This is a genomic window from Rothia amarae, assembly GCF_042677725.1.
Classification (GTDB): Bacteria; Actinomycetota; Actinomycetes; order Actinomycetales; family Micrococcaceae; genus Rothia; species Rothia amarae.
Genome location: NZ_JBHUCN010000008.1, coordinates 2212 through 101306 on the forward strand (window position 1 = coordinate 2212; position 99095 = coordinate 101306).

The 99095-nt window shown below is 52.9% G+C and carries 87 protein-coding genes and 3 tRNA genes; 40 read left to right on the forward strand and 50 right to left on the reverse strand.

Going from position 1 to position 99095, the window contains the following annotated elements; translation table 11 throughout:
- Positions 1-407: transposase family protein (locus ACFR81_RS03550; protein WP_377148637.1), on the reverse strand; the 407-nt coding region annotated here is incomplete at its 3' end.
- Positions 408-690: 283 nt separating this feature from the next.
- On the opposite strand from ACFR81_RS03550, the gene ACFR81_RS03555 reads away from it, so the two are divergent.
- The 3 genes from ACFR81_RS03555 to ACFR81_RS03565 all read left to right on the forward strand — a co-directional run bounded on the left by ACFR81_RS03555 (position 691) and on the right by ACFR81_RS03565 (position 5829).
- Positions 691-4398 carry a TM0106 family RecB-like putative nuclease gene (locus tag ACFR81_RS03555; RefSeq protein ID WP_343874333.1) on the forward strand — a complete coding sequence of 1236 codons (3708 nt, stop codon included), beginning with the start codon at positions 691-693 and terminating at the stop codon, positions 4396-4398.
- Between the two features lie 44 nt (positions 4399-4442).
- Positions 4443-5162 (forward strand): hypothetical protein, encoded by a 720-nt coding sequence (locus ACFR81_RS03560; protein ID WP_068172315.1) that lies wholly within the window; start codon positions 4443-4445, stop codon positions 5160-5162.
- 61 nt (positions 5163-5223) lie between these two features.
- Complete coding sequence (locus ACFR81_RS03565; RefSeq protein WP_343874338.1) at positions 5224-5829, forward strand: recombinase RecJ; 606 nt, start codon at positions 5224-5226, stop codon at positions 5827-5829.
- A gap of 1 nt (position 5830) precedes the next feature.
- Here ACFR81_RS03565 and ACFR81_RS03570 read toward each other — a convergent pair whose 3' ends face one another.
- The 7 genes from ACFR81_RS03570 to ACFR81_RS03600 form a co-directional block, all read right to left on the reverse strand.
- The gene (locus ACFR81_RS03570; protein ID WP_343874340.1) at positions 5831-6067 is read right to left on the reverse strand and encodes a hypothetical protein; all 237 of its coding nucleotides are present in this window, start codon (positions 6065-6067) and stop codon (positions 5831-5833) included.
- A 42-nt stretch (positions 6068-6109) separates the two neighbouring features.
- Entirely contained in the window at positions 6110-6463 is a 354-nt protein-coding gene (locus ACFR81_RS03575) for a DCC1-like thiol-disulfide oxidoreductase family protein (RefSeq protein WP_145174057.1), read from the reverse strand.
- An 82-nt stretch (positions 6464-6545) separates the two neighbouring features.
- On the reverse strand, positions 6546-7535 hold the full coding sequence (locus tag ACFR81_RS03580; RefSeq protein WP_343874344.1) for a glycine betaine ABC transporter substrate-binding protein: 990 nt from the start codon (positions 7533-7535) through the stop codon (positions 6546-6548).
- 2 nt (positions 7536-7537) lie between these two features.
- On the reverse strand, positions 7538-8320 hold the full coding sequence (locus ACFR81_RS03585) for an ABC transporter permease (protein WP_343874346.1): 783 nt from the start codon (positions 8318-8320) through the stop codon (positions 7538-7540).
- Positions 8317-9630, reverse strand: a complete 1314-nt coding sequence (locus tag ACFR81_RS03590) for a betaine/proline/choline family ABC transporter ATP-binding protein (protein WP_343874804.1) — start codon at positions 9628-9630, stop codon at positions 8317-8319. The genes ACFR81_RS03585 and ACFR81_RS03590 overlap by 4 nt, the downstream gene beginning before the upstream one ends.
- Positions 9631-9685: 55 nt before the next feature.
- Complete coding sequence (locus tag ACFR81_RS03595) at positions 9686-10327, reverse strand: ABC transporter permease (RefSeq protein ID WP_343874349.1); 642 nt, start codon at positions 10325-10327, stop codon at positions 9686-9688.
- 193 nt (positions 10328-10520) lie between these two features.
- Positions 10521-11369 (reverse strand): Cof-type HAD-IIB family hydrolase, encoded by an 849-nt coding sequence (locus ACFR81_RS03600; protein WP_343874352.1) that lies wholly within the window; start codon positions 11367-11369, stop codon positions 10521-10523.
- 212 nt (positions 11370-11581) lie between these two features.
- On the opposite strand from ACFR81_RS03600, the gene ACFR81_RS03605 reads away from it, so the two are divergent.
- The 3 genes from ACFR81_RS03605 (at position 11582) to ACFR81_RS03615 (ending at position 15869) form a co-directional block, all read left to right on the forward strand.
- Complete coding sequence (locus ACFR81_RS03605) at positions 11582-13138, forward strand: FMN-binding glutamate synthase family protein (protein WP_343874354.1); 1557 nt, start codon at positions 11582-11584, stop codon at positions 13136-13138.
- 200 nt (positions 13139-13338) lie between these two features.
- On the forward strand, positions 13339-14538 hold the full coding sequence (locus ACFR81_RS03610) for a globin domain-containing protein (protein WP_343874356.1): 1200 nt from the start codon (positions 13339-13341) through the stop codon (positions 14536-14538).
- A gap of 122 nt (positions 14539-14660) precedes the next feature.
- Positions 14661-15869 (forward strand): FAD-binding oxidoreductase, encoded by a 1209-nt coding sequence (locus ACFR81_RS03615; RefSeq protein WP_343874359.1) that lies wholly within the window; start codon positions 14661-14663, stop codon positions 15867-15869.
- Positions 15870-15946: 77 nt separating this feature from the next.
- Here the strand turns inward: ACFR81_RS03615 and serS are convergent, their stop codons facing one another.
- Positions 15947-17257: a serine--tRNA ligase gene (gene serS / locus ACFR81_RS03620; RefSeq protein WP_343874362.1), complete on the reverse strand. Its 1311-nt coding sequence runs from the start codon at positions 17255-17257 to the stop codon at positions 15947-15949.
- A gap of 149 nt (positions 17258-17406) precedes the next feature.
- Between serS and ACFR81_RS03625 the strand changes: the two genes are divergently transcribed.
- Positions 17407-18651 (forward strand): diacylglycerol/lipid kinase family protein, encoded by a 1245-nt coding sequence (locus ACFR81_RS03625; protein WP_343874365.1) that lies wholly within the window; start codon positions 17407-17409, stop codon positions 18649-18651.
- Positions 18652-18715: 64 nt separating this feature from the next.
- On the opposite strand, the gene pheA is transcribed toward ACFR81_RS03625, so the two are convergent.
- Positions 18716-19660: a prephenate dehydratase gene (pheA, locus tag ACFR81_RS03630; protein WP_145174076.1), complete on the reverse strand. Its 945-nt coding sequence runs from the start codon at positions 19658-19660 to the stop codon at positions 18716-18718.
- Positions 19661-19864: 204 nt separating this feature from the next.
- On the opposite strand from pheA, the gene ACFR81_RS03635 reads away from it, so the two are divergent.
- From ACFR81_RS03635 to ald, 5 genes are all read left to right on the forward strand, one after another.
- Positions 19865-20779: a hypothetical protein gene (locus ACFR81_RS03635; RefSeq protein WP_343874371.1), complete on the forward strand. Its 915-nt coding sequence runs from the start codon at positions 19865-19867 to the stop codon at positions 20777-20779.
- Positions 20780-20954: 175 nt separating this feature from the next.
- Positions 20955-21353, forward strand: coding sequence for a hypothetical protein (locus ACFR81_RS03640; RefSeq protein WP_343874374.1), 399 nt, complete (start codon positions 20955-20957; stop codon positions 21351-21353).
- Between the two features lie 21 nt (positions 21354-21374).
- Positions 21375-21845, forward strand: a complete 471-nt coding sequence (locus ACFR81_RS03645; RefSeq protein ID WP_343874377.1) for a hypothetical protein — start codon at positions 21375-21377, stop codon at positions 21843-21845.
- The gene (locus ACFR81_RS03650; protein ID WP_343874379.1) at positions 21838-22284 is read left to right on the forward strand and encodes a hypothetical protein; all 447 of its coding nucleotides are present in this window, start codon (positions 21838-21840) and stop codon (positions 22282-22284) included. The genes ACFR81_RS03645 and ACFR81_RS03650 overlap by 8 nt, the downstream gene beginning before the upstream one ends.
- A 163-nt stretch (positions 22285-22447) precedes the next feature.
- Positions 22448-23536: an alanine dehydrogenase gene (gene ald, locus ACFR81_RS03655; protein ID WP_343874382.1), complete on the forward strand. Its 1089-nt coding sequence runs from the start codon at positions 22448-22450 to the stop codon at positions 23534-23536.
- A gap of 89 nt (positions 23537-23625) precedes the next feature.
- Here ald and ACFR81_RS03660 read toward each other — a convergent pair whose 3' ends face one another.
- From ACFR81_RS03660 to ACFR81_RS03670, 3 genes are all read right to left on the reverse strand, one after another.
- The gene (locus ACFR81_RS03660) at positions 23626-24054 is read right to left on the reverse strand and encodes a DUF3151 domain-containing protein (protein ID WP_190617720.1); all 429 of its coding nucleotides are present in this window, start codon (positions 24052-24054) and stop codon (positions 23626-23628) included.
- Between the two features lie 139 nt (positions 24055-24193).
- A complete protein-coding gene (fbaA, locus tag ACFR81_RS03665) occupies positions 24194-25216 on the reverse strand; it encodes a class II fructose-bisphosphate aldolase (protein ID WP_068172366.1) in 1023 nt (340 codons plus the stop codon).
- Positions 25217-25494: 278 nt separating this feature from the next.
- Positions 25495-26934: an MFS transporter gene (locus ACFR81_RS03670; protein ID WP_151146356.1), complete on the reverse strand. Its 1440-nt coding sequence runs from the start codon at positions 26932-26934 to the stop codon at positions 25495-25497.
- A 140-nt stretch (positions 26935-27074) separates the two neighbouring features.
- Here ACFR81_RS03670 and ACFR81_RS03675 point away from each other — a divergent pair, with 140 nt between their 5' ends.
- Positions 27075-28229, forward strand: coding sequence for an NAD(P)/FAD-dependent oxidoreductase (locus tag ACFR81_RS03675; RefSeq protein ID WP_343874388.1), 1155 nt, complete (start codon positions 27075-27077; stop codon positions 28227-28229).
- Here ACFR81_RS03675 and ACFR81_RS03680 read toward each other — a convergent pair.
- Both ACFR81_RS03680 and pyrE read right to left on the reverse strand, forming a co-directional pair.
- A complete protein-coding gene (locus tag ACFR81_RS03680; protein WP_343874390.1) occupies positions 28222-28956 on the reverse strand; it encodes a TrmH family RNA methyltransferase in 735 nt (244 codons plus the stop codon). The two genes, ACFR81_RS03675 and ACFR81_RS03680, sit on opposite strands and share 8 nt — an antisense overlap.
- A 70-nt stretch (positions 28957-29026) precedes the next feature.
- Positions 29027-29611 (reverse strand): orotate phosphoribosyltransferase, encoded by a 585-nt coding sequence (pyrE, locus tag ACFR81_RS03685; RefSeq protein ID WP_068172377.1) that lies wholly within the window; start codon positions 29609-29611, stop codon positions 29027-29029.
- A gap of 224 nt (positions 29612-29835) precedes the next feature.
- Between pyrE and ACFR81_RS03690 the strand changes: the two genes are divergently transcribed.
- From ACFR81_RS03690 to ACFR81_RS03705, 4 genes are all read left to right on the forward strand, one after another.
- On the forward strand, positions 29836-30204 hold the full coding sequence (locus tag ACFR81_RS03690) for a GntR family transcriptional regulator (RefSeq protein ID WP_343874394.1): 369 nt from the start codon (positions 29836-29838) through the stop codon (positions 30202-30204).
- Positions 30205-30207: 3 nt separating this feature from the next.
- A complete protein-coding gene (locus ACFR81_RS03695; protein WP_343874396.1) occupies positions 30208-31116 on the forward strand; it encodes an AAA family ATPase in 909 nt (302 codons plus the stop codon).
- Entirely contained in the window at positions 31113-32039 is a 927-nt protein-coding gene (locus tag ACFR81_RS03700) for a hypothetical protein (RefSeq protein WP_343874398.1), read from the forward strand. The genes ACFR81_RS03695 and ACFR81_RS03700 overlap by 4 nt, the downstream gene beginning before the upstream one ends.
- 99 nt (positions 32040-32138) lie before the next feature.
- Entirely contained in the window at positions 32139-32549 is a 411-nt protein-coding gene (locus tag ACFR81_RS03705; protein WP_343874400.1) for a DoxX family protein, read from the forward strand.
- On the opposite strand, the gene pabB is transcribed toward ACFR81_RS03705, so the two are convergent.
- The 3 genes from pabB to ACFR81_RS03720 all read right to left on the reverse strand — a co-directional run bounded on the left by pabB (position 32539) and on the right by ACFR81_RS03720 (position 34966).
- Positions 32539-33936 carry an aminodeoxychorismate synthase component I gene (gene pabB / locus ACFR81_RS03710; RefSeq protein WP_343874402.1) on the reverse strand — a complete coding sequence of 466 codons (1398 nt, stop codon included), beginning with the start codon at positions 33934-33936 and terminating at the stop codon, positions 32539-32541. The genes ACFR81_RS03705 and pabB overlap by 11 nt on opposite strands.
- A 27-nt stretch (positions 33937-33963) precedes the next feature.
- Positions 33964-34293 (reverse strand): rhodanese-like domain-containing protein, encoded by a 330-nt coding sequence (locus ACFR81_RS03715; protein WP_068172386.1) that lies wholly within the window; start codon positions 34291-34293, stop codon positions 33964-33966.
- 124 nt (positions 34294-34417) lie between these two features.
- A complete protein-coding gene (locus ACFR81_RS03720) occupies positions 34418-34966 on the reverse strand; it encodes a DUF4190 domain-containing protein (RefSeq protein WP_068172389.1) in 549 nt (182 codons plus the stop codon).
- Positions 34967-35268: 302 nt separating this feature from the next.
- Here ACFR81_RS03720 and ACFR81_RS03725 point away from each other — a divergent pair, with 302 nt between their 5' ends.
- From ACFR81_RS03725 to ACFR81_RS03760, 8 genes are all read left to right on the forward strand, one after another.
- Positions 35269-36765, forward strand: coding sequence for a peptide MFS transporter (locus tag ACFR81_RS03725; RefSeq protein WP_083147326.1), 1497 nt, complete (start codon positions 35269-35271; stop codon positions 36763-36765).
- A gap of 185 nt (positions 36766-36950) precedes the next feature.
- A complete protein-coding gene (locus ACFR81_RS03730; RefSeq protein WP_343874407.1) occupies positions 36951-38336 on the forward strand; it encodes an aldehyde dehydrogenase family protein in 1386 nt (461 codons plus the stop codon).
- A 349-nt stretch (positions 38337-38685) separates the two neighbouring features.
- On the forward strand, positions 38686-39219 hold the full coding sequence (locus ACFR81_RS03735; RefSeq protein ID WP_145174124.1) for a nickel-binding protein: 534 nt from the start codon (positions 38686-38688) through the stop codon (positions 39217-39219).
- Between the two features lie 120 nt (positions 39220-39339).
- Positions 39340-40395, forward strand: coding sequence for an acyl-CoA dehydrogenase (locus ACFR81_RS03740; RefSeq protein WP_343874410.1), 1056 nt, complete (start codon positions 39340-39342; stop codon positions 40393-40395).
- A gap of 18 nt (positions 40396-40413) precedes the next feature.
- Complete coding sequence (locus ACFR81_RS03745) at positions 40414-41199, forward strand: ABC transporter ATP-binding protein (protein ID WP_343874412.1); 786 nt, start codon at positions 40414-40416, stop codon at positions 41197-41199.
- A gap of 8 nt (positions 41200-41207) precedes the next feature.
- Entirely contained in the window at positions 41208-42419 is a 1212-nt protein-coding gene (locus tag ACFR81_RS03750) for an ABC transporter substrate-binding protein (RefSeq protein WP_343874414.1), read from the forward strand.
- Positions 42416-43222: an ABC transporter permease gene (locus ACFR81_RS03755; protein WP_343874416.1), complete on the forward strand. Its 807-nt coding sequence runs from the start codon at positions 42416-42418 to the stop codon at positions 43220-43222. Before ACFR81_RS03750 ends, ACFR81_RS03755 begins: the two co-directional genes overlap by 4 nt.
- 42 nt (positions 43223-43264) lie before the next feature.
- Positions 43265-44038, forward strand: coding sequence for an SDR family oxidoreductase (locus ACFR81_RS03760; RefSeq protein WP_343874418.1), 774 nt, complete (start codon positions 43265-43267; stop codon positions 44036-44038).
- A gap of 47 nt (positions 44039-44085) precedes the next feature.
- On the opposite strand, the gene mnhG is transcribed toward ACFR81_RS03760, so the two are convergent.
- From mnhG to ACFR81_RS03790, 6 genes are read right to left on the reverse strand one after another with little or no spacing between them, the layout of a single operon-like run.
- Complete coding sequence (gene mnhG, locus ACFR81_RS03765) at positions 44086-44508, reverse strand: monovalent cation/H(+) antiporter subunit G (protein WP_343874419.1); 423 nt, start codon at positions 44506-44508, stop codon at positions 44086-44088.
- Positions 44505-44897 (reverse strand): MrpF/PhaF family protein, encoded by a 393-nt coding sequence (locus ACFR81_RS03770; RefSeq protein WP_068172406.1) that lies wholly within the window; start codon positions 44895-44897, stop codon positions 44505-44507. The genes mnhG and ACFR81_RS03770 overlap by 4 nt, the downstream gene beginning before the upstream one ends.
- Positions 44894-45481 carry a Na+/H+ antiporter subunit E gene (locus ACFR81_RS03775; RefSeq protein WP_068172409.1) on the reverse strand — a complete coding sequence of 196 codons (588 nt, stop codon included), beginning with the start codon at positions 45479-45481 and terminating at the stop codon, positions 44894-44896. Before ACFR81_RS03775 ends, ACFR81_RS03770 begins: the two co-directional genes overlap by 4 nt.
- Positions 45481-47148: a Na+/H+ antiporter subunit D gene (locus ACFR81_RS03780; RefSeq protein WP_343874423.1), complete on the reverse strand. Its 1668-nt coding sequence runs from the start codon at positions 47146-47148 to the stop codon at positions 45481-45483. The genes ACFR81_RS03775 and ACFR81_RS03780 overlap by 1 nt, the downstream gene beginning before the upstream one ends.
- Entirely contained in the window at positions 47145-47693 is a 549-nt protein-coding gene (locus ACFR81_RS03785) for a Na(+)/H(+) antiporter subunit C (protein ID WP_343874425.1), read from the reverse strand. The genes ACFR81_RS03780 and ACFR81_RS03785 overlap by 4 nt, the downstream gene beginning before the upstream one ends.
- Positions 47693-50854 (reverse strand): Na+/H+ antiporter subunit A, encoded by a 3162-nt coding sequence (locus tag ACFR81_RS03790; protein WP_343874427.1) that lies wholly within the window; start codon positions 50852-50854, stop codon positions 47693-47695. Before ACFR81_RS03790 ends, ACFR81_RS03785 begins: the two co-directional genes overlap by 1 nt.
- A 285-nt stretch (positions 50855-51139) precedes the next feature.
- On the opposite strand from ACFR81_RS03790, the gene ACFR81_RS03795 reads away from it, so the two are divergent.
- The gene (locus ACFR81_RS03795) at positions 51140-52474 is read left to right on the forward strand and encodes a uracil-xanthine permease family protein (protein ID WP_151146313.1); all 1335 of its coding nucleotides are present in this window, start codon (positions 51140-51142) and stop codon (positions 52472-52474) included.
- 205 nt (positions 52475-52679) lie between these two features.
- Here the strand turns inward: ACFR81_RS03795 and ACFR81_RS03800 are convergent, their stop codons facing one another.
- From ACFR81_RS03800 to ACFR81_RS03815, 4 genes are all read right to left on the reverse strand, one after another.
- Positions 52680-53489, reverse strand: coding sequence for a glycerophosphodiester phosphodiesterase family protein (locus ACFR81_RS03800; protein WP_151146309.1), 810 nt, complete (start codon positions 53487-53489; stop codon positions 52680-52682).
- A gap of 131 nt (positions 53490-53620) precedes the next feature.
- The gene (locus ACFR81_RS03805) at positions 53621-54436 is read right to left on the reverse strand and encodes a Cof-type HAD-IIB family hydrolase (RefSeq protein WP_343874431.1); all 816 of its coding nucleotides are present in this window, start codon (positions 54434-54436) and stop codon (positions 53621-53623) included.
- Between the two features lie 3 nt (positions 54437-54439).
- Positions 54440-54964: a YbhB/YbcL family Raf kinase inhibitor-like protein gene (locus tag ACFR81_RS03810; RefSeq protein WP_151146304.1), complete on the reverse strand. Its 525-nt coding sequence runs from the start codon at positions 54962-54964 to the stop codon at positions 54440-54442.
- Between the two features lie 45 nt (positions 54965-55009).
- Positions 55010-55951: a PfkB family carbohydrate kinase gene (locus ACFR81_RS03815; RefSeq protein ID WP_145174157.1), complete on the reverse strand. Its 942-nt coding sequence runs from the start codon at positions 55949-55951 to the stop codon at positions 55010-55012.
- A gap of 297 nt (positions 55952-56248) precedes the next feature.
- Here ACFR81_RS03815 and ACFR81_RS03820 point away from each other — a divergent pair, with 297 nt between their 5' ends.
- Positions 56249-57694: a glyceraldehyde-3-phosphate dehydrogenase gene (locus ACFR81_RS03820; RefSeq protein ID WP_083147328.1), complete on the forward strand. Its 1446-nt coding sequence runs from the start codon at positions 56249-56251 to the stop codon at positions 57692-57694.
- Between the two features lie 254 nt (positions 57695-57948).
- Complete coding sequence (locus tag ACFR81_RS03825) at positions 57949-58440, forward strand: NUDIX hydrolase (RefSeq protein WP_343874436.1); 492 nt, start codon at positions 57949-57951, stop codon at positions 58438-58440.
- A gap of 201 nt (positions 58441-58641) precedes the next feature.
- On the opposite strand, the gene ACFR81_RS03830 is transcribed toward ACFR81_RS03825, so the two are convergent.
- A complete protein-coding gene (locus ACFR81_RS03830; protein WP_151146423.1) occupies positions 58642-60948 on the reverse strand; it encodes an FdhF/YdeP family oxidoreductase in 2307 nt (768 codons plus the stop codon).
- A 292-nt stretch (positions 60949-61240) separates the two neighbouring features.
- Here ACFR81_RS03830 and ACFR81_RS03835 point away from each other — a divergent pair, with 292 nt between their 5' ends.
- Positions 61241-61456: a helix-turn-helix transcriptional regulator gene (locus ACFR81_RS03835; RefSeq protein ID WP_151146301.1), complete on the forward strand. Its 216-nt coding sequence runs from the start codon at positions 61241-61243 to the stop codon at positions 61454-61456.
- On the forward strand, positions 61453-61962 hold the full coding sequence (locus ACFR81_RS03840) for a hypothetical protein (protein WP_343874440.1): 510 nt from the start codon (positions 61453-61455) through the stop codon (positions 61960-61962). The genes ACFR81_RS03835 and ACFR81_RS03840 overlap by 4 nt, the downstream gene beginning before the upstream one ends.
- Positions 61963-62043: 81 nt before the next feature.
- Here the strand turns inward: ACFR81_RS03840 and fdhD are convergent, their stop codons facing one another.
- The 12 genes from fdhD to ACFR81_RS03900 all read right to left on the reverse strand — a co-directional run bounded on the left by fdhD (position 62044) and on the right by ACFR81_RS03900 (position 73060).
- Positions 62044-62874, reverse strand: a complete 831-nt coding sequence (gene fdhD / locus ACFR81_RS03845; protein WP_068172442.1) for a formate dehydrogenase accessory sulfurtransferase FdhD — start codon at positions 62872-62874, stop codon at positions 62044-62046.
- Positions 62861-63145, reverse strand: coding sequence for a DUF6457 domain-containing protein (locus ACFR81_RS03850; protein ID WP_068172445.1), 285 nt, complete (start codon positions 63143-63145; stop codon positions 62861-62863). The genes fdhD and ACFR81_RS03850 overlap by 14 nt, the downstream gene beginning before the upstream one ends.
- 109 nt (positions 63146-63254) lie before the next feature.
- Entirely contained in the window at positions 63255-64337 is a 1083-nt protein-coding gene (locus tag ACFR81_RS03855) for an enoyl-CoA hydratase/isomerase family protein (RefSeq protein ID WP_343874443.1), read from the reverse strand.
- A gap of 71 nt (positions 64338-64408) precedes the next feature.
- On the reverse strand, positions 64409-65560 hold the full coding sequence (locus ACFR81_RS03860; RefSeq protein WP_343874446.1) for a putative glycoside hydrolase: 1152 nt from the start codon (positions 65558-65560) through the stop codon (positions 64409-64411).
- Between the two features lie 8 nt (positions 65561-65568).
- Positions 65569-67374, reverse strand: a complete 1806-nt coding sequence (gene pelF / locus ACFR81_RS03865; RefSeq protein WP_343874448.1) for a GT4 family glycosyltransferase PelF — start codon at positions 67372-67374, stop codon at positions 65569-65571.
- Between the two features lie 67 nt (positions 67375-67441).
- Positions 67442-68707, reverse strand: coding sequence for a hypothetical protein (locus ACFR81_RS03870; RefSeq protein ID WP_343874450.1), 1266 nt, complete (start codon positions 68705-68707; stop codon positions 67442-67444).
- Between the two features lie 341 nt (positions 68708-69048).
- Positions 69049-69987, reverse strand: a complete 939-nt coding sequence (locus ACFR81_RS03875; protein ID WP_343874452.1) for a hypothetical protein — start codon at positions 69985-69987, stop codon at positions 69049-69051.
- 320 nt (positions 69988-70307) lie between these two features.
- Positions 70308-70380 (reverse strand) — tRNA-Phe (locus ACFR81_RS03880).
- 57 nt (positions 70381-70437) lie between these two features.
- Positions 70438-70511: transfer RNA gene (locus ACFR81_RS03885), tRNA-Asp, on the reverse strand.
- 57 nt (positions 70512-70568) lie between these two features.
- Positions 70569-70641 (reverse strand) — tRNA-Glu (locus ACFR81_RS03890).
- A gap of 480 nt (positions 70642-71121) precedes the next feature.
- Positions 71122-72141 carry a universal stress protein gene (locus ACFR81_RS03895; protein WP_068172455.1) on the reverse strand — a complete coding sequence of 340 codons (1020 nt, stop codon included), beginning with the start codon at positions 72139-72141 and terminating at the stop codon, positions 71122-71124.
- Between the two features lie 253 nt (positions 72142-72394).
- Positions 72395-73060 carry an LGFP repeat-containing protein gene (locus ACFR81_RS03900; protein WP_151146288.1) on the reverse strand — a complete coding sequence of 222 codons (666 nt, stop codon included), beginning with the start codon at positions 73058-73060 and terminating at the stop codon, positions 72395-72397.
- A 270-nt stretch (positions 73061-73330) separates the two neighbouring features.
- Between ACFR81_RS03900 and ACFR81_RS03905 the strand changes: the two genes are divergently transcribed.
- The gene (locus ACFR81_RS03905) at positions 73331-74689 is read left to right on the forward strand and encodes a D-arabinono-1,4-lactone oxidase (RefSeq protein ID WP_343874457.1); all 1359 of its coding nucleotides are present in this window, start codon (positions 73331-73333) and stop codon (positions 74687-74689) included.
- A 226-nt stretch (positions 74690-74915) separates the two neighbouring features.
- On the opposite strand, the gene ACFR81_RS03910 is transcribed toward ACFR81_RS03905, so the two are convergent.
- Positions 74916-76316: an FAD-dependent oxidoreductase gene (locus ACFR81_RS03910; protein WP_343874459.1), complete on the reverse strand. Its 1401-nt coding sequence runs from the start codon at positions 76314-76316 to the stop codon at positions 74916-74918.
- 238 nt (positions 76317-76554) lie between these two features.
- Between ACFR81_RS03910 and ACFR81_RS03915 the strand changes: the two genes are divergently transcribed.
- A complete protein-coding gene (locus tag ACFR81_RS03915) occupies positions 76555-77538 on the forward strand; it encodes a pyridoxal-phosphate dependent enzyme (RefSeq protein WP_343874462.1) in 984 nt (327 codons plus the stop codon).
- Positions 77539-77584: 46 nt separating this feature from the next.
- A complete protein-coding gene (locus ACFR81_RS03920; protein ID WP_343874464.1) occupies positions 77585-80293 on the forward strand; it encodes an FAD/NAD(P)-binding protein in 2709 nt (902 codons plus the stop codon).
- Between the two features lie 24 nt (positions 80294-80317).
- On the opposite strand, the gene ACFR81_RS03925 is transcribed toward ACFR81_RS03920, so the two are convergent.
- The 3 genes from ACFR81_RS03925 to ACFR81_RS03935 all read right to left on the reverse strand — a co-directional run bounded on the left by ACFR81_RS03925 (position 80318) and on the right by ACFR81_RS03935 (position 83482).
- Positions 80318-81508, reverse strand: coding sequence for an APC family permease (locus tag ACFR81_RS03925; protein ID WP_343874466.1), 1191 nt, complete (start codon positions 81506-81508; stop codon positions 80318-80320).
- Between the two features lie 37 nt (positions 81509-81545).
- Positions 81546-82826, reverse strand: coding sequence for a glutathionylspermidine synthase family protein (locus ACFR81_RS03930; protein WP_068172789.1), 1281 nt, complete (start codon positions 82824-82826; stop codon positions 81546-81548).
- A 212-nt stretch (positions 82827-83038) separates the two neighbouring features.
- Positions 83039-83482 carry a tRNA-dihydrouridine synthase gene (locus ACFR81_RS03935; protein WP_151146271.1) on the reverse strand — a complete coding sequence of 148 codons (444 nt, stop codon included), beginning with the start codon at positions 83480-83482 and terminating at the stop codon, positions 83039-83041.
- 169 nt (positions 83483-83651) lie between these two features.
- Here ACFR81_RS03935 and ACFR81_RS03940 point away from each other — a divergent pair, with 169 nt between their 5' ends.
- Entirely contained in the window at positions 83652-84668 is a 1017-nt protein-coding gene (locus ACFR81_RS03940; RefSeq protein WP_151146268.1) for a zinc-binding dehydrogenase, read from the forward strand.
- A gap of 177 nt (positions 84669-84845) precedes the next feature.
- On the opposite strand, the gene ACFR81_RS03945 is transcribed toward ACFR81_RS03940, so the two are convergent.
- Complete coding sequence (locus tag ACFR81_RS03945) at positions 84846-85811, reverse strand: hypothetical protein (protein WP_377148644.1); 966 nt, start codon at positions 85809-85811, stop codon at positions 84846-84848.
- A gap of 107 nt (positions 85812-85918) precedes the next feature.
- Between ACFR81_RS03945 and ACFR81_RS03950 the strand changes: the two genes are divergently transcribed.
- Positions 85919-86851 carry a restriction endonuclease gene (locus ACFR81_RS03950; RefSeq protein WP_343874475.1) on the forward strand — a complete coding sequence of 311 codons (933 nt, stop codon included), beginning with the start codon at positions 85919-85921 and terminating at the stop codon, positions 86849-86851.
- Between the two features lie 11 nt (positions 86852-86862).
- On the opposite strand, the gene ACFR81_RS03955 is transcribed toward ACFR81_RS03950, so the two are convergent.
- Complete coding sequence (locus tag ACFR81_RS03955; protein ID WP_343874477.1) at positions 86863-87603, reverse strand: type IV toxin-antitoxin system AbiEi family antitoxin domain-containing protein; 741 nt, start codon at positions 87601-87603, stop codon at positions 86863-86865.
- A gap of 177 nt (positions 87604-87780) precedes the next feature.
- Between ACFR81_RS03955 and ACFR81_RS03960 the strand changes: the two genes are divergently transcribed.
- The 3 genes from ACFR81_RS03960 to ACFR81_RS03970 are packed head-to-tail and all read left to right on the forward strand — an operon-like array spanning position 87781 to position 91550.
- Positions 87781-89259, forward strand: coding sequence for a type I restriction-modification system subunit M (locus ACFR81_RS03960; protein WP_343874480.1), 1479 nt, complete (start codon positions 87781-87783; stop codon positions 89257-89259).
- Positions 89252-90325, forward strand: a complete 1074-nt coding sequence (locus tag ACFR81_RS03965) for a restriction endonuclease subunit S (RefSeq protein ID WP_343874482.1) — start codon at positions 89252-89254, stop codon at positions 90323-90325. Before ACFR81_RS03960 ends, ACFR81_RS03965 begins: the two co-directional genes overlap by 8 nt.
- Positions 90315-91550: a pentapeptide repeat-containing protein gene (locus tag ACFR81_RS03970; RefSeq protein ID WP_343874484.1), complete on the forward strand. Its 1236-nt coding sequence runs from the start codon at positions 90315-90317 to the stop codon at positions 91548-91550. The genes ACFR81_RS03965 and ACFR81_RS03970 overlap by 11 nt, the downstream gene beginning before the upstream one ends.
- A 10-nt stretch (positions 91551-91560) precedes the next feature.
- On the opposite strand, the gene ACFR81_RS03975 is transcribed toward ACFR81_RS03970, so the two are convergent.
- Both ACFR81_RS03975 and ACFR81_RS03980 read right to left on the reverse strand, forming a co-directional pair.
- Positions 91561-92649, reverse strand: coding sequence for a HigA family addiction module antitoxin (locus tag ACFR81_RS03975; RefSeq protein WP_343874487.1), 1089 nt, complete (start codon positions 92647-92649; stop codon positions 91561-91563).
- Positions 92650-92667: 18 nt separating this feature from the next.
- Complete coding sequence (locus ACFR81_RS03980; RefSeq protein ID WP_343874489.1) at positions 92668-92967, reverse strand: type II toxin-antitoxin system RelE/ParE family toxin; 300 nt, start codon at positions 92965-92967, stop codon at positions 92668-92670.
- Between the two features lie 537 nt (positions 92968-93504).
- Here ACFR81_RS03980 and ACFR81_RS03985 point away from each other — a divergent pair.
- A complete protein-coding gene (locus ACFR81_RS03985) occupies positions 93505-96936 on the forward strand; it encodes a DEAD/DEAH box helicase family protein (protein WP_343874492.1) in 3432 nt (1143 codons plus the stop codon).
- Between the two features lie 82 nt (positions 96937-97018).
- Here the strand turns inward: ACFR81_RS03985 and ACFR81_RS03990 are convergent, their stop codons facing one another.
- Positions 97019-97357, reverse strand: coding sequence for a DUF2218 domain-containing protein (locus ACFR81_RS03990; protein ID WP_343874494.1), 339 nt, complete (start codon positions 97355-97357; stop codon positions 97019-97021).
- A 218-nt stretch (positions 97358-97575) separates the two neighbouring features.
- Between ACFR81_RS03990 and ACFR81_RS03995 the strand changes: the two genes are divergently transcribed.
- Positions 97576-99054 (forward strand): solute carrier family 23 protein, encoded by a 1479-nt coding sequence (locus ACFR81_RS03995; protein WP_145177399.1) that lies wholly within the window; start codon positions 97576-97578, stop codon positions 99052-99054.
- Positions 99055-99095: the final 41 nt, after the last annotated feature.

Genomic DNA, 99095 nt, shown 5'->3' on the forward strand with positions numbered 1-99095 from the left:
ATGACTTGGTGATTGAAACCGGTTCTTCTGTGCTTACCTGAAAACAGTATTTGCCCTTGTGAAGACCAGTTCCAGATGGGAATTAACGTGCCGTCTATTACGAGTGAGCCAGGGACATTCTTGAGCGATTCAAGCTCGGGAACCTTCAACTCAGTCAGCTTCAATAAGGCACTTTCGATGCGGTTGATGATTCTAGAAACGGTGGCTTGAGAGAGACCAAAGAGATCAGCTAAGAGGTCTTCGGTGATGTTGTGGCGTAGATAGATGAGGGTAATTTTCAGGGCTTGTGTCAGGCTGGTTTTGCGAGGTCTGGTGCCTGGTTGATTCCAGATAAGGTTCTTGTTCAGGGCTGTGGCGAGTGTGGCGAATTGTGCGCTAGTGAGCCCAGTTGTACGCTTGTTGTGCAACGGTTCTTCCGGTTTGGTTTGAGGTTATTTGTGATGATTTAACGCTCATTTTTGCCTTCGGTGGGACTGTTGTCTAGTTGGTGGGTTTTACCCCTTATGAATAAGCCTCTCACTAAACTTTAAGTTATTTTCGAATAAATTATTTTCTGGACACACGGCATCGTGTCTTGAAATACGACACGCTCCCCGCAAATTTTTCTCCCCTCCCGGCGGCAGAAGTGCTTATCTTGTCAGTGGACGTTGCTAGGTTGGAAACACCAGTACCCCTCGTCGAGAGAAAACTATGTTCTTCTTGCCTACTTCTGACGGAACGTCTCAGCGTCACGCTGTCTTTTCTGCCAGCGATCTTGTGCTCGCTGCCACTTGTGAGTATGCCTCGCTTCAGGTGCTCGATGAAAAACTCGGCAGAATCCCCCGCAGCGATTTTGCAGAAGATGCATTACTGGTACGCACCAGTGTCTTGGGAGATCAGCATGAAAACGCGGTTTTAAAACAGTTCAAAGAACGGTTTGGGCAGTGGAACCCTGAGACCCATACCGGAGTATATGAGGTAGAGCCTGCCTCAGACTATTCGCGAGAAGCACTGGAAGCTAAACACCGCGAAACTATGCAGGCGCTTGAAGCTGGCGCCGACGTCGTCTTTCAAGCATCGTTCTTTGACGGCGAATTTCACGGGCGAGCAGACTTCCTCGTCAAAACTGGCCCCGGAGAATTCGCGGTGTACGACACTAAACTGGCCCGCCACGCTAAAGTAACTGCGCTCCTTCAGTTAGCAGCCTATGCAGATCAGCTCCTCAAAGCAGAGTTCGCTGTTCATCCAGATGCCGTGCTGATTCTCGGAACCGGAGAAGAATCAACCCACAACATCTATGAGATTCTGCCGGTCTTTCGCGAACGCCGACGCCGCTTCCTCGACACCTTAGCGCGCCATTCGCAAGAGGGCGTAGAGGCGGTGAGCTGGTTTGGGTCGGAAGATGTTGCCCGCTGTGGCAGGTGCGAGCGGTGCGCCGTTGAAATTCAGAAGCACCGGGACATGCTGTTGGTGGCTGGCATGAGCGTGCGCACCCGCAATAATTTGTGGGCAAAGTATGGGATTCGCACTATTGATGAGTTGGCTACTTTAGAGCCGCAGCGGGGGTACTTGCCGACGTCATATCAGAAGCTTAAAGATCAGGCAGCCCTACAGACTGGGCTAGCTGGGTTCGATGGTTCGCGCACTTTCACTAAAAACGGGCAGTCACATACTGTGTCCTACGCTCTTTTGCCCGGTAGCACATTGGGTTCGTTACCTCGTGCTAACCCCGGTGATATTTTCTTCGATTTCGAAGGTGATCCGCTGTGGCAGGATGGCGAAGGTTCGTGGGGGTTGGAATACCTCTTTGGGGTAGTTGAAGCCAATAGCTCCGCAGAGACGGCTCGGTTTATTCCTTTTTGGGCGCATGACCGGGTGGAGGAACGTCGCGCCCTCATGGAGTTCTTAGAGTACGTGCGCCAGCGCAGGCAGCAGTACCCTGGGATGAAGATTTACCACTATGCAAACTATGAGAAACGCGCGCTACGGAGCTTAGCGGCACGCCATGGCGTGGGCGAAGAAACCGTGGATGAACTCTTGCGAGAAAACGTGCTGGTTGATCTTTTTGAGACCGTGCGCCACTCGCTGAGAATTAGCGAAAATTCCTACAGCATTAAGAAACTTGAACCGCTGTATATGGGTGAGAATTTACGCGGCGGAGAAGTAACTGACGCCGGTGCTTCCGTGGTTGCCTACGCAGATTTTTGCACCGCTAGAGACACCGGCAATGCAGAGCTAGCAGAACATATCAAGAATTCGATTGCTGACTATAACGAGTACGACTGTGTTTCCACCCTGTGTTTGCGTAACTGGTTATTGGAGTTGGCGGGGCGAAATGCTGCTGAAGAATCCGCAAACGTTCTGACTCATTCGAGCGGGGACGACGCCGCACACGGGTCGCTGGAGGAGCTGGTAGCGGCATCGGGTAAAGACCGCGAAGAAGCGTCTGCAGCAGAAAAAGCCCTCATTGAATTTGTAGAGAATCTTGACCCTGAGCAGGGGCTGGGTGCAGATGAGCAAGCCATTGCCATGGTTGCTTCTGCCACCGGTTACCACCGCCGCGAGCGCAAACAGTTCTGGTGGGATCACTTTGACCGGTTGGCATCTGCCGTGGAGGAGTGGGAGGAAACCCGCAGTGTGGCGCTATTTGAACGCGCCGACGTCGTCGAAGATTGGGCGAAGGATCCGGATCGTCCGCGTGCTCAGCCTACGCGGTTGTTGGGGGTGCGGGCTCGGGTGGCTGAAGGTTCCTCGCTTAAAGAAGGCGATAGTGGTCTGTATCTGATGTACCAGGATTCGTTTCCACCTTATATTGAGGCAAAGTTAGCGGAGCAGGCAGAGAAGTTCGCCGCTTCGAATGACGGGATAGTTCCCGATGTTCTTCGGGCCGGTGATTTCAGGGGAACGATTGAGAGTATCGAAGCTCAGCTCGATGGAACGGTGAATATGCGTATTCGGGAATCACTCCCCCGCGGTGCAGAAGAATTCACGCAGATTCCTATGGCGCTCACTCCCCCGCAGCCACTGCAAACCAAGGCACAGGAGCAGTCTCTCCAAGGTCTAGCGGAAGAGGTAGGCGCGTATCTACCTGAGATTCCCGATGCGCCGGAACTAGATATTCTGCGGCGTCGAGCACCCCGGCTCAAACCTGGACATACCCTAGAGCGCCCTAACGTCGAAAAACACGGCTCTTTTGCCACTATCGAGGCTATCTATGCGGCAGTATCCGCATTGGATCGGTCCTATGTGGCAGTACAAGGGCCTCCCGGTTCTGGCAAGACTTTCTTAGGCTCGCATGTGATAGGTCGTTTGATTCAGGACGGCTGGAAGATTGGGGTGGTCGCTCAATCTCACGCCGTCGTCGAAAACGTGTTGCTGGGCTGTATTGAAAAAGGCAAAGTGCGCCCCGAACAGGTCGCAAAATTTGCCGGCAAGACTCAGATGTCCCAGGCACCCTGGGTGGAAGTGGACCAGAATGCGTTGGCTCAGGCACTCAAAGAACCTGCTGGTTTTCTCATCGGCGGCACAGCCTGGGATTTTTCCAGCGATAAGAAATTTGATGCACGAGTACTCGATCTTTTGGTTATTGACGAGGCCGGTCAGTATTCGCTAGCCAATACGCTTGCGGTTGCACGCGCGGCACAAAACATGCTGCTATTGGGGGATCCCCAGCAGCTTCCTCAAGTCACCCAAGGCACCCACCCCTACCCGGTGGATGAATCGGCTCTCGGCTGGCTCTCTGCTGGGCATGACACACTGCCCGAGAAGTTAGGCTATTTCTTGGATGTCTCCTGGCGTATGCACCCAGCATTGTGTGCCCCGGTTTCGCTACTCTCCTATAGCGGTAAGCTCCAATCGGCGCCTGCCGGTGCGCAGCGAGAGCTTGCTGGGTGGGCACCTGGGATTTTTGTGCGAGAGGTTGACCATCGAGGAAACACTACCTCTTCAATAGAAGAGGCACTGGAGGTAGCCCATATTGCGCGGAGCTTCATCGGCGCTCAGTGGACAGAAAACTTAGCTCACCCCGAAAAGTACCGCTCCTTAGAACCCGAAGATATTTTGGTAGTTGCTGCTTATAACGCCCAAGTGGATCTCATCACTGAAAAACTAGAGTCGGCAGGGTTGAAGGACGAAGACGGCGGAGTGCGCGTAGGCACGGTCGATAAGTTCCAAGGGCAAGAAGCTCCGGTAGTGATTGTCTCCATGGCGGCGTCCTCCGCCGGCGAATCGGCCCGCGGGGCAGAGTTCTTGCTCTCCCCCAACCGACTCAACGTGGCGATATCCCGCGGTCAATGGTGTGCTGTGCTCGTGAAATCTTCCTCTCTCACCAATTTTCTACCGACGACCCCCGCCGGGTTGTCTCAGTTAGGCGGGTTTGTGCGTCTTGCAGAAGATTCTTCTCCCTTCCCCGCAGAGTAAAATAACAGCAGGCCTTGCCTGTAAGAGCTCGAAAGGAGCCACCTGTGCCATTGCACCGCACTGAACGCGCACGCACCCCTTACCTCTTTCATTTCAAGGGGCAAACGGTAGCTTTGGGCAACCCAGAATTTCTCTTTGGAATCAACGATTTACTGCTAAAAGCGGGAATATCTACTCGTCCTACTTTCTGGGATCAGGCATATTTTGAGGGACCTTCTGGCGAGTATATAGAGCTCAAAGGCACCGGGGTAGAAGATTTTGGGGCAGCGAACGATAAAAGTATGCTCAACTCGGTGGGCGCTAATTTAGAGCGGGAAGAATTTTGGGATGCCATAGAAAAAGGTGTTTTCTTAGGGACTTCCTGGCCTGTTGGCAACGCACCGTTGGTGCTCAATGAGATGCCGGTGTGGCTCAAAAACGCGCGTTCTTGGGAGTTTGATTCAGTATTGCCACCCGATGGTCCAGGAGAGATGGGCGGCTGGGCACGATTGGACGAACGTGCCGGCGCTGGTTACCCGGTAGGACTTTTTCAGCTCACTTCAGAAGATTCTTTTTGGGTCCTTGGTTCTGCCGATGACCTTGACGGCATCATGGAGCTCTGCCGCGAACTCGCCCCTATTCGAACAGGTTTTAGCCAAGCCACCGGTTTTATCGGTACCGACGCGCGGTACAACTGTTTGGCACTGCCCATGGGGTGTCGGCAAGTATTGCAGGAAGAATTATTCGCTGCGGGAGTATATGCAGAAACGCTTTTCTGGGAGTAACACGAGAGTTACTTCATCAACCCTGCCCGGTTGATTTGGCATACTGAGGGGTGTGTATGTAGTGACCCTTATTTCTCGTTCCCCCGAGAGCCCAGAAAATTTCTCTGAATTGCTAGAGCAGCTCAACGCCCTTGAGCCAGCCATCCCTTTCATTCAGACATACCCCGATGAAGTTCAAGGTGGTTTTGAATCCGCAGAGCCTGCGCTTCGAGCCATGTTGTTAGCTGCCCCAGAGGCTCGTTTCTGGGCAGGTATCGGCGTCGGCGCGGTGAAAGCACCCCGATTCGCCGCAGCACTCGGTGCGATTTCCACCCCAGAGTGCTCAGGCGACGCGCTGGATTTCTCCCGTCTTGCCGTCGAACAAGCTCAAACAGGGTCCCCTGCGCGCGGTGTCGTCGTACTAGGGCTTCATCGAGCTTTTTCAGAGCAAGCAACCGGTTTAGCGCGGCTCATTTTCCGCGTAGCTAGCGAGCGCACCGACGCGGAAAATCGGGTGCTCTCGCTCATCGTTCCAGGGGTGCGTGGGCAGCAGAAAGCTGTAGCTCAGGCGCTGGGAATATCTGCACAGGCGGTTAGTAAAACGCTGGTGCGTTCTTACTATCACGAGCAAGAAGCAGCTTTGCCAGCTCTGGCAGAGATACTCATCAATCTCGATCAAGACAGCTAATTTAGCGCAAAGTCACTGCATCAAGAACGAAGTCAGCAACATGGCGGGAACTGCGGCGCAGGTAGAAAGCAGTACGATATCGCGGGTCAGCACGACTGAAATTTGGTAGCGCAACGAAAAAGGCAAAACGGTTGAGCACCACCCCGGCGTTCGAGGGAAGTATTTCAACACGGGCAAGAACATAGCCCACAGCTACGACTACACCAATAATGGTGAAGCCTTCTAAAACTCCGAGCATCCGTTCTCCCTCCTGAGTTCCCCGATTGCGCAGGCACCAGACCTAGCGCATCGAACACGTCGAACCGGGTAACTGGCCGCGGTGGTCTGCCACCCAACCGTAGATTTTCTCGGCGACCTTACGGACGGGTCTAAAAAGTAGCAGGACGCCGGTTCCTCGCACCCAACGCTTGTGACTTGTTTTCAGTGCCAACGCAATACCGACCACCCCGTAAGCAACCTGGCCGGTCGGTAGCACAAAGGGAATAGCCCGCTCAAACCTCCGTAAGTCAACGCCATGAACAATAAGCTCCTCGCGCCATCCCGGCTCAATATCTGCACGCAGGTCGAGCCGCCGCAAAAGAGCGGCGGCTCGTGTACACAATCCACAGTCCGGGTCGAAAAGAAGGGTACTCATAGGAGAAACTTTACTCTGCAAAGGGGAGCATTGACCGCTCGGCACAGCATCGGATGGAGGTACTTATAGACGGCGAACTCATCTACTTCGCTGCGGAGATAAACCCTTCTTGTACCATCCAGTCGTAGGCAACCTGCGCCGGATCCTGCCCCTCGACGTCGACCTTGTAGTTCAGGTCCATCATGACGTCATTATTGAGTTTTGCCGCTACTTGGTCGTAGGCGCCTTCCAATTCAGGGTAACGTTGCAACGTTTCGGTGTTGAACACGGCGGCGGCGTTGTAGGCGGGGAAGTACTGGCGGTCGTCCTCTAGCACGGTGAGATCAAGTGCCTTGATACGTCCGTCGGTAGTGAAGACTTCGCCAAAGTTACATGAGCCATCCGCCGTGGCGGTGTAGACCGTGCCGGTATCCATGATGGATATGTTTCCATCGGGCAAACCGTTGGCTTCTCCGCGGGGCATGTCGTAGGTTTTGAGCATCCCGTTGAGACCATCAGAGCGGGAGTTAAACTCGGCTTCTATGCAGAGAGTGCGATCTTCTGCTGGGAGCTTGGCGATATCCGAAAGCTTGGTCAGATCGTGTTCCTTGGCGTAATCCGAGCGGACGGCAAACGAATAAGTATTGTTGAGCTCGCTCGGCTTACCCCAGGTAAGCCCATTTTTCTTATCTGCTTCGGATACGGCATTCCACATGGCGGTTTGATCAGCGATGCTTTCGTTGTTGCCCATATACGTCATCCAGGCGGTACCGGTGTACTCCCATTCCATGTCGACCTCGCCGTTCAGCATGACCTTGCGGGCAGGTTGGGAACCGGGGATGTTCGTCATGTCTGTGACTTCGAACCCGGCGGCGTCAGCCACCAGCACACCAATTTTGCCGAGAATCACCTGTTCAGTGAAGTTCTTAGCACCGACGGTGAGTTTCTGCCCTTCGGCGCCGTCAATCGGTTGGATAGAACCGGCAGAGGCAGCGGGAACCTCTGAGGTTGAGGGCTTCAGACCGCAACCTGTCAATCCCAGCAGAGAGATGGTTGCTACTGCGCCGATTTGGTGGAGCTTAGAAAATTTCATGCTTAGAGTCCCTTCGGCGTAACGGCGGTTTCTATCACGCGTGCAATCCAGTCAACAGCAAGTGCAAAGACAGCTACCAGCAGGGAGCCGAAAATGAGTACACGATCCAGTGCCAGATTGACGCCGGTGGTGATGAGCAAGCCCAAACCGCCACCGTTGATAAAGGTTGCCAGAGTTGCGGTACCAACCAGTAGGACGAGCGCGGTACGAATACCTGCGAGCATCACGGGAACCGCCAGAGGTAGTTCAACTTTCCACAGCACCATGCCAGGGCTCATGCCCATGCCGCGGGCAGCTTCAATAGTTCGCTTATCGACAGCTTCTAGTCCGACCATGGTGTTCTTGAGAACCGGTAAGAAGGCGTAGACCACCAGGGTTACAATCGCAGCGGTAGTACCAAAGCTGAGCCAGAAAGCGAAAAGCACAATCAGACCCACCGGAGGCGCTGCCTGACCGATATTCGCCAGCGCCATCACCGGCGTCGTCAACTTACGGAAGGGACCGCGCGTGAGCAATATTCCCACGGGGATTGCCGTCACGAGCACAATAACCGCTGAAATAATGGTTAGTTTGAGGTGCTCCCATGCCAGCGTGCTGAGGTAAGAAGCATTCAGGGTGACGCGCTCAGTCTCGGTGAGGTCTGCAGTGCTCATCCACCAGAACATCACGCCCAGAATAACCAGCAAGACGATGGGCTGAATCAGCAAACCCTTCCACGAGCTAGCTTGGGTCAGCGATGCTGTGGCTTCTTTCGTTTCGGTTTGCTCTTGAGTAGCTGAACTCATGCACGCTCACTCCCCCGGTGGGTCTCAGCAGGGTCGGATTGTTCTGCCCAGGGAACAGAATCGTTCTCTACTTCAGTGGCAGTTTCTTCTTCATCCATAGCGTAAGAGATCACGCCGTTTTCGCCCGTTGCAAGCTTGGGAATCCCACCGGTGTTGTGACCAATGGGTGTGGAGACTTCTTCGGGGTCAGCAGAGATATGGTCGATAGCCTTAATCACGGTTTGAACAGTGATAATGCCCTGGTAAGCACCGCGCGAACCGGTCACAGCGGCATCCGAGGAACCTGCCACAAGCATGGTGTCCAGTGCGTCGTCGAGAGTTGCAGAATCGGATACCACGGGGAACTGACGGGCATGAGCTACCCCGACGGTAGTCATGCGTTCTAGCTGACGGCGAGTCACCCAGCCGATAGGACGGTCACGGGAATCAAGCACAATAGCCCGTAATACCCCGGCTTCGTTCATGTGGGCGACGGCAGTTGCGGCGTCCTCTCCCACGGTGAAAGCCGGCGCTTGGCGGATATCGACGTCGCGTACGCGGGTGAGGCCCAGCTGCTTCAAGCCGGCACCCGAACCAATGAAATCCTCTACGAATTCGTTGGCGGGATGAGCCAGAATCTGTTCAGGTGTGCCGTATTGTTCGATTTTGCCGCCTTCGTTGAAGATGACAATCCAGTCGCCGAGTTTCACGGCTTCGTCGAAGTCGTGGGTCACGAACACAATTGTTTTGTGTAATTCAGCCTGTACGTGAATGAGTTCTTCTTGCAGGCGCTGGCGGGTGATGGGATCGACCGCGCCGAAGGGCTCATCCATGAGCAAAACGGGCGGATCGGCAGCTAGTGCACGAGCCACACCCACGCGCTGCTGCTGACCACCGGAGAGTTCTTTGGGGTAGCGGTCGCGGTAAATTTCAGGGTCGAGGGAAACGAGTTCGAGAAGTTCGTCGGTTCGATCGGCGATTCGCTGTTTATCCCATTTCAGCATTTTGGGAACTAGCCCCACGTTTGCCCCCACGGTCAGGTGAGGTAGTAATCCGCCTGCCTGAATGACGTACCCGATACGACGTCGCAGTTCGTCACCGTTCATGGTCGTGACGTCTTCACCGTTGATAACGATTCTGCCGCTGGTAGGTTCAATCAGGCGGTTAATCATTTTTAACGTGGTGGTTTTACCACAACCAGAAGGACCAACGAACATGACGGTTTTACCGGCGGGAATCTCTAGGGTGAGCTGGTTGACCGCAGCTTTTTTGGCGCCGTAAGACTTGGTGACGTTCTCCAACAGGATAGTTGCACCGGTAATTTCGGTCATCGAGGGGTTGAAGGCAACTTTGTTGCCGGTACTTGAGTTGTGATCTGCAGTGGAGTTAGGCACGGATACCTCGCGAGATGGTGAGACGGCCCAGCAGGAGCAGGAGCCCGTCAAGAATAAGAGCAATAATGACGACGGCGACCACGGCGGTCACCACGGATTCAAAGGAGTTCGCCCCGCCCAGGCGGGAGAGCCCGGAGAAGATGAAGCTGCCGAGTCCGGGGCCCAAAACATAGGCGCTAATGGCGGCAACGCCCATGGTCATTTGGGCAGAAACGCGCATGCCAGCGAGAATAACTGGCCATGCCATAGGTAGCTCCACCTTGAAGAAGGTTTCCATAGATGACATGCCGATGCCGCGGGCAGCTTCAATGAGCGAACGATCGACGCCCGCTAACCCCACTAACGCGTTACGCAGAATGGGGAGAAGGCAATAGAAAGTTAAGACCACAACTGCAGGAGCCACGCCAAAGCCGAGCGGCGCAATCATCAAACCAAGGAGAGCGAACGATGGGATGGTCAGCCCCACGGCCGACACTGAGTTCGCAACACCGGAGAGGGTTTTACTGCGGTAGCATAACGCTGCAATGAAAATGGCTATGACGGTAGCTAGCAATAGGCACTGGGCAACCAATGAGAAATGTTGCCAGCTCGCCGAGAGTATCTGTGGCCAGCGGTCGGAGAGATAGGAACCCACTGGTTTTCCTCACGTTGAAGATTGAATGATTGGGGATATATAACTCATCAAGAATAACAGTATGCTTATCTTTACCCAAGTGATGGGGGCTCATAGGCAAGTAGTTTGTATCAAAAAAGCCGGTAAGTACCACCATAGTTCTGGTACAAACCGACTTTTCTGATACATACTCAGATTACTGCGATAGGGGCCTCTAGAGGAGCTCTTGGAGAATCGGCACGACGCCGTCCTTGTACACGCTGAGGGTCACGTCGTTGGCCGCCTCAATGATTTCATCAGGCGCCTCGCCCATCGCCACTCCGCGCGCTGCCCAGTGGATCATTTCTTTGTCGTTGTGCCCGTCCCCCATGGCAACGGTGTGCGCGGGGTCGATATGAAGGTGACGTCGAATCTGCTCTAACGCCGACGCCTTAGAGACGCCGTGAGCGGCCAAGTCCAGCCACGCAGCCCATCCCACGGCATAGTTCACCCCATGCAGACCTGCCTCATAGATGGACTTCTTGAAGGTTTCCGGGTCTACATCATCAGCAAAGACCACCACACGAGTAGCACTCTCATGCTGAAGCATTTCTTCTTTAGTGACCGGTGTGGTTTTGGCACCGAACGAGCCGTCTTCAAAATCGTCGGTAGCGAAAATTTCGCCCGACGGCGATTCCAGCGCCATCTGCGCGTAAGGCACCTTTTCTTGCAAGAGAGTAATAGCGCGGGTGGGATTGAATTTCACGGTGTCTAGTACTCGGTATCCGTTGTCGAATTTGGGGGAAAGTTCCAAAGTGACCGCTCCGTTAGAAGTCACCATGTACCCGTGTTCAATCCCTAGCATCTCGGCAATCGGGAGAGCCGCCTGTCGAGAGCGCCCAGTAGCAATTACTACCGCGTGCCCAGCACTGACAACATCCTGCACTGCCAATTTCACGGCGTCGGTCATAGTGCCATCGTGGTAAACCAGCGTGCCATCAATGTCTAGAGCTACTAAATATCGTGCTCCGTCTTCTTTGACCCAGTTACTCCGAACCGGCGGATGCACTCGTACTTGTTCCATTACACTTATCACCCTCGCTACTTTTCCAGTGTGAATTATCTATTTCTCAGCGTACAGATTGACTCCCTGCAAACGGAATGTGAATCTTTTGAAGCGTAAAGAAGCATGCATTCCGTACCCTAAAAATCCTTTGCCAAGTGTGCTCTAAAGAACTAGTTTTCCCCAGAATTGATATACCTTTAACAGCAGCATGCACCCCAGGAGAGACAAAGATGTCAGATAAAACTTCCAAAATTTTAAAGGCGGCTTCAGCTACCGCTGGTATTGGCCTCACAGGACTCGCAACCTATGACGCCTTTCAGAAAAAGCACTCTATCCGCCGCAACTTCCCAGTAATTGGCTGGGCACGCTTTGGATTTGAATTCATTCGCCCCGAATTACGCCAGTATTTCTTTGAGAGCAACCGTGATGGACGCCCCTTTAACCGAGATACCCGCACCATGATTTATGAGTACGCCAAGGGTCTTAGCGGCGAGAAAGCGTTCGGTACCGAGCAAGATATTTCTGAAGTGGGCTACGACATCGTACGCCACACTATGGCGCCTGTTCCCATGATGGCAGAAGAACCTTTCCAGCGCCTGGGCGGCCCCGATTGCACTCAGCCCTACGACATTTCACTTTTCAACATTTCTTCGATGAGCTTCGGTGCTCTCTCAGCTAACGCCGTAATGGCAATGAATAAGGGCGCTGCCATGGGCGGTTTCGTTCAAGAAACCGGTGAAGGCGGAGTCACCAAATACCATTTGAAGCACGGCGCGGATCTCATCTGGGAATTCGGTTCGGGCTACTTTGGTTGCCGCGACGACGACGGCAAGTTCGACCCCGAGCTCTTTGCCAAGAAAGCTGCGACCCCTGAGGTCAAAGGCATTATGGTGAAGATTTCCCAGGGCGCAAAGCCCGGCTTGGGCGGTCACCTCCCCGGTGAAAAAGTTACCGAAGAAATCGCTGAGGCACGCCATGTTCCTGTAGGTCAGGACTGCATTTCACCGGCGGCTCACAGCGCTTTCACCACCCCGGTAGAGCTCATGCAGTTTGTGGGTCAGCTCCGCGAACTATCCAACGGCAAACCTATAGGTATTAAATTCTGTGTAGGTTCGGAGATTGAGGTTCTATCCCTCTGCAAGGCAATGATCGAAACCGGCATCTGCCCCGACTGGATTACCGTTGACGGTGCAGAAGGCGGAACCGGTGCAGCTCCTCTCGAATTCGAAGATTCAGTAGGCGTACCGCTGACCAACGGTCTGATTATTGTTCAGAACGCACTGGTTGGCGCAGGTTTGCGCGACCGCGTTTCTATCGGAGCCGGCGGAAAGATTACCGGCGGCGCCGACGTCGTTCGTCGTATTGCCTTGGGCGCCGACTTCACTAACTCAGCCCGCGGTATGATGATGGCGACGGGCTGCGTACAGGCGCAGAAGTGCCACACCAACGAATGCCCCTCCGGTGTAGCTACTCAAAACGCATGGCTACAACGCGGTATCGATATTGATGACAAGGGTGCCCGCGTGCGTAATTACCACGTAGGCGTGATGAACTCAGCAATGCGTATTCTTGCCTCCATGGGCTTGGATTCTTTCAAAGACCTGGGTCCCGAGCACGTATTCCACCGTGTAGACTCCACGCACTCGTTGTCCTACGCAAAACTCTACGATTGGTTCGAACCTGGCGCTTTCCTTACCGGCGACGTACCCGAGGAATGGCAAGAGCGTTGGGAGCGCGCCGACGCCCACTCCTTCACTCCAGAGCACGCAAAACACCAGCGCGCCTAAGGAAAAAGTCTCGACAGTTTTTCTGCCGAGGCTTTTCTTCTTTAAGGCTCATTTACTAACTCACCCATAAGAAGGACATATTTCTAGGCAATCCACCTTTCCCTTAGGGTAGGTTTTAGATATAGAAAACTTATAGTCGCGGCCAATCAACACGGCATCTTCAGACGCGCCGTTTGAGTCCACGGGAAACATGAGGGACCATGCTATCTGAATCTTCACGCCAAATTATTGAAGAAACGTTACCTGATATGCAAGAACGTATCAGGCGAATTACCCCTGCGTTTTACGATGAAATGCTCACCGAACGCGAGGACTTACTCGATGGTATGTTCTCCCGTGTCGATCAGGCAGTAGGAACTCAGCCGCAAGCGCTGGCAGGTTCTATCACTTTCTTTGCCTCTTATGTACTGAACCATCCCGGCTCCAGCCCCGATGAGATTCTTACTCGTGTAGCACACAAACACGCCTCCCTGGGTGTTCCCGCTGAAGAATATGTGACGGTCTACCAGTTCCTCTTCAAAGCCATCGAAAAAGAATTTGGCGAGGAATACACCCCTGAATTCCGCGATGCGTGGACGGAAATCTACTGGATGATGGCAGATGCTCTCATTCGCATTGAACGTAGCCTCTACGATAGCCAGGCGAACGACCAGGTTAACGCACCTTTTACCCTGGTGAAAAAAGAACAAAAAGCAGACAAAATTTTCGACTTGGTATTCGAGCCTGCCGACGACACTCCCCTCAGCGATGTTAAAGCCGGACAGTACCTCTCGGTCATCGTCAAAACGAAAGACGGTTTGCGTCAGCCCCGCCAGTACGTTGCGCTACCCTGCGGTCTCAACCAGCGTCGCATCGCTGTGGAACTAGATAGAACGGGAGAAATTTCCCCCATTCTTACCGGACTGCAGGTAGGCGATACCGTAGAGATTTCTAACCCCTATGGAGATCTCACACTTGAGAAGACCGTCACCGACGGCTTCAGTCCCCTCTATGTCTTTACTCAGGGAATCGGCGTCGCCCCTGCTCTTGCTTTCGCCCACCAGTTGGCACGCGAGCACGCGGCGCGCGACGTCATTTTCGTACATGCCGACGAATCGCTGCGCACCTGGGCATACCGCGAAGAGCTAGAAGAAGCCACTGGCAAACTCCCCCACGGCAAGCTCATCAGTTTCTTGCAGGCCAGCGGTGAAGGAGACTTCACCGGAAATATCAACATGAAAAAGCTAGAGATCACTCCGCGTAGCTTTGCCTACGTGTGCGGTCCTGTTGATTTTAAGCAGACGGTGCGCTCAGGTTTGATTGCCAACGGCGTTCCCGGTAAAAACATCCATTTTGAGACCTTTGGGTCTGACCCTTACATGCACACGGCAACCCGCCGCACAATGCACAGAAGATACTAACCTCTTCCCCCTGAACCCAATAAATATGCGCCCATCTCGTCCACGGGTAGTTAGGTTTCCCCGTCTCACTTTTGGTTACTGCACCGTGGGGATGGAACGCATTAGAAAGGTAAATCCCCACCTTGCTCTCTGAGAAATCACGCCCGGTTATTGAAGCTACCCTCCCCGTTATTCAAGGCCGAATCAACACTATTACCCCAATTTTTTACGAACGACTTTTCAAGAACCACCCTGAACTCATGGACGGCATGTTCTCCCGTGCCGATCAAAAAGAAGGCATTCAGCCGCGAGCGCTAGCCGGCTCTATCCCCGTTTTCGCCAGCTATATCTTAAACAACCCAGACTCTTACCCCGATGAAATTCTTTCGCGAGTTGCCCACAAACATGCTTCCCTCGGAGTGGGGGAAGAAGGCTACGAGATTGTTTACAAGTATCTTTTTGAGGCAATTGCTATTGATTTGGCGGATGCTCTTACCCCAGAGATTGCCGAGGCATGGACCGAGGTTTACTGGTTGATGGCGCAGGCTCTGATCAAAATTGAAAAGGGTTTGTACGATAGTCAGGCGAACGACGTTGTCAATGCCCCTTTTACCCTGGTGAAGAAAGAGGAAGTCGCCCCGAACGTCTACGATTTCACATTTGAACCAGCCGATAACACTCCGCTGACTCCCGCTGAGGCAGGGCAGTACGTGGGAGTGGTTGTGAAGACCGCAGACGGACTACGCCAACCCCGCCAATATTCTTTGTTGCCTTCCCAGCCAAATCAGCGCCGTTTTGCCGTAAAAATCAATCCTGCCGGTGAAGTCACTCCGATGCTGAAAGATCTACGAGAGGGCGATACGATAGAGCTCTCCAACCCCTACGGGGATGTGGTGCTCAGCAGTATTTCCCCTCTTGAGTTTGGGCCGCTCTACCTCTTCACCAGCGGAATCGGAATCGCTCCAGCGTTAGCTTTCGTTCACAAGTTGGCATCTCAGGGCAACGGTCGCGAAATTATTGCGGTACACCGCGATCAGTCTCTGGAGAGCTGGCCGCTTCGCCAGGAATACGCTGCCGCAATTAATTCTCTGCCCGATGGCAAGCTCATCTCTTTCTTACAGGCAGAGGGCGAAGGCGATTACGACGGCGATATCGACATGAGTCGTTTCCAGCTCTCCCGCCAGAGTTCCGCATTCATGTGCGGTCCACTGAACTTTATGCAGACCGTACGCTCGTCCTTAGTTCAAGCTGGCCTGCCGGGTAAGAATATCCACTACGAAGTATTTGGGCCTGACCAGTGGATGCACCGAGCACGACGTCAAACGATTCAGGGTCGCCGCTACGCCAGCTAGATACGCGAAGCTTTTAAATAAAAATGTGCCTCACAGGATTTTCCTGTGAGGCACATTTTTATCCGTGCAGTGAGAAATTACTTCTTCTTCGCCACGGGGATGACCTTGAGACCGCCCATGTAAGGCTGTAGAGCCTCAGGAACGTTCACTGAGCCGTCTTCATTCTGATGGGTTTCCAGAATTGCAACCAACCAGCGGGTAGTTGCCAGCGTGCCGTTGAGGGTTGCTACCGAGCGGGTAGCGCCCTTCTTGGTCTTGCCGTTGGCATCCACGGTATCTGCGGTACGCTCGCGCACGTTCAGACGACGTGCCTGGAAAGTGGTGCAGTTTGAGGTTGAGGTCAGCTCACGGTAAGTCTCCTGGGTAGGAACCCATGCTTCACAGTCGAACTTACGCGCAGCAGATGAGCCCAAATCGCCAGCGGCGGTATCAATCACGCGGTAGGAAAGCTCGCACTTCTGCAGCATTTCTTCTTCCCAGCCCAACAGCTGATTATGAAGATCCTCAGCCTGTTCCTGGGGCGCGTAGATAAACATCTCTGCCTTATTGAACTGGTGCACACGAATGATGCCGCGGGTATCTTTACCAGCAGAACCAGCTTCACGCCGGTAGCAGGAGGACCAGCCGAGGTACTTGATGGGGCCGTCAGAGAAGTCCAAAATCTCATCGGCATGGTAGCCCGCGAGGGCAACTTCCGAGGTACCTACCAAGTAGAGGTCATCGCGTTCAAGGCGGTAAATCTCGTCGTCATGCTTGACATTAAATCCAGTACCGTTCATGGTCTCTGGGCGTACCAGAGTAGGGGTGGTCATCATAATGAAGCCGTTGGCAACTGCCTGATCCAACGCCATGGTCAAGAGTGCCTGCTCCATGCGAGCAACGTAGCCCTTGAGGAAGTAGAAACGGGAGCCGGACACCTTGGCACCGCGTGCCATATCGATGCCGTCTACCAGCTCACCAATTTCTAGGTGATCTCGAGGCTCAAAACCCTCAGCGGAGAAATCGCGGGGCTCACCTACGGTCTTCAGAACCTTGAAGTCGTCTTCGCCACCGGAAGGGATTCCTTCGATGATGAGGTTCTCGATGGTCATGAGCAGGTCGTCCAACTTCGCCTGAGCGTCGTCGGTAGCGGTCTTTGCCGCAGAGACTCGCTGGGAGAGCTCTTTGACCTCTACCAGGAGAGCCTGCTTCTCTTCGCCTTGCGCCGCAGCGACCTTCTTGCCAAAAGCCTTCTGCTCAGCGCGCAGATTTTCAAACTCAGAGATGGACGAGCGGCGGTTGGAGTCCGCTTCAAGAATCTGGTCTACCAGTGATACGTCAGCGCCGCGTGCACGCTGCGATTCACGGAATATTTCGGGGTTTTCGCGCAGAAGATTAATGTCAATCACAGTTCTAAATTTACCGCATTTGCCGCGCATTCGCAGGGTTCGCAGAAGCCTTAGCGGTGGGAACTTAAGTTGAATGTGTTTTAAGGATGTTCTCAGCCCCCACAGCCGCACAACGTTCTCAAGCTTCTTTGCACTGTAAAGTAGTAAGCATGCAGAGAAATAAGAAAAATATCGCCGCCATCAGCGCACTGGCGCTAGGCGTTACTTACACCGCGGTTTCGTGGGCTGTGGTCAAAGCGGGCCAAAATAAACGTCCGGATATTTTTCCGACTTACCGCCCCTGGCACGTGATGCTTGAACCCACCGAGCCCAAGCGCGTGGCAGTAATTTTCAACCCCATCAAGTTGAACGCCCAATACGGGTGCAAGGTAGTGAAAGAGCAGCTTGCAGAAGCGGGCTGGGACGAGCCCATCTTCTACGAAACCGAGGCTGATGACCCCGGTTATTCGATGGCGAAAGACGCCGTGAAGAACGGCGCAGAGATTGTTATCGCCATCGGTGGCGACGGCACCGTGCGCGAGGTCGCAGCAGGTATTGCTGGTTCCGATGCCGCGCTCGGAATCGTTCCCCTGGGCACCGGCAACTTACTGGCGCGTAACCTCAAACTGGAGTACTGGGATATTGAGGCATGCGTAAATTCAGCCCTGCACGGTTACACTCAGCCGATCGACATGGTGCGCATCAGTATGCGCAATGAAGCTCGCACTGAAACTGTGCGTAACTTCCTGGTCATGGGTGGCGCAGGTTTCGACGCGCAGATTATGACCGACGCCAACGAGGAACTCAAAGCACGATTCGGCTGGGTTGCCTACGTACAGTCGGGCCTGAAGAACGTGGTGGCACCGCGCCGACCAGCCAAGATTGTTCTCGACGACGAAACTATTCTGGATCGCAAAATTCGCACGGTACTCATCGCTAACTGTGGCGAAGTCCAGGGCGGAATCAAACTCACCTCATCTATTACCGCGCGCGATGGTCAACTCGAAGTTATTGTTTTGACCCCTCGTAGCCTCATGGGCTGGCTTCGCGTATCTGCACGATTCATGCTCGGCCCCAGCGTCTTCGACCGCCGCACCCCCGTGGTGGAACACTTCATTGGCAAGAAAGTTTCTGTTGATTTTGAAGGCGTGCCCCTGCCTGTTGAGGTCGACGGCGACGTACTGGAACCCGCCACCCATCTGGATGCCGAAATTGTGCCCGCAGCGGTGAACGTGCGCCTTTACCCCGAGGACAGAGTACGCACGCGTCCGTGGAACGAAATACCCCAGGAAATTCTCGAATCCCGCGAAAAACTGCAGCAAAAACTCGCGGATTCTAGCGACACCATCCTGCAGGAATTCGTGGACACTCTCGAAGATCGCTCCCGCAAAGTGCAGAAGTGGTTCGATAAGTAAGGTTGATTCGTGGAGGTGAGAGCCACAGCGTAGCTTCGGCAAACTCTCACTCTCGGATCAGACCTTAGTGTTGCAGATTTTCCGGGCGCCCCTGTGGGAAGAGGGTTTCCACCCAGGCGCGGGCGGCGTCGAACGAGTCTTCGTTGTGGATAGGGTCGATGTTCGTCGGGCGCGAATCAGCCCGAGGGTAAGAACCCAGGAACTGGATACCCGGCGAAACCCGGTGCAGCCCCCGCAGGGCGTCGCGGACCCGCGCGTCATAGATATGCCCGTCAATATCCACCGAGAAAAAATAGGAGCCTAAGAAGGCACCGGTCGGTCTTGATTCAATGCGCGAGAGGTTGATACCGCGTGTAGAGAACTGCTCTAGCAGCTCAAGCAGGGCGCCGGGGCGATCTTCGGGAAGAGGAATGGCGAGAGTGGTTTTGTCTGCCCCGGTTGCGGCAGGGATTTCGGGGTTTTTAGCCACCAGAACAAAGCGAGTGACAGCGTGTTTGTTATCGCCTATGTTCTCTTCCAGCACTTTGAGTTCTGAGTGGGTTTTGGCGACTGCAGGGGCGCAAATTGCTGCGTCGTAGGGTGGATGCTCGGTAAGCAAACCCAGCGCGGCACCAGCGGTGGACGGACCGGGGATGTATTCGGCGTCAGGCACGCGTTGCTCTGCCCACGCACGAACCTGCGCCCAGGCATGGGTGTGGGTAGAAATTTTCGTGATGTTTTCAGGAGAAATGTGTTCGCGCGCCACCAGCACGAATTGGATGGGCACAAGAATTTCCCGCACAATGCGCAGGCTGTTATCGAGAGCAATGGCATCAAGGGTCGCTGTCACACCGCCCTCCACCGAATTCTCAATAGGCACCATCGCGGCGTCGGCGTCCCCAGCACGGACGGCGTTCAACGCGCCGGGTACAGAGTTAGAAGGAAAACGCTCGGAAGTTGCCACCTCAGGTACAGCAAGAAGAGCGGTTTCGGTGAACGTGCCGGCGGGGCCGAGGAAGGTATAGCGCATGGTTTCCAGTGTAGATTCTCTTTTACTTTAGATTGCGTTCGCGCCTGAAAGTATGGTCAATTTTGTGGCGTTTTGAGCGCCAAAACACCAAAAAATTGACCAAACTTTTTCCACAATTAAAAATAATCTTCAAAACAGCTCATGTTTATCCACAGATTTAGATCTTCCCGTCCCAGAGGCACGATTCTGGGTCATTATGTACTCATGGTGAACACTCCAAAAGTAGACGACTTACCGCCTATCTTCACGACGAATAATTTAGTCGACGGCGTTTCGCCCTATGCTTCCCATCGAGTGGAAGTGCGACGGCTGGGATATAAAATCTATGCTCTAAATCGAGCTGAAATCTCAGCAGAACAAAAAATCCACGCATTTGCGCAAAGCGTGGAAAGTAGCGTTATCGCAGGACCATCAGCCTCTGTAATTTATGGATTCCGGACGCCTCCAGAACAGCAAGAAACAACTGATGTTTATTTATATACCCTTAACAACAAACGGGTGAGACGCCGCGGTATCAAGCAGTTGCGAGGCAAGCTGAGCCAGTCTGAAATCACCGAAGATGACAGCCATTGCATCACTACAGTCGAGCGCACTTTTCTAGACCTGGGATTGATGATGAGCGCTCGTCAACTAGTGTATGTGGCGGATGGTTTGTTGCCGGCGGCTCAAAGGCGACGAGTTTCTCTTACTACGAAGGATTCTTTGCTGGAGTATCTCCAACACAAGAAAAATCATCGCGGCAAAGAAGTCTGCCTTCAGGCACTAGACCTTGCAGCAGAGGGGGTCGATTCTGTCAAAGAAACAGAGCTGAGGCTACTTTTAGGCGAATATGGCATCACAGAGTTAGCTGTGAATCCGGTGATTCGTGATGGCTGCGGCAGGTACGTGTGTGAGCCTGATCTGGCAGATTTTGCTCGAAAGATAAGCATCCAGTACGAAGGGATTCATCATACTGGTTTACGGCAGATGCGATTGGACGAAGAGCGCAGAGCACGCACTCATATAGCGGGATGGGTTGAAGTGCGTATTTTTGCGGCTGATCTCTACAATTTTGAATATTTTCGTGGGGCGATGATACCCAAAGCAGTGATGAAAGTTCTGCGGGCGAGAAACTCCTAAAATTTGGTCAATTTTTGAGAGTTTTGAGCGCCAAAACGCCAGAAAATTGACCACAGTTCGACGCGCGATGGTGAGCATTGGGGATGCCACCGATAAGAACCTTAGATTCTCTGGGTCTGCCTTCCTTTAAGTGACACCCCTTACAATAGGAGGAACACCACGTGAGGAGGCAGTTTTGAGCGAACCACAGCTTAGCGCCCAGGAAAAATCGCCTGGGCCGCTCATCAACGGAACAACGTGGCACGCGGCGTATGCTCGTGGCGCGGCATATTCCCTGCTCATGTATGCATTTTTGGCGCACGTCCCCACCATAATTTTGGCTATTGCTCTTGCCGGCCATCTGGGCACTATTTTTGTTCTAACGCGCTGGAATCACGATGGATTTCCCAACGAAACTCGAAAATCGAAAAATGCCCTTAACGCGTTGATTCTATTGTTTTCTTTCATTCTTACAATGGTTTTCACGGTACTAGAAATATCCGAGTTAGCAGTCGAGATATGGGTATTTTTAGTTTTTCTGGCAGTCACCCTGAGCACTAAATATTTGCAGCCTACCGTTTATACCGGTTTTTGATTCTTATGGAAAGGAGCAAACATGGAAAGCTACTACCCCGGTTTCGAAACTCCTTCCGAAGAGCCACCCGACAAAACGGGCGTGTTTGACGGCATCCGCTATGAGGAACGCTATGGTATGCCCTGGCCCAATGCGTTAGGTACCGCAGCCGTCATGGCATTCCTTCCGGCGGCTGCTTCGTACGGAATTCTCTGGCTTCTCGTAGTGGCTGTTCTGAGCTTTGCGGTGATGGTGGTTCTCGCTCGGATAGACCCCCTGAATTACCGCTGGTGGGGAGATAAGGGCTCCTATCCCCGCACCACGCAGTCGACGTCCGGCGTCTTTCTGGTGTTCATCCCCTCGCTGGTGCTGGTGCTCACCATGACGTCCTCCGGCGGTGGTTGGTTCGCTAGTCTCGTTTTTGGTGGCATCATTTTTGCGCTCTCGCTTTATTACTTCCGCAAGCTCATCCCCTGGCGTTATCCTCTCAAAGGAGAAGAACACCATGCCTAAACCACGCTCCGTTACCGTTACCAACGACGTTAAAGTTCTCCGCTCAGGGAGTCCTTGGCTTCCCGCGATTATCTACGGAATAATGTTCGCACCGGTGCTCTGGCTGATAGTGAGTAATTTGTTCCCCATCATCCTGTGGGTGATTCTCTTCTGGTGTGTGCAATCAGCGTTCAAACAGTTCAATTGGTTCGGTGGATATGAGTACGACCTTAAACGTACTGATCCCCGCAAAACCGTGATATCGAATGTCTTTCTTATCCTCTTACTAATGGTTATTCTCTTCTTTCTCTTTGGCCTCGAAGAGCCGTCGTTGATTTTAACCATCCTGGCAAGCGTTGGTGTGGGCTGTAGCTATATGTTCCTCACCAAGTACCTCAGCCCCTGGGTCTACAAAGAACCCCGATCCGAGCATTTTCCAGCTATGGAAGCAGAACTGTAGTCTGTCACCGGGCGTCAAACTATGGTCAATTTTGTGGCGTTTTGAGAGCCAAAACACCAAAAAATTGACCACACTTCACATTGAGAGGAACAGTTGGTTTCGTCCTCAATCTGCGAGAGGATTAATGAACAACCACTACCCAACGACGTGAGGTGGAAAGAAAATGCGCATCGGCGTACCCCAAGAAATTAAGCCCCAGGAACAGCGTGTAGGCATGACTCCCGATGGAGTCTTCGCGCTCACCGCAAAAGGCCATGAAGTTTTTGTTGAGACCGGAGCTGGCGAAGGCGCCGGATTCTCCAACGAGGAATACGAGAAGGCAGGCGCCCAGCTCGTTACTCAGGACGACGCCTGGGGCAAGGCGGAACTTCTCGTCAAAGTAAAAGAACCCATCGAGGCTGAGTACAAGTATCTTCGGGAAGATCTCGCTGTCTTCACATACCTGCATTTAGCGGCGGATAAGCCCCTCACTGAGGCTCTTCTGAATTCCAAGACTCTCTCAATCGCCTACGAAACAGTGCGCGACGGGCGCTTGCTCCCCCTCCTGCTACCGATGAGCGAAGTGGCAGGCCGGCTAGCCGCCGGTGCCGCAGCGCAATACCTGCTCGGCACCGAAGGAGGCCCCGGCGTCCTGCTCGGCGGAACCCCCGGTGTTGCGCCCGCCCGTGTGGTCGTTATTGGCGGCGGAAATGTTGGCACCCAGGCAGCTCAAATTTCTGTTGGCTTGGGCGCTGAAGTCACCATCCTTGAAGGCTACGGCTCGCGCGTGCGCCAGCTATCCGACCAGTTCGGTTCTTCGGCTCGCGTGCTCACCTCGAATCCCGCAAACATTCGCAGGGAAATTGAGAACGCGGACGTCATTATCGGCTCCGTACTGGTCCCCGGTGCTAAAGCGCCGCACGTTATTAGCCGCGAAGACCTCAAGCACATGAAAGAAAATACCCTGTTGATTGACGTTGCAATCGACCAGGGCGGCTGCTTTGAGACCTCCCGCCCCACCACGTATGCAGACCCCATCTTTGAGGTCGACGGTATTCGACACTACTGCGTGGCTAACATGCCCGGTGCGGTGCCGCGCTCGTCCACCATCGCGCTCACCGACGCTACCCTCCCCTACGTTCTCCGCTTAGCTGACGGCGTGCGGGAAGCACTCGAAGCGGACCCCACGCTACAGCTCGGGGTGAACACCGACGGCGGCAAAATCACTTTTGCCGGAGTAGCCGAAGCGTTCCCCGAATTGCCTGCCGCATAAATCTCTGGTTGGCGTTTTGCGCTGGTGAAAAAGTGAAGCCCTGCAATCTTTTACGATGCAGGGCTTCACTGTATTAAGAAACGATACGTTTAGGCGCTTTCGCCTGCGAGCATCTCTTTAGCGGTGGGGTCTGAATCGTCGAGAAACTTATCGATTCGTTCAGCTTCGTCAGTCTCCCCAATTTCTGCTGCCGCCTGGCCTAGCAGATATAGGGCTTTGAGGAATCCTTGATTAGGAACGTGAGAGAAGGGTACAGGCCCGTGACCTTTCCAGCCGTTTCCGCGCAGCGCATCCAAGCCTCGGTGATAGCCGACGCGCGCGTAGGCGTAACCTTCCACGGTGTTGCCAGCGGCGAGGGCCTCTTCTGCAAGGTTTGCCCAAGCCAGAGAAGACTTGGGAAAGTCTTTGACAATTTCTGCGGCAGGCTCTGCCGATTGAATGCGGTTCTCTAGCTCAGCCTCACGAGGCAGGAAAGTGGGGTCTGGGCCGTCCAGAAGATTTTTACCAGCAAGTGACATTCTAAATATCCTCGTTTCTTCGTTGTTTTACAGTCCCATGCTACCGAGATTCCTCCTCAGGAAAAAGAAGTGGGTAACCAGCAAAGACACAAAAATGCCCGCCCTCCTCCAGGAGAGCGGGCATTTTTCTAGCGTGCGGTTACTTCAGTGAAGTACCTACGGAGCCAAGCTGCTGAGCTGCTTCAACCACGCGAGCGGTCATGCCAGCTTCTGCCTTAGCACCCCAAACGCGAGGATCGTAAACCTTCTTGTTACCAACTTCACCGTCAATCTTCAGGACGCCGTCGTAGTTAGCCAACATGTGACCTGCAACGGGACGGGTGTATGCATACTGGGTATCGGTATCGATGTTCATCTTAATAACACCGTAGGAAACTGCATCTGCGATTTCCTGCTCGGTGGAGCCTGAACCACCGTGGAATACGAGGTAGAAAGGCTTATCCTTGCCGTACTTCTCGCCAACTTCATCCTGAATCTGCTTGAGCAGTTCGGGGCGTAGGTGAACGTTACCGGGCTTGTAAACGCCGTGAACGTTACCGAAGGTAAGAGCTGCCATGTAGGTGCCCTTTTCGCCCAGACCAATAGCTTCTACAGTCTTAATAGCATCTGCAGTAGTGGTGTAGAGAGAGTCGTCGATAGCGCCTTCAACGCCGTCTTCTTCGCCGCCCACTGCACCAATCTCAACTTCGAGAATCTGGTGGTTCTTAGAGGTACGAGCAATAAGCTGCTGTGCGATCTCGAGGTTTTCATCGAGCGCAATAGCTGAGCCATCCCACATGTGGGAGTTGAAGATGGGGTCTTCACCGCGAGCAACAGCCTTCTCGGACTCCTCAATCAGGGGCAGAACAAAGCCGTCTAGCTTGTCTTTAGGGCAGTGGTCGGTGTGCAACGCAATGTTGACGTCGTACTGCTTAGCAACTTCGCGTGCGTAAGCTGCGAATGCGAGAGAGCCAGCAACCATGTCCTTCTTAGAAGCACCAGACCAGTAAGCTGCGCCACCGGTAGATGCCTGCACGATGCCGTCAGAACCAGCTTCAGCGAAGCCCTGAAGTGCTGCGTTGAGGGTCTGGGAAGAGGTTACGTTGATGGCAGGGTATGCGAAGCCTTTTGACTTAGCATTTTCAAGCATTTCTGCATATTTTTCCGGGGTTGCAATAGGCATGCTGACTCCTTCGGGTCAAATGTTAACCACCGTTTTGATGGTTTCTTCAATAAAGCACATCGCACCGAGCTAGCGGTGAAGCCCTCCCAGCACGAGGTGCTCATCTGCTCTAATTCTACCAAGGAGAGGGGCAAACTAAAGAGTTATCGACATACTATTTCACACATAAACCCACCTAATACCAGATTATTTGTGTGGGATTGGGGCATTTGAACCAAGAATTCCCCGGTAAAATCCACTTACAGGTTGGGGATTATGGGTTTATGCGAACAAGAACTTTAGCCCTGCTGATTTTCAGCGACCTCACGACGTCGGTCGAGGAAAGTAACCGACAGACCAGCCGCTAGTAACACCAGAATTCCGCCGAACGCGGCGGCAAAGCCTATATTCCAGTGGTATCCCGCCGCCACCATTCCGTACATAATGCTGGGAATGAGAGCGGTACCGATTGCCGTACCCATACGCTGACCCAGCGAAAGAATGCCGCCGGCAACACCACTGATATTGGTAGGTACCGATTTGAGAGTCAACGTTTGGTTGGGAGAAATCACCAGACCACCACCAGCGCCAAGCAAGAGCAACGGGATCGCAAGCGCCCACACGGGAACTGCCCCAGATTCAACCGGGCCAATCATTGCCATAGCCCCGGCAATGGAGAGCATCGAGCAGATAAATCCAGCCATCACCATACGGCGTCCGGCACCGAGCACACGCTTACCTGCCCACGGTGCGGCAAAAGCCGAGAGGATGGATGAGGGAATACCGATGGACGCCGCCACCAGCGCGCTCTGATGCATATGCGACTGCAGGTAGACAGGAACAATCAGCCATACGCTCGTGTTACCCAAGAAATAAAGAGTCACAATCAAAATGCCGTTGCGGAAGGCGGGTTCTTTGATAAGGTCCATGTCCACCATCGGAGGGCGCCCGGCCTTCTTATAGCGACTTTCCCACACCACGAAGAAGACCAGAAGAAGAATACCTGCGGGAAGCAAAGCCCAAATCAGCAGGTTTTGGCTACGCTGTACGAAGGGGAACAGAACCGCTAAAGTTGCCACCGCGAGGGTAATCATGCCTACAGGGTCAAGATCCATATGTCGTCGGCGGGGATTGCTACCCAAATCAGCTGCATGACGATCGTTAGGGAGCCATTTCATCGCCAAATAGATACCCAACAAACCGATAGGCACGTTCACCAAGAACATCATGCGCCAGCCCAAAGATTCGCCAAAGAGCTGAATGAGGAAACCGCCCATCACAGGCCCCACTATTACCGCAAGAGCTACTACCGTTCCAAACATCCCGTAGGCACGTGCCCTCGCTTGCCCGGAGAAATTACTCTGAATAATGCCAGTGGTTTGAGGATTGAGAAAGCCTGAGCCAAGCCCCTGGAGCACGCGCGCAGCAATCAATACTTCTACGTTGGGGGCCAAACCGCTTATCAACGAACCCACGGTAAACGTCGTGATGCCAAGAATAAACATGCGACGCCGTCCAGTGGCATCGCCAAATCTACCCGCAGCAACCAGCGGAACACCAAAGGCGAGCGCGTACCCGGAGACCACCCACTGGGTTTGGCTCGAAGAAGCTCCCAATGAATTACCTATAGGAGTGAGAGCCACATTCACCACAGATACAGCCAAAAGCGCCATAAAGAGTGGGATAAGAAGAGCTGATAAGAGCTTCTTAGAGGAAATAGCGGGTTGAGGTAAGGCCATTCATTCTCCAGCGAATTATGGTGGTTAATCTATCTCAGCTTATAACGCATTTATAGGTACAAGTATTCTCGATGTCCATAGCTTGATTCAGCTTTGCATAATAAGCTTTCTATAACGTTCTTCATGTAGAAAGGTCACCAATGAACACCATCATTATTGGTGCAGGAATTTCCGGTTTAGTCGCGGCACAAGAGCTCAAACGCCAAGGTACTGACTTTGTAATTATTGAAAAAAGCAATAGGGCCGGTGGGCGTATCACATCTGAGAAAATTGAGGGGTTCACCTGCGATGTAGGTTTTCAGCTTCTCAATCCTGCCTACCCAGCGGCACGTTCACAACTAAATCTTAAATCCCTGGGTCTACAAGCTTTTGATCGCGGGGCTACAGTGTGGCATCAGGGCAAACAGATTACTCTCGCAGACCCCACTCGCGCCCCACACAATGCTGGTGGATTACTGCGCACGCTCAAAGGTCAAGACGCGCGGGCAGCTCTCGAATTTTTGAGAGTTCCCTCCGAAATCACCCTTGCAGATGCGTTAGACAAATCGCAGTTCAGCCCATTGATGAATCGCACGATTCGTACTTTTCTTGCTGCCGTGGTAGCGGACGAGAAGCTGTCTTGTTCTGTGAAATTCGCCAGGGATCTCATGAAGTACTTCGTGCTGGGTTCGCCTTCCCTGCCCGCTCAGGGTATGGAAGCTATAGTAAAGCAACTTCTGGAGGGCGTGAAAGAATCAATTCGGTTTAACACCGCAGTCGAAAAAATTAATGAAGCTCCTGCCGGTGTAGAAGTAGTTTGCTCTGACGGATCTACGCTCACCGCTAACCGCGTGATTGTTGCGGCTGACCCTCTGGCATCGTCTTACTTAACTGGCATCAATAAACCCGCCACGGGAGCTCTTACTACCTGGTGGTTTGCGACCTCGACTAGACCAACCGAATCCCGTTACCTTCATCTTGATCTCTCGGGACAGCCTCTGTTCAATCACACGGCCGTAGTATCTAACATTGCTCCCTCTTACGCGCCCTTGGGCAAGCACCTGGTGGAGGTAAGCGCTACCGGTTTACGCAACGATGACCCCCAACAGATTGCGGCACGTTCTGCCCAGATTCTAGGAGCCGATAACGCTGATGATTGGAAGCTGCTGACGACCCATCATATAGAACATGCTCTTCCCATCATCGGCGCAGACTCTAACCCTGTTCCAAAAAGCAACAAGATTACCCTCGCTGGCGACATACGCCATGCTTCTATCCAAGGAGCATTAGCAAGCGGGCGGAAAGCGGCTAATTAACTCGCTGACCGAACTCGAACTTGCGAATCCACGCGTGCATGGCGATGGCGGCGGCTGAGGCGGCATTCATCGAGCGGGTAGAACCGTACTGTTCAATGCTGAGGGTATCTTGGGCGACTTCATACACTTCGTCGGAAAGCCCCGGACCTTCTTGCCCGAAGACAAAGACGCAGTTCTCTGGCAGATCATAGGTTTCCAGTTGCTTGGAATCGGGGAAATTATCGATGCCAATAATCGTGAGCCCCTCCCCCTGCGCCCACTGCACGAACTCCTCCACGGTGGGATGGTGGCGCACGTGCTGGTAGCGGTCGGTGACCATAGCGCCGCGTCGATTCCAGCGTTTTTTGCCGATAATGTGCACTTCTTTGGCGAGGAAAGCGTTGGCAGTTCGCACTACGGTGCCGATGTTGAGGTCATGCTGCCAGTTCTCAATCGCTACGTGAAATTTGTGGCGCTTGGAATCAAGGTCGGCGATAATCGCATCCATCTTCCAGTAGCGGTACTGGTCGACGACGTTGCGGCGGTCGCCTTTCTCTAACAGCTCGGGATCCCAGTGGTCGCCTTCGGGTAGCTCACCCTCCCACGGCCCCACACCCACGTTGTGTTCAGACTGTTCAAACTGGGCGGCGGCGGCGCCGTCGGTTTCTGGGGTAGGTGTCTCTGTGAGGGGAACCTGTGGAGAGTTCGAGGTTTCGGGGTTCTCTGAGGGGTTTTCGGGGTCAATCATGAAAAAGCTTTCTGCTGCGTTAACGCACATGAGAGGGCAGTTTTCCGCCCTCTCATGTGAAGTAAAAATCTTAGTCTTCGAGTTCTAAATCAGTCTTTGAGTATGCGTAAAGGCAGGGTACGCCCGCTACTTCTTCAATGTGTTCTTTGGCGCCGGTTGCGCGGTCAACAATCACTGCAACAGCTACCACGTTCGCGCCAGCTTTTTTGAGCGCCTCTACTGCGGTAAGGGCTGACCCGCCGGTGGTGGAGGTGTCTTCAACAGCTACGACGTTGCGCCCTTCAACGCTGGGGCCCTCAACCTGGCGTCCCATGCCATAAGACTTCTGAGCTTTACGCACCACGAAAGTATCGATAGCGCGGTCCTGGTCACCTGCCGAACGCATGATGGCGTTGCCTACGGGGTCTGCACCCATGGTGAGACCGCCTGCGGCGTCGAATTCGATGCCGGCGTTATCCAGGAGGTCAAGCATAACCTGTCCGACAAGGCGTGATGCCTCATGATGCAGGGTGATGCGGCGAAGGTCGACGTAGTAGTCGGCTTCTTTGCCGGAAGAAAGGGTTACTTTGCCGCGGACGACGGCGAGCTCCATGATGAGTTGGCGCAGGCGTTCGCGAGCTTCGTCAATGGGCAGGGTTTCAGAAAGCTTAGTCATGGGTTTAAGTGTAGCGAACGGGGTGACTTAGCGGGGGTGGGTCACTAAATCAGTAAAAGTGTAGGTATTTGGGTGCATTTTTACGGATTTGGTGACCCGCTCCCCTGCGCTACTCCCGCAATTATTATTTTTTCCTTGCCAAGGGCGACGTCGTAGTCTAGGTTAACTACATAAGTAACTAACCAAGTAACTCACCTTTTACTAATACTTCGAAAGGAGGCACCTTGCTCACCGGCGATAAACCCATCTTCCAGCAACTCGCGGATCACATCACCGCAGAAATTCTTAAAGGAACATACCCCGAAGAATCTCAGATCCCCTCTATTAACGAGTTCGCAGAGTTCTTCCGCATCAACCCAGCAACCGCCAATAAAGGCATCAACATTTTGGTCAATCAAGGCGTGATTTATAAGAAAAGAGGCATCGGCATGTTCGTGGCAACCGGCGCACGCGCCATCCTTCTCGACGAAGGTCGACAGGAATTCATCCGAGCGTTCATTTCTCCGCTCGTCAACGAAGCATCAACTTTGGGGCTGAGTAAGGACGACGTTCTAGCCGCCGTCACCGACGCCTTCGAAGCTAAGAAGGGTTAAGCAATGACCAAACCAATAGTGAGAGTTTCACAGCTCGCTAAGACATACCATCACAAAGATCCTCACGTATTAAACCGTGTGAGTTTTGAGCTTTATCCTCATACAATTTATGGGCTAATTGGGCGCAATAGCGCCGGCAAAACCACCCTCCTCACCGCCCTGATGAATCAGATTCAAGCTGACTCCGGTAGCTTCATCGAATTATTTGGCGAGTCAGGCTTCTCATCATCAGTCCTAGCAAAAACCCACCTCATGCGTACCGGGCAGACTTACTCCGACGACACCCGCGTTTTCCATGTACTGCGCATGGCAGAAATCGCCTACCCGATGTGGGATGCAGAACTAGCTGCCGAAGCCGTCGAGCTTTTTGAGATTCCACTGAAATTAAAGGCCCGCAAGCTATCAGACGGCCAAAAGTCTGCACTAGGAATTGCGGTTGCACTGGCGTCTCGCGCTGAGCTCACGCTCATGGACGAGCCCTACACCGGGCTTGACCCAGTAGCCCGCCAGAAGTTCTATGACCTCGTACTTCGCGATTTCAGCGAAAACCCGCGCACCTTCGTGATTTCTACTCATCTCATTGATGAAATTGCGCCGCTGCTAAATCACATCATTTTGTTGGAGAAAGGCAGTATCCTGCTGAATGTTCCTGCAGACGACGCCACCGCATACGCCCACGAAATTTCGGGAACCGACGACGCCGTCGCTGTTTATCTTTCACGTAACAACCTGGAACGCTCGGTAGCAAGTTCCCGCTCGCTCGCTGGTCGATCTACAGCTCTCGTGGCAGCCGAACTCACCGACACCTGCGTGCGATGTGCCCAATCCCTTGGCGTTGCAGTATCTTCCGTTTCCCTTCAGAACCTTGTGGCGGCATACAGCCAGGCTACGGAAAGGCAGGCTCAATCATGAGCTCCATAGCAGTAGAAAGAAATGACGCGCGGACGGCGGGCAGAGTCAAAACAGGCGGCCGTTCTCGCACAGTGGCAAAGATGTTACTGGTGAACCGCCGCAGCACAATATTTTTGGCGGCAGGATTGCCAGCTTTGATAGGCGTTTTATTAGCAGTAACCGGATTAATAATTGCCGTCTCGACAAGGTTTACCACCGGCAACCTCAGCCAGTTTTACACGGAAAACACCGTGCATCAGGTTGTAATGAGTGTAGTTTTCGCTTCAGCCTCTTTCATGGCAGTCAGGCGGAATATATCCCTCATATTAGGAATGGGTTTCTCTCGTCAAAACTTCTGGAGGGGCTTCGCCCGCACGTCGGCTCTCTTAGCCACGGTAACCATGAGCGTTTACATTATTTTTGCTGTGGTTGAAAAGCTCACTTTAGGATACTCGCTTGGATGGCAAGTCATGGCTCCAAGTTTTGACGGAATATTTATGTTTGCCGATCCTCTAGCATTCCAGTTTTTGGAACTCTTACGATTTGCAGTCATCTGGTTTACCCTCTTGTTTATTGTTCAGATGCTGGGTGCTTTTCTGGCTTTAGCTTTTTCAAGATGGGGCGCTGCAGTAACCGGAATATGCTGTCTCATCTTCTTGGGGCTATTGCTGGTAACCAGCCGCGAAATGTTCGGCACAATCTACTATGACTTGGGGCTCAGCCAGTTGTTTCACCCCTACTATTACACCGAAAGTCAAGAGGTCTATTACACCAGCGTTTTAGACATTGTTGCCATGATGAGAAATGAACACGCGCCTTCACCTCTCTTACCACTATCCGCAGATATTTATTACACCGGTAGATTCATGGTGATTTGCCTAATTGGCATTGTCTTTACGTACGCCATCGGCGCAACCCTCCTCAAGAAAGTCGACTTCCGCTAGGCCTCTCCCCTCGCCTGGGTCATTAAATCAGTAAAAGTGTAGGTATTTGGGTGCATTTTTACGGATTTGGTGACCCGCGAGGTTCGGTAGTCTAGAACCATGAGCATTTTTTCCAAAGATCCCAGCGAATCCACCGGCCAGAAACTCACCCGCCTCGGCATGGGTGCGGGGCTCACGATTATGGGTGCCCTTCACTTCAAGCAGGACGCCGTCGAAAACTTCGCTTCCATCGTCCCCCCATGGGTTCCCGGCAAAGCAGAAGACATCGTCTACCTCTCGGGCGTCGCAGAGCTAGCTCTGGGGCTCGGAATGCTGACTGCCCCGCGCGCACGTCGAGCAACTGGGCTAGGCGCCGCAGCCCTCTTCACTGCAGTCTTTCCCGCTAACGTCTACCAGTACACCGCTAAAATCGACATACCCGGAGTATTCGACACCGACGCCAAGCGCCTGCGCCGTCTACCCATGCAGCTGCCCATGATTGCGGGCGCCCTCTACATCGCTAAGAAGTAGGGACGCCGGGGACCGCCGCCCGCAATTTAGCGAGCATTTCTTCGTACTCGGCGTCGGGATCAGAATCGGCAACAATCGCGCCACCGGCGCTCAGCGATACCTCGCCGCTGGGTAAAACCACCAGCGTGCGAATGACAATCGAAAGATTCGCCGCACCCGACGCCGAAAAGAATCCCAGCGACCCCGAATAGATTCCGCGGGCACGTTGCTCTAATCGGTCAATAATTTCCATGGTGGAGGGCTTAGGCGCGCCGGTCATGGAGCCACCGGGAAAACAAGCGGCGGCAGCGTCAACCGCAGAAACTTCGGGGCGCAGCAACGAGGAAATCGTAGAAACAAGCTGATGCACCGTCGAGTAAGATTCCACGCCCATCAGCACCGGTACTTTAACCGTGCCGGGTTCACTAACCATCGATAAATCGTTGCGGAGTAAATCCACGATCATGAGGTTCTCCGCGCGTGTCTTAGGATCTTCCCGTAACCAGGTGGCGGCGCGGAGGTCCTCCAGCGGGTCGGCAGCACGTTCAACCGTTCCCTTAATGGGCTTTGTCTCGGCGCGACCTGCAGCAGATACCGTGAGATACCTCTCGGGAGAGGAACTCAGAACCCAGTGGTCCTCGCACTTCAAAAATGCAGCATAGGGCGCCGAATTATGCTGACGTTGCGCGCAGTACAGATCGAATATGCCGCGCGGGCTATTTATTTCACGGGGTAATGACGTGCGGGTCTCTGCGGTCATGCAGACCTCGTAGGTGTTACCCTCATAAATCTCGTGCAGAGAGTCTTCAATAGCGGTTAAATATTCGGCGCGGTCGGGGTCAGCAAAGTGAAGCCCCGCCTGCGGCTGAGTATCGCCCCAAGACGCCTCATTTTCAGATGAACTTTGCTCCGCGATTTCCGCTAGAGCTTGCGCCGTTGTCTCAATCCACTCGCTATCTCCCACCAGATAGGCACGCTGCACAATGTGATCGAGCATGAGATAGCGGACGGCGGGCATCCAGAGGGCATCGGGAGTTTCCGCGCTATAGGGTGTGGAAAATCCCAGCGCACGGCGCGACTCGTAACCGAAATACCCTACGTATCCGCCTAACAGTTCACTTACCAAGTGGTTGCGTACTTCCACAGATACATCTTCAAAATCCACCTGCGGTGCAGATGCCAAAGCTTCAGAAAGTAACTCCCACGGATTCTGCTCACCCGCCTCTTCCACCCTCAATACCTGGGCGGGATTAGGCACTACGCCCACATAAGAAAAGCGAGACATAGGTGATTCAGGGCGAGCAGAATCCAGCCAAAAGGCATAGCTAGAATCGCCAGCAATAAGAGGAAAAGCTAGCTGGGGATTCACCATGAAATCGAGGGCACGCAGTCTAAGAGAACGAGTCACCTCAACAGTCTAGGTGAAAAACGGCAGCTACATTACGCGCGCGTCTTCACCGTTTTCAGAGACCATAGGCTTCTCGGCGTCCTGCCATGCACCCATGCCGCCTATAACGTTCAGCACGTCAAAACCGGCATCCTGAAGGTAGGCGGTTGCCTTCAATGAGCGCCCACCAGAGCGGCAGATGATATACACATCTTCATCCAGGGGCACCTCACCGTAACGGGCGGGAACATCGCCGAGGGGAATGTGCTGGGCGCCTTCAATATGGCCTGCTTCCCATTCCATGTCCTCGCGCACGTCCAAAATCTTGGCATCTGCAGGGATTTCGTCCACAGTTACCTGGCGCAAATCGTCGTTCATGTTTTCTCCTTAGGTTGATGGTCTATCAAATCTAACTTTTCCACGGACGACGACGCGGAGCAACACGGACAACAAAAAATCCGCCCCGGTGAAACCGAAGCGGATTTTCTCAAGCTAAAAACTATTACTGGTTCTGGAACTGGCGCATCTGTTCCTGGAAGTCAGGGTTATTAGCCAGCATAATGAAGCCAATAATACCGAGTACGATCCAAATCAGCGCAATAACAATTGCAATGATGCTCATAATTTTGCCGCCCTTAGCAGGGATACCGAAACGTTGAGCTTTCTTTGCTTTAGACATTCCTACGATACCCAGCACGATTGCAATAATCTGAGTGACGGGGAAGAAAATAGGAATGATGGAAAGAATAAGAGCAATAATGCCCACGACCTTGGAAGTCTGTGCTGCACTTACGCCAGCTTCGTTAGCCGCATTAACCTGACCATACTGATGTTCGTTCACGTAATGGTTGTTGTTCTCCGTGTACTGCGGTGCGACGGGCGCGCCATTTGCCTGAGCCCCGTTGTGGTGCTCACCGTACTGCTGAGTGTTGTTGGGGGTTCCAGCAACGGAATCGTGAACAGAATCGGAATTCACAGCTCGGCTGCTACCCGCATTATTCGGATTTGAAGGAATATTATTTTCATTCGAGTTATGAGGTGTAGTAGTCATAACTTCAGTCAACCATAATCCGCATCCGGAGTGTGGGAAAAATATTAAGGTGGCGTATTATTTTTTGAGGTATTCATCTCTCTCACCTTTTGCACCGGTCAAAGGGCATCAAAATAGCCCCTTTCACTATCCCCCAAGTGTTACTCTCCCCCGGATTCTCATTTACCCAGAACGTAAATTTATGCATCTCATCGCATAGAAAAGATGATTCCGAAAGCAATTAAGGTTTAGAATTACACGGAAAAACCATTGCACCGGAGCTCGCTTTATCCCCTGCGCGTTCCCTGTTCTAAGTTGAAAAAATGACGACATCTCCGCACGATACCGGCTCCCAAGCCGCAGTTCGCACCACCAGCGAGCTAAACCCCAGCGGTAAAACCTTCTTTGGTCACCCGCGCATGTTAGCAAACCTGTTTTCCGTAGAAATGTGGGAGCGATTCTCCTACTACGGCATGCAGGGCATCATGATCTTCTACCTCTACTATGCAGTAACTGAGGGTGGATCTGGACTGGTCAACGAGACCACCGCAGCAGGCATCATGGGTGCCTACGGTGGCACCGTTTACCTGCTTGCTATCTTGGGCGGCTTCATTGGCGACCGCGTTCTTGGCCCCGAACGCACCTTATTCTATTCCTGCATTTTGATTATGGCGGGCCATATCTCGCTTGCTTTGCTGCCCGGTGCCGCCGGCGTCATCGCAGGTCTACTTCTCGTAGCTATCGGATCCGGTGGTCTAAAGACGAATGCCTCGGCACTCTTGGGCACCCTCTACGCCAAAGATGATCCCCGCCGCGACGGTGGCTTCACCATCTTCTACATGGGTGTAAACATCGGCTCCCTCCTAGGCCCCTTGCTCACTACTTTTGGGTGGGGTCTCTGGGGCTTCCACGCCGGCTTCTTACTAGCAGCGATCGGTATGGCAATTGGCCTGACCCAGTACGCGCTGACCCGCAAGAACCTTCCTGAATCAGCGCATGAGCTCTCCGCACCACTTACTTCTTCAGAAAAGAAGAAGTACTCACTACTGGGCGTAGCTATTCTTGTCGTTATTCTTCTTCTGGTGTTCACCGGCATCATTACCCCCAGTAACCTCGCCAGCTGGGTTATGGGGTTCATCGCTATTGGTGCGGTTTCGCTGTTCACCGTTATTTTGAGGGACAAGCAAATCACCTCGGTGGAGCACTCCCGCGTGGTTTCATTCATCCCCATGTGGATTGGTAACGCCGTCTTCTGGGCTCTATACCAGCAGCAGTTCACTGTAATGGCACTGTATTCAGATACCCGCTTGAACTGGAACATCCTGGGCATGGAGCTCAAGCCCAGCTTAGTGAACTCCATTAACCCCATTTTCATCATCATTTTCGCGCCCCTCTTCACCATCATGTGGGACCGCCTCGGCAAGCGCCAGCCCACCACTGTGGTCAAGTTTGCCTTGGGCATCATCGGCGTAGGTATCGCGTTCCTCATCTTCCTTACTCAGGCAGGAAACATGAGCGTGAACGTTGGCTGGATCGTTTTGATTTTGTTCGTATGCACCATCGCTGAGCTTGCAATCTCTCCAGTGGGCACGTCGCTCTCCACTAAGTTGGCTCCCGCACGTCACAGAGTGAACATGGTGGCGCTGTACTTCACCTCAGTTGCTTTAGGTACCGTGCTCGCTGGCTGGTTGGCTAAGTTCTACTCGGTAGAAACCGAAGTTCCTTACTTCACCACGCTGGGTATCGGCACCATTGTGGTCGGTCTTTTGCTTTGGGGTATGAACAAGTGGATTACTCAGAAGATGGCTGGCATTCGCTAAACATCTTTGCGGTTTTTGCCCCATCTAAGCAAGGGGGTTCCTCGATGTTTCGAGGGACCTCCTTGCTTTTAAGTTACTGAGAGAGCCTCTTCAACACCTGTTTTTTAAGAAGATACCGCGGTAGGTTTAAGAAAGTAACATGAAGCAGACTTAGATTCTATCCGAGATAAAAGGAGAATAACTTCATGGGCACCTACGCACTAACTAACGCAAACACCGGTGAAGTCGAGCAGAAATTCGACTCCATCAACCCCTCCGAAATCCCCGGAATTATTGACACCGCGGATAAGGCATACCAAGAATGGCACAAGAAACCTGCAACCGAGCGCGCCGCAGTTCTCACCAAAGCCGCCGGAATCTTCCGCGATCGTAGCGCAGAACTTGCTGAAATTATCGGCAAAGAAATGGGTAAGCCAGTCAACGATGCCAAGGGTGAAATTGAGCTCGTTGCTAACATCTTTGAGTGGTATGCAGACCATGCTGAAGAACTTCTCGAAGACGAAAAGCTTGATGCCAAGGGTGCTCCCACCAACCTGGTTCGCCACGAGTCGATGGGCGTGCTCATCGGCGTCATGCCCTGGAACTTCCCCTACTACCAGCTTGCCCGCTTCTCCGCACCAAACCTTCTGCTGGGTAACACTATTTTGATGAAGCAGGCATCTATCTGCCCCGTTTCTTCCGCAAAATTCGAAGAAGTTCTCTCCGAAGCAGGTTTGACTGACGGCGCTTACCAGAACCTCTACCTCAACGCTGAAGACGTAGAGACCGTGCTAGAAGACTTCCGCGTCAAGGGAGCATCTGTTACCGGTTCTGAGCGTGCAGGTACCGCTGTGGCAATGGCAGCTGCTAAGAACGTCAAGAAGTCTGTGATGGAGCTGGGCGGCAACGACCCCGCTATCGTTTTGGATTCAGTCAAGGACGTCGCCAAGGTAGCGCAGAAACTCACCTCCCTGCGTTTTGCGAATGCTGGTCAGGTCTGCACCTCACCCAAGCGCGTTATCGTGTTGGAGAGCATCTATGATGAGTTCGTTCAAGCTGCGGTTGAGACCGCTCAGAGCGTGAAAGTAGGCGACGCTTCAGACGAATCTACCCAGATGGGTCCCCTCTCCTCGGAGGGCGCTCGTGATGAAGCTGTAGAGCGCATTGCCCAGGCAGTGAAAGACGGCGCAACCCTGCACTTCGGTGGCGAAAAGCTTAACCGCCCCGGCTGGTTCATGAGCCCGGCGGTACTGACAGGTGTTGATTTCGACGCGGACCTCTCCTGCAACGAGCTCTTTGGACCCGCCCTGGTTATTTACAAGGTTAAGAACGAAGAAGAAGCTATCAAGTTCGCCAACAACTCCGAGTACGGCCTGCAGGCATCGGTCTGGACCGACGATGTCGAACACGGCTTTGAGGTTGCGGATCAGTTAGTAACGGGTATGGCCTTGGTCAACGAGCACGTAACCACCCAGGCAGATCTACCTTTCGGTGGCGTAAATAAGTCCGGTTACGGGCGCGAACTCACCCAGTGGGGCTTCTACGAGTTCTCCAACGAGAAGCTCATTCGCGGTGGAGCTATCGACCGCTAATCGGTTGTGGGAGCTGGACTTAACCCAGTTTGTATCAGAAATGTGAAAGCGGACCGCATAGAATGCGGTCCGCTTTCATGTTTCTGGCCCAAAGTCCCCGCGAGGCTCCCCGCCTCGAGTTCGTACGATACTTTCCGCGCTGTACCATGACTTTCCTGGTACAGCCCCAAAAGTCTGTTACAAACTGGGGAAACGGAAAAGAGCTACCTCGTCAAGCCCATGTTAACTTTCTTTGCACCAAGTTACTTCTTATAAAGAACCTCTAGCATCTGCCCTTGCAGGTGGCGTACATTCTCCAGTGAAACACGTTGATTATTACAGAACTCGACGTCCGAGAAAGGAAACAACCATGGCTCTTTACCTCGTAGAGCTCACCCCGCAAGACGCCTCCAAAGAGAACGCAACCGCGCTCATTGAAGATGCCGGTCAGGCGCTGCAGCAGACCGAAGCTGAGCTCATTGAAACCCAGGTAACCTCTGACTTCAAGACCATCTACGTCATCGTAGAATCAAACAACCCCGGCGTATTTGCCGATGCTTTCAAGACTGCTTTCGAGGGCAAGGCCTCCTTGGCAGGGCCGGACGAAGTTCGCCTCGTCGGCGCAGATTTGGACGATATCAAGAAGCTCAAGTCCAACGCCGAATACCTGATTGAGTGGGACATTCCCGCGGAAATTACCATGGATCAGTACCTCGCTCGTAAGAAGGCAAACTCCCCTAACTACGCAAAAGTTCCCGAGGTTTCTTTCTTGCGCACCTACGTCCGCGAAGATACCGCAAAGTGCCTCTGCTTCTATGACGCCCCTGATGAAGATGCTCTGCGCCGCGCACGCGAAGCAGTCAACACCCCTATTGACCGCATCTTCAAGCTGAACGAAGCATAAGGGTTTCTTTTAGCAACGCCGCCGCCACTTGTGATAAGTCTGCGCGGCGGCGTTTTTACACCCTTTTTTCGCATTTATACCCCGCTTTTCAAGAAGTTTTGCCGCTAGAAAGAGCACGCCATGTCTGATTTCACTCTTGAACCTCTCTTTGATTACCCCCAGCGCCAGCAGGTACTCGATCTGGCGCGAGAGCACGCCGAAGACGTCGATCACGATAAGTATTCACCTTTTGATACGTTGCGGACACTCGGTTCCCAGGGATTGTTGACCCTGGGCAGGGAAGGCTCACTACTGCCCCAGGTCGCAGTGGGATTTGATCTTGCCACACAATGCGCATCTACAGCTTTCTCGCTCTGGGCGCACCGCTCAACCATCGCGTTCTTTGATGCACTTGATTTGCCGCTACCGGACGGTCTAGCAACCGGAGAAACCACCGGCACTACCGCCATGGCGGCGGCGTTCAAGGACTCCTCGGGAGTCGGTGAAATTCAGGTACACGCCACCCACGTAGAGGGCGGCTTGCAACTCAACGGAGTTATCTCTTGGGCATCCAACCTCTACCCCGGCGGCGTGGTGGTTCTCCCGGTCATAGTGGACGACGCCGCAGCAGGCGAACCCACCAAATACATTGTGCAGACCCATGTAGACGCCGACGGTTTCAACGTGAAATACCAAAAAGGTCTTCTAGCTCTGGATGCCACCGAATCCGGTTTTATCAAGATCGAAAACCTCTTCGTGCCTGAAGCCGACATCATGACCCGCGACGTCCCCGGTTTTCTCCAGAAAATTCTCGCCCCTTTCCTGTTGGTGCAATCCTCTTTCTGCCTCGGGCTCGGCGCTGCCGCACTGAACTCTGCAGCTGATCACCTCGACGTCGCCCAGGGTATATTCCGTGATGAATTCGCCACCATCCGCGCCGAATACGAACGTCTACGCACCGAAATCACCGAGCTCGCTGAACATCCCCAGCAGGTTGAACGACGCCGCGTGTTGCAGCTTCGACTTGACGCTGCGCATCTTGCCACCGCCGCCACCCGTATCGAACTGGCGACCGTCGGCGGCAAAGCCTACAAAACCAACAGTCCCTCAGCACGCAGACTGCGCGAATCACAGTTCTTGCCGGTGCAGTCGCCTACTGAGGGCCATCTCCGATATGAACTCAGCCATGCCCAGTAACAGCCACAGCAGCAACTCATGAACACTCCCGCACTCACCATCGCTAACGCCTTCAAAACGTACCCCGGTGCCAGTGAGCCAACTCTCCACGACGTCTCGCTAGACCTCAATCCCGGTGAAGCATTCGTCATCCTCGGACACACAGGGTCTGGAAAATCCACCCTTTTACGTGCTGTCGCAGGACTTGAAGAACTAGATTCAGGAAGCGTGCACGTAGCGCCTGGAACTCGCCATGCGGTCGTCTTTCAACAGGCTGCGCTGTTCCCCTGGCTCACCGTACGGGAGAATATCGCGCTCGGTGCTCAGTACAAGAAGAACGCGCGACGAGTCGATGCTCCCACCGTTAATCGGCTGATCGAACGGTTGGGTCTGCAGGGGTTAGAAGATCGCAAGGTCAATGAAATTTCAGGGGGTCAGGCACAACGGGTTTCGATTGGTCGGGCTCTGGCGATTCAACCGTCGCTCTTGCTCTTAGATGAGCCTTTCTCCGCTCTCGACCCCGCTACCCGTAGCGAACTACAGGGGTGGTTACGCAGTCTAATTGAAGAACTCAACCTCACCGTACTGATGGTTTCCCACGATATTTCCGAAGCGCTCACGGTAGGCGATCGAATCGGTTTCTTCCGCGCCCAGCAAGGCTTTACGCGATTTTGGTCCCCCGCTCATGAGCAGGTTACCCACGAGGAAATCCTCGAATACTACCGGAATGATGGGGATAGCGACCGCGCTACGTTTAGTGGTTCACTACGCGATGAGTCAGCGAAAGATCTGCCCGATAAACCTGCCCACTCCCCAACTTTTTAGGAACAGACGTGTCCCACCAGAAGAGTAGACGTATCTCTCGACGCACAGCGCTGTGGGCTACCGGCGGCACCGTGGCAGCCGGAGGCTCCCTGGCGAGCGCGGCAGCATTAGGACGAGCGTCGGGTAAGGAAGCAGCGGGTGTCGAAGTGGGTGGAGCGCTCAAAATCGGTTACCTTCCCATTACCGATTCCGCTCCTCTCCTGCTGGCTCACAAGCAAGGTCTTTACACCCAACACGGAATCTCGGTGGCGAAACCGGTCATGTTCCGTTCCTGGTCGTCGCTGACCGAAGCGTTTATTTCGGGTACGGTGGACGTCATTCATCTGCTCATGCCCATGGCGGTTTACCTGAAGTACGATGTGGGTGCTGACGCTCAAATCGTCGCATGGAATCACGTCAACGGGTCCGCTTTCACGGTTGCGCCCTCGATCGTGGAGACCGCTCAACTGGCGGGTAAAACCGTAGCTATTCCCGGCTGGTTTTCGATTCATAACATTTTGGTGCAGAAGATTCTGCGCGAGGCTGGGCTCACCCCGGTGATCCGTAAAACTGCCGACGCCGATCGGGGCGAGGTGGCCCTCGTCGTCATGGCTCCCTCTGACATGATTCCCGCCCTTGCCAACGGCACCATCGCCGGATTCACCGTAGCTGACCCGTTCAACGCAGCGGCAGTGGCATCGAAGGTAGGTAGGATTCACCGCTTCATGGGCGACGTCTGGCGCGACCACGCCTGCTGCGTTACACTCATGCGTGGCTCGCTCATCGAACAACAAGGCGAGATTGCCCAACACTTTACTAACGCTCTCGTCGAAGCACAGATTTTTGCCCGCGAGCATCGAAAAGAAGCGGCAAAAATTCTCTCAGATAACTTTTTGCCGCAAAAACCTAAGGCTATCGAACGTGCCATGACCGACCATCTTTCAGAGCACCGCGACGCCGTCAAGAATCCGTCCTGGGGCGGGCAACTCTTGCAGTTCCAGCCTTACCCGTACGCAAGTTTCACCGAAGATTTGGTGGTTCATATGCGCGAGACGCTCATGGATGCTCCTACTGACTTCTTGAACAAACTCGACCCTGTCAGCGTGCACCGGGATCTAGTGAATGAAGAATTAGTGACCCAGGCGATTGCATCGGTGGGCGGATTCGGAGTTTTTGGGCAATCAGGAACTACCCGGCAAGAACAGATCGACGGCGAAACAACTTCAGGAGTTACCCCATGAGCCTACTCACCTCTGAGCAGCCAGAAGAAGCGGTTTCAGCTACCCCGCATCAGGTAAAAAATCGGCGAACCTCTACCGTTCCAGGGTGGGTGTGGGGCGCCGCAGGAATTATTTTTGCGGTAGCTCTTTGGTGGGTTTTTACCCATTCAGCTCGGGGAAACACCATGCTCACCGCTTTCGCTCCAGAAAATATTCCCTCAGCTTTTGCGGCGTTGATAGGGCGCGGGGTGCTGCTCTCTGATATTGGGGTAAGCCTCTGGCGACTACTTGCCGGGCTTGCAATCGCCGTACTAGTCGGCATTCCGCTGGGGTTACTCATCGGTTTTTCTCAAACCGCTAACCAGTTTTCAGCCCCGCTGGTCCAGTTTCTGCGCATGGTGTCACCCCTCTCCTGGGCGCCCATTGCAGTGGCACTCTTTGGCGTAGGTTCATCACCGGTTATTTTTCTCGTGGCAATGGCTGCAATCTGGCCTATCACGCTGAACACGGTCTCTGGCGTGCGTGCACTCGACCAGCAACATCTCCAAGTAGCCCAAACTCTCGGGGCAACCCCGTCAGAGGTGCTCCGCACCGTCGTCGTTCCCAGTATTAAGCCTTACGTGCTCGCGGGGATTCGGTTGGCGTTGGGAATTGCCTGGGTCATTATTGTTCCCGCAGAGATGCTCGGTGTTTCTTCAGGGCTGGGCTATGAAATTCTCAACGCACGCGACCGCTTAGCCTATGACGAGATGCTCGCCGTCATCCTGGTAATCGGTGCGCTCGGTATGGTGCTAGATTGGGCCGCGCAAAAAGTGCTGCGGTAGTAAAGAGATTTGATACAAAGTCTGTGAGCAGTAAGGAAATCTATGAATCGTTTAGCGCTAATCACCGGAGTCGGACGCCGCAATTCCATTGCCTACGCCGTCGCCCAGCAACTCGCATCCGAAGGCTGGGACCTATTGCTGAACTACTGGCACCCCTACGACGACCGGCTGGAGTTACCCCGCAGCAACGCTGACCTCGACGAACTTGTCACATTTGCTCGCCAACAAAGTGTAAACGTTGAGCTGCTCCCAGTCAACCTCGAAGACCCTTCCACACCGCAGAAGCTTATTGACCACGCAGAAAAACTCCACCGTGAGCAAGGATTTGGAGAACTCACTGGGCTTGTTCTTTCCCACTGCGAGAGTGTAGACAGCGACGTCCTCAACACCACAGTGGAGAGCTGGGACCGACATTATGCGGTAAATGTGCGTGCTAATTGGCTTCTTATCAAAGCTTTCGCAGAGTCAGCAGATACAAACCCGCAGAATCTCAAACGCGTAGTGGCTCTAACCAGCGATCACACCGCACATAACCTGCCCTACGGCTCGTCTAAGGGAGCTCTCGATCGCCTGGTGATTGCCAGCGGAATCGAGCTGGGTGCACGAGGTTTCCGCTGCAACCTCATCAATCCTGGCCCCATCAATACAGGGTGGATGGACGAAGCAACAGAACAATATCTCGCCGCCCAGACCCCCGCAGGGCATCTGGGTAAACCCCAAGACACCGCAGATTTAGTCAGTTTCTTGTTCTCCGACGCCGGCAGCTGGATCAACGGCCAACTCCTCCACTCCAACGGCGGTTTCGGGGCAAAATAACGGGGTGCGACGTCCCCACCCCGAGTTTGTATCAAACTCGGGAGGTACTACGAAGTCCGCATAGAATCGACGTCGCTCTCCGGCTGCGAATCCTCACCCTGGGGGTCTGTCGCGTTCTCTTCGGCTTCTGCCTCTTCGATGACGGTACGCAGATCATCCTGTTTCAAGTCCCCTGCGGGGAAGTGCTTGTTACGGTAACCGGAGCGGCCCATCATATGCGCAGAAATAGGAATAGTCAGTAGCTGCAGCAGGAGCGAGACCACCAACACCGGCAGATACGCCCAACTGCGAGTATCAATCAGCACAGCCAGCAAGAGAAGCATCAGACCAAAAACCTGAGGCTTGGTGCCGGCGTGGAGGCGGGAAAGAATATCGGGAAACCGAATCAGACCGATGGCGGCGCCCAAGGACATCAGGCACCCGAGAACCAAGCAAACTGCCTCTAGAACATTGAGAAAAGCATCCATCATTTACCTTCCTTAATCTTCTTGCGTTTGCGAGCTTTCGCCACACGTTTAGCTTCAGCCAAGCGCTGGGCAGCCTGCGGGTCATTGCGGTTAACTTCCTGAATACGGGAAGGTTCCAGGCGTTTCTCGCGGGAGGGCGCATTGTTAGCGTAGAGGGCAACGGTCACTGAGCCAATAAAACCCACCATCGAAATCAGCAGAATCAGCGTGATGAGTTCGTAGGAATCCTTAGCCACCATATTCACGCACAGAACCGCCACGATAATCGAGACGAGAACGTCGCTGGCAAGCACCCGGTCTAGAAGCGTGGGACCGCGCCAAATGCGGTACACGGTCCCGCAAGCCGCTACGGTCAAAATCAGACCGCAGATCCAAATCACGGTAGTACTCATGCGCGGTGACTTCCTTTCGCCGTCTTGCTACGAGATTCATCCGCTGTAATCATGGCGAATTCTTCTTTGCTCCCTACCGCTTTGAGAATCATCGCTTCAATCCGATGGGCTTCAACACGAAATTCTTCCGCGGCGTCTTGACCCGAAGCATTCAGTACGTGGAAGTAAAGAATCGAGTTGCCGCGGTCAACATCAACGACGAGAGAGCCCGGAATCAGCGACATAGCATGCGAAATCGCGGTAATCCACAGGTCGGATTCGGTGCGAAGTTTCACCGCAACAACTGAGTTACGCAGAGGTGCTTTGTAGGTCAACGCGAACCAGAAAACTTCCATACTGGCTCGGGCAACCTGGTAAGTGAAGTACCCCAAAAACACCAGGGCATACCAGATGTTAAACCTGTTGGAGAGGTACAGCGTGGGTAGGCGGAAGACCAAGAGCACTAGAAGCGCTAGAATCGCGCCGAACGCTACGCTAGGTAGCCCGAAATCTCGCCAGGCGGCACACCATACGAAAGTGAGCCACAGAAAAGAGGGGATTCCGTGGAGGAATCGGGTCAACAGTGAATGATTGGAGTGAGTCATTATTCGGTCACCACTTCGCCGTCGTTACTTGCGTCCTCATTATCTACGGCGTTTTGCTGGTCCAGGAATTCACCGAGGTAGTCCTCACGGGTAGGCGTTTGAGGTCCTAGAACCGATTCGATATAGCGGTCAGGATGCATGAGGTTATCTGATGCATGTTCAGCGAGCTGGAATAGCGGCGCAGCGAAGAAAGTAATTGAAGTACCCACTGCTACTAAGCCCACGGTTGAAGCAACCATCGAAACGGGGATTGGCTTGTGGTCGTGACGATCCAATTGGTTCTTTCCCTTTGCGGTGGCATCGTGCTCAGCTCGCAAAATAACCTTGGTGGGTTTTTCTGCTTTGGTCGCTGAGCGCCAAAATACTTTGTTCCAAACGCGGGTGAGGGCAAGCAGAGTCAGAAGCGAGACCAAGACGCCCACCCCAGACATGGCATAGGCCATTCCGGTATTAGCTTCAACAGATGCCTGGAGCAAGCCGACTTTTCCAATGAATCCTGAGAACGGCGGAATACCGCCCAGGTTAATTGCTGGGATGAAGTAGAGAACCGCTAGCCAGGGGGCTACCTTGAGCATGCCGCCGAGGCGTTCAACGTTCGCTGATCCGCCGCGTCGTTCGATGAGCGCGACCACCAGGAACAGTCCGGTCTGAATCACGATGTGGTGGGCAATGTAGAACACGACGGTAGTCATGCCTAGCTGGTTATTCAACGCGATGCCCCAGATCATATAGCCGATATGGCTAATCAGAATGAAAGAGAGCATACGTTTGATGTCGCCCTGAGCCAATGCGCCCAAAATTCCTACGATAAGGGTCAAGATAGCAACCACGCTGAGCAACCCGTCTAGTGCCCCCCCGGGGAAGAGAAGAGTTTCTGTTCGTATAATCGCGTACACACCCACCTTCGTCAGCAAGCCAGCAAAGACCGCAGTAACAGGAGCCGGCGCCGTGGGGTAAGAGTCCGGAAGCCATAGCGAAAGCGGGAAGACAGCCGCCTTGATACCAAACGCAATCAAGAGCATCAGATGGAGTTGAAGCTGAGTACCCAGAGGTAAAGTCTGCAGTTTCAGCGAAAGATCTGCCATATTGACAGTCCCCACCGAGGCATAAATGAAGCCGATAGCAGTCAAGAACAGAATCGAGGAAACCACCGACACCACAATGTAAGTGGTACCCGAGCGGATGCGCGGTGTATTCGCGTTCATCGTAATGAGCACGTAACTTGCCATCAGCAGAATTTCAAATCCCACGTACAGGTTGAAAAGATCACCTGCCAAGAAGGCATTGGAGACGCCCGCTAAAAGAAGCAGATAGGTTGGGTAAAACACCGAAATCGGCACTTCGTCATCATCATCCGCAATGTCCTGACCCGAAGCAAAGATTAACACGGCAAGCGAAATAATAGAGCTCACCACCAGCAACAGTGAGGAGAGCTGGTCGACCACCATGGTGATACCAAAAGGCGCTGGCCAGTTAGCCAGCAACACTGCCTGTGGTTCGCCGTCCCACGTCGAAATCACCAAAGTGGCTTCCAAGGACAGAACAGTCACCAGGGCAACGAGCGAGACCAAGCGTTGTAAACGTACGCGGTGCGAGAGCGTAAAGGTAAACGCTGCCGCAAGAAAAAGAATTGCCACGCACAGGGGCGCTAAAGCTACTGTATTCATGCGTGTTCCTTCTGCCCTGCTATATCAGAACTATCTTTAGCGATGTGCGCCGTAGTTTTCTGCGATTCGCGACCGGAGGATTTTCTTTTCTCCTCTTTGATTTTGAATTCCCTTTCGCGGGTCTGCTCATCACCATCAAATTCTGAGCTGTCAGTCGATGCCGGAGTGTCTTCTTCCGGGTCGTACGAAGGTTTCGTTGCCACCTTGCGGTCTTCGGCGTCGTCCTTAATTTCATCGCCACGGGAGAGGACCCATGCGCGGTAGATGAGACCAAGCATTAAGGCGGTCACAGCAAAGGAAATCACAATCGAGGTGAGAACCAGTGCTTGCGGTAGGGGGTCTGAGTAGTCTCCGGCTGCTATATCTTTATTGAAGATAGGAGCCAGACCGGCAGGACCACCGGCATGGAAAATGAGCAGGTTGGTGGCGTTAGTCAGCAACATAAGGCCAAGCATCACGCGGGTCATGGTGCGGTCAAGCACCAAGTACACGCCAACGCCGTACATGACACCCATGACAAGAATGAGGCTAAGATCAATTGCCATTACCGGTTGCCTCCTTCTTCAGTGACTAGAACTTGCGTGGATTGCTGACCGGTAGCTGCCTTTCTATCTGCGATCTGTCGTTTTTTCTCCGCCACCGCATTGTTGCGCCGCCGTGCTTCTTGTTTGCGGTTTTCAGCAATTTTCACATCGATCTTTTCGCCGAAGGAGCGGATGACGTCGAGCGCTAGCCCAATAACCAGCAGGTACACACCGATATCAAAGATAGTTGCCGTAACGAACTTGACGTCGCCAAACACCGGCATAGACCATTGGAGCGTGTAGCTGGTAAATACGGGATCGCCAAAGAGTAGAGGTGTGGCAGCGTAGAGCGCGGCAACGGCAAGACCCGTTCCCAGGAACACGCCGGGAGGAATCGGGGATGCCGCACGAAGCTCACGCCCACCGCCTGCCAAATACCGCACGGCAAAGGCGAGACCGACCAGCAGACCGCCAGCAAAACCGCCACCAGGCAGGTTGTGACCGGCCACCAGCAGGTAGAGCGAGACCATAATCAGCGTATGGAAGAGCAGGCGTGTCATGACTTCTAACAGAATTGAACGACGCTCGGGCGGCAGGGTTCGACCAGCAACGATGAAAGGATCGCGGTGCACGCTAGAGAAACGGCCGGCAACCTTCTGTTCAGCGGTCAAATTCGTGCGTGCAGCGTAGCGCTTCTCAAAGATTTGAAGCACCTGAGTATCCAGGTTCTTAGAGGCGCCGCGGTCACGGCGCCCTTCAATGAAAAGTAGGGATGCCACACCGGTTGCGGCAAGAGCCAGTACTGAAATTTCGCCGAAGGTATCCCAGCCACGAGTGTCCACGAGAATGACGTTGACGATGTTTGTGCCGTCGCCTATTTCGTACGCCATCTTGGGTAGTTCTAGTGAGATGGGCTGCAGACTCCGCGAGGAGAAGGTAAACATGGCAAGCGCCATCGTCAAAATGCCGAAACCAATAGCGATGACGATTCGGATACTCTGGTGGGTTTGTTCGCGCTTGCCCGTCAGCTTCTGCTTACGGATGTTTCGAGGTAGTACTCGTAGAGCCAACACAAAGGCGACGAGCGAGAGGGTTTCTACTAGGAACTGAGTAATAGCAAGGTCGGGGGCGGCACGCACAGCGAAGAGTGCTGCCATGCCGTAGCCTGTTACCGAGACCATCAAGATCGCCAAGAAACGTTTGCGTGCCCAGAGCACTACCAGTGCTGCGGTAATCATCACCAGCGCGATAGCCCATTCAGCGGGGTTCACGTTCACGCGAATATTAGCAAGCGGAGGGGTTTCTGCCAGGAAGAGCACAATAGTCGGCACGGTCACCGCGGTGCTCAGAATAATGCCCAGGTAGAAGCCGAGTGAACCACGCTGAGTTTGACCGGTGACCCATACTGCTAGGCGATCCAAGGCGTCAACAATATTGCGGTAGACGGTGGACGCCGCTGGCCAGGTGGGAATACGGTTTTGGAACGTTTCTATGGGGTTGCGAGCAAGAAAAAGCACCATACCCACCGTCATGATGCCGAGACTGGTGAGGAATGCGGGGTTCACTCCGTGCCAGAGGGCTAGGTGAAGATCGTATTCGCCTATTTTCTTCAGGTGGCTAGAAATCCAGTGGTGTACCGGCTCGGGATATAGCCCGAATGCGATGGTCAGTAAGGTCAAAACCACCGGCGATGCAATGAAGGTGAAGTTCACACGGTGGAAGAGAGTATCGGGGCTTTTTTCGAGGTGAGCAAGTTTTGCAGGGTTGCGGTCATAATAAGTCTGGCAGAACTTGATCTCATCAATATTCTCCATAAAGCTTGCAGGTTTTGTAGCGAAAGCGCCCCACACAAAACGCGCAGAATAGGCGAAGGTAAGCATGGAGCCCACCACGATAGCGCCCACAGTCACGAGGTCGAGCAATAGCACGCTACCGTTTTCTGCATGCATGAGTCGTTCAAGGTAGGTTTCCAGTACTGCTTCTTTGGCCACGAAACCAGCCAGCGGAGGGATACCTGCCATGGACGCCGCAGAGATAAGACCGACGGCAAACAGTACAGGGGCTCTGCGAAAGATACCCGAGAGTTTGTGGATATTTCGTGTGCCCGACTGATGGTCAATAATTCCTACGGTGAGGAAGAGCGCTGCTTTGAAGAGTGAATGCGCCAGCATCATAGCCATAGCTGCGTAGAGCGCATTAGGTGTTCCCGCTGAGACAATCAGTGCGAGAAAACCGAGCTGGCTCACGGTGCCGTAAGCAAGAATGAGTTTGAGGTCTGTTTGCTTGAGAGCAACCCAACCGCCAAAGACCATCGTGAAAGCGCCGAAAATAACCAGCGTGTTTTCCCAAATGGCAACCATGCCGTAACCGGGTGAGAGGCGAATCAGCAGGTAAATACCCGCTTTCACCATTGCCGCTGCGTGCAGGTAAGCAGAGACGGGCGTAGGTGCCGCCATCGCCCCGGGGAGCCAGAAATGTAGCGGGAACAACGCCGATTTACTCAGCGCACCGCACAGAATCAGAAAGAGAGCGGCGGAGAGCTGCACGCCCGTCAAAATTCCGTGCCCGGCTTCGATATCGGCAACAAGAACGGGTCCGCGAGCTACCAATTCTGCCAAGCTATAGGTGCCGGCGCTCTGACCCAACATGATAATTCCGACGAACATGGCGAGGCCACCGGCTGTTGTGACCGTCAAGGCCTGCAAGGCAGATCGACGAGCGGACAACCTGTTATGGGCGTGGCCAATGAGCAGATAGGAAAGGATGGTGGTGATTTCCCAGAAGATGAACATGACTATAAAGTCATCGGCCGTGATTAACCCGAACATAGCCGCACAGAAGCTGAACAGGTGAGCGGCGAAACCGCCAACGCTCTCCGAGGAGTGACTGAAATACGAGGTGCAATAAAAAAGTACGAGCGAGCCAACGCCCAGTACAAGCAAGCTCATCACCCAAGACAGCACGTCCATACGAAAAGTCAGCTCTAGATTGAGAGCGGGAATCCACTCGAATCTTTCAACCCAGGGCTCACCATTCATAATCTGGGACGTTTTGGTGAGCACATAGATGAGAGCACCGGCAGGAAGTAATGCCAGTGCGTAGAAAGTCTTATGACCCAAGCCTCGATAGATAAGCGGCGTGCACAGCCACACCACGAAAAAAGCTAGAAGAATTGTTACCACAGAGATAGCCTTTGGAATCGTGGGCAGAACCTCCCCTAATTGTAAGCCATCTGACCATTTCGGGGGAAGGGAAAGATAGTGTAAATCACCCCCAATTTCGCTTATTATAGGTTGATACACATGGTGCAATAGGTAATACATTCAGCGGCTGAAAATACACTGACTTCTTTCCTGCCACTTTTCCACCTCGCTAGATACTCTACGGTTAGCTACATCCCTGCACTTTTTATTCAGGCGCGTAGAATAATCAACGATTCTCACACCCCTGATTTTTGGAGCATTTCTATGAGCTCAGAACATTCCGAGCGCCATTCTGCCTTTGCCTGGCGGCTACACGGCGACGGCAAAACGGTAGCACCGGGTGCCGTCGTCGCACCTTATGAACGCCTCACCTGGGGGCGAACCATCGGCATTGGTGCTCAGCATGTAGTGGCAATGTTTGGAGCGACCTTTCTCGTTCCTCTCCTGACCGGCTTCCCGCCGTCCACCACCCTTTTCTTCTCGGGTATTGGCACTATCCTTTTCTTGCTACTCACAGCCGGCCGTGTACCGTCTTACCTCGGTTCGTCCTTTGCGTTTATTGCGCCACTAGCAGCGGCCTCTAACCAGTACGGCCCCGCCGGTTCGCTCGGTGGCATCGTGATGGCGGGTATCGCGCTCTTCCTCGTGGGGCTCATCGTGCAAATAGCCGGAACCGGATGGCTCACCAAACTCATGCCACCGCTGGTCACCGGCGCCATTGTGGCGCTGATTGGTTTCAACCTTGCTCCCAGCGCCAAAGCGAACTTTATGAAAGCTCCTATCACAGCGCTCGTCACTCTGGTCTCGATTATCCTGATTTCGGTTCTCTTCAAAGGAATCTTCGGCAGACTCTCGATCCTACTGGGCGTAGTAATCGGATACATCACCGCCGTCATCCGTGGCGAAGTAGACTTCACCGCTATCCACGAAGCCTGGGAAAACCAAGGGCTCTTTGGACTACCGCATTTCCAGACTCCCGAATTTCACTGGAATCTAGCGGGCCTGTTCATTCCCGTCATTCTTGTTCTAGTGGCAGAAAATATCGGACACGTAAAATCCGTAGCGCTAATGACCGGTGACAACCTCGACAAATACTCCGGACGCGCGCTCATGGCAGACGGTCTAGCAACCACTATTGCGGGCGCAGGCGGCGGTTCAGGTACTACCACTTATGCAGAAAATATTGGCGTTATGGCAGCCACCAAGGTGTACTCCACCGCTGCTTACTGGGTAGCCGCAATCTTCGCCATCTTGCTTTCCATCCTGCCCGTCTTCGGCGCCGCAGTAGCATCAGTACCCGCCGGCGTACTCGGTGGCGCCGCCACAGTTCTCTACGGCATGATCGGCATGCTGGGTGTACGCATCTGGGTAGAGAACAAAGTGGATTTCTCCAATCAGGTGAACCTCACCGCCGCCTCCGTGGCCCTCATCGTGGGCATCGCCGACTACACCTGGGATATTGGTAACCTGCAATTTGCCGGTATCGCGCTAGGAACTGCCGCCACCCTGGTTACATATCACCTCATGGCTTTCATTGCCCGACGCCGCAACTCGGCGCCAGAACCGCTGGAGCCACGAGTCGATTCACTCGGTAAATAACCTTTCACGTTAAAAGCAAATGGCCGCGCTCCCCAGCACGGCCATTTGCTGATTCACCTACAGAAACGGTGAATCACTCACACACATTTCGCTTCTCAGCTCGGTTCTCTCAAACCGTTACTTATATATAACCCCATTTACCTTGTAAGAGGATTGGTAGACCTTGGGAAAAGCCTGTGATTTCATGTTTTTCTAAAATAGGGCTTTAGGCGGCGTCTAACACTTCACGCAAAACGTCCGATCGGTTGGTCACGATGCCATCCACTCCAATTTTGAGTAGGTCACGCATTACCTGAGGATTATCGATAGTCCATACCTGCACGGTCAACCCGAAACGGTGAGCGGTTTGTACCAGTTGGGGAGTAACCACCGTAAAGTTTTTGCCCAAAAACTTATAAGTCAGTGGAATCTGCATTGACTCAAAATCTTCGAAGAACGGACTTGCCAGCCGTTTCATCACAGGCCACAACGCGGGCACGGTATGCGCCGCTACGTAAAATCCATACATAGCGAGCTCAGATGCACTGGTCTTAATAACGCTATCTGGTGCAAGTGCTCGCATTTTTTTGACGGTCGCAGCTCTGCGCTTCTCTGAGAAAGAAGCAATGCGAACACGATTTATTGCCCCGGTTTTTGCCACTACCTCAGGCAGAGCTTGCGCTGAGGCGTCGTCCTTCACATCGATGTTAAAGAAAAGCTCGGGGAGCTCAACCAGCGTTTGTTCTAACGTGGGAATTTTGTGGCCACCTGGCAAATCAAAAGCTTGAATTTCAGTCCACGTTTTGTCGCAGACCTTCCCAGAAATTCCCACCATCCGGTTGAGAGTGCTGTCATGAAAAACGATGACGACACCGTCGGAGGTAGTATGAACGTCAATTTCCATCCACCGCACGCCCAGCGCCGCTGCTTTCTGAAAAGCGGCGATAGTATTTTCGGGTACGTCCAGCGCAAAACCGCGATGCGCAAAAGGCTCAAAAGATGCGGTAAAGGGGACAGGTTTGCCGAAAGTATTCATACTCCTAGCTTACTACCGGGCAGTAACTTAGATTCGACTATAGAAGATTTTTATTGCATAAATACCCAAAACTGACCCTTCATTAGGCAATATTACGGTTAAGGAATGCATACTTATCCACGCTGCATCAGTTAAATAACTTTGGGCTGACTAGCTACAACGCGCTCAATCATCTGCGCCACGCCGTCCTCATCAAATCGAGGGCAGGTTCTACCCACCGCTTCAATAAGCCGCGGTGATCCCGATGCCATGGCGTAGCCCTCCCCCGCCCACTGCAACATCTCTAAGTCATTAGGCATGTCACCAAAAGCAATGACTTCACTAGCTTTAATGCCGCGTTCACTGGCAAACTTTGCCAGCGTCTGCCCTTTGTGCATGCCCTTGCGTGCCATCTCCATCAACGGAACACCGTTGATTCCGATGGTGAGAGCAAGGTAATCCTCCACCAAAGGCAAAGTACGCAAATAGAGAGTCTCGGGGTCAGCGCCGTCCACCTGCATCAGATATTTCACGACGCCGTCCGCGCGCTCCAGTACTTCATCGAATGAACCCTCAACTATTTGGGCTCCCTCTAGCACCGGACCGTACTCGTATTTCCCCTGGATAAATACGGTGTCCATTGTTTCCAGGGTAAAAGACGCCTCAGGAAATTCTGCCGCCAGCGTGGGATGCACAGCGGCGACGTCTTTCATATCTGTCAGCTCAGTGGAAACCACCTCATCGGTACCTAGGTGGTAGAGCACCGCGCCGTTAGAGCAAATTGCAAAGGCGTCATGTTCCATCTGATCACGCAACGGATCCAGCCAGCGGTGCGGGCGACCGGTCACGAACACAATGTCGATACCGGCACCCGCCGCTTCCTCTAAAGCGGCAAGCGTGCGGGGGCGAAACCTAAAATCTTTTCCCAGCAGCGTACCGTCTAAGTCGCTGGCGATCAGCTTGATCATGAATTATTTTTCTTCGTGAATCACGGTAAGGAATGCTCGCGCAATACCGTGAGTAAAGAGATTGAAATTGACGACGGCGGGGGTGGTGTTCTCGTCGACATCCAACTTTGCGGTATCTACGGCGGTGACACAGAAGGTGTAGCGATGCGCGCCGTGACCGGCAGGAGGAGCAAAGCCGGTGAATTCCAAGGAGCCGCCGTCATTCTTCTGGGCAACAACACCTGCAGGGAGCTGATTGCCGTGACCGCGCTCTAAGGAAGTGGTGGAAACGGGAAGATTAGCCACGCTGTAGTGCCAGAACCCTGAAGGGGTAGGGGCGTCCGGGTCAAAGCAAGTCACCACAAATGACTTGGTTTCTTCAGGAAAACCGCTCCAGGAAAGCTGCGGCATGGTATCGGCACCCTTTTCGATTCCCATCTTCGCTGAAAGCATCCAGTCTTCGGCCAATCCGCCGTCTTCTACATCGCTGGAACGAAGCTCGAAGGTAGGCAATTCGGGCAAATCTTGGTAAGGCTGGCGGTCAAGCATTTTTCTCCTTAGGTAAGTTTCATTACTGGGTTAAGTCTAGCGAAACTAACCCTGGCTTAGTACTTCTTCAAGCTCTTCGCGCGAGGGCGGGTTAGCACCAGCACGCGATACTGTAATACCTGCGGCGGTTGTGGCGTAGGTCAGCATTTTCTTCAGCTCATCAACAGAGAGAGCAGCCAGCTTTTCAGCGGCAGCGGCCCCTTCAATGTCTCGGTCTAGCAGATAAGCAATAAGTGCTGCCATGAGAGAATCACCGGCGCCTACCGTATCTGCAACTTCAACCCGAAAGGCGGGAATCTCAACACCAGAAGGAGCCATGGAGGAATTGATGGCGTACACTCCCATCTCACCGCGCGTCACCACTACCAACGAGGCGCCTTTTTCAAGCCATGCCTGTGCGGTCTCTTCGATAGAGCGATTCGGGTACAGCCACAGCAAATCCTCATCGGATGCTTTGATGAGGTCGGTGTGCGGCACCACCGATTCCGCCCACGCACGAGCCTGCGAAGAATCCGGGATGATAGTGGGTCGGCAATTTGGGTCATACGAAATAAGCGCGGTCTCTGCGGCATCTTTCACCGTTTGAACTACCGAAGATGCACCGGGCTCCAACATGGCTCCGATAGACCCCACGTGGACGGCGGTGGAGTGGCGCGTAGCATAAGCAAGCTCATCCTGGGCAGATTCCAGCGACCAGTCAATATCGAACTCATACTCAGCCGCGCCAGACTCACCAATATTTGCCTGTGCAACAGAGGTTTTCTTGTCATCCGCAGAAATCGGAATTTTCACGCCTGAATCTTTCAGGTGAGCCACGATCATCTGCCCGTGTTCATCGCGACCAAACCGACCGATGAACTCCGCGTCATGGCCCAGTCGAGAGACCCCAACTGCCACATTCATCGGGGAACCACCCGGGTGCGCCTGCAACGGCTGGTGGGGCTTATTTACAACGTCTACAAGGGCTTCGCCAATAACTGTCAGCATGCTCACATTCTACCCGTGCGCAGGTGCGGTTATGTCTGAAAACCGTCTGTGTTATCTCTCAACTTCACACACTCCCCCACACAAGACCAAACAGACAAAACACCGGCAACAGATTCATACCCCACAGCACCTGAAACATACAGAACACGCCGCCCAAACCAGTTATGCTTGATGTGCAATTCGATTCAAAAACGTCTCGAACGTGTGCAGACACATCGTGCGTTTTGAACGAATAAGATCCTCCTGCACGCTAACCGATCGATACAAAGGCGTTCGATCGAGGAAGAAGGTTTTTCAGTGGCCACTGCGCTAGAAAACGCACACGAAAAATGGCTCGACCGCGAGGCTGATGCCGAAGCGATGATTCCGCTCATCGGCAAACTCAACCGTGAAAACGGCGTGGTGGTAAGCATCCACGGCCGCTCACTGGTCAATCGCTCTGTCATTCAGATTCTCAAGCTACACCGTTTTGCCCGTCAGATTGATGACGAAGAGCTAGACCCCAAGAACTCCCTCGCCATTCTCAACGAGCTCCTTGCACTCAACCTTGGCCCCTGCTCCATCGGCATTGCCCAGCTCTGGCACAAGTTCGTTGAATCCGGTTCAGATGACCTTGCAGGTTGGCTTCGCAACGAACTCTCTGAGGTCGTCGACAAGAAGGGCGAAGTCGAGCTAGCTCAACAGGACGTCGTTCTCTACGGTTTTGGTCGCATCGGGCGCCTTCTCGCTCGCATCCTGCTGGAACGCTCCTCCGGTTCAGGCCTGAACCTTCGTGCTGTTGTGGTGCGCAAGAACGGCGAGAATGACCTTCACAAGCGTGCTTCCCTCCTGCGCCGCGACTCCGTACACGGCGCCTTCCGCGGAACCATCCGCGTGGATGAAGAGAACAACGTCATCGTAGCGAACGGTGCACCCATTCAGTTCATCTATTCCTCTGACCCTGCCTCCGTTGACTACACCGAATACGGCATCAATAATGCCATAGTTGTAGATAACACCGGTCGCTGGCGTGACCGCGAAGGTCTTTCCCAGCATCTGCAGTGCCCTGGTGTCTCCCGCGTTCTGCTCACCGCTCCCGGTAAGGGCGATTTGAAGAACATCGTGTGCGGAGTCAACGACAACATCATTACTGATTCAGACCAGATTCTGTCTGCCGCTTCCTGCACCACCAACGCCATCACCCCCGTTTTGAAGGTCATGGGAGATGAATTCGGCGTGGTTCACGGTCACGTAGAAACCGTTCACTCCTTCACTAATGATCAGAACCTCATTGATAACTTCCACAAGGGCGACCGCCGTGGACGTTCGGCAGCGCTAAACATGGTCATTACCGAAACTGGTGCGGCTAAGGCAGTAGCGAAGGCTCTGCCCGAGATGGAGGGCAAGCTCACCGGTAACGCGATTCGCGTTCCCACCCCCGATGTCTCCATGGCGATTTTGAACCTGCAGTTGGAGAAAGCTCCTGAATCTAAGGACGCTCTCAACGAATTGCTCCGCGAGACCTCCTTGCGTTCCCCGCTGCGGCGGCAGATTGACTACACCGATTCCCATGAGGTTGTTTCCACAGATTTCGTTGGTTCACGCACCGCGGGCATTGTTGACGGTTTGGCAACCATCGTCACCGGCAAAACCGCGATTCTCTACGTCTGGTACGACAACGAATTCGGTTACTCCTGCCAGGTTATCCGGGTGGTAGAGAAGATGGCTGGCGCTACCGTGCCGACTTTCCCCAAAGTTGGCTAGGGATTAGCGGGCGCCAACCGCTAATGGGTCACTAAATCAGTGAAAGTGCACTTATTTGAGTGCACTTTCACTGATTTAGTGACCCACTTCTTTACCGGTTCTTGGGAGAGAGGCATTTTCAACCTTCATACTGACAACCTCCTCGTTCAGACCCTCTTGCTGGTTCACTAGCAGCTCATGCTAGCCCCGAGACTGTTTACTTCGTAGCATGTTGGAGAGCGAATTTCTTTATATTTAGACCGGGAAAGACAAAAATGAATGATTATAAATTCATACCGCCAAATATCACTCGAAAAATTGTCTCAAAAGTAATGATGTACATTTTTGATGAAAAATACGATTCTATTTTGGTATTTACCCAACCGCAATTTCCTGAAGCGGGCCTCCAAATACCGGCAGGAACTATTGAAGCTGAAGAATCTGTTGAGCATGCTGCAGCTAGAGAACTTCAGGAAGAAACTGGATTAGGCAATTCAGTTGGGCTAAGTTATTTTGCAGTCACATATTTTGATATGCAAGAGTTCAAAGACGAAGTACACATTAGACACTGGTTCACTGGAGTGTATAAAAGTGAAACACCAAATAGTTCATGGATTTATCTCGAGAACCAAGGCGAAGATTTACCAGACCTCGAATATTCATATTCATGGATACCCATTGAAGAAGCTCATCATCTAATAGCAGGTCATGGCCACCTTGCAGATTTAGCTCATTCTATTCTTTTGCAATCAGAGCTAGAAAACTAAGATTTCAAGCCCAGACGTGAGAGTTCGAAAATGCCATATTTTATGGGCATAAAGCATCTGGGTCACTAAATCTACGAAAGTGCACTTATTTAAGTGCACTTTCACTGATTTAGTGACCCTCTTCTTTCCGGAACCCAAACAGCACAAAAAAGCCCGGCACCGCCTGCAACGGAACCGGGCTTTTCTAGCGCCTCACCAGATTTACATCATGTTGATGCCCAAAGGTTCTAGTCGAACAACAACCGACTTGTAAACGGGGGTGTTGGATTCTTCAGCAGAGGAATCCAACGGAACCAGCACGTTCGCCTCGGGGAAGTACGTGGTCACGCAGTCACGGGCATGATCGTAAGCCACCACGCGGAAGTTAGGCGCACGACGTTCGCCGTCCTCCCAAACAGAAACGATATCTACCAGGTCGCCGTCCTTCAGACCACGCTTTTCGAGATCCTCAGGGTTCACGAAAACCACACGACGTCCGTGGCGAACACCGCGGTAACGATCGTCCAGACCGTAGATGGTCGAGTTGTACTGGTCATGTGAACGCACCGTGGACATCAAGAAGTAGTTCTCAGGTAGGTCAATAACGTTGGTCTCGTTGACCGAGAAATGAGCCTTACCGTCGGAGGTGTTGAACACGCGCTGACGAGGACCGTTAGGCAGGTAGAACCCGCCGGGGCGTTCGATTCTCTCGTTGTAGCGGTCAAAACCAATGATGGTTCCCTCGATTGCGTTACGGATGTTGCCGTAATCGTCGATCATGGGCTGCCAAAAATCGTCCCCGAAGGTCTCGCGACCGATGGAGCAAATGATGTCGACCTCTGATTTGAGGTTGAGATCATTATTCGCGGTGCGCTTACCAATCGAAGCGGAAACCACACCAGCAGAGTTTTCTACGGTAATTTTCTGCGGGCCGGTTGCCTGGATGTCCTCATCGGTACGAGCACGCACAGGCAAAATCAGCGATTTCTCACCAGGCCAAGCATGAGCGCCGTTGGGCTTAGTGGAAAGATGAACGGTCATTTCCTGCTGACTCATGCCACGCTCAACCGCCGAGGTATCAGAGGCAACACGCACCAGGTTACCGCCCAGAGACATGAAGAATTTATTCTTGCCGTCGCGAATCTGCTTCAGTGAATCCACTGAATCCAGACCATTTTCGCGCGGAGGATTAAAACCGAAGTAATCCTGCAGCGCATCTAAGAATCGGGGAGGCATTTTCTCCCAGATACCAACGGTACGGTTACCCTGCACGTTGGAGTGACCGCGGAAAGGCGCGGTACCGGCACCGGGCTTACCAATGTTGCCGGTCATCAACAGGAAGTTCATAACTTCACGCAAAGTGGAAACAGCGTTCTTGTGCTGAGTAACGCCAAGGGTCCACGAAACAATGACAGACTCAGCCTTTTCAACCATGTCCGCGATACGGCTCACCTCGGTTGCCGAGATACCCGAGCCGCGTTCGAGGACGGCGTCGTCCAACGACATCAGGTGCTCAACAGTCGCATCAAAACCGGAGGTGAACTTCTCGATGAATACCTTATCGATGGCATCGCGGCGCAGAAGTTCGCGGTTGAGCTGCTGGAAGAAAGCACGGTCGCCGTCAAGACGAACCTGCAAGTACTCGTCAGCAAGCTTCTCCGAAACACCGAGCATGCCCTTGACCGACTGAGGTTCTTTGAACTCCATCAAACCGGTTTCGGGCATGGGGTTGATAACAACCATCTTGCCGCCGTTTTCTTTGAGCTTCTTGAAAGAAGTCAACGAACGGGGGTGGTTGGTGCCGGGGTTCTGACCGATTGAAATCAGCAAGTCTGTGGTTTCAAGGTCATTAATGGTGATGGAGCCCTTACCCAAACCAACAGTCGAGGAGAGCGCTACACCGGTTGATTCATGGCAGAGGTTGCCACAGTCAGGCAGGTTGTTGGTGCCCAGACGACGAGCGAGAAGCTGGAAAGCATACGCAGCTTCATTGGACGCACGGCCCGAGGTGTAGAAAACAGCCTGGTTAGGATCGTCCAGAGACTTCAACTGATCCTTGATGAGCGCGAACGCTTTTTCCCAGGAGACGGGGCGGTAATGTTCGTCGCCAGTGGAGCGATCGTAGAGCATGGGTTCGGTAATACGGCCCTGCTTGCCCAGCCAGAAGTCAGTCTGGTCACGCAGTTCCTGGACGGTGTACTTTGCCCAGAAATCGGCGTCGGCACGGTCTGGAGTGGTTTCTTCTGAAACAGCTTTTGCGCCGTTTTCACAGAATTCGACCACGTTCATGTCATTCTGGTTTGGCTCAGGCCAAGCGCAAGAAGGGCAGTCGATACCGCCGTGCTGGTTCATTTTCAGAAGCGGGAGAAGTCCGCGGTTTTTACCTGCCATTTCCATGGCGTGGTAGACGCCGCCGAGTCCGGCTGCGGAAGTTACGCGGCGTCCAATTTTCGGGTAGTCGTAGGCGTTAGCAACTTCGCTGACGCTACTTACCGTAGGAAGTGTTGAGGTTTCGTGAGGCGCATTCATACTTTCAAATCTAGCAGGTTGCTGAGGGGAAATTAAGGTTCTAGCAACTTTTAGAGACTGCGAAAGGTTGATCAGGAAAATGAAGTCACAGGGGGAGACGTCGGAACGCTGCCTGGGGTTTCTGTACATTTTCGCGTACATCAGTACAAGCTCAAGCATGTATTTTCACTGGAAGAATGTACTTTTCTTTTGTTCTCTTGACGATTTCAAAGCACAAGGCAATTTTTCTTGCTTAAATGGAAAGTATTCTTTACATTTAAAGAAAACACTCTATGAAGAAACTTTCTCAAACATGGATGAAAAACCCCCTAACTCAGTCCGTAGGTGGCGGCGATGGAACGATATTTCACAAAGTGAATTAGCAGAAAAAGTTGCAGTCTCTCGGCAGACCATTGCAAATATCGAAAAAGGGAATTACTCGCCCTCTGTACACCTTGCATTAGAAATTTGCCAGGTACTGGGGAAATCAGTGGAACAAATTTTCGGGAAAGAACAGGAAACTCAGTGAGCGTACTCATCAAACGTTTTGGAGATTTTCATACTGAACTTGTCAAAGAATATGTAGATGACGAGTACCAAGAGAAAATCGAAAATCAGTCAAATACAGTTTTCGTCAGTACCTTGCCCTACACGCTCTACTCAATGGGAGCAGTCCTGGCTTGGACCATTCCTGGCGTCCGTTCGCTACTCTCGCTACTCGTATTCTTCCCGCTGTTAATTGGCATCGCTTTTGGCCAAGGGTGGAGTAAACATTATGCTCCTCGCCCCAAACCCATTATTCTGCCTGGGACCTTAGCGATCGTCGTCGTTCTGGAGCTGATTCAAGGAGTGGGAATTTTGTACAACGTCGTACTCCGCCAAACCTCAAATTTTGAACTCTTCCCGCTCTTGATAGGAGGAGCAATTACCGGAGGACTCCTTGGTGCGTTTATCGGTGGGACGGGCGCCGTGAAAAAGATGAACCGAGTTCGGGCGTCTGACACCGCGCGTCTGGAAGCAGAATTAGAGGACTAACTAGCCGAGTGACCGGCGTAGCTCGTTTTGACCACGTATACCTGGTCAAAACAGGCTCAGACGGTCACTCGCCGGTCAAACCTATATATCCAGTTCTCCGGAATACAGGTTGAACCGGTTTTCGCGGGTGAAAGCCACCAGCGTCAGTCCGGCTTCCTTTGCCAGCTCAACAGCGAGAGACGACGGCGCCGACACCGCAATCAGCGCCGAGAAACCCGCCATAATTGCCTTCTGCACCAACTCGAAAGAAGCGCGCGAACTCATCACCAGAATGCGCCCGGGAGTATCAAGGGTATCTTCAAGCATTAGATGCCCAATCACCTTATCGGCAGCGTTGTGGCGACCAATATCTTCACGGGCCACAATCATCGTGCCGTCAGATTCGAAAGCACCGGCAGCATGAATACCCCCGGTACGGCGGAACTGTTTCTGCTCCCCGCGCAACACTTCCGGCAGAGAAAGGATCAAATCAGGGGAAAGTTTGACCGGCTGAACGGGGCGGTAGGCTTTGTCCATAATTGACCCAATGGATGCTGACCCGCACACTCCGCATGCAGAGTTAGTGGTAGTCAACCGCAGGTTTTCAAGACCGGGGGCACGCACATAACTGGCAGTTTGAACGTCCAACACATTGTAGGTGTTCTGGCCATCGGGACCGGTAGCACCAGCACAATAACGGGCATTCGAAACATCCTGTGCCTGGCGAATCAGACCCTCCGAGTGCAAGAAACCATGCGCCAGTTCCAAATCATTACCGGGGGTGCGCATGGTGGTAGTGATGGTGGCACCTGAGAGCCGAATTTCCAGCGGTTCCTCTGCGGTAATCGCGTCCGCACGACGGTCTACCGAGTACGAGCCGTCTTCATTTCGGCGCACTTTGGTGGCGGGAACCGATATGTTAACTCTGCCCATGCGAGAACTCTTTCATTGCTTCTTCTACTTTTTCGATACGGTCACGCACGCCCTGAGCGTCGGTGGCACCCGCGGTTCCTGTTGCCAACCCCACCAAGAAAGCCGACAGAGGCGCTGCGGGGCGAACGGCGTCGTGGGCTACGTGCTTGGTCATGCCCAATAGGTAGGGCATGGTTTCTTTCACGATAGCGGGGTCGAGGTCCAGTTTCTCTGCAACGCTCACCAAAAATTCTTGCGCCTGTTTGAGGTCATCAGGTTCATGTTTGCTCATGCTGGTCTCCTCCTTTGTTCTGCGGTAGGTGTTTTATCAGCATTTTTTACCCGGGTTGTATAACGCGCGGGACAGATTTATTATTTCTTGTCCGGCAAAGACGCCGAGATTAGTAGTCTTTCAGCCCAAGACCTGCGATGCCGTCTGGCTGATTGTAGAAACTAGCGGCATAGGTTTCGCTGACTTCTTCAAGGGTCGCAGGATCCCACTGGGGGTCACGGTCTTTGTCAATGACTTGGGCGCGAATTCCCTCTTTCATATCGTGTGATCTCATAGCGTTAACTGCCATGTTGTAGTCACGGTTGAGAGTCTCTGCGAGGGTCGCAGTCTTTGCCCGGCGGATACCGAAGAGGGCTGTTTTAATTCCCGTGGGGCTGTTGTGGCGCATTGCTTCGATGAGTTCTGCCGCCAGCGGGTTGCCCTGTTCTGCGTGCTCTGCCACGGCGTCGCGAATTTGTTCGGCGCTGTTCCCGGCGAACGCCGTGTTAATCCAAAAGGCGTTCAAAGCCATCACCGATTCAGGGGTGTTGCCCACTAACTTGGAGATCACCAATTCGATTGATTGAGCGTCGGTGGCGCTTTCGAGATAGGAGATAAGTTCGCCAAGTTTTTCGGTGTGCACATAGTAGTCGGCGAGTCCGCAGACTATCGCATCTGCCGCGCCTACGTGCCGACCTGTCAGCGCCATTGCTGTGCCGAGCTGGCGGGGCGCCTGTGAAAGTAGCTTGAGCCCACCAATATCTGGAGCGAAACCAATTCCGGTTTCCGGCATGCCCAGCCTAGTTTTTTCAGTGACCACGCGGTGGGAAGCATGCGCGGAAATCCCCACTCCGCCGCCGAGAACGATGCCGTCCATGATAGCCACGATAGGCTTAGGGTACTTAGAAATTCGGTTATTCAAGGTGTATTCGGCGCGAAAGTATTCTTCGCCCTCGCCTAAATCGCCCGAGTCAATCAGGTGGTAAAGCGAGACGACGTCGCCCCCTGCACACAGCCCTTTCTCACCAGCGCCTTGAATGAGCACTGCTTTGACGCGGCTATCGCTCTCGCACTGGGTGAGCGCCCGGTCGATTCCTCGGAGCATGTCATAGCTGAGTGCGTTGAGTGCGCGCGGACGGTTGACGGTGATAACGCCCAGAGTTCCGCGGTTTTCAAAGAGAATCTGGGATTCTTGCCCTACGTGTTCGGTCATGACCTGCTCCTTCGCCTAGAGATACTGCATATCTCCACACTTTACCGCCGTCGAAGCGAAGAGAAGGTGCATCAGTGTTTTCTGTTGCGGTAGATAGCTCCCTGGTGGGGTGGGAGCACCACCTTTGAGGGCACAGCTTTGCCGTGAGCGGCTTCTAATCCGGCTGGAACAGGAATGTTGCCGGAGGGGTGGTCTGAAATATTTACTGCCGCCCACCCTTTAGAGAATCGACGGACGAGCGCACCATTTTTCTCCTGGTACTTCCCCTCAGGTTTGCCCAAGTCCCAGGCGAGTTCCTGCACCCACGGTGTGCTGTTGTGGGCATCGTGTGCGGTGCCTGCGAGCGCCGTCCACTCCCCCGCGCCCCACACCCAGAACGCAGCTAATGCGGCTCGAAAATTGGGGTGGCGGTTGGTACCGTCGGTGGACGCGCGCAGGAGGGTGAGCCGCGGCTGTTTCAGGCGGGTTCCATCCGCTTGCACAAGCTTGACCGGGGCATGAGTTTTCATCATCTGATGCGCCTGTGCCATGGTGGAGGCGACGTCGAGAAATTCCTCAGCACCCCAGCCCATAAAGACTTCTTCAAAGCCCCCACCGAAGGCGCTGTGGCGCTCCCATTTACCGGGGTCGCAGCGTGCTTCCGCGATATTGGGTACCAGGATCTTGCCCTGCCGGTTGAGTGCTTTGCCGGCGTCCCGAATCAGCCGATCCAGCCCGCGGTGGAAGGTACGGAGCTGCCGCGCTCCGCGAATGGGAAGGTTCAGCCCGTAGTAGTCGCCAAAGAAGTCGTTATCTGCCATGACGCCGTCAAAGGGCGAATCCGCGAGCTCAGCGCTCACGTTTGCTACCCACTGCTTGCGGTAGGCGGGGTTCCACACGTTCATTTGGAAGTGCCCCGGGTAGCCATCCCATTCGATAAGCTGGCCATCCTTGCGCCGCGCAAACCAGTTCTGACCAGCACGTTCTTGTTCCTGCGTCTCGGCGAATGAGACACCCGATGTAAACGGTGCCTGCCCCTCATACTCGCGGGTTGATGAGAGGCACTTGTAGCACAGCACCGTTATGTTCGGGTTGAGCTCTTTCAGACGACGCGCGGCGTCCACCTCGCGCGGTTGCAGAATCGCCACCGAGTAGTGTTCGGCAGCGAACTTCACCTGCGTATCTGTGATTTCTTCTCCTCCGTAGCGAACCCACAACCCATTGCTCCTACGCTGGTTTGGCAAAATACTCCCTACTGAGATGAAAGGTCGAACAGAACGGGGCTGGTGCGCTCTTTATCAATCCGCCGAGGTTTCTTATGCTCTCGCTGACCTTGGGGAACGAAAGTGTCTGATAGTTGCTTGTTCTCACCGGCTAGCGTAGGCAGGAGAGGCGCAGAAGGAACACTCTTCACCGATTCAATGGTCATTCCCTGCTGCTCAGGTTTAAGTTCCAGACCACCGAGTTCGCGGTAAATAAAGTTATAGCGATCCATCACATCGTGAAGTTGGAAGAACTTAATAACGCGCTCACGAGCGTTGATGCAGAGCTGCTCATAGAATGCAGGGCTATCCATCACCTGCTTGAGAGCAAGCGCAAACCCCTCAGGGTCCCCCGCCTGGGTCAAGATTCCGCAGCGTTCCACCATATCGCCGTCGTCGGTAATGAGAGTGTCATCGAGGAGCTGGGACATGCCGCCGACGTCCGAGCCGATAACGGGGATGGACGCGCTCATCGCCTCCAGCGCCACAATCGGCTGACCTTCGTTGTAAGAGGGCATGACGAGGACGTCGAATTCGCCCAATTTTTCGCGCACATTCACCGTGCCGTGGAAGGTGAAGTAATCTTCTAGGCCCTTCGCCGCGATGGCTTCGCGGCACTGGTCGTAGTACCAGGGCACATGCTGGGTAGGTCCTAAGCAGTCGATGTGCAGCGAATACCCTTCTTCTTTGAGTAGATCTACCGTGTCGATGAGGTCTAGCAACCCCTTAATCGGTACCACGCGAGCAATGAAGACAAACTTCCAGTGGTGATTTTTACCTTGTAGTTCAATTTTTTCGCGGGCGGTTCGACGCATGGCGTAGGCTTCGTTCACATCCGAAATCAGCATTCCATTAGGCAAAATAACAGAGCGTTCTTCGATGCCATCTAGACCCTTCGCTTCTTCAATCGCTTTGGGGTAGAGGTAAGTGATTTTTTCGGCGCTGGGGTAGCAGAAGCGTCCTATCTGAATCCACCAAATCATCCACGCACGCTGTTCTTCGGTGACATCAAAAACATCCGGATCGCCCACCTGCACGGGGTAAGACATATTGCGATCGAGCAGAGTATTGATGGTGTCGCGGATGTAAAGATTATGTTCAGTTAGCAAGAACGAACCACCGTTATCGCGGGCCGCAGCAGCACTAATGAGCGAAGCGTAACCGGTGGTGTGTGCATGGTAGACGCGCGCATAGGGCATGCGCTCGTGCAAGAGGGCATACGCTAGCGAGAAGAAAGTGCGCAGCAACCAAAACGCATCAGAGAAGCTCATAGTCCCCACCGACATGCGACTGAAAAACACCTGCATGAACTCTTTAGTTCCAAGAAGAGCCCAACCGGGGAACTGCCGGCTCTTCTCCGAGAACATACGGTCATAGACCTCCCAGAGTGGGTTCGTATCGGCGTCATTGACCAGCGCCAGCAACGCATCAATAATCGTATGCGACTCCGCCGTACGCTGTCGCGCGTTGAGCTTAAGGTCCTTCGTCGAGTAGGCGAACCCATCCTTATGCTCCTCCAAGCTGATAAAGATAGTCTTCACCCAGCGCACGTTCTCAGGCACACCGTAGAGGTCTTCAGAGGGAGAATTTTTGTTCCAGGCAATGTGGATAATTCCAAAAGAAATATCTGGATTGGTCGTCACGATATCGTGCACCACCGCCGATACCCCGCCCTTCAAAAACGGGTAGGTGGATTCCATGACGATAGCGACGTCGACGTCCTCATACTGAGGATCCGAATAGTGTTCGTTAATTTCAGGGGTGCGAAGTTCTTTGTAAACGGTGGTTGCAGTCAAAGGACTACCTCTTTCAGCGAGTGTTTGTGTTGTTGATAAACGCCCATCCCCAGGCGTTCAGGGGGTTTTACCAGGCCATAGCGTGGCGCCAGAAAAGGTCATATGCAGGTGCTTTCCAGATGCGGCGAAAGGCAACATAAGAAACCATCATCAGAACAACTTCCCCCACCATGATGATGAAGTAACCGCCAGTATGCGGCACTAGACCAAAGGCGATAATGCACAGCAACAGGTGGGCTAAACCAATCATCTGCGGTATCGTATGCGAGCCGAGGTAGTCCACCTGATAGCTGTAAATAGTGACGGCAAGGAACAACCAGGACGAGACGATGACGGCAAGCGCCAGCGCAAAAGATTCGTGAACAAAGATGAACATCAAGAGCGCAACGATTGCCGAACTGACAGCGGCGACCATCAGCGTACGGCGGGTGGAATCAACCACGCGAGTTTCAACCTTGGCAGAATAACTCTGCACCTGGCGGTAGCCCTTGGACTGGATGGTCTCACGCAGACGAGCCACCGCCCGATCAACCTTAGTTGCCTCTGCCGCAAAGAAATAGTTGTAGGCGATAACTGCCGGAACCAGACCCATGTAAACGGCGACGACATCCATGTGCCCGTCCTGAACAATGAACAGCACATACTTATCTGCCCAGAGGACGGTTCCTAGCAAGAAACCGCGCAACATTTCTTTAGCGATATCTGAATAGTTCAGACTCTTGAAAGCGGTGAGATAGCGCAGATGCCGGCGGAGAACGAAAAGCATCACCAACATGCCCATCAGCGGAGGCAGGAACCACACGGTAGGGAACAAAAGCAATGCCAGCGCGTAAGCCAGCCAAGCAAAAGCCCAGGTATTGCGGTTAGTGGTCGGAAGGTTAGCAATAACCAAAAGCTGCCCGAATGCCATATTCAAAAATCCCAAGAGCAGGAAGGCAGATAGGGCGGCGAAATCCCAGTTCAGGGCAAAGTAGAAAGGTGCGGCAAAGACCAGCAACACCGGTAAAACCGCTACGCAGGTACTGAGCCAATACTCGGCAAACCGGCGCATGCAGGCGTCCATTTCGCGGTCTGCGAGCAAATCTCCCATAGACCGGTAGATGGGCAAGCAGATGCTCTGCGACATCCACGGCACCGTAATGGAAACAGCAAGAATGATTTCGGTGAGCTGCGTGCGCCCTACCGTTACCTCAGAAATCCGCGGGGTGACCAGCGGGAATATAGTGGTTAGAAGAATTACCGGGGAGAGATACAGAAGAAACTGATAAAGGAATTTTGTTCGTTTGAACCGAAATTTTGACCTTTTGGTGTTGCTAATTAGCGCGGTTGACAAAGCTGCGACCTTTTCAAGGGGAGTGCGAGATGTAGATAGATAGTTATTTAAAGGTAACCCTGCGCCCTTGAACAGTGAGTGAACTTCGGGTAGTATTCACACAACTTCCACTATAGTGGGGACAGAAATTACTCTTTTCGGGAGTACTTCCGCTTATCAACCCACAGTTTATGACGCAGAGTGAGTCATCTTTTGTAATATGACGCTCCCCTTGGGAAGTAATTTTTGGTGGGGCACCAAACGAATTGAGGTACTCCTTTGAACGAGTACCTCATACCAAATACCAGAAAGGCGTGCCAGATACCGTCTCCACGCGGTACCTCATTTACTTCTCTGGTATCTCAAACAAGCGGTGTCCGGTTTTCTCCCAAACGACGACGTCGAGCGCGTTCTATACATTCCTGCAGCCCCGAAGCGAACAACTCCGGATGCGTAAACACTTCATTCCACCGCACCCGATATACCAAAAGCCCTAAATTCTGTAGCTCTGTTTCTCGAATCCGCTCTTCCATCACTACCGAGTCCGGGGAGCCAAAGTTTTGATATTTCACAGCCCCATCGAACTCCACCACGATGTCATATTGTGGCAAATAGAAATCCACCCGATAGCGCCTGGTGGCGGTTTCAAACCAACGTTGCTCTTCAAACTCAATCCCCATTCTTTGGAGAAGCAACCTAACCAAGCTCTCCCCCGGAGACTCCGAAAGCGCACTCATCTCTCGCCCCACAGCATGAACGATGGAAGAATTGCGCCCCCGATACGCCAGAAAACACTCCTGAAGGGTCTCATACGAAATCATCTGGCCATGCAGGGCGGCATCCGCAAGAACTACCGCGTCAGTCTTCGGAAGGGTCGATGCACAGTCCAGAAGCGTGTTCTCAATATCAGTAACCCTCCTCCCCAGCACCAGGGAATGTGCGGAGCTGCGTTCCCGAGGAAAATGTTTCTGGACGCCGAGAACTTTTCCTCGCGACTTACCCCGCCCATAAACGTGTACCTGAGAAACCGGTCTGATAAGCGGTAACCGGTAAAGACTCACTGCCGATTGATGCGAAAAAAGCGCATCAGGATTGCGCAAGGAATACGCCAGAATGCAGAGATCTGCCCGCTCCCAGGGAGTTAATTCACGTGCAATTTTCCCTTCGACATAGATGCCCCGCCTCAACTCGAATAACGACCCCTCTGCCAGACGCCGTCGAATGGTATACGCCGACACCCCGGCGTCGAGCAGGCGAGAGCGGGTATAAATTACCTGTAAAAGTTCCTGGAGAGTGCGCATGGGAATCATTGTGCAGGGAAATGAATACGCATGGACGGGAATCCAGAAATCTGGGGATAAGTTTGGCGTTTTTCACCCATCTTTGCGTTTTCCACAAGCTCCGGTACCTAAATTTTCTCTTACTGCCCGAAATACTCTTTCAAACGAGTACCTCATACCAAATACCAGAAAGGCGTGCCAGATACCGTCTCCACGCGGTACCTCATTTACTTCTCTGGTATCTCAGCCTCCGCACCTACTTAAAAAGAAAAAGCCCCAGCTAAAGCTGAGGCTTAAAAAGAAATCCACTTGCATGTTAGAAGCCCATGCAAGTGGATTTGTGGCTCCGACCGGCGTCGATCCGGTGACCTCACGATTTTCAGTCGTGCGCTCTACCAACTGAGCTACAGAGCCAGGCATACCCTTAGATATGCCACAACCGCGCTTCTTCTAAAAGAAACACGGTCGGAGCGACCCCGACGGGACTTGAACCCGCGACCTCCGGCGTGACAGGCCGGCGCGCTAACCAACTGCGCTACGGGGCCATCGTTGAAATCAACCAAAGTTTCAATCAACTAGGCCGTAAATCCGAAGATTTACAGTACCCCCAACGGGATTTGAACCCGTGTTACCGCCGTGAAAGGGCGGCGTCCTAGGCCGCTAGACGATAGGGGCTAGGTAGAGTGACCGGCTTGATTTCTCTCGCCCGTCCTTCGAACCTCAATAAGCTTACGACAGTTTTTTTTAACGCGCAAACCGAAAGTTCACCCACCCGCCATTTTCAGCTCAAAATCTTGTAACGTGGAACACGAAACAAGTCATTTATCCGCCAATAAATCGACTAAAAACCGCGGAATATCAAGGAGAAAACCCGCTCGCAAAAAACTTCAAAAAAATTTCAACTTTTTCTTCAGAGACGGCAAGAGAGCTACGCCGGGACCGCAATCCATCAAAAATAGACAACAACCCGGCGCAACTCCCCTGCCCAACTATTCAATTATTTTTCCGAAACCGGTTGAACTCGAAACATAGGCTAGCGCTGTCCAATTCGGTTAGCTCTTACGGCTATGCAAGCTCCGCCGATTCCAACAGATTTTTACTTCCTCGCGCGCTCGGAAAATCTGCTTCCATCTCGCGCGCTCGCTCCCGCTAACCTCATCCCCAACTAATCTCAGCGGTGGGAGCCTCATCCGCACGCTCATCGTCCAACTCAGGCACAATCATCACCGGCACCTCCGCATTATGCAAAACACCCTGCGACGTCGAGCCCAGCAGCATACCCGCCACACCACCACGGCCGCGAGTACCCACTACCAACAAACTCGAATCCTTACCAGCTTCCAACAACACCTGAACAGGCGAGCCGTCAATCAACTTAAACTCAATCTCCAGCTCCGGATAATAACCGCGAACCCAGTGCGCAGCCTTACGCTGCAAATCAGCAATCTCCTTATACATTGCTTCAAAATCAACCGCAGCAGGCACCCAATTCAACGCACCCGTATAAGGAGCCAATGCATTCACCAAAGTCAGCTTTACGCCACGACGATCAGCCTCCTCCGCGGCCTTCAAAATCGCAACGCGTGCCTGATCCGAACCATCAGAACCCACCACAATCGTCTTACTGTGGTTCAACAGCGTACGATCCTTATCAATCTTGTCCCCGTAAGACATAGGAACCGCCACTGTAGGACAGTGAGAGTGAGCGGGCAACGACGTAGAAACCGTACCCAGCAAGCGTCCCAAGAACCCGCCATGCGAACGCGAACCAACAACCATCAATTCAGCACGCTTAGAAAGCTCCAAAAGGACGCCGGTAGCATCCCCCGTTTCCACCGTGGCACGCAGCTCAACATCAGTCTCACCGACACGAGAAATAGCTTCGTCAAGAATCTGCGCCACGCCGTCGCGCAACGCTTCTTCATCCACTACCGAATACCCCGCGTCAAAACCTGTACCCGTGAAAACCGGAAGCGAATAAGCGGTCACTAGACGAACAGGAACATCACGGCGTTTAGCCTCGTGAACCGCCCAGATGAGCGCCCCATACGACTGCTCGGAACCATCAATGCCCACAATAATTTCGCCTGAAATTTTAGTGAGATCTACCCCGGTATCGCGAGCGGCAACAGCCTGGGTACCGAATGATTTGTGCTGTGATGAGTTCTCGGTCATGGAATTCTCCTCGCCTAGTTTCGGTTATTCCAGCTCTGATCTTTTGCTCAAAATTCAAGAGCCGGTCCTTCCTCCATTCTAGAATGGCTCACCTCACAGTGGTACCTTGTTTCGCCACTATGACCTGGGATTTCTTTGAGAGATGAATAGATAAACGACGTCACCCCCTCCTCTTTGAGAGAAGGGGGCGACTTTGAGAGAAGGGGGCGACGTCGTTATAGTGCGGTGTTTACTACAATTTTTTGAGGGTCATTTAGAAAGCTGTGAAATTGCCAGCGCTCTCCCCGTTAGCTCCAAAATTAGCCTGAATAGTGCCGGCTGAAGTCTGCAAAACGGAAGAACCATCGGCAGCAGTGACTACCTCACCTGTCGGGAACCCTAGGGTTTCAGCCCCGCCATTGTTGAGGAAATACTGACCAGCTGCGGTATCCGCATCTACAAAGTGAGCGCCCGTCTGAGGTGACCAGAAGTAAACCACTCGCCCCTGGTCAGCGTAGGAGAAGCTCTGTTGGACGCCGTCCGCTACAGGAATTTCGTTAGTGGTGGGTTGAAGCTGATTCACAGGAGCCACTCCTCGGGCAGGCTGTGAATCTTCATTGACCCACGCCTGATAGATAGCGCCCTGTACCTGATGTGCACCCATCAGCTCATTCCAAAACACAGCGCCGCTTTGGAAAAGCTGATGGCATTCGAGGTAACCAGAAGTTGCTAGGCCATCGCCTGAGACCCCGCACAGCTGAGTGGTGAGCGGATCACCAAAGGTAGGGGGCACATCGCCAGCAGGTTGTAAGGAACCGGCGGGAGAATCAACCGGCGCCTCCGGGGCTGCCTGAGCAGGAGCTACTAGACCGAATCCCAGTAAAGTAGCCACACCAGCAACAGCACCGGCACGTTGTGCAAAACGGGTTGAAGTGAACATTTTTCCTCCTCGCCTGAGCGGCTGTGAACTTGTCTATATTTCAACCACATCATGTTTTGAGAAATAACTCCACCTTTTTAGACGAGAACCCATTATTGTTGTACAACCGTAATGAAGAACCTCAAAACCTTTATAAAATCGTGACTTTAACTCCCTCAAAGTTATAGAAACTACACCGGACTCAGAGTTTTCTTTTCAGGAAATATTCGGGTAGTTTCTAGCACACAGTGAGAAAATAGACTCACCATCAACGCACTATAGGGAGTAGCAATGACGCATCTGAAGAAATCAGAAGATACTGCAGAAGCATCGCAGCACGCATGGAAAACCTGGGGTAACCGGCATATTTCCACGCCCTGCCGCGTCTTTAAACCTCGCACGCTTTCTGACCTTCAAAAATTCGTTGCTTACTGCGCCTCGACCGATCAGCGTTTCAAGGTGGTGGGTGCCTCCAAGAGTTCCTCTGCCATCGCTCAACCCACTGAAACGATGATGAGCCTGGAATATCTGACAGGAGTAGTGGATGTCGATACAGATCAATCCACAGCCACATTCCTTGCTGGCACCACGGTACGCGACGCCAACCGAATCCTGCTGAGCTACAACCTTGCCTTTGAAAACCTGGGACGCCTTGACCAGCAGACTCTTGCAGGAGCGGTCTCCACCGGAACCCACGGTACGGGGCTAGGATTTGGCGGGTTCTCCACACAAGTGACCAGTCTGAAGCTGATTACCGCAACCGGTGATTTACTCGAATGCTCTGAAACCTCCCACCCCGGAATTTTCCGTGCCTCCCTGGTGGGGCTTGGCGCACTGGGCGTGCTGGTATCGCTGACCTTCCGCGTAGTCCCACTCTTTCGGCTTCATGCTTCTGAACGCGGGCGACACTACTCCGATATCGTCCCTGTGTTTGAAGACCGCTCGCGCGGGGCAGACCACTATGAATTTTCCTGGTTCCCGGGATCAAAAGAGGTGCGTACGCGCCGTCTGACCCGCCTGCCTCTACTAACAGAGGGATACATGGCTCCCCATGCCCGTCTTTCTCAGGCGCGACGCCACGGGGGTGACTACGTACTCAATAACGGCGTTTTCGAAATCATGAACAGGGTGGGGGCAACTCTTCCCCCTAGTCAGGGCATGCTGAACAAGGTGTCGAACTGGGGTAAGGGCAACCGCCGCTACGCCGATTTGGCGCCTTCCGTTTTTGTGCAGAACCGCACTGTGCACCAGAACAACATGGAATATGCCTTCGATATTGCAGAATTTCAGGCAGTGATGAAGGACGTGCGCGCCCACCTAAGCGAAGAAAAAATCCAGACGGGATTCCCGCTCGTGGTGCGAACATCTGCAGCAGATGATATTCCACTATCCCCCGCTTTTGGGCGAGAGACAGTCTACATTTCGGCGCGTGAGTATTGGCGTCGGCCCTTTGAAGAATATTTTGAGGGGCTGGAAAAAATTTTCATGCATCATGGGGGACGCCCTCATTGGGGGCAGATTCATACGCAGGACGCCGCGCAGTTGCGCAAGCTCTACCCGGAATTTGAGACATTTACGGCGCTACGCCAGGAGATGGACCCGCAGGGAATCTTCTTGAACCCCTACTTGGAGAAAGTGCTGATTGGCTAACGAAATAGGGCCTGGAATGTTGCCCCGACGTCCGAGTTAAAACGACGACACTCCCACCTGCCCACTTCATCACCCGGGAGCGGAAGTTAGCTGCGGCGACTTGCGAGTTTTAACGCTTTTAGCCCGCCCTGTGTTTTCGAAAACCATAGCGTTCTCAAAAACAATCGGGCGGGCTAAAAGCATTAATGTTTGAGCTGGAACGGTAGTTGACTTTCGCTCCTCTCTCTTAACGTCCGCGCGAGATACGTACCATTTCGTCGCGGTCTGTCACCTTCACGCGCTTACGCGGCTGACCTGAGGCGTCCAGCGCTGCTTCGCCCAGAGACTTCTCGTGGGCGTCGAGTGCGTGCCAGCCTTCCCAGGTGGTGTATTCGATGCCTTTAGAGTCGAGGAATTCGTTGAATTTCTCGGGTGCCGGTTCGTTGGCGGTGTAGAGATTTTCGCGGTCTTCGAGCAGGTGGGTGACCGTTTCGAGGGCGTCAGACTTAGTGGAACCGATGAGACCAACGGGACCGCGCTTAATCCATCCGGTGGCGTAGAGCCCGGGTACGGCTTCGCCGTCGTTATCGGTCACGCGACCTTCGACATTGGTGATGACGCCGCGGTTGGGGTCGAAACCAACATCGGGCAGTTCAGAGCCGAAGTAGCCGATGGCGCGGTAGACAGCCTGCATGGGGTATTCGATGAATTCGCCGGTGCCGTTGATGCCGCCATTGCCGTCGAGTTCATTGCGTTCCATCTTGAGGCCGGTGACCTTGCCGTCTTCACCGAGAATCTCTGCCGGTGACTGCAAGAAGTGCAGGTGCAGGCGACGGGATGCGGTGCCGGGGTTTTCTTTTTGGTCTTCGAGCCAGCCGCGCAGCACCTTGATCATGACCTTAATTTGGGCGTTGTTCTCCATGGCCTCTTCGGAGGCGGCGTCGAACTGGAAGTCCTCTTCGTAGAGCACGATGTCAACGTCGCGGGAGTGCGCCAACTCGCGCAGCTCAAGCGGGGTGAACTTAATTTGAGCGGGGCCGCGGCGTCCGAAGATGTGAACATCAGTGACCGGCGATGCCTTAAGACCTTCATAGACATGGTCTGGAATCTCGGTAACCAGCAGGTCATCGGCGTGCTTGGAAAGTACACGCGCGACATCGAGTGCTACGTTGCCGTTGCCAAGTACCGCAATTTCTTTAGCGTTAAGGGGCCATTCGCGGGGGTAGTCGGGGTGGGCATCGTACCAGGAGACGAAGTCGGAAGCGCCGTAGGAACCGTCCAGGTCTGCACCGGGGATATCCAGGGGTGCGTCCTTGATAGCACCGGTTGCGAAGATAATGGCGTCGTAGTGTTCGCGTAGCTCTTCAAGGGTTACGTCCACGCCGTATTCAACGTTGCCGAAGAAGCGAATATCGCCGCGATCCATAATTTTGTGGAGCGCACCAATGATGCCCTTAATACGCGGGTGGTCAGGGGCAACGCCGTAGCGAATCAGACCGAACGGCGCGGGGTAGCGATCAAAAATGTCGATGGAAACTTCGACGTCGCCGTCCTTGACCTCTTTGGATTTGGTGAGGATATCCGCGGCGTAGACACCGGCGGGGCCAGAGCCGATCACGGCAACGCGCAGGGGGCGTGCTTCAGACACAGTTCTTCCTTTCGCTGCCCGTTCACGCCGATTTTCGTATCGGGCGCGCGGGCGGGTTGGTTTTTGCACTGCCCTCAAGTTTACTCAGCAGTGCTGGGGTTTGCAGGTGGAGATGTCATGTGCAACGAAAAAGGGGAGATTTATGTAACGTATTTCGAAATCAGTAGTTTTATTACACCATCTCACACTCAGCGTCATGCTAAGAAGACTTATTAATATTCGGCGTAAGATTTAGAGTATGGTCTTACCTCTTTATAACGATATTGACGAGGTCACGGGCAACACCCCGCTCGTGCGCCTCCGCCGCTGGGAAGCTAAAAACGGCATCAAAAACACCCGTATTTTCGCCAAATTAGAAAGCTTCAATCCCGGCGGAAGCGCGAAGGACCGCACTGCAGCCGCCTTGGTCAAAGATGCCATCGCCACCGGGCGGCTCACCCCGGGAACCGTAGTTATTGAATCCAGCTCAGGCAACCTGGGTATTGCTTTGGCTCGCCAGGCAATTCTGCACGACTTTGAGTTTCATTGCGTGGTGGATCCGCGTACTAACGAAACCACGCTCGCTCTCATCCACGCATACGGCGGGGTACTGCACCCAGTGAACGAACCGGACCCAAAAACTCACGACTGGCTCACCGCGCGACGTCAAAAAGTTCAGGATCTTCTGGACGAATTTCCCGGTTCTATCAACCTAGATCAGTATTCCAATCCGGCGGCTTTCACGGCACATAGTGAAGGCACGATGGCAGAGATTTTTGAGTCATTAGGTCATGCACCGGCGCGCGTATATGTGGCGGTTTCAACTACCGGGACGGTCGGCGGGTGCATTGCCGAAGTCACCCGGCGGGGCGCCCCCACGCAGGTTATCGCGGTCGACGCCGAAGGGTCGGTGCTTTACGGTGGCGCTCGCGGCGAACGTCTCTTGCCAGGTTACGGGGCAGGGGTAGCTACCGACCTCTCCCAGCGACAAACGCCTACCGGAACGCGCCGCATTCCGGCTGACCGTGCGGTAGAGCAAGCCCGCGAGCTGGCACGCACCGAAGCGATTTTGCCCGGTGCCTCCGGCGGTGCAGTGATGGCAGCGGTTCGGGCAGATATTGAGCAGTTTGCCCCCGGCGAGGACGTCGTCGTCATTCTTCACGACGGCGGTACCGCCTACACGGGCACTATCTACAACGATCAGTGGGTAGAGGACAACCTCTCCCCCGCTGATCCTTCCTAGCCCCGCTCACCTTTCCAAACATCCCTCAGCTAGCAGAAAAGACACCATGACGGACTCAGTTTCAATCGCCATAATAGGTGCCGGCCCGCGCGGATTGTGGGCGGTGGAGGAGCTCAACCGAGCAAGTCTGCTACATCATCTCAGTTTCCACATCACTGTTTTTGATCCTCGACCGCTGGGTTATGGCGCCGCTTACTCTATAGACCAGCCAAACGATTTGGTCATCAACGTACGGTCCTCAGCGGTTCGGACTGCCCTGGGCACACTGGATAACTTCCGGCGCGAAGTTCTGGGTGAAGCAGAGCCGCTCAACGAGTTCCCCGCTCGCGCGACCGTCGGGAAATTCCTTCATGCCTCGTGGCAGCATGCTGTAGAGAACCTGCCTTCACGGTGCACGATAGAGTTTGAACGACGCGCGGTAGAGAATCTGGCGGAGCTAGAGGGATTCGAGCACGTCCTGCTTGCCACCGGTCATGAACCCGCCATCCATCCCCAGGGAATGCTTGACCCATTCACTGGGCTTTCCGGCGTCGCCGCAGGGGCACAGGTGGGAATTCGAGGCGCAGCACTGACCTCCATTGATGCGATGCTGGCTCTCACTGCCGGGCGCGGCGGGCGTTTTACTGCCAACGGGTATCAGCCAAGCGGTGAGGAGCCGACCCGCATGTACCCCACCTCTCGCTCGGGGCGGTTCATTCAGGTCAAGCCAGAACCTGTCACCGCAGCAGAGGAGGTCATTCTCAAGAAATTTGAGCGGAAAATTCCCCGTATCACTTCAGTAGACGAGCTGAAAAATCTCCTCGTTCAGGCAGCGAACGCCGTATCGGGGCAAGAGTTCACCTGGGATATGCTCGCCCCCTCAAGCAATCCCGCCGACGAATTAGCGCACTCGCTGGCGAACCCTCGCCGTCCCCAACAGTCTGTGGGCTTGGCATGGCGAGAACTCTACCCGGCGATTGTTCGGCGAGTCTCTTTCAGCGACCTTGCCGAGAGTCAAGAATTCTATGAGCTTACCCGTACCCTGGAGCCTTTCGCTTTTGGTCCTCCTACCCAGCAAGTACGCAAAGTTCTTGCTCTGATAGATGCGGGATTGGTGGATTTCTCTTTTCTTGCCTCCACCGAGGGCTGCCCGGCAGATATCTGGGTCGACGCCGTCCTGGCAACACCCGGAATTTCGCCAGGGACACTCGGGGCGCAGGTGCTCCACAATGTTGCGCCAGAGCAAGCGCCCACCGATTCGCCCGTCACGGTAAAAATCCAGCCCGACGGTATGCTTCCCGGGCAAACCCGTTTCGCCTTTGCCGGGCGCATGAGCGAACCTTTTGTACTGGGCAACGATTCGCTCTCACGAACCCTGCACACCGTTATTCCCCGCTGGGTCCAAACTCTTTGCGCGCTGCACAGGGATTCCACAGCCTACGGACTCCCCCCACTGACCGGTAGATTAGAACCGTGGGCAGAAGACCTCTTCCACCACCCCGAACAGCTCCAGCACGCCATCGATGAATACGCCAGCCCGCTGAATATTCTCAACTCCGACCCGCTGGTGCGCAACTGCCGCCAGCTCACCCAAGCAGGAGAACACCACGGCGTGGACGTTCGCATATTCTTCGCACGCAAAGCCAACAAAGCACTCACTTTCGTGGAACGTGTTCGCGATGAAGGGCATGGAGTAGATGTAGCAAGTTACCGCGAACTATCTCAGGTTCTAGCAACCGGTATGCCCGGCGAACGCATCATCCTTTCCGCCGCCATCAAGACCGATCAATTACTGCAGTTAGCAATCGATAATAACGTGACGATTTCCGTTGATACCTGCGCAGAATTTGACCGGATTATCGCGCTTGCCGGTGATAGTGACGTGCGGGTTGCACCTCGTCTAGCGCCAGACCCCCAGCGTTTTATGCCCACGCGTTTTGGTGAGCGGTCAGAAGTTTGGCTCGCCTACCTCTCCCAACCGCACCCGCATGTGCAGGTGGCAGGTTTGCATCTGCATTTACATGGTTACAGCGCCCAAGATCGCATTGATGCGCTGCACGAGGCAACCGACCTCATCGAAGAATTGCGCGCAGCAGGGCATGCCCCTGAGTTCATCGATATGGGCGGTGGAGTGCCCATGAGCTATCTGGATGATGCCGACCAGTGGGATAACTTCAAGCAGGCTTTGCACGCACAAAACCAGGGTGATATCGCACCTTTTACCTGGAAAGCCGACCCGCTCAAGAACTTCTACCCCTTCCACCAGAGCCCCGTGCGGGAGCAGTGGTTAGAGGAAATTCTCGATTCCCCCGCCGGTACAAGAGTAGGCGAGTTAGGCTTACGTTTGCACGTAGAACCGGGTCGTAGCGTGCTCGACGGATGCGGTGCGATTATTGCCAAAGTCGCGTTCGTCAAGGAGCGTAGCGACGGACTACCGCTGGTGGGGCTGGAAATGAACCGTACTCAGTTGCGAACCACCTCAGACGATTATCTCGTGGACCCCGTGCATATCCCTCTGGGAAAGACGGCGGCAAGCGAACCCTATGAAGGTTTCCTCGTAGGTGCCTACTGCATTGAAGATGAGGTGATTATGCGCCGTCCTATCTTCTTCCCCCAGGGGGTGCAGGTAGGCGACCTGATTGCTTTTCCCAATACCGCCGGGTACTTTATGCACATTCTTGAGTCAGCATCCCACCAGATCCCACTGGCCAAAAACCTGGTGGCACACGCCGGGGAGCTGACGCTCGACGCTATCGACCGAGGCGACATCAGCTAACGAGGAGCTACGAGGTAAAAGGTGTTACTTGTGGGCAGCGGGTTTTACTGCCTGGTTCACCAGATAAAGAAGGACGCCTAACACCGCCAACGCACCCCCAAGCACTGCCACGCCTGACACCGACCCGAAAACAGTATTGCCGTAGTTTGGTGTCAGCATGTAAATACCCGCCGCAAGAGTCACCGCAAGCATGAGGACGAACATGCCCAGCGCACTCTTTGCACCACCGTTACGGTAATGAGCAAAGATTGCTCCGGCATAGTAGAACCCTACAAATATGGAGAGGCAGTCAATGAGGTCATAGAAGAACCCCTCATTGAGGAGTACCAGCATAAGTATGGCAATAGACAGGACGGCGGTGGTGACCTCCGCTTTGAGCCCGTGAGCGAAGAGGTTGGGTAGGTCGTGCTTCTCCGCCATTGCCTCGACGCCGCGCACAGTCGGAAGCAGAGTCGATCCCAGCGCCATCACGGCAGAGAGCGAGACGGCGATAACGACCAGCGGGTGGGTTACCACAGCATCGATGCCGTAAAGCGAAATAACCACTGCCACCAGCACGAACGTGATGGTCATGGTGATGATCGCCAGCCGTGAGGCAGTCTTGGGCGCACCGGCGTCGGACTCCTCTGCGAGCGCAAAAGCTGTATCGAACCCCCAGAAAGCAAAAACCGCGATGAGCAACCCTTCAATGATTCCTGCAAAGGTCAGAGCGGGCTGGATAGGTGCTTGGTCAGCAACGAACATCAGCACAATCAGCGCTATACCCGCAGCGATATGCGCAATGAGGGCAAGAATCTGCACCACGCTAGTGACTTTCAAAGAAATGTTGTTGAGCACCTGAGCCAGAGCAATCATTACCGCACCGAGGATAAGCGCCGCCGTCATACTGAATACTCCGAAGAGCGAAAGTAGACCCATTGCCGCCACATACGCCAACCCACTGGTTGCCACGATGCCGGTGACCGCCAGCGCATAACCATTCAGCCAGGCAAACGCACCGGTATTCCACGAGTACACGGTGCCGCGGTCAGGGCGAACCGCAGTATTGCGCTCATAAGCTGTCGATACGTACCAGGAAAGAGCCGCAGCAACCAGGTAAATACCAATCGACCACAGCCCACACATACTCACGATAATCGGCGCCGTCACAATCGCCGAATATGCCGGGGCAGAAGAAGAGAGCGTAATCGGAAACAGGTGCTTAGTGTCGAGCATGGGGTGCTTTCGCTAGAGGGCGGGCTGAGAATGCGGTTTAGTTTTTGATGATGTTGGGGACGAAGCGGCAGTAATAGTCGGTGACAGGACCGTCTGATTCGCGGATTCCCACGCCAAACGATTCGCCGTCGACCACCCACGAACCGAGTACAGGATAGTTAGGGCGGCCCTGTTCGTCCTGGAAATTAGGAATCTGCACGTACTCCTGGAAGACGTACCCCTCGCCGCCATAGCGACCAGGCTGCACAATACTTTGGGTAGGGGTATGAATCTCGATGTTGTCGCCTTCGCGACCGTGCAGGGGCTTCTTCACGTACTCGTCCATGAAGCGCGGCGCGTCCACAAAAGTTTTCAGCAAATTCTCGTGGTAGGGGTAAATGTGCCAGAGAGCCGCCGAAAGCATCTTGTTTGAAAGGAACATCTTCCACGCCGGCTCAATCCAGCCCCTAGGCTGCGTATCGCTGAGGGGCTCACCGAATTCTTCGCTGATGAGGTCTTCCCATGGATACAACTTGAAGATGTGGTCAATCGGTTCATCGTGTTCGTCCACAAACCGGTTGGTGTCCCAGTTGAAACCGATTTGAGTCATTTCAATGCGCTGAGCCATCGGGAGCGGGTTGTTGTTGGCATCATAGATTGTCTCGCCGAGAGCATCTCGGGCGGTAAACCCCGCCTGGATGGCGCAATCGCGCAGGTACTCGACAGTCATGACGTCCTCGCCCGAATCGTCCAGCGCCGTATACCCAAAGTGAAGCTTCGGATTAGGGTTCGTATGGACGTCGTAGCGCAGCGAATCACGGTACTTAGCAAAGCGATTCACCAGCGCCTCATGCAAACCATTCCACTGGTCGTACCCGGTTTTACCCCGGTTGATGAACATGTCTTCAAACCAATACCACTGCACGATTGAACCCTCCACCAAACCGGTGGGAGTATCGGCATTGTACTCAAGCATCTTGGCAGGGGTAGAGGAGTCTGAATACACCAAATCAAATCGCCCATACAAATCAGGATCATTACGGTTCAGCGACTCAATAGCGTACTCCAGACCCTCAGGCGAAATACCCATCTGCGCAAACGGCGAACCGGGATTACGCTGCTCAGCCGCCAAAAAACGCGCCGCTTCCAAACTCATACGGTGCAGATTATCGGTGACCTTCTCCAAATGAAGAACTTCCGCCATGCTGAACTGATAAGCGGCGTTCTCGTTCCAATAATGGACGGTACGCCCATCCTTAACAGCATCGTTATAGACCAAGCCCTGGCGCTTGATGGTCTCCTGCCAACCGTCGCGCGGGATCATCGAAATACGTTCCATGTGGCTCCTTAGAAGAATAGAGGATTTATGGAGGGCTGTTGCTTTCAGCCGACGTAGCGTCGGCAAGTAACCCTTCTCGCCTGGCTCACGAAAGGCTAGCACTGTCCAATTCGCTTGCCTTTTATATGCTCGCTAGCTCGCATCCGGCAAACTCATCCCAACCAGCTTGCCTCACGCTACGCCAGCTGTCAGAGAATCTGCCGTATAAACCCTTACGAACCGGACCCGCCGCCCTTAGAGCCAAAGCCCCCGCGAGACGTCCCAGACTTGACCGAGGTTTTACCGTTCTTATTTTTTGACACCGAGCCTCCGGCAGTTCCTACCGTGGTAGTCGACCTATCCCGTTTACGCGGATCCTCGCGCGTGGCCTGCTGGTTCGAGGAAATTCTGTCACCCACAGCGGGGATGGTATTAGCGCGATTATTACCCAAAAAGAACGGAAGCCACATCCACCCAAAATTCGAATGCGAATGAGTATGGTCATCGCACTGGTTGTCGTCAACACGCTCCTGAGTATCTTGATTGACGCAAATCTGCGCGTACTCAGCATCCGTTTCCTGTTCGTCCTCTGATGAGCAACCGGTCAGCGTCACAGCCAGCGCAGTTACCGCGCCAATAGCCACGGTCTGGGAAGACTTACGGGCGGTAGCACTCATCGGAGCCTTTCTGGAGTGAGGGGAGGGCAGTTCAACCTACTTCGATTGTAGGCGGTGGAAACTGTGAGGGCGCAAGTATTACATGAGAACAGATACGTTCTGCGGGAAGAATATTTGCTTCTGTTGTGTTGCATTCTGTAACAAGAACGAAAACCGAAGGAATACAACGATGAAAACCTATCAGGTTCCCCAATACGGCGATATTTCACAGATGCAGTGGAACGAGCACCCCATTCCTGAGCCGGGTGCCCACGAAATCGTGGTGAAAGTAGCAGCGAGCGGTGTAAATCCCGTAGACATCATGATCGCTCACGGTGACTTCAAACTGCTCTTCCCACAGAAAACACCTTTTACTCTGGGCAACGAATTTGCCGGAACCGTCAGCGCGGTTGGCTCGGACGTTACGCGTTTTTCGGTAGGTGACGAAGTTTTCGCACGTCCCAGCGAGAAATACATGGGCACGTTTGCCGAATTTGCGGTAGCGCATGAAGACGACGTTGCGCTCAAGCCGGCTAATCTCACGATGGTTGAGGCAGCTTCAATTCCGCTGGTCATGCTGACCGCGATTCAGGCATTCACCGAAAAAACCAAGGTGGGGCCACGGTCTAAAGTCTTCATTCAGGGCGGCACCGGCGGTCTCGGTTCCATCGCGATTCAGGTAGCAAAGCACTTGGGCGCGTTCGTGGCAACCACCGTGAGCACCCCCAACGTCGAGCTTGCCAAGGAACTCGGTGCCGACGTCGTGGTGGACTACCGTACCGAAAACTATGAACTGGCACTGAGGGAATACGATGTAGTGCTCGATACCCTAGGCGGCGACGAGACCCTGCGCGCCATGAAAGTTTTGGCGCCCGGGGGAACGCTGGTGAGCGTGGTGGGGCCGCCCGATACGTCGCTGGCTGAGGCGGCAGGCAAGCCCTGGTTGAAGCCGCTGATGTTTGCAATGAGCCGCAAGCCCCGCGCCGCCGCGAAGAAGCTCAACGTGCAGTACAAATTCCTGCTGATGCACGCCGACGGTGCCAAGCTCGAAGAGTACCGCCCTGTTCTGGAATCCGGTGAAATTCGCCCGGTCGTCGGATCGGTTTTTGCATTTGAAGATACTGACCAGGCACTAGAACTGGCAGAAGCGGGCAAAATCAAGGGTCAGCCGAAGCCGAAACCCGGCAAGATTGTGGTTGAGATGTAGGGCAGCGCCTGTTTTCCTCAGCGAGTGACCGGCGTAGCTCGTTTTGACCAGGTATACGTGGTCAAAACGAGCGGAGCCGGTCATTCACCTTTAAAGTGTAGGGGGATGGGCGGAGGGAGGCGTCAAGCCTGCATCATCCATAGATGGATTACCTCTGAAATAATCAAGGTAGAAAAACTATTCCGTTGAGTTATTCGAGGATTTTCTTTTCAGAATGCTTTCTTCAGCTTGTAAGCGAACTTTGTCCGCTTTCACCTGAGCTTTATCTGCCTTATTTTGGGCTTTCTCTGCGGCTTTGCGTTGCTTTTGAATAGATTTCTCAATTTTTCTTGTCTCTTTCAACCTTGATTGTTCACCCGTAGAGGTTCGCGAAGGAAGGACTTCTTTGACCTTGGTCGTTACCTTTCGGGCATTATTCACCAGCGGATTAAATCGAGAGTCGTGGTTCTCATCTTGAGCAGTTTTTTTCTCTGCTTCAGTTTCAAAGTCAATGAAAAGTAAGGGTGGAAACTCATCAGGAGGGGTTCCCAAGTTTTCTTGCATAAGAACAACGAAATTTTGAGCAAATCTTTTTTGACTTGAAATATTTCTATAAGCTTCTCTCGTTGCATCGGCGAGGATAGCTGCGGAAGCTAAATATTTATCGGTGTTGTTTTTTGGTATTTTTTTGGATCGGCTTATGAGAACCTTGACAGCGACGAAGAGAGCTCTATCTTCACTATCCACCTTCTTTGACCCAGAGAGATAATTCTCAAAATTTTCTCCCATAATCTGTGAAAAAGCTTGGTCAGCGTTCATAGGATTTAGCCCATATATCAGGGCACTGGCCATAATATAACGCTCCATGATTTTCTTTACCCCAAGATCAGCAACTTGGGATGCCCCACCTTTGGCAGCTCGACCAACGTTGCGGACGTCGGATTTTTGTTTATCAGTAACAACGCGAATAGCTGCACCCATTACAGCTTTTCCGCCGCCTTCAAGTGAAATATTCTTAATAAAACTTTTTTCTATTTTGCCCAGAAGAACCTCAGGACTTGCTTCGGGGTTCTTTAACCGAAGCTTTTTCATACGTTCTACAGCTTTTGAATTTTTAGGCTGAGGGACATTTTGTTGGGGGGAATGCTGGTAGTACGAGTTCATACAGAAAGTATAAAAACTGTATCGGAGCAACCTGGGACGCCGCGCCAATTTTATATGGAAAGAATCGCTTTATCTTGGAACCAATCTTTTCGTTGCATAATGGTCTCATGCCTGAAAATTCAAAGATTCTTGTACCGCCATGGCCTTATTTCATTCCTCATATTTTGGCTGTTCTAGACCAGGCCAATGAGCCTGTTCAAAAGCGGGTTCTCATGCAAAAGGCAGTGGAGCTCGCAAGTCTCAGTGAAGAAGCGTTGGCCGAACGCATTGACTCTGGCACTTCGCGAGCATTCGATCGAGCGGACTGGACCGTTTTCAATCTTTACAAAGGCGGTTTCGTGAAGCGCACTGCCCGCGGTGTCTATCAAATTAGTGATAAAGGACGAGCATGGCATCTGGCTAATCCGAGTAAAGTGCTTTCCTACTCTGAAGCCACAAAATTACTTCTGCCTTCTCCTGAGTCAAACAGTGTGCAAAAAGAACTTCCACCGATACCGATTGAAGTCGCCGGAGGAACCCCGGAAGATCAAATTGGGGAGGCGATGAAAACTATTCGTGAGGAAACAACAAATGAGCTATTAAATCGCCTTTATACAGTTGATCCCAGTTTCTTTGAAAAAACGGTGGTGGATTTACTTTTGGCCATGGGCTACGGCGGTGCCGAAGGCAAGGGAAGTGTTCTAGGCAAGACTGGTGACGGCGGCATCGACGGTGTCATAGATCAGGACGCTCTTGGCCTAGACCAAGTTTATATTCAGGCTAAGCGTTACGGGAAAGGTAACTCTGTAGGTGCTGGTGCTATCCGCGATTTTCGCGGGGCGCTTTCAATCCATGGCTCAAAATCTGGAGTATTCATCACCACCAGCAGCTTTACTAAAGATGCGATTGATGCAGCTGTAGTGAACTCTAATCAGAAAATTGTGTTAATTGACGGCAAACGCCTCACCACTCTGATGATTAAGTACAAAGTGGGGGTGCAGGTTGCGCACACCTATGAGGTGGTCAGACTAGATGAGGATTATTTCGAAGAGCTTGCATAAGGTTGAAAGGTTTAGCGCCGAGCACGCCCTCTCATGCCCCAAAAGTTTACAAGACGAGCAACATCTACCGAGCTGTAGGTCCCTAGTTCTTGGGCTAGTTGCTGAGTTTCGTCCCCCGGAGGAGCTAACTCTTTCAGGTGTTTGTAGAAGGCCGCGCCATCCTTAAAACCTCTTTTACGGGCAGCCGCATTCAATCTACCCATAAACCGAACGATATTTACTTTTCTACTGGCGATTCCGTCTCGCACGATTTCTGCGTAGTGGTCTAAATCGTTCACCGTTTCGGCAAGGTCTATCAATGTGCGTTCGACCGAAGTTATTGGCAAACCATCTATGAAATCTACGTCGTCGTCACCTAATTCGGCCTGGTGAATCTTCATATCTTTTTGCGAGGTTTGTTTACGCGCCACGCTGGTTAGCTCAAATTTAGAAGGTAGGACGTCGCCGAGACGGTAGATTTCTGCAGCAGATAGATGGGAAACGACGACGGGGTTTTTATCTTTTTTCCGTTCTGCAGCAGTGCGCTTCATGTCGGTTGAAATCCAAGCGGCGTGGATTTCTTGATGGATATCGTGAATAGAGGAAGGCAGCGCGTAAATGCCGTAACGAACTTTTATGAGGGTTCCTTGCTGAGCAAGGCGGGAAAGCCATATACGTTCCACCCCGCCGGCAGCTGCTTGTTGCGTTGTAATTAGACCCCATTGGGAGGCGCCAATGAGTTCCATGGTTTCTAGTGCATCAGAAGCTCTCATAACACCGTCATCTTGAACTGTAACAATATTTTGCTTCAACTGTAACACTTAGATGTTACAGTTGAAGCAGCGTTCAATAATCTTCAATACTCGCAATAAAATGCCATATTCAAGCAATCTGGTAAATCTCCGCATGTGAGAACGCGGGCACGCTCCCCCTCCCGATATAATCAGCCCATGATTACTGGTGACATCAAGAATAAGATTGACCGCATTTGGGATGCGTTCTGGTCCGGCGGCATTTCTAACCCTATGGAGGTTATCGAGCAGATTACCTACCTGCTTTTTATTCGCCGTCTTGATGACATTCAGAGAGAAAAAGAGCAAGACGCCGAGTTCTTAGGGGAGACGGTCAAGCACCCGATTTTCGGCCCCGATGAGCAGCACTTGCGCTGGCAGAACTTCAAGAATGAAGCGCCGGGCAATATGTTTGAGCTGGTCTCCAACGAGGTGTTCCCTTTTATGCGCTCGCACGCCAGCCGTGTGGGTGGTGCTGAGTCTACGCACGCTTTTCATATGCGCGATGCTCGCTTTACGATTCCTTCGGCGCAGCTACTCACTAAGGTGGTGGATCAGCTCAGCGATATCCCCATGGAGAATGCCGATACAAACGGTGACCTGTATGAGTATCTGCTTTCGAAGATTGCTTCGGCGGGTGTGAATGGCCAGTTCCGCACGCCGCGCCACATTATTGAGTTGATGGTGCGCATGATGAACCCTAAGGGTTCGGATATTATCTGCGATCCTGCTTGCGGTACCGCTGGTTTCTTGGTGTCTTCTGCTGAGTATTTGCTCAAGGAGAAGCCGGAGATTTTTGCTGATTCTACGGTGGAGCGGCATTTCCATGACGGCATGTTCCACGGTTTTGATTTCGATTCGACCATGTTGCGTATTGGTTCGATGAACATGCTTCTTCACGGTATTGAGAACCCGGAGATTGAGTATCGTGATTCGTTGAGCGAGGGCGCTTCAGGGGACGCGGAGAAGTATTCGTTGATTTTGGCGAATCCGCCGTTTGCGGGGTCTTTGGATTATGACCAGACGTCGCAGGAGCTTCTGCGCACGGTGAAGACCAAGAAGACTGAGCTGCTCTTTTTGGCTTTGTTCTTGAAACTGCTGAAGCCGGGTGGACGCGCGGCGGTGATTGTGCCGGACGGCGTTTTGTTTGGTTCGTCAAAGGCGCATAAGGATTTGCGCAAGGCGATTGTTGAAGAGCAGAAGCTGGATGCTGTGGTGAAGTTGCCCAGCGGTGTGTTTAAGCCGTATGCGGGTGTGTCTACGGCGATTTTGTTCTTTACGAAGACTAATTCGGGTGGCACCGATGAGGTGTGGTTTTATGACGTTCGCGCCGATGGTTTCAGTTTGGACGATAAGCGTAACCCGGTTGAGGCGAACGACCTGCCTGATGTTTTAGAGCGCTGGAAAGAGCGTGCCGGTGCGGAGCGGGAGCGAGGACGCACCGAGCAATCTTTCGCTGTTCCTGTTGAGGAGATTCGCGAGCAGGGTTATGACCTCTCTTTGAACCGCTATAAGGAGATTGAGTTTGAAGAGGTGGAGTACCGCTCCCCCGAAGAAATCATTGCCGAGCTTGAGCAGACTCAGAAGGAAATCGGCGAGCACATCGAGCAGTTGAAGAAGGTGATGGGGGTTGAGTGAGACTAGAACGGTGAAGCTTGGGGATGTTTGTGAAGTCATTATGGGACAAGCACCCAAAGGAGATACTTACAACACTGAACACAGAGGATATCCGCTCATCGCTGGAGCCGGAGATTTTGATAAGCGTGGTGGTGTTTCTGTCGCAAAGTACACCACTAAACCGACCCGTTTATCTGCAGTGGGAGACATTATTCTCAGCATTAGAGCGTCTATTGGTGCAAAGGTTTGGGCTGATGATGAATATTGTTTAGGTAGGGGTGTCGCGGGACTAAGACCTACTCCTGAGTTAGATGCTCAATTTCTTTGGTATTGGTTGCCAACCGTTGAGAGGTTGCTTCTTTCAAAGGCGCGTGGAGCTACTTTCATCCAGGTAAATCGGAAAGATATAGAGGATTTACCAATTGAATTGCCATCACTAGAAAATCAGAAAAAATTTGCACTAGAGAAACATCTCCAATTCCTCATCGAACAGAAACGTGCCCGCCAGCGCGAGCTTCTGAGTGAGCTCGAAAAATCAGTTTTTCATCAAATGTTTGGGAATCCTTTTGAGAAAAATAACGAGTATCCTCGATACAAATTATTAGATTTGAGCTTAAAGTTTAATGATGGACCATTTGGATCAAATCTAAAAAGCGAACATTATCAAACCAATGGCATAAGAGTTATTCGTCTTCAAAATATCGGGGTGGATGAATTCAAGAATAGCGACAAAGTCTTTATATCTCCAGCCCATTATGAAAAGCTTAAGAAATATACCTGCTCCCCAGGCGATATTATAATAGCCACTCTAGGCAATCCCAATCTTAGGGCTACAGAAATTCCTAGTTATTTACATATTTCGATAAATAAAGCAGACTGTATACGAATGAGGCCAAACCTTAATTTGGTTAACAAAAAATGGTTAATTCATCTTTTAAATAGCGATACCACAATCAACGCACTATCCACTTTATTCCATGGGCAAACCAGATCCAGAGTATCCATGGGACAACTGCAGAATATTGAAATACATTTACCCCCCATAGACCTACAAAATAAGTTTGAAAATATAACTAATGTTAAATAAAATAAAAGAACATATTAAAAAACATCCAACTATTTATATAATAATTATATCTTTCATAATAATTTCAATTATATTAATAGGAGCTGGAATATTTGCCGCTTCACGCGCAGCTTATCTAGCTGACTCGACAAGCGTGAGCTGGCAGTTAGGAATTACTGCTACAGGCGTAACAGTAGCGGCATTACTAGCCGCATCAGGAGCGATTTGTACTGCAATAATATCCACCTATAACACAAATAGACAATTAGACCAACAATTCAAAATCTCAGAATCACAAATACAGCAACAACAAGAACAATTAGACCAACAATTCAAAATCTCAGAATCACAAATACAGCAACAACAAGAACAATTAGACCAACAATTCAAAATCTCAGAATCACAAATACAGCAACAAAGAAGAAACGAGAAGGAAAAATCAGAGCGGGAACTGATAAAAGATTTAAATGACCGATTGCATAAAATTATTTCAAATCGATTTGACATAAACTCTTCGATAAGAATGAGTAGTTATTTTGAACTAGCATGTCTCTATAAAGATTGGGGCATTCTATCGAATAATCATGAAATGATTGAACAAAGGCGAGAAAATCAGCAGAAATACATAATAAAAATTATTTTTGCAGAAAATAAATTTCTAGACTATGAAAAAAATAAATACGAAGAATTAGACGATTTCAGAAGAACAAGCGCCGAGACAAATTCTTTAAATTCCATATTGAATGATATTCTCAATTCTTCATACTCATTAGAATCAGAATTTCAGTATCCAGGCACTAAAGATTTTTCTTATCTTTATCTTAGTAATCTTAACTTTTCCGGGAAAGATATTTCAGGCTATGATTTCCGTTCATCTGATTTACATGAAGCAAGGTTGAGTTGGGCAAAATTGGAGAATGCAAATTTTTCTCTGTCTAATCTTAGCTCTGCTTATATGTGGGATGTTAATGCAAAAAAAGCGAATTTCTTTGCCTGCAATATGAACTTTACCAATCTCGGACATGCTAATCTACAAAAAGCTAATTTGACTGGAGTAAAGTTAAATGAATCAAATTTATTTGGGATAAAAAATTTAGATCAAATAACAGTTGACAGCAAATACCCTAGTAAAATTGAGCTCAACAAAGCTCATATTGACAAATCGAATAAGGAAATCTTGCTCTCCATGGAAAATGATATTTTAAATTTTGAAACTATCATTACTGATGAAAAATCAATAGCTTAAAGCTAGAGAGTTACTTCCAGGCACTCATATACATATCAACATTCGGAGCATTCTTTGCCAAAGCAGTTCTCCAGTCGAGTTTTCCCTCGTTCTGGAGCCGCCCAACAACCACAATAGGATGAACACCAATTCGTTCAGCCTCTTTTTTCACCCACTCAGACCTAATATTGGCGGGAGTCAAATCCAGATTCTGATTCTTCAAAATGAGTTTAGAGGCTACCCCATCAGCTTCCATCTCTTGGCTTTCCAAGTTAGACTCTCCACCGCCGATGTTTTCATCTACCATAAAAGAATTCTCTGAGATATCCCCATTCAAGACATGGCCCACTTCATGGCAAAGAGTGAATAGCACCTTATCCAAGCGTTTTCCACGCCCTGATAAGCCAATAATTGGATGCCCCTCCAGCATGAAGCAAGCACCGTCTATCTTTGCTCCAGGAAAATTCTCTACATAAAAGAGTCCGACACCTACCTGATGAAAACGGTTTTGAAGACCTTCGAATTCTTCCGGTACAAGTGAAATTTCAGCTAAATTTTCTACTTCACCCCTGAAATCATCTTCTTTGTACTCACCAAATGCGTGGAAGTACTCTTTGGCTTTTTTACGAATGGACAAAGCCCAAGCAAGCTGAAGCTCAGTCAGTTCCTCTTCAACATCATTCTTTCGCGCTGCCAAAGCAAATCTTGTTCGTAACCCAAAATCAGAAATCTCATATAAGTCCATCAACTCGCGATCAATTTCATCTAAGGACCCTCTAGAAATGATTCCTCTTTTTTGAAGCAAAGCTACCGGAGCAAGATCCCTCTGGCGTGCTTTTCGCTCAATTGTAGAAAGGCTCTTCTGAAATTCGGAATCCTGCTCTTGCAACCACACCTGATAGCGGGTCTGAAGATTCAACCAATGCTCCGCATCCATACCGAATGCGCTAGCAAGTTGGGCAGCCGCTTCTTTAGTCAGTTCCCGCTTTCCGCTAATAATCTCAGAGACAAACTGAACCGGACGTCCGATAATTTCTGCGAACTCCGCCTGAGACCAACCTCGAGCTTCAAGTTCATCCGCCAGATGCTCACCAACGGGGAAAGCCTGTGCGATATTCATAATATTTCCTCCGTGAATCTAGTGATAATCAACAATTTCGATGAGAACAGCAACCTTATGGGGCTCTATTCGTTTAAACCTAAGAATCAGTCTGAACTGACTATCTAGACGAATTGAATACTGCCCATCCCGATCTCCTTGAAGTTTTTCCAGACGGAGTGACTTAAAGCTACGCAACGATTGCTCATTTGGAGCAGTGATAATTATGTCTAACTTTTTACGGTAAGCCCTCACAAGGTTAGGGTGAAAACGTTTTGTCTTGTAAGAGCTATCTTCTGCCAACTGCCGCAACTCATCGTTGAGGTACTCAATCAGCATTGCTCACCCTTAAGGCGCAAAGTATCCACTCTAGACATGCAACAAGCATATCCTAATATATCTCGTGTTCATAGATTCATGGATTGCATTAAGTTCTATTACTATGTACACTCGTGAACAAGTACTAAATCCCCTACAAGAAAGAAGATTGACCCATGGCCAAAAGCCGTACAGTCGCTCGCAGTGCTAGAACCGGCCGTTTCGTCACCAAATCGTATGCAAAACGAGCTCCTGCAAAAACTACTGTTGAACGAATAGGAGGAACAACCAAAAACTCTCGTTCAGTAAATCGTTCAGCTAGTACGGGTAAGTTCATTACTCAGAAGGCAGCGTCAGCTAATCCTGCTACCTCTATTACACAAAAGATATAGAGCTAAATATTAAGGAGAACCTGCCCTACTTCGCCTTAATGGCACCAAGGGCAGGTTCTATTGCGTTAAACCTACGATTACTCCTGAAAACATACCCTCATCCTTGTACGATTAACCCGAACCGTGTACCTTAGCGCACATCCTCCGCATCGACTACGAGGCTCCCATGACCAACTTCGCCTTCCTCTCCTCCACGCTCCCCGCCCTGGCGGAGCCCGCGCGTCGTGCCGAGCACTACATCTTCACCGACCCCACCAGCTCCCTCTTCTACGCCCGGCGCGCCCTCGAACTCCTCGTAGACCACCTCTACACGGTCAACAACCTGCCCGAACCCTACGACAACAAACTCGCCGCCCGCATCAACTCCCCCGAATTCAACAGGCTGGTAGGGCGAGACCTCGTAGCCAAAGCAGATATCATCCGCCTGGCAGGCAACAAAGCAGTCCACACCAACATTAAATTCACCGCACGCGACGCCGGCGTGACCGTCGAACAGCTCTTCCACCTGCTCATCTGGGCGGCCCTGCACTCCTCGGCAAACCCCGAAGATGTTCCCCAGCAAGCACAGTTCAACCTCAACGCCCTGCGCCAGCAGGCAGAAGCGCGTGCCCACGCCAACCAAGCCCACCACAGCACCAAAGCACAGCTCCAAAAACTCCAAGAACAATTCGCTGAAGAAGACCTCAAACGCGCTGAAGAATCAGCGGAAAAAGACCGCGAAATCGCCGAACTGCGAGCACAAATCGCCGAGGCACAGCGCACCAAACAGGTCAAAGACACCCACGACTATAAAGAGAGCGAAACCCGCACCGAATACATCGATATTCTGCTGCGAGAGGCGGGGTGGAACCCCGATGCGCCAGAGGTCCGTGAATACCCGGTGGAAGGTCTCCCCGCTTCAACTAACCCCAGCGGTAAAGGCAAGGTTGACTACGTTCTGTGGAGCTCAGACCGCAAGCCGCTCGCTATCATCGAAGCCAAACGCACCAGCAAAAGCTCCAACACAGGGATCCACCAGGCACAGCTCTACGCCACCGCGCTAGAACAAAAAACCGGACTGCGACCCATCATCTTCGTATCCAACGGATACGAGCACCAGATCATTGACGATCACCCAGGTTCCAACTACCCAGCCCGCAAAGTCGCCGGTTTCTTGACCGAAGACGAGCTACGCCTCGCCATCGCCCGCCGCACCGACCGCAAGCCGCTTGCCGCACGTCCTATCAACACTGAAATTGCTGGTCGCCCCTACCAAATTCACGCCATTACCGCGGTTGCCGAAACCTTCACCTCCAAGAAGCGTTCCGCCCTGCTCGTGATGGCAACGGGAACCGGAAAAACCCGCATTGCTGCAGCACTCATCGAGCTCCTCCAAGAAGCCAGCTGGGCAAAACGCGTGCTCTTTCTCGCAGACCGCACCGCGCTCGTCAAACAGGCAACCAAGGTGCTCGTAGAGCATCTCCCCCAGGTGCCCGTGACTAACCTTCTCACCGAGAAAAACTCGACCGCGCGCGTGTTCACCTGTACCTACCCCACCATGCTCAACCTCATCAATGCCCGCGACGAAAATGGGTTACAGAGATTCGGGCCTGGCTACTTTGACCTCATCATCATCGATGAAGCCCACCGCTCCGTTTATGCCAAATACGGTGAAATCTTCAACCACTTTGATGCCCTCAAAGTGGGGCTCACGGCAACCCCCAAAGACGACATTGCCCACAACACCTACCGCCTCTTCGAAATTGAGGACGGCGTGCCCACCGACGTCTATACGTTGGAGCAGGCAGTCAATAACGAACCGCCCTATCTGGTACCGCCCAAGGCGAAGGTGCGAGACACCCTTTTCTTGCGCGAAGGCGTACACTACGAGGACCTCTCGGAAGATGATAAAGACGCCTGGGACGAACAAGACTGGGGCGAAGGTGAAATCCCCGAAAGCGTAGAAGCACCCGATATCAACAAGTACCTCTTCAACCTCGACACCATCGACAAAGTCCTCAAAAACCTCATGGACGAAGGGCACAAAGTCGCCGGTGGAGACAGACTCGGCAAAACCATTATCTTTGCCAAATCTCAGGCACACGCCAACATCATTCTTGACCGCTTCAACGCACTTTTCCCCAATCTTGGCGCAGGCTTCGCCGCCGTTATTACTCACAGCACCTCGCACGCGCAAGACCTCATCGAAGACTTCTCAGACCCCGCCAAAACCCCGCATGTGGCAATCTCCGTAGACATGCTCGACACCGGCATCGACGTTCCCGAAGTCGTCAACCTCGTCTTCTTCAAACCCGTGCGTTCGAAATCGAAGTACTGGCAGATGATCGGCCGCGGGACCCGCCTCTGCTCAGACCTTTTTGGCCCCGGCAAAGATAAAGAAAATTTCTACGTTTTCGACTGGTGCGGCAATATCGAATTCTTCAACCACGACCTCCCCGAAGCTGGCGGCAGTAAGCAATTTTCGCTGACCGAGCGAATATTCGATTTAGAATTACAACTCGTTAAATACTTGGATGACGCCGCTGACTCACGCATTCGGTCAGTTGGCGACGGCAACGGAATTTCAGAAGATTCGCGCGACTTCCGCCTTGATATTGCTGACCGCCTCCACAGATTCGCGCTCAGTCTTGACCCCCGCAATGTGCAAGTACGCCAACGGTTGCGCGCGGTGGAAAAATTCAGCGACGCCGCAGCCTGGGAAAAGCTCGACGACGAAACCTTTGCACAAGCCAGCGAACTCGCCGGACTTTACACCGACATCTTCGGCTCCGACGTCGACGCTAAACGCTTTGACGTGCTCATGCATCGCGCCCAGCTTGCCGTGTTACAAGGCGAAACCGCGCTCCTAGAAAAAGCTGCGCAGAATGTACGCCAACTTGCCTCAGATCTTCACGGCAAAATTGATTCCATCCCAGAAATCGGTGCGCAGGCAGAGATGATTTCTGCGGTACTAGACATTATCTGGTGGGAAAACGTGACTGTTTCCATGCTAGAAAGTGTGCGCAAACGGCTTCGTTCGCTGGTGCGCCACGTGGATAAGAAAGACCACCGTAAGCCTGTGGTACTCGATATCGAGGACACCCTGAGCGAAGCACGCGAGGTCGAGATTATTCCGCACGTCACCGGTACCGACATAGACCTTTTTGAGAAAAAGGCTCGCGCCTACCTGCAAAAACACCTCGATGACCCAGCTCTGCAAAAGGTTCATCGCAATGAGAAACTTACCGAACCGGACTATGCCCGGTTAGAGAACATTCTTTTAGATGCCGGCATCGCCCAGAAAGAAGTCATTACCGACGCCTCTCAAGCAAAGGGCGGCTTGGGTCTTTTGATTCGTTCGCTTGTAGGACTAGACGCCGAAACTGCGCGTTCGCTCTTTGCCGACTTCCTCCACCACAACACGGCAACCACCGCACAGATGAATTACATCAACACACTCATTGATGAACTCACACGCACTGGTTACGTTCCGCGCAAGCGCCTGGTTGAGCCTCCTTACAAGACGAATTACGGCACACCCGCTACCGTCTTCGGCGACGAACGGGCGAAATCGCTCGGCGTCGTCCTGGATGGAGTCGAAGCAGCGGCAAAAATTTAGACGCTCCCTCACCGAGTGACCGGCGTAGCTCGTTTTGACCAGGTATACGTGGTCAAAACGAGCGGAGCCGGTCATTCGATTCTTATCGCTCAAAAACCACTGTCAGGCCGTCGCGCTCCCCAAACTTTTCCAAATGCCGACCCAAAACGCCCTCCACGCGGCCCAGCCGCTCGTCGTCGTCAGCATGGGCGAGAAGGACGAGCTGCTCGCCGCGCTCAGAGGCAAACACCAGGACGTCACCGTAACCGTTGAAATTTCCGTCGCGGTTAAAGGTAATCCTGTGACCGTTCTCAATCTCCTCAACGGGCACCTTGTGCCCCATATGAGAAACCAACTGCTTGGCATAACGGGCAGGACGCTCGGTAGCAACCTCTGCGCGGGAGGTCAGCGCCAACGATTCGGGAGTGGGTAAATCGCTCATAGGGACTCCTTTAATCGAAAGTAAGGTCACCCTTAGCTTATAAGTCTGTACACCAAACTGCACGGGTGAATACACATCACGTTCGCCACGGCACCGAACGCCGGCGAACCCGCGTATATTTAGAGGAGTAATTTACGCCAACGTTGCCCTGCACGCTTGGCCTTTTCTTTTTGCGTTTCACACACGCACAGCATCGAGAGTAACTACGGATTCAACGAATGACTTCTGAGAACACCGCGGCTCAAAAACCCGCACACAATCCCGCCCCCGGCAAGCCGAAAAACGGGCTGGATCGCTATTTCAAAATCACCGAACGCGGTTCGACCATTGGGTCTGAAGTTCGCGGCGGTTTCGCAACGTTCTTTGCCATGAGCTACATCGTGGTTTTGAACCCCCTTATCATTGGCCTCGGCCCCGATGCCTCCGGCAACCCACTTGGCCCCGAGCGCGTTGCTGCGGTAACCGCGCTGGTAGCAGGTCTACTCACCATCGTGATGGGCGTCTGGGCTAAGCAGCCCTTCGCTATGGCTGCCGGTTTGGGCGTGAACGCATTGTTGGCATCGACCATCGCCACCACCCCAAATCTCACCTGGCCCGAAATCATGGGTTTGGTGGTGTGGGCAGGTATCATCATGCTCCTGCTGGTGCTGACCGGATTCCGCACGGCTGTGTTCAACGCCGTCCCGCAGAGTCTCAAGACCGCGATTGTGGTGGGTATCGGCATGTTCATCTCACTGATTGGATTGGTCAACGCGGGAATCGTCCGTCGTATGCCCGATGCCGCAGGTACCACCGTACCCGTCAGCTTTGGCGCTAACGGATCTCTGATGGGCTGGCCGATTGTGGTGTTCCTCTTCGGGCTCTTCCTCACTATCGCGCTGTTTATCCGCAACGTACGCGGCGCCATCCTGATTTCCGTCATCGCATCAACGATTCTTTCCATCATTTTGGAAACCGTTGCTCCTTCGGGTTCTTCGATGGATTCACCCACCGGCTGGTCGCTGATGGTTCCCGGAATGCCCGAAAACTGGATTGGCGCACCGGACTTCTCCCTACTCTTCACCGCTGATATGTTTGGCGCGTTCACAACGCTCGGCGGCATGGCGGCGTCCTTGCTTGTTTTCGCTATCTTGCTCGCTGTTTTCTTCGACGCTATGGGCACCTCGGTGGGTCTGGCAGCGGAGAACGGCACGCTGAACGAAAACGGTCAGATTGAAGACATCAACAAGGTTCTACTCGTAGATTCGCTCGGTTCTATCGTGGGCGGCGGCGCGTCCAGCTCCTCCCACCAGATTTTCGTGGAGTCGGCAACCGGTATCGGCGAAGGTGCTCGCACCGGTTTCGCCAACCTTGTCACCGGTGCGCTCTTTTTGATCGCCATTTTCATCTCCCCGCTGGTGAACGTTGTGCCCTTCGAGGCAGTAGCCCCCGCGCTGGTTGTTGTCGGCTTCCTGATGGTTCGCCAGGCAATCAACATTGACTGGACTGACTGGGGCCTGGGTATCCCCGCGTTCCTCACTATCATCATGATGCCTTTCACCTACTCCATTGCAGACGGCATCGGCGCAGGCTTCATCTCCTACGTCTTCATCCGCTTAGTACAGGGTCGCGCACGCGATATCCACCCGCTCATGTATGCGGTTTCGGCGGCGTTCGTGCTCTACTTCGGCATGGGATTCGTTAAGAGCTTCATCTAAGGCTTGTCGCAGTCTCTTTTAGTACACGAAAAGCGTTGAAT

Excerpts from the sequence above, each read along its gene's own strand:
- pheA (WP_145174076.1), bottom strand. The coding sequence starts at position 19,660 with ATGCGCTATACCTTCCTCGGCCCCGCCGGCACGTTCACCGAAACCGCT.
- ACFR81_RS03895 (WP_068172455.1), bottom strand. The coding sequence starts at position 72,141 with ATGACCGAGAACTCATCACAGCACAAATCATTCGGTACCCAGGCTGTT.
- ACFR81_RS03915 (WP_343874462.1), top strand. The coding sequence starts at position 76,555 with ATGGTCTTACCTCTTTATAACGATATTGACGAGGTCACGGGCAACACC.
- ACFR81_RS03555 (WP_343874333.1), top strand. The coding sequence starts at position 691 with ATGTTCTTCTTGCCTACTTCTGACGGAACGTCTCAGCGTCACGCTGTC.
- ACFR81_RS03580 (WP_343874344.1), bottom strand. The coding sequence starts at position 7,535 with ATGAAATTTTCTAAGCTCCACCAAATCGGCGCAGTAGCAACCATCTCT.
- ACFR81_RS03605 (WP_343874354.1), top strand. The coding sequence starts at position 11,582 with ATGTCAGATAAAACTTCCAAAATTTTAAAGGCGGCTTCAGCTACCGCT.
- fbaA (WP_068172366.1), bottom strand. The coding sequence starts at position 25,216 with ATGCCTATTGCAACCCCGGAAAAATATGCAGAAATGCTTGAAAATGCT.
- ACFR81_RS03825 (WP_343874436.1), top strand. The coding sequence starts at position 57,949 with ATGAATGATTATAAATTCATACCGCCAAATATCACTCGAAAAATTGTC.
- ACFR81_RS03990 (WP_343874494.1), bottom strand. The coding sequence starts at position 97,357 with ATGAGCGATTTACCCACTCCCGAATCGTTGGCGCTGACCTCCCGCGCA.
- ACFR81_RS03760 (WP_343874418.1), top strand. The coding sequence starts at position 43,265 with ATGAATCGTTTAGCGCTAATCACCGGAGTCGGACGCCGCAATTCCATT.
- ACFR81_RS03900 (WP_151146288.1), bottom strand. The coding sequence starts at position 73,060 with ATGTTCACTTCAACCCGTTTTGCACAACGTGCCGGTGCTGTTGCTGGT.
- ACFR81_RS03740 (WP_343874410.1), top strand. The coding sequence starts at position 39,340 with ATGTCTGATTTCACTCTTGAACCTCTCTTTGATTACCCCCAGCGCCAG.
- ACFR81_RS03970 (WP_343874484.1), top strand. The coding sequence starts at position 90,315 with ATGTTAAATAAAATAAAAGAACATATTAAAAAACATCCAACTATTTAT.
- ACFR81_RS03830 (WP_151146423.1), bottom strand. The coding sequence starts at position 60,948 with ATGAATGCGCCTCACGAAACCTCAACACTTCCTACGGTAAGTAGCGTC.
- ACFR81_RS03675 (WP_343874388.1), top strand. The coding sequence starts at position 27,075 with ATGAACACCATCATTATTGGTGCAGGAATTTCCGGTTTAGTCGCGGCA.
- ACFR81_RS03835 (WP_151146301.1), top strand. The coding sequence starts at position 61,241 with ATGGATGAAAAACCCCCTAACTCAGTCCGTAGGTGGCGGCGATGGAAC.
- ACFR81_RS03590 (WP_343874804.1), bottom strand. The coding sequence starts at position 9,630 with ATGACCGAAATTACCGGTGCAACTATCCTGTTGGAGAACGTCACCAAG.
- ald (WP_343874382.1), top strand. The coding sequence starts at position 22,448 with ATGCGCATCGGCGTACCCCAAGAAATTAAGCCCCAGGAACAGCGTGTA.
- ACFR81_RS03695 (WP_343874396.1), top strand. The coding sequence starts at position 30,208 with ATGACCAAACCAATAGTGAGAGTTTCACAGCTCGCTAAGACATACCAT.
- ACFR81_RS03700 (WP_343874398.1), top strand. The coding sequence starts at position 31,113 with ATGAGCTCCATAGCAGTAGAAAGAAATGACGCGCGGACGGCGGGCAGA.
- ACFR81_RS03570 (WP_343874340.1), bottom strand. The coding sequence starts at position 6,067 with ATGCTCGGAGTTTTAGAAGGCTTCACCATTATTGGTGTAGTCGTAGCT.
- ACFR81_RS03725 (WP_083147326.1), top strand. The coding sequence starts at position 35,269 with ATGACGACATCTCCGCACGATACCGGCTCCCAAGCCGCAGTTCGCACC.
- ACFR81_RS03755 (WP_343874416.1), top strand. The coding sequence starts at position 42,416 with ATGAGCCTACTCACCTCTGAGCAGCCAGAAGAAGCGGTTTCAGCTACC.
- ACFR81_RS03920 (WP_343874464.1), top strand. The coding sequence starts at position 77,585 with ATGACGGACTCAGTTTCAATCGCCATAATAGGTGCCGGCCCGCGCGGA.
- ACFR81_RS03905 (WP_343874457.1), top strand. The coding sequence starts at position 73,331 with ATGACGCATCTGAAGAAATCAGAAGATACTGCAGAAGCATCGCAGCAC.
- ACFR81_RS03975 (WP_343874487.1), bottom strand. The coding sequence starts at position 92,649 with ATGAATATCGCACAGGCTTTCCCCGTTGGTGAGCATCTGGCGGATGAA.
- ACFR81_RS03940 (WP_151146268.1), top strand. The coding sequence starts at position 83,652 with ATGAAAACCTATCAGGTTCCCCAATACGGCGATATTTCACAGATGCAG.
- ACFR81_RS03770 (WP_068172406.1), bottom strand. The coding sequence starts at position 44,897 with ATGAGTACTACCGTGATTTGGATCTGCGGTCTGATTTTGACCGTAGCG.
- ACFR81_RS03730 (WP_343874407.1), top strand. The coding sequence starts at position 36,951 with ATGGGCACCTACGCACTAACTAACGCAAACACCGGTGAAGTCGAGCAG.
- ACFR81_RS03815 (WP_145174157.1), bottom strand. The coding sequence starts at position 55,951 with ATGCTGACAGTTATTGGCGAAGCCCTTGTAGACGTTGTAAATAAGCCC.
- ACFR81_RS03780 (WP_343874423.1), bottom strand. The coding sequence starts at position 47,148 with ATGAATACAGTAGCTTTAGCGCCCCTGTGCGTGGCAATTCTTTTTCTT.
- ACFR81_RS03705 (WP_343874400.1), top strand. The coding sequence starts at position 32,139 with ATGAGCATTTTTTCCAAAGATCCCAGCGAATCCACCGGCCAGAAACTC.
- ACFR81_RS03850 (WP_068172445.1), bottom strand. The coding sequence starts at position 63,145 with ATGAGCAAACATGAACCTGATGACCTCAAACAGGCGCAAGAATTTTTG.
- ACFR81_RS03800 (WP_151146309.1), bottom strand. The coding sequence starts at position 53,489 with ATGAATACTTTCGGCAAACCTGTCCCCTTTACCGCATCTTTTGAGCCT.
- ACFR81_RS03775 (WP_068172409.1), bottom strand. The coding sequence starts at position 45,481 with ATGACTCACTCCAATCATTCACTGTTGACCCGATTCCTCCACGGAATC.
- ACFR81_RS03610 (WP_343874356.1), top strand. The coding sequence starts at position 13,339 with ATGCTATCTGAATCTTCACGCCAAATTATTGAAGAAACGTTACCTGAT.
- ACFR81_RS03795 (WP_151146313.1), top strand. The coding sequence starts at position 51,140 with ATGAGCTCAGAACATTCCGAGCGCCATTCTGCCTTTGCCTGGCGGCTA.
- ACFR81_RS03575 (WP_145174057.1), bottom strand. The coding sequence starts at position 6,463 with ATGAGTACCCTTCTTTTCGACCCGGACTGTGGATTGTGTACACGAGCC.
- ACFR81_RS03720 (WP_068172389.1), bottom strand. The coding sequence starts at position 34,966 with ATGACTACTACACCTCATAACTCGAATGAAAATAATATTCCTTCAAAT.
- ACFR81_RS03985 (WP_343874492.1), top strand. The coding sequence starts at position 93,505 with ATGACCAACTTCGCCTTCCTCTCCTCCACGCTCCCCGCCCTGGCGGAG.
- ACFR81_RS03980 (WP_343874489.1), bottom strand. The coding sequence starts at position 92,967 with ATGCTGATTGAGTACCTCAACGATGAGTTGCGGCAGTTGGCAGAAGAT.
- ACFR81_RS03635 (WP_343874371.1), top strand. The coding sequence starts at position 19,865 with ATGGTGAACACTCCAAAAGTAGACGACTTACCGCCTATCTTCACGACG.
- ACFR81_RS03585 (WP_343874346.1), bottom strand. The coding sequence starts at position 8,320 with ATGAGTTCAGCTACTCAAGAGCAAACCGAAACGAAAGAAGCCACAGCA.
- ACFR81_RS03855 (WP_343874443.1), bottom strand. The coding sequence starts at position 64,337 with ATGACCGAACACGTAGGGCAAGAATCCCAGATTCTCTTTGAAAACCGC.
- ACFR81_RS03805 (WP_343874431.1), bottom strand. The coding sequence starts at position 54,436 with ATGATCAAGCTGATCGCCAGCGACTTAGACGGTACGCTGCTGGGAAAA.
- ACFR81_RS03955 (WP_343874477.1), bottom strand. The coding sequence starts at position 87,603 with ATGAGAGCTTCTGATGCACTAGAAACCATGGAACTCATTGGCGCCTCC.
- ACFR81_RS03625 (WP_343874365.1), top strand. The coding sequence starts at position 17,407 with ATGCAGAGAAATAAGAAAAATATCGCCGCCATCAGCGCACTGGCGCTA.
- ACFR81_RS03645 (WP_343874377.1), top strand. The coding sequence starts at position 21,375 with ATGGAAAGCTACTACCCCGGTTTCGAAACTCCTTCCGAAGAGCCACCC.
- ACFR81_RS03995 (WP_145177399.1), top strand. The coding sequence starts at position 97,576 with ATGACTTCTGAGAACACCGCGGCTCAAAAACCCGCACACAATCCCGCC.
- ACFR81_RS03785 (WP_343874425.1), bottom strand. The coding sequence starts at position 47,693 with ATGGCAATTGATCTTAGCCTCATTCTTGTCATGGGTGTCATGTACGGC.
- ACFR81_RS03945 (WP_377148644.1), bottom strand. The coding sequence starts at position 85,811 with ATGAACTCGTACTACCAGCATTCCCCCCAACAAAATGTCCCTCAGCCT.
- ACFR81_RS03875 (WP_343874452.1), bottom strand. The coding sequence starts at position 69,987 with ATGCGCACTCTCCAGGAACTTTTACAGGTAATTTATACCCGCTCTCGC.
- ACFR81_RS03930 (WP_068172789.1), bottom strand. The coding sequence starts at position 82,826 with ATGGAACGTATTTCGATGATCCCGCGCGACGGTTGGCAGGAGACCATC.
- ACFR81_RS03935 (WP_151146271.1), bottom strand. The coding sequence starts at position 83,482 with ATGAGTGCTACCGCCCGTAAGTCTTCCCAGACCGTGGCTATTGGCGCG.
- ACFR81_RS03660 (WP_190617720.1), bottom strand. The coding sequence starts at position 24,054 with ATGTCACTTGCTGGTAAAAATCTTCTGGACGGCCCAGACCCCACTTTC.
- ACFR81_RS03670 (WP_151146356.1), bottom strand. The coding sequence starts at position 26,934 with ATGGCCTTACCTCAACCCGCTATTTCCTCTAAGAAGCTCTTATCAGCT.
- ACFR81_RS03810 (WP_151146304.1), bottom strand. The coding sequence starts at position 54,964 with ATGCTTGACCGCCAGCCTTACCAAGATTTGCCCGAATTGCCTACCTTC.
- ACFR81_RS03735 (WP_145174124.1), top strand. The coding sequence starts at position 38,686 with ATGGCTCTTTACCTCGTAGAGCTCACCCCGCAAGACGCCTCCAAAGAG.
- ACFR81_RS03925 (WP_343874466.1), bottom strand. The coding sequence starts at position 81,508 with ATGCTCGACACTAAGCACCTGTTTCCGATTACGCTCTCTTCTTCTGCC.
- ACFR81_RS03650 (WP_343874379.1), top strand. The coding sequence starts at position 21,838 with ATGCCTAAACCACGCTCCGTTACCGTTACCAACGACGTTAAAGTTCTC.
- mnhG (WP_343874419.1), bottom strand. The coding sequence starts at position 44,508 with ATGATGGATGCTTTTCTCAATGTTCTAGAGGCAGTTTGCTTGGTTCTC.
- pyrE (WP_068172377.1), bottom strand. The coding sequence starts at position 29,611 with ATGACTAAGCTTTCTGAAACCCTGCCCATTGACGAAGCTCGCGAACGC.
- fdhD (WP_068172442.1), bottom strand. The coding sequence starts at position 62,874 with ATGGGCAGAGTTAACATATCGGTTCCCGCCACCAAAGTGCGCCGAAAT.
- ACFR81_RS03745 (WP_343874412.1), top strand. The coding sequence starts at position 40,414 with ATGAACACTCCCGCACTCACCATCGCTAACGCCTTCAAAACGTACCCC.
- ACFR81_RS03600 (WP_343874352.1), bottom strand. The coding sequence starts at position 11,369 with ATGGAACAAGTACGAGTGCATCCGCCGGTTCGGAGTAACTGGGTCAAA.
- ACFR81_RS03950 (WP_343874475.1), top strand. The coding sequence starts at position 85,919 with ATGCCTGAAAATTCAAAGATTCTTGTACCGCCATGGCCTTATTTCATT.
- ACFR81_RS03715 (WP_068172386.1), bottom strand. The coding sequence starts at position 34,293 with ATGAACGACGATTTGCGCCAGGTAACTGTGGACGAAATCCCTGCAGAT.
- ACFR81_RS03680 (WP_343874390.1), bottom strand. The coding sequence starts at position 28,956 with ATGATTGACCCCGAAAACCCCTCAGAGAACCCCGAAACCTCGAACTCT.
- ACFR81_RS03960 (WP_343874480.1), top strand. The coding sequence starts at position 87,781 with ATGATTACTGGTGACATCAAGAATAAGATTGACCGCATTTGGGATGCG.